A 113433-nucleotide genomic window follows, 5' to 3' on the forward strand; every position below is an offset into this window, starting at 1 on the left:
GGACATGCTGTTCCTCGGAACACACGGTGTCGACATCGAATCCGGACTGACCTGCCCCAATCTGATGGAAGCACAGACCAATCAGGCACTTGTCGCGTCGTCTCGACGCGTCATCGTGCTCGCCGACCACACCAAGTGGGGTGTCCGCGCGCTCGCCAACACCATCCCGCTCTCACGCGTCGACGTGTTCGTCACCGATGCCGGACTCGACCCCGGCGTCCACGACGCGTTGTCCGAGACGGTCGACGACGTGGTGATCGCCGGAGAGCAATCCCCCGACACGAACGAGGAACGAGTACTCGATGACCGCGCATGACGCCACCACGCACTCGATGCGCAAGACGTCGACCACGCTGGCCGACGGTCGTGAGCTGATCTACTACGACGACACCGAGCCCTATGTTTCCGGCGACGCCACTCGCGATCTGGTCGACACACGAGCCCTGTCTCCGTCGATGTCGGAGTCGCAGATGCGATTCGATGTCCTCACCGGTGAATGGATCGTCATCGCCGCACAGCGGATGGATCGCACGTTCCTGCCGCCGGCCGACGCGTCGCCGCTGGCACCGAGCCGACCGGACCGCCCGGCCACCGAGATTCCGGCAGCCGACTACGACGTGGTGGTGTTCGAGAACCGTTTTCCGTCTCTGTCCGAAACTGCAGCGCAGCAATCACTTCCGAGTGAGGTGGACGGCGAGGCACTGTGGCCGCTTGCACCCGGCACCGGGCGGTGCGAGGTGATCTGCTTCGCCAGTGACCCCGATGCGTCCTTCGTGTCGCTGGAACTCTCCCGCGTGCGCACCATCATCGACGTCTGGGCCGACCGCACCAGTGCTCTCTCGGCGATCCCCGGAGTTCAGCAGGTCTTCTGTTTCGAGAACCGGGGCAAGGAGATCGGTGTCACCCTGACGCACCCGCACGGTCAGATCTACGCCTACCCCTACCTCCCGCCGCGTACCGATGCGCTGATTCGACAGTCCCGCAAGCACGTCGAGCGAACGGGCCGGGTGTTGTTGGCCGATGTGCTCGCGGCCGAGCTGCGATCGGGTCGACGCGTCGTCGTCGACGCCGAACACTGGGTTGCGTACGTGCCTGCAGCATCGCGCTGGCCTGTCGAGGTGCACCTCGCGCCGCGTCGCGACGTTGCAGATCTCGCCGAGTTGAGCGGTCCCGAGCGGGACGAACTGGCCGGTGTCTACCGGGATCTGTTGCGCGCGGTCGACGCGTTCTTCGAGGGCGTCGACGAGGTGCCGTACATCGCTGCCTGGCATCAGGCGCCCGTCGGAGTCGATCGTGAACTGGGACGTCTGCACCTGCAACTGTTCTCGATGATGCGCTCACCCGGCCGGATGAAGTTCCTCGCCGGCTCGGAATCTGCGATGGGAGCCTGGATCAACGACACCACTCCCGAGCGGATCGCAGACCGGCTGCGTGAGGTACTGGCGTGAACTGGCTCGATGTGATCGCCGAGGAGGATCTCGCCGACGGTGCGGCCGCGCTGTTCCGCAACGCATTCGGCGGCGATCCCGACGGCGTCTGGATCGCCCCGGGTCGCGTGAATCTCATCGGTGAGCACATCGATTACGCAGGCGGACTGGTGTTGCCGTTCGCGTTGCCGTACGCCACTGCGGTGGCCGTGCGCCGCCGCGAGGACACGACAATGCGGGCCGTATCGACGGACACGAACCAGACCTGGACCGGTCAGCTCGGCGAGATCGGCCCGGGGAATCCGTCGGGCTGGGCTGCCTACGTGGCCGGGGTGTCCTGGGCACTTCAGGAGCACGGCGTCGGAGGAGTCGACGTGGCCGTGCACTCCTCGGTGCCGGTGGGTTCGGGGCTGTCGAGCTCGGCCGCCCTCGAATGCTCGTTCGCCCTCGCGCTCGACGACCTGTTCGATCTTCGGCTCGACCGAAAGCTGCTGATCGAGGCCAGTATTCGCGCCGAGAACGAGATCGCAGGCGCGTCGACGGGCGGCATGGATCAGAACATCGCGATGTCGGCCGAAACGGGACACGCACTTCTGCTGGACTGCCTCGACGGTTCGACGCGTCAGATTCCTCTCGATCTGGCCGGGTCCGGCTCGCGGCTGCTGGTGATCGACACCAATGCGCCGCACCGCCTGGTCGACGGTCAGTACGGCGCGCGTCGGGAGGCGCTCGACATCGCGTGTGCCGAATTGGGTGTCACGACACTGCGCGGGTTGGATCTCGACACGGCCGTCTCGGGCCTCGTCGACGACACTCTGATCCGCCGAGTTCGCCACGTCGTCAGCGAGATCGGCCGAGTGGAGCAGGCGGCAGAGCTTCTCGACCGCGGAGCCGCAGGAGCTGCGCTCGGTGAGCTGATGACGGCCTCGCACGTGTCCCTGCGGGACGACTACGAAGTCAGTTCACCCGAGCTCGACAGCGCCGTCGACGCGGCGAGGCGCGCAGGCGCATACGGGGCTCGGATGACCGGAGGTGGTTTCGGCGGCTCCGCCATCGCCCTGGTTCCCTCGAACCTGGTCCAGGCCGTGGCAGACGAGATTGTCTCCAGCGCAGCACGATACGAACTGCCACCACCCACGTTTCTCACCGCCGAGCCCGCCGGCTCCGCTCATCGATTCTTCTAACCCATACAAAGGAGCATTCCCATGGCACAGGTCACGTACGAAGGAGCGACCAAGCTCTACCCGGGATCGGATGTCGCAGCAGTCGAGTCGTTGGACCTCGCCATCGAGGACGGCGAGTTCCTGGTGCTCGTCGGGCCCTCCGGTTGCGGAAAGTCCACCTCCCTGCGGATGCTCGCCGGTCTCGAGGACGTCGACTACGGTGCCATCAAGATCGGCGACCGCGACGTCACCTCACTGGCCCCCAAGGAACGCGACATCGCCATGGTGTTCCAGAACTACGCGTTGTACCCGCACATGACCGTCGCCAAGAACATGGGCTTCGCGCTGCAGATCGCCGGTATGGACAAGGCAGAGGTGGGCCGACGCGTCGAGGAAGCCGCGAAGATCCTCGATCTCACCGACTACCTGGGCCGTAAACCCAAGGCGCTCTCCGGAGGTCAGCGTCAGCGCGTGGCGATGGGACGCGCCATCGTCCGGAACCCGCAGGTGTTCCTCATGGACGAGCCGCTGTCCAACCTCGACGCCAAACTCCGCGTGCAGACTCGAACGCAGATCTCGCTGCTGCAGCGCAGGCTCGGCACCACCACCGTCTACGTCACCCACGACCAGGTGGAGGCGATGACGATGGGTGATCGCGTGGCGATCATGAAAGCCGGTGTGCTGCAACAGTGCGCGAGCCCCAAAGAGCTCTACGAGCGGCCGGTCAACGCCTTCGTCGCCGGGTTCATCGGATCACCGGCCATGAACCTGTTCGACGTGGACGTCGTCGCCGGCGCTGCGAAGCTCGGCTCGCTGTCGGTGCCCATCGAGCGCACCATCGCGGACCGGATCGACGGCAGCCGGGTCACGATGGGCGTCCGACCGGAAGCGTGGACGCTCTCGGATTCCGGTGCCGACATCGTCGTCGACGTCGTCGAGGAACTCGGTGCGGACGCCTACATCTACGGACGGACCGTCGAGGATGCGTCGAATCTCGGAACCGTCGGGGCGCAGATCGTCGCCCGCATTCCTGATATCGCGGCCCCGTCGCAGGGCGATGTCATCCGAATCGCCCCGCGCGCCGAGACCGTCCACTACTTCTCGACCACGACGGGATTGAACCTGCGCCCCTGAGACTCGGTCAGCTACGAACCTGCGCCGCGGCGAACTGGGCACCCTGCGCAGTGGACCCGTTGGTCCCGTACTGAAGGTGCGCGAAAGCGTTGAAGCCGCCGATCTGGCACACCGGATCACCGAAGTTGCAGAAGCTGTTGGCACGCGCACCGTATGTGGCGCTGGCTGTTTCGATCTTTCTGCCGGTAAGACCCAATGGGTTACCGAACACCACGACGGCCTCGACCCGGTCGGCGATGGCGGCCGGAATGACGGCACCGGTGAAACTGCTGGGGGTGCGCAGGCCGACTGCATTGGTCACCACAGTCGCTCCCTGCGAGTAACCCCCGATCACGAATGTCGTCGAAGGGCATGATGCAGCAACGGAATTCAGATGCGCGACGAGGTCACGTGATCCCGGGCCGGCGCTTGCCTGGGTGAAGTCTGCGGCGTAGTCGACGGCGTACGTGCTCACCGAGCGGTCGGACAGCTGAGATTTCAGGCTGTTGACGAACGGAGTGCCGGTGATGCCTAGTCCGGGGAACTCGCCGGTGCCGCGGGCGAAGGAGACATCGACGTCCGAACATGGTGCAGCGGAGGCCACACCTGCGGGAAGTGCTACCGCAGATGCGGAAAGCGCCAGTGTCGCAATGGAATATGCCAGCCAACGTCTGTTCATGACGTGCCCTTCTGGGGTTGGGGAGGGAGTACAGCACCGAACGATAGCTGCTGTAACTATTCGTCGATAGGGTCGTCGAAAATTTGATTACCGGCACTCGGGCGGATATTCCGGCCGCCTCGGGTGAGTGCCCCGCAATCTGATGGATAGCGAATTCATGGATGGTTTCTCAACGCCTGTTGCGCTACGGTGACCGCTGGGGTTGCCGTAGACCGGGCGCAGGGCCTGGTCCGAATTTTCGGGGGATATGACGTGAAGAGTCGTGGAGTGAAGGTTGCGGTCATGACGGCGGCGATCGTGGCCATGTGTCCGACGATCTCGGCGAACGCCGCGCCCGGCCCCACACCGGCTCCGGCGACGATGCTCGGTTCGATCGACGACGGCCCCGGTAGCTTCAGCGTCTACCGCACGGTCGACAGCGGCCAGCGCCCCACCGACGCAGACAATGCCGCGTGCAACGACTACTTCGGCTCTCCGCGCTCGCTGACCGTGGTCGAGCGGCTCGACGCGCGCATGTACACCTTCACCAACGATCCGTCGACGGGTTTCCTGCAGAACCCCACCGCGCAGAACGTCGGGCCGATCTACGTCTGCGACGGACCGATCGTGGACGGTCAGGCGCTCCTCGACCAGTGGGGTGCGCTCACGGCTCCTGGCCTCGGTGAGCTCTCGATGTACGGGCCGTGCGGACTCGAGTTCATGATCGGTTCGCCCGGACGCGCCGCCGTCGATTGTGTTCTGCGAGTGAACCCCAACGATTCCGGGGTCACCGACGGTGTCGCAACCAGCAACTCGATCGCCAACCCTCTTCGCCTGCCGGACGGTCGGACCGGCTCCCTGTGGACCCTGTACACCCTCGGTGACGGCATTGCTCCCGTGCCGGAGCCAGTCGCAGGCACCCCGCAACCGACCGGTTCGGTCAAGTACAGCGTCGGACGCGAGGTCAACTCGGTTTCGACGGGCTCGACGCCCTCATGCCCTGGTGGAGTCCGCACGACCGAGATCCATGCCGTATCCGTGGACGCCGCTACCGGTGCGGCTTCGACGGAGCCCTCCGCGGACGTCGCAGCCACGGCGTCGATCTGTTACCAGAATCCGTCGTCCCCGGACTTCGGCGCCTCACTGAGCATCACGAGTTACGGCGTCACGCCTGCGCTGACTGCCACCTCCACCGGGCAGTGCCGTCGTACCGATCTGCCGATCGAGCCGGGCACCGTGCAGCAGTCCTGCGGCTTCACCCTGCCGCCGCAGCCCGCTCTCGGTCTGACCGGTGGCCAGGTGACGCTCAACGGTCTCGTTCCGACGAACGATGCTGCAGGATCTGCCAATTCGGCAATCTGGACCACCTCGTTCCTCGGTTCCATCACCCCTCGATGAACGGACGTCGGATCGGGGTTCTCGTTCTGACGGTGATGGCAAGCTGCATCTCGGGCGCGGTCGTGACCGCGCCCGGGGTGGCGGCCGAACCGCTGGCCGGTTCCCTCGACTACGGGCAGACCAGGGACATCGCCGTGGTGCCGTTGCCCGGCCAGCCCGAGGGAATGGCAGTCGATCCTGAGGACGGCAGCATCTGGTCGGGCTCGAACCGTCCCAATTCGTCTGCGGACGTGTGGCATTGGGACGCCGACGGTCGTCTGCTCGCGACGTACTCGTTGACGGATCGCGTACCCGCCGAACACGGCGTCAACGGCATTGTGCTGGACGGCGACGGTCGGGTGTACGCCCTCGACTATTCGGGGGCGAGGGCAGTGCGCATCGATCCAGCGACCGGTAATCAATCGGACTACGCGACCTTTGCGAATCTGCCGACCTGTTCCGGGGCGGCGGGCATCGCGTGCGAGCCGTCGCCCATCGACCGGCCTGCCTGGCCGAACTGGGCCACGTTCGCGCCCGACGGAACCATGTATGTCAGTGACCTGAACCAGGCCACCATCTGGAAGGTGCCCGCGGGCGGCGGCAACGCCGAAATCTGGTATCAGAACTCCGATTTCGCCTCGATCTACGGCGTCAACGGCATGCAGTTCGACGCTGCCGGTCGGCTGAACTTCGTCGTGACGGTATCGCTGGTGCCGCGTGTCGAATCGTTCGGGCGCGGTGTCGTCCATCGACTTTCGATGATGCCCGACGGTATGCCGGGTGCTCTCGAGACAGTCACGGTTACGGGGCAGGGTGATGGCTTGACCATCGGATCCAGCGGGCGAATCTACCTGCCGATTGCAAATCCGCTGTACAACGCCGTCGAGGTGGTCGATCCCGACACACGTTCGGTGGTGGCGTCGTTGCCCACGCCCGTCGAGAGCATCACTCGGTCCATCCCGTACTCCACACCCGCGTCTGTCGCATTCCGCGGGACGTCGTTGATCGTGTCCAACCACGGACTGCTCGCCATCGACCCACATCAATGGGCAATCCTCGAACTCGGTGTCGGAGAGACGGGACTACCGCTGCACTATCCGAAAGGTCTGGCCTGAGGCCGGTGCTACCGTCTGCCGGTGGACCTCGTCGTTCCCTCGGATGATCTCGCCGCTGCGTGGCGGAAGGCTCACGCCGAATGGGGTCCGGGGTTGCACGAGGACGGTTTCGGGTTGACGGCCGACGACGATGTCGCGTCTGTACAAGGCTTTTCGGACTGGGTCGAGCGGCTTCGGGTCGACGCCGAGTGCACGTACCGCTGGATCGCGGAGGACGAACGAGTCTTGGGCGGGATCGCACTCAGACACGACAGCAACAAATCTGTGGGCCGCCGCGGTCACATCGGCTACGGCGTTCGCCCGTCCGAACGAGGTCGGGGAGTTGCCACGTGGGCGGTGCGCGAGATGCTGATGCTCGCCGCAGACATGGGCATGACCCGGGTAATGGCAGTCTGCGAGGTGGACAACGCGGCCTCGATAGCGACCCTGAAGCGTGCCGGAGGCGAGCAAGACGGCCGTCTGGGGTCGGCGGTTCGCTATTGGATTCCCGTGCCGTGACGAATCGGGTGCAACTGACCGCGCTCACCGCGGTCCAGTGCACCCGATTTTGCTCGCTTGACCCTCACACTGTGTGAGACGAGATTCTCGGAGGGTCATGTTCAGCATTGGAGAGTTCGCATCGATCGGCCGGGTCTCGGTTCGTATGCTTCGGCATTACGACGAGATCGGGCTGTTGACGCCGGCACGGGTTGATCCGTTCACGGGCTATCGCTCGTACGCCGGTTCGCAGTTCGAGGTTCTGGGACGGATTCTCATGTTCAAGGACCTCGGGTTCAGGCTCGACGAGGTGACGCAGATCGTGCACGGCCAGGTCGGCGTCGACCGGCTACGCGAGATGCTCGCCGCCAAGCGCGATGACGTCGCTCGTCGACTCGATCTCGACGCCGCTCGCTTGCGTCGCATCGATGCGCGGCTCTCCGACACCGAAGGGATTTCGATGATCACCGTGGACACCAAAGCATTGCCGAGCACCCGCATTGCCGTCGTCACCGAGACCGCTGCCGGGTTCGGGCCCCAGAACATCGGCCCGGTCATCGGCCCGATGTACGCCCGACTCGCCCAGACCCTCGCTCGGCACGGCGTGGCGTTCGGGCCGTCGTCCATTGCCATGTACGAGGCCGTCGACGACGGGGACGGAACCGGCATCACCGTGCATGCCGCATTCGAGGTGGGGCCGGAGGTCGTGTCCGGTGAGGGCTACGAGGTTCGTGAGCTTCCGCCCGTCGAGCTGGCGGTGACCACCGTTCACCACGGTTCGATGGCAACGATCGGTGAGACCTGGGAGCAGTTCACGGCGTGGATCGAGGCCAACGGCTACGAGCTCTCCGGGATCTGCCGTGAGTACTACCTGGTGTCGGAGCCGCAGCCGCAGGAGAATTGGGTCACCGAACTGCAGCAGCCGGTGGTCCGACGTCAGGACGCCTGAGCGAGCTCGACGAGTGCGGTGCACTGGCAGCCGCCGGTGACCTCTTCGCACTCGAGCACCAGGAAGTGGCGCACGTACTCGAGGTCCACGCAGTCCGGCTCCGTGCACTCCGCACCGCCGACCGCGTGGATCACGAGTGTGCCGTTGCAGGTATCGAAGCGTGCGGACATGCGAATCCCTTTCTGTCGTTTCCTCTACATCCTTGATATCACCGGGCTCCGACAAGTTCGGGAGAAGACGAGCGTGTTCGACGCCTGAGCTGGGTAACAGCCATCACCGTCAGAGCCGGAATCCAGGCGTATCCCAGGGCGGTTCTGATGATCGTTCGGTCGCCCAGCCATGCTCCGGCCGATACCAAGACAGCCGCCCACACGACTGCAGCCAGCAGGCTGAGCAGCGCGTATTCGCGGTGCCGCAGCGAGGAGGTCGCTACGAGTCGGGGAGTGACGGTGCGGATACCCCCGATGAGGTGTCCGGCAGTGGCGACAGCGCGTGGTCGCGATCGCGCCTGAGTGGTCAGCCCGAGGACGACCCTCATCACCGCGGCCGGCAGCGCGGACTCCACTCGTCCGAGACCCGACACCGTGGCTGTGCGGCGACTGTGCCAGAACGCCCACTGCGCACCCATGCTCGACGCCACCGCAGCAGTGACGACGGCAGGTAGCCACGGCACGACGCCGATAGAGGTCAGTACGCCGAGGGTGATCGGGACGCTGTTGCCCGGCGTGAAGAGACCGAGCAGCGTTGCGGACTCGAATGCCAGCAGCACGAACACGATCGCGAAGACGACCCACACGGGAACGGACGACAACCGGTCCACGTCGAGGATGTTGAGGTTCATACCTGTCGAATCTGGTCGTCCGTACCGCGGAAAACACCACGATCGACCCACGGATCGACGGTAGGGCTGGCCCTACCCACAACGGTGGGTTCACCGTGGGGACAGGTCCACTGCGGCGCACTTAGGCTGATCCGCATGAACGAGGCACTACCGATTCCCCTGAATCCGCTCAGGGCATGGATATCGCCGCAGTGGTGGCTGGCGGTGGCGTCGTTGCTGGCGTCGACTCTTGCCGGGCTGGGCGGGTGGATGATCCTGGGACTGCTGGTACTGGCGGTGTGCGCATTGCCGTTTGCGCTCAGCGGCGTGCTCGTCTTCGCGCTGACGATAGTGGCGCTTCGATGGATGGACCGTGCAGCGCGCGCCGGAATCGGTTTCACCGGTGGACTTCTCATCGAGGGTCCCGAAGTGACCGTGTACCCCACCAGTTGGCGCACGTTCGTCTGGTGCCTCCGCGACATCGGGCTGTGGAAGTCGCTGTGCTACTGGCTCGTTCGCATCCCGGTATCGGCCGTGCTGCTCTTCCTGCTGCCGGCGCTGTTCGTGGCCCTGCCGGTTCTCGCGGCGGCGCCGGTCGCGTGGATCGTGACGAACCCGGTCGCCAATGGGCTCGAAATTGGCGAACGGGTGGGCTATCCGTTCGTCGCGTTGGTCGGCTTCGCCTCCCTGGTCACTTTTGTTGCCGGGGTGCCGCTGCTGCTCACCGCCTTGGCAAGACTCGACTGGTGGAGTGCTACAGCCCTTCTCGGCCGATCCGAATCCAGTAGGAGAGTGGACGAGCTGACGGTGAGTCGAGCTCGCGTCGTCGACGCTGCCGACGCCGAACGCCGTCGCATCGAACGCGATCTGCACGACGGGGCCCAGCAGCGGTTGGTCTCGGTGGCAATGTCACTGGGACAGGCGAAGTCACGCGTCGCGGCGACCGACGATGCGGTACTGAAGGAATTGCTCGACGACGCCCATCGGGAGGCCAAGAACGCGATCGGTGAGATCCGCACCCTCACCCGTGGTCTCCATCCGCCGATCCTGACCGACCGCGGTCTCGATGCCGCACTCTCGTCCGTCGCGGCGCTGTGTGCGATTCCGGTGACCATCGACATCGACCCGGACCTCTCCGGTGATCGGCGCCCGGACGCCACCGTCGAGTCGACCGTCTACTTCGTCGTCTCCGAGGCCCTGACCAATGTCAGCAAGCACGCACAGGCCGACCACGTCCGAGTCGCTGTCTCGAGAGCCGATTCGGCTGTGCGAGTGACGGTGATCGACGATGGTTGTGGCGGAGCATATTCCGCCCCGGGCGGCGGCTTGGCCGGGCTCGGGGACAGGCTGAGCGGGATCGACGGAACCTTGTCCATCACGTCGCCGTCCGGCGGCCCGACGCGGCTCGAGGTGAGCATCCCGTGCGAGTGATCATCGCTGACGACTCGGTTCTGTTGCGAGAGGGCGTCGCTCGACTGCTGGTCGACGGTGGAGCCGACGTGACAGGCAAAGTGGGCGACGCGTCGGAACTGCTCGCGGCCATGTCCGCTGCCGATCCGCTTCCGGATGTCTGCGTGATCGACGTACGTATGCCGCCCACCTTTCTGGACGAAGGTCTGCGTGCAGCGTTGGTCATTCGCCAACGGTGGCCCGCCGTCGGTGTTCTTGTGCTCTCGCAGTACGTGGAGGAACGGTACGCCGCCGAGCTCATCCGGCAGAGCACGGACGGCGTGGGATACCTGTTGAAAGACCGAGTGGCCGACGTGGACGAGTTCGCCGATGCCGTGCGGACCGTCGCCACCGGTGGAACCGTCATCGATCCCGAAGTGGTGCAGCAGATTCTGGCCCGTGCCCCGCGGTCGGATCCACTCGATTCGTTGACCCCGCGGGAGCGAGAAGTGCTGACGGCCATGGCCGAGGGCAAATCCAATGCCGGCATCGCGACCGCGTTGGTGGTCGGTCAGGCAGCCGTCGAGAAGCACATCGGAAACATCTTCGCCAAACTTGGCTTGCTCGGGGACAGCGCTGATCATCGCCGCGTCATGGCGGTACTACGATATCTGGGAGCAATACAGTGAAGAAAGCGTTGTGGCGCAATGTTGTTGCTGTCTCGGTGGCCGTGGTGGTCGTGGGCACTGCGGGGGCTGCCACGGCGGCGGCAATCGTCGAAGGCTTCAGCACGCCGAAGATGCAGTCCTTCGACTACGTCGAGAACCACGCCGTTACCGGGAACAATCTCGCATTCACAACGAGATTCGCTCATGTGACGGTGTCGATGAGCCCAGATTCCGAGGTGCACGTACGGGTCGACGGGTCCTACCGGGGAGATATTCCGACGGTAGACATCAGTGACGACGGGTCGAAGGTTGCTGTGGAATGCTCGTACCGACAACGTGGCAGCTGCGATATCGATGTCGAGCTTCGGATACCCGCCGGGCTGATCCTCGATATCGATGGGGCAGCAGGCGACGTGGTGCTCTCCGACGTGGACGCGCAGACCTCGGTGTCCACCTCGGCGGGCTCGGTGGTAGCTCGCGGATCCTCCGGAACCCTCGATATAACAACCAGATTCGGTGATGTCGACATCGCCGACGCCGCAGTGTCCGCAGTGGAGGTGGACACGACATTCGGCCAGGTCGTTCTGGATTCGAGGGTGCCACCGGACTCGGTACTCGTGCAGAACATGCAGGGCGACAGCATGATCGAACTTCCGGCGGCCGAGTACTACGACGTCGAGGCGACATCGGAGAAGGGAGATGTCGACATCGACGTCGTCGACGATCCGACTTCACCGAGGTCGGTGTCCATCACCAGTGAAGAAGGCCAGATTTCGGTGCAGCGGCGGTAGTCTCGGTCAACGACCGCTGTTCAATGACTCCGGCGCCACGCACTGAAGGAACGGACAGAGGACGTGGTGGGACGCACCAGCCACGGCCACGGATGCAACTCGACCGGGGCGGTGGCGTCGGCGATGCGGGAGAAGCCGGGAACGGGTGCCCACGTGGTGGCCAGGGAACGTCCGGAGAGCTCATCCGAGACTCGGCCGCGACGGACCTCCAACGGCCGGGTGGACGCGATCTCGCCGAGCGTCTCGGCGAGAAACACCAGTCGCTTGCCGGAGAGCCTCAGTTTGCGTAGCAGTGGCTCGTCGAACACGAAGACGGCAGGCCGATCGGTGTCGGCGGCCAGCGCTGGGTCCGCGGTGCCGAGAGATTCGGCAGTCAGCCAGACCTGTTCTGCACCAGTACCTTCCACGTGGGCGGGTCCGGCGGGAATCGGAGCCTTGTTCAGATCGGGACCGTCGACAGCCGGCCCGAGATCGTCGTCGGGCCAGTTCTCGATGGGACAAGCATCTTTCAAAGCGCAGTTGCGGCACAGCGACGGTGCTCTCTTGTTCACCTGCCACCGGCTGAAGCCGTAGACCTTCCCGCTTCCGGTACCGACGGTCCATTGCCAACCGAGGCGGTTGGCGGCGCGGGACCCGTCGAGCAGGTGGGCGAACATCTCGTCCTCGCCGTCGCGCCACGTCGCACCGGCGCGGACGGCCCATTGGGAGGCCAGCCACATGCGCGTTTGATTGACCAGCCAACCGTCCTCGTGCAATTCGCCCACCACCGAGGACATGCAGTTCATCTCTTCGGCCCAGGGCTGCGACGTCCAGTTCTGTGGCCGCGGTTGTTCGCGGCGGAGAGATTGTCCCAGTTCGCTTCCGAGTCGTGAGTACAGGTGGCGCGCGTACTCCTGCCACATCAGCTCGTCGCGATAGCGGGAACGGTCGCGTGGGGGAGCGTCGGATACCGCGTCCCAGACCTCTCGTAGCGTGAGTAGCCCGTGGCGAATATACGGGGACATACGGCTCGCTCCACGGCGATTCACCGGGAGAACGGTGCTGCGGTCCCGGGCGTATCCGGTGATGTCGAGTCCGGCCAGCGCGGCATCGGCAGCGGACTGCCCGCCGCGAATGCCACCCGCCGTGATGGCATCCGGCCCTTCGCGTGTCAGATCGCCCAGGTGCTCGGCAACCCAGTCGACGACGTCCTCGGTGGTGGAGCCGTCGGCAATGGACGGCGGAGTGGGTAGCTCGGACATGCCGTCGGACTTCCCCGTCGGTACGAAAGGGAAACGCCGGTCGTCAGGGGCGCGGCAGTCGGCGATGCAGTGGGTTGGATGTGGTCCTGGTTGCCGATCTGCCGGCGGGCGGTAGGGACGAGACGACGGCAGGCGTGTCGGCCGTGGCGCGCGAGGCGTCGTGGGCCTTCATCGCAGCGCTGTTTCCCCGTCCGAGAGCGGGCGAGGAAATCTTCCTGGCGGCCGCCTGTCCGCACTGCGGGCACGTCACCTCGGACGGCGCGTCGGCCATGGAGAAGCTCTGCTCGACGGGGTCGCAACGCTGTGCGCAGCGGAAGCTGTAGGTGGGCACGCATTCGAGGATAGCCGCAGGCGTCGCATCAGCAACGTTCCGGCACAACGTCATACAAGATTTACACGCCAGAAGCGACCGGATCGGCCGCGACAGTGCAATGATCGAGGCAGGAGAATCCGCGCAACCGGAGGTGCCTCGTGCCCGAACTGCTGTTTCCGCTCGACTCGACGAAGAGTTTCACCGAGCAGGAGGTCGTCGGTCACAACCGATGGCATCCCGATATCCCGGCGGCGGTCACGGTCAAACCCGGCACGTCCTTTCGGGCCCACTGTCGTGAATGGTTCGACGGTGCCATCCGCAACGACGATTCCGCCGAGGACATTCTGAATGCTCCGCTCAACAACGTGCACACGCTGTCCGGGCCGTTTCATATCGAGGGTGCCGAGCCCGGTGACCTGCTGATCGTCGATATCCTCGACGTAGGGCCGATCCCGCAAGAGGATTCGGGTCCGCTGGCCGGCCAGGGCTGGGGGTACACGGGAATCTTCGCCAAGGAGAACGGCGGCGGGTTCCTCACCGATCGATTCCCCGACGCGTACAAGGCGATCTGGGATTTCTCCGGGCAGACCACCACGTCTCGACACGTTCCGCACGTGAAGTACACCGGCATCACCCATCCCGGGCTCATGGGGACCGCGCCGTCGGCGCAATTGTTGGCCAAGTGGAACGCTCGTGAAGGTGCGCTGATCGCCACCGATCCGAATCGTGTTCCGCCACTGGCTCTTGCACCCGAGCTCGACGGGGCAATTCTGGGATCGTTGAGCGGTGACGAATTCAGCCGTGTCGCAGGCGAAGCCGCACGCACAGCACCGCCACGCGAGAATGGTGGAAACCAGGACATCAAGAACCTCACCAAGGGCACCCGCGTCTTCTACCCGGTGTTCGTGCCGGGCGCGAAGCTGTCCTTCGGTGATCTGCACTTCTCCCAGGGCGACGGGGAGATCACGTTCTGCGGTGCCATCGAAATGGGTGGCTTCATGGATTTGCACGTCGACCTGATCAAGGGCGGCATGGAGACCTACGGAGTGAGCGAGAACGCGATCTTCATGCCCGGAAACACCGCACCGCAGTACTCGGAATGGATTGCCTTCTCGGGTATTTCGGTGACCGAGGACGGTGAGCAGAAGTATCTGGACTCCGACCTGTCCTACCAGAATGCGTGCATGCATGCGATCGACTACCTCACCAAGTTCGGCTACAGCCCCGAGCAGGCGTACCTGCTACTGGGTTCGGCCCCGATCGAAGGACGCCTGTCCGGGGTGGTGGACATTCCGAACTCCTGTGCAACGGTGTACATCCCCACGGCGATCTTCGATTTCCCGATCGCGCCTTCGGCCTCCGGGCCGTTCCAGATCGACCCGGGAATGGGAGCGCCGAGGGCGCAGTTCTGACGCCGTATGCCGACATTGTGGATGCTCGAGGATATGGAACCGTGGCCTGACGAGCCTGCCGTAGGCGCGGTGTTTTCACCCACCACGTACTGGGCGTCACGCGAGTGGATGGACCTGCCCGCCGAGGTGTGCACCGAGGTGCCGGCTCGGGTGGAGGCCGTCGTCACCGAAGGCCGGACGGAGTGGGTAGCGCATCTCGGCGACGGCTTCACCACGATGATGGGTGACGGCAGCATGGTTGGGGACGTGATGTTGCACGGGTGTTTGGTGTGGGACAGGTACCTATGGATCGATTTCTGGGCAAGGCCGCGGGGCAGTCTTCGCCTGCTCGACCGGGCCGGATTCCTCGTGCAACGTCAGAAATGGACCGCGACCCGACACCCCGGCGCATTCAGTGTGACGTACGAGGGTGGTCTGGAGTACCACCAACGGGGTTCAACGCCAGAGGGATTCGGAGTTCGGTGGGAGGCATCAGTCGTCGAGATTGCTCCGTCGGGTGGCTAGCCGTCGTCGCCGTGGCCCGCAGTGATGATCTGGTCGAAGCGAATCGGCGAGGATTCGATCTCGGTGAGCGCCAGGATGCCGGCAACGGTCTCCGTGCTGCCTCCGAGGAATGCACACGGGAAGTCGAAGTGCTGAGCCACGCACCACGCGTGGTCGGCGGGCCACCACAGGTGCGGCGACAATCCTTCGAGGGTGTCCGCTGCGCGTGAGACCGGTCCCCTCAACAGGAAATAGTTGTAGCCGGCGATGGCTGCGGTCGGTGCCTTGTCGCGAATGTCATCGAGGGCGGTATTGCCTTCCCAGACTGCGAACCAGCATGTGTCCGGTGTGTTCGTGCTTCGAGCGAGTACCTCGATGATGGAGGCCAGTTGAACATGCCAGGCAACAACGGGTTTCGCCGGCACCGTAGCGCCACGCGTGTTGCCGCGAGCGGGATACTGAATGCTGGCATAGGCGTCGAACACAGTGGGGACCAGCGAGCCCACTGTGGTTGTGGCGACGACGGCGAGGTTGTTGTTCACCCACTGTGCCTCCGAGACATCCTGTTGCAGATCATCGCCCGACCATTCCGCCCAATCGGTACTCGATTCCATGGACGCGACGCTACCGACATTCGGTGTGGGTGGTCGACCCATCTCGCAGGTGAAGAATGGCTAGGTTACGGATCCTGCCTGCTTGCTTCGCCCCCGCCAGAGCGCTGTCAGCGTCGCTACTGTCGGAATCAGGAAGACTGCGTACGGTGCCGCAACCGCCCACTGTTCGAGCGAGGACAATTCGGGGCTCCAACTGCTCGGGTCGCGACGGACTGAATCGCCGAAGTTTGCGACGACCGAGTTCAGCAACATCAACAGGTAGAAGGCCATCGTCAGAGTCAATCCAACGGTCGCATACCAACGGCCGTGACGGAGATTGTCAGGTGAGGTGAGCTCGAAGCCTCCGCTTATGGAAAAGAAGGCCGCTGGAATGAGAAGGACCAATCCGGCTGCTGTCGTGATGTTCCAGGTGCTCACAACGTCGCCGACGGCGTCGTAACCGATACCCAGTGCACCCGCAGCCAGGCTGAGGCACCACCAGGCCAGTGGAAGTATCCCCGCGAAGATCACCCAGCGGCGAACTCCGCTCGGGTGATCAGGGAGGGTCGGCATGTCGACATTCTCTACCAATGTCATCGCACAGGTTTCTGGTCCGGAGCCCGGCGACTGCCTTCTTGGCGCAATCGCAATTGTGTTCGAAAGTGTGTCGGTGGGTCGCGGTAGATTCTGTTCATGCTTTCGGGGGACGGCGGATCAGGGGTGGACGGCATCGAGACGGTGCCGCCCGCTCCTGTTGTGTCCGATCCCGAACTATCGGTGTTGGTCGATCGTGTGGAGTCCGCGGTCGCGGAGTTGGCCGGGCAGGGGTCGGTGTCGTGGACGAACGCCGACCGGCGTGCGGTGATCCAGCGGATGGAAACGCTCACCCGATCGGTGACCGCGTACTCGCACACCTGGCTCAACGAGCTGATCGCTCAACACGGCCTCGATGTGTATCCCGGGTCGGTGCCGTGCTCGGTGGCATGGATGCTGAGGATCACCCCACGAACAGCAGGCGCACGAGTACGCCTGGCTGCCGAATTGGGGGATCGCACCGCACTGTCGGGCGAGGTTCTGCCGCCGTTGCTGCCGCACACCGCCGACGCATTACGGGCCGGGTTGCTCGACGCCCAGCACGTGCAGATGATCCGCGAATTCTTCAAGCACTTGCCTGCCAGTGTGGATCCGCAGACCCGCGATCTCGCCGAGGAGCAGTTGGTGGGCTTCGCGTCGACCAGACGGCCCGACGATTTTGCGCCGTTGGTGGCGAACCTGGACTCGATCCTCAACCCCGACGGCGATCACGACGAGGACGAGGACGAGGACGAGGACGGTAAGCCCAAGCCACGCAAGCGACGCGATGCCTTCTTCTACCTCGGCGAACAAGGTGCCGACGGCATGTCGGAAGGCAAATTCTGTGTCGACCCCGAGTTGCGGGCTTACCTCGAGGCCCTGTTCTCCAAAGCCGCGAAGCCGGGGGTGAACAACCCGGCCGACCCGACATCGGTCGTCCACGACGAGACCACCAGCGATGAGACCAGCAGCGGCAGCGACGAGAAGAGCGGGAGCAGGAGTCGCGGGAACGGTAGCGGCACAGCGCCCATGCCCGAGCCCAAGCCCGAGCCCAGCGATGCCGGTTCCAGTGATGCCGGACTGTGGCACAGCAACAACTGTGGCAGCGACGGCGCCTGCTGCGATGACAACTGCTGCGATGAGGGCAACTGTGGCGACGAACGTAACCGTCGCGACTGTGGTTGCGGCACAGAGCCAGGTCGTTCCGACGACACCGACGACACCGACGACACCGACGCAACCGACACCGACCCCGACGATGCACCGGACCCCACTGCCCCCGGTAGCGACGAACCGAATACTGCGGTGCCGGATACCGCGGTGCCGGATACCGCAGCGCGGGATGCCGCCGCCGCACGTGATGTCCGCACCCAGAACGAACGCCGTCACGACGCCCTGAAACTGGCGCTCCGACACACCCTCGCCTCCGGCACACTCGGCACCCACCGAGGCCTGCCCGTCACCGCCATCGTCACCATGACCCTGAAAGACCTCGAAGCCGGCTGCGGATACGCGAAGACCGCCACCGGATCACGAGTGTCGATCCGCGACGCCATCCGCATGGCCTCCCACGCCCACCACTACCTGACCATCTTCGACGACGACGGCAGAGCCCTCTACCTCGGCCGATCGAAACGCATCGCCTCCGCCGACCAACGCATCGTGCTCATCGCCCGCGACCGTGGCTGCAGCTTCCCCTCCTGCACCCGCCCCGCGACCTGGTGCCAAGCCCATCACGTGACCGACTGGGTCGACGGCGGTTACACCGACATCGACGGATTGACCTTCGGCTGCGACATGCACCACGCACTCGTCGGCACCGGACCGAACACATGGGCCACCACCAAAACCACAGCAGGACATCGCTACCCAGGCCGCACCCTGTGGCACCCACCGGTGGGGATGGACCCCAAACGCCGCGGCCTGATCAATCACGCACACCACCCCGAAGAAGTCCTGTACCCACCCGACCAGCACGACGACCCCGGCGACGAAGAACCACGACAACCCGCCTGACGACCTACACCACCATCAGGGCACAGCTCTGCCTGTCGTCGGTACCTTGCAGCCGCCGCACCGGTCATACGCGAAAATAGTAGGGCTTCGGAGTCGTGCCCTGCGTACGGTAAGCGCATGATGGTTCTCGCGAGCAGGACGGCAGTACTGTCGCCGCCGGCACGCGTCGTCTGGAAAGCGTTGATGCGTCCCGATCTGCATCCGTTGAACAGAGGATTCGCCTGGCCGGTCATGTTCCACGACCAGTCGTTGCCTCGGATTGTCGAGAGCAGCGAGTTCGACCGCGTCGTGTGGAGCTCGCCGTGGCCGACGGTCCCGGATCTACTGCTGCAGTTCGATGTACGGCCGGAGACCCGGCTTCGCTGGACGTTGTTGGCCCACACGCCCGCGCCCGGGCAGCAGACCGTCGAGTGGCTCCGCGATCAGGTCAGTCATCTGGTGAACATCGACCTGCGAAAGGCAACGTCATACTGAACTGCTATCGGTTGCCGCCGTTCGGTCCGTGGGGATAGCGCTTGCCGACGGCGAACCACAGGATCGGCCCGACAATGGGCAGAATCAACGCAACGACTACCCATGCCAGCTTCGCCACGAATCCCAGAAAGGGGTCACGGACGATCGAAAAACAGGACATGGCGAACAGTGCAAGTGCAACCGTAACGCCAACAGAAGTCATGTCCCACAGGGTAGATCAGACATCGGTTCCGCTAGCGAGCGGTCAGCTTCACAACCGACTCGAGCGTGAGTTGTCGAGCATCTCGGCAATATCGAGATGCACAGGCCAGCTCATCACCGGGTCGTCGGGCCGAAGTGCTCGGACTCCACGCGCGATGACCCGCATTCGCCCAGCGTCGTCGACGGTGGCGTTCGGTCTGGTTGCGAATACCGGAACACTCGTCAGTGGTGTGAAGGTCGACGCGTCGTAGACGGTGAACAACCAGAACTGTTCGGTTCGTTCGTACTGCACTGGGCCGGGTAGTGGCCACCAACCCGTCGACGAGGTGCCATCGGGCGGATGTCCTATCGTCCAAGCGAAGTCACCGAGTTGTCCACCGTGAAACTGACTGCGGCCCAGCATTTCTTCCTCATCAGCGATGCCAAGATCCGGTTCGACGACGGCGACGTCGACACCGCGAATCAAGCGCACAGGATCGCCCGCAAGATAGGGATATCCGTGTCCGCGAGGCAGCTGCGGAATGCTGGGTCCGATCGTCGAGTGTCCTGCACTCGTCACCCGCACCAGACGTACCACTGATTCCCCACGGGGTTGAACGCAGACGATCCAGGTATCACGGTCCGCAGCAATCGAATTGATGTAGCCGTCGAGTGCCGCAACGTCGGTGGACCCGCTTCCGGGTGTGTAGATGCGCCACGTAGGGTCGCCGGTGCAGACCAGTAGCCGGTCGTCGTTGATGGCTCCGACGTGCGCGGGCAGGGAATCGATCCGAACCGCTTCGTGACCGAGGGAAAACCAGAACATTCCATCCACTCCGCCGACCCAGCACCCTGCATCGGTGGCCCAGATGGAACGGGTGTCACCGACGTTGTCCGGCAGAACATGTTCGGTGGCAATCCCTTTCGTATCGATGCTGACGACCAGTGGCAATTCGGCGTCGAGGACCCAGGTGACGCCGCCGGCAGCGGCCACGTCGCCCGGCACGATGCTCGGGCGAGTCGGCAGAGGTGGAACGTCGTCGAGATCGAGAGTGACCATGACGCTGTTCTCCTGGTCGATGGGGCCACCGTCCTCGCGCATCGACTCATGGCCGAAGATTCGGCGGACTTTCTCTACGTCGCGGGTGGCACGGTACCCAGGGCATATGACCCAGCCCTCACCTGGAATCGACCTGTAGCGCTCGGACACCAGCTGAGCGCGGGTCACTCGACCGCGGAATCGGCCCTCGGTGTCATAACCGAAGACGCCGTAGAAGCGTCCGGTCAGCTCGACTCGGCCTGTGCGGGGGGTGAACCCGCGCCACGATGCAGTCCAGCCGTCGCCGCGCAACAACCCGGACCACTCCCAGCGCCGCGCGGAGTTCTGGCCCGTGTATTGCAAGATCGGTTGATTTCCGGAGTGTTCGAGGCTCGCCGATATCGTTACGACATCCGCTTCGGTATCGGGCAGCTCCACGAAACGGAGTGCGCCGGTCAGAACCGCACCCACCTGCGGCGGGGCGATCTCACCGTCGCCGATCACCGATGACGAGATATGCACGACGAGCGTGCGACGGTCGCTCATGCGCCTTTCAGTGAAGTCATGCACGTGAGGCTAGCGGCATCGTCAGGTCACTGCAGCGAGATCGGGTCCAATGGTGGCATTCCAACGCCGGGCGAAAGCGATAAGCTCGGTCCTCGAGGCGAAGGGGGTTGGCGATGAACAGCGACGGCAACCCCACGCTGCCGTTAGCGTTCGATCTCGCCTGGACGGCCGCGTTCGTGGTGTGGCTGTTGCTCGTCGGTGTTGCGTGGGTATCGATTCTGCGTACTTCCCACCGCCGGCGCGGTGCCGCATTCTGGTGGTGTCTGCTCGTCTTGCTCATGCCGTTCACCGGCGCGCTGATCTGGTTCTTGGCTCGACCGAAAACCTCTGAGTCCGATCAGCGGACGAGTTCGTAGCGCGCCAACCACAGCCCGGGCCGTACCTGTTGATCCTCGGCGTGCACGAAGCCGAAGGACTCGTACAACCTGCGGGCCGGTGGATTGTCTCGTCCGGTGGCAACCCGAACATGGTGTCCGGCAATCGATTTCAGCATCACCGCAACCAAACTCCGTCCGATTCCTCGTCGATGCGCGTGGGGAGCCACCACCAGACGGTCGATCTCCGTCTCGGACCACGCTGCAGCACCGAGGATGTCGTCGCCCTCCCGAGCAACGACCCAGTGGACCTGTGCAGCGCACAGATCGTCCACCGACTCGTGCAGCAGCGGGATTCGGTCGTCGCCGATCAGTCTCGCTTCGACTGCATACGATCCCTTCTGCATCGCGAGAATCTGTTCGGCCAGTTGCCGATCCGAAGCGGGGTCGACGCGAACGATCTCAATAGCGGCCACCGGCGGGGGCAGGCAGGGCGTCGAGTGTGGCGAGGTGCTCCGCGCTCAACATCAGAGACGCGGCACCCGCGTTCTCGTCGAGACGCGAGGTGCGTCGAGTACCGGGAATCGGGACCACGTGCTCACCCTGCGCCAACACCCAGGCCAAGGCCACCTGCGCCGGTGTTGCACCGAGCTCGTCGGCGACGGCTGCGATGGCGTCGACGATCACGAGGTTCGCGTCGAGATTGTCCTGACTGAAGCGTGGCAGCCGAGCTCGAAAATCGTCTGCAGCGGGGGTAGTTCCGCGAAAGTTGCCGGTCAGGAAGCCGCGACCCAACGGTGAGAACGGAACGAATGCCGCACCGTTGTCCTGCGTCCACTCCAGCGACGTAGCGAGGTGATCGCGCGTCCACAGCGACAGCTCCGACTGCACCGCAGAAACAGGGTGCACCTGCTGGGCACGATCGAGCTGCTCGACGCTGAACTCCGAGACGCCCAGTGCGCGAACCTTTCCGGCCTGCACGGCCTCGGCCATCGCGCCGATGCTGTCCTCCACGTCCACCTCAGGATCGGGCCGGTGCAGGTAGTACAGATCGATGTGGTCGACGCCCAGGCGGCGTAGCGAATCGTCGATTGCCGAACGTAGATGCTCCGGTTTGCCGTTGGGGCCCGAAATGATCGGCTCTCCGGCGTCGCCGACGTGGGAGACGAGACCACCCTTGGTCGCGAGTATCACCTCGTCGCGTCGGCTGCCGATGACCTTGCCGACGACCTCCTCATTGGTGAACGGTCCGTACACATCGGCCGTGTCGATGAAATTCACACCCAGATCCAAGGCGTGCCCGATGACGCGATCGGGCGTCTCCGTGCGATCGTCGGCCTTGTATGCCCAGGTCATTCCCATGCAGCCCAAGCCGATGGCACCCACCTCGGGGCCGTCGCTCCACAGGGTGCGGGTCGGTATGGTGCGTTCGCTCATGTACTCGACCATAGAGAAGTAAAAGCGTTGTCGCTCGGACTCACCGGGCGACTAGCATCGCCGCATGGCTCTTCCACACTCGAAGGTGTATTTCGGCGATCGCTTGGTGGACGCGCAGGAGGCGACGCTCGGGGTCGCAACCTCGGCCGTCCTGTATGGGCTCAGTGTCTACACCGTGTTCCCCGTGCAGGTGGACGGTGATCGGCGTACCGCGTTCCGCTTGCTCGATCACTATCGACGCCTCGTCGAGTCCTGCAAGATCATCGGCATCGACACTTTCGCGTCGGAGTGGACATTCGATAGGTTCGTACAGGCAACGCGCGACGTGATCGCCGCCAATGCTCCGACTGCCGAGGTCTACGTTCGCGCCACCGTCCACGTGGACGAGCCGATTCCCGGAACGCGGGTACGTGGTCTGCACACCACCGTCTCCATTTTCCTGTACGACGCGAATCCCATTGTCCCGCAAGATGGTATGCGGCTGAAGACGAGCGTGTGGCGTCGTATCCCCGACAATGCGATTCCGTCTCGCGCCAAGGTGAACGGAGCGTACGTCAATTCCGTTCTGGCCAAACAGGATGCGATCGACAGCGGCTTCGACGACTGCATCTTCCTCGACATCAACGGTCACGTCTGTGAACTCAGTGCCGCGAACATCTTTCTCGTCCGCAATGGAGTGCTGGTCACTCCCGATGTCACCAGCGATATTCTCGACGGCATCAATCGTCGGACCATTCTGACCCTGGCGCGCGAAGAAGGGCTGACCGTTCAGGAGCGAACCGTCGATCTCACCGAGTTGTACATCGCCGACGAGGTCTTCGTCTGCGGCACCTCGGCGGGAGTTGCCCCGGTGTACGAAATCGACGGTCGCGCAATAGGAACCAAGGAAACCGGCCCGGTGACGCTCACCCTACGGAAGCGTCACCAGGCCGCGCTCACCAGCGACGAGGTACACGGCTGGGTGAGCGAGCTGTAACCGCTACGCCGGGCAGGTCGAGGTGAGTCCGGCGATCAACGCTTCGGCGGCCGGCTGTTCGAGTGGATCGGCGGCCGGGTTCGCGCCGGCAGTGGTCCAGGCCAGCGAGACCTGTCGCTGTCCGTCCGGGCTGGAGAACGCATATGTGCGGTAGCCGAAGCCGTTGCCGCGGTTGCCGAACACGAGTTCAGCCGATCCCGGGTTGCAGGCGTCCCCGCCCAGCAGCAGGCCGAGTCCGTACGTGGATGGCGTCACGACCTGCATCTCGTCGATCAGGTTCTGTGGGATCAGCGTGCCGTCGAACAGTCCACGGAAGAAGGTGTTCAGATCGCCGACCGTGGACACGACAGCAGCACCCGAGGACCAGATGCTCGCGTCGAAGGCGGTGACATCGGTGTACGTCCCGTTCTCCAGGACGTAGCCGTGCAGGGCATTGTCTGCGATCGCTGCGTCGATGGGATAGGTTGTCGCGGTCATGTCCAGTGGATCGAAGATCCTGTCCTGCAACGACTGTCCGATGGTCTTGCCATCCTGCTCGGCAATGATGCGTCCGAGAATGGCGTAGTTGGTGTTGGAGTAGACGAATTCGGACCCAGGTTCGGTGGTCCATGGCATGGCGAGTGCCTGGGCGATCAACTCGTCATCGGTGACGGAGTCGTTTGCGCGGGCCGCGATCTGGTCGGCTGTGTCGAAGCCGGTGAGATAGTCGGGACACCACTGGTGTGATCGAGTAGTTGGCGAACGGTCACCGGCCTGGGCAGCAAACCGGGAAGCAGCTCGTCGACCTGCTGATCGAGCTCGAGCTTCCCCTCGTCCACGAGTTGCAGCACCACTGCGGCAACCATTGCCTTGGTGACGCTGGCGATGCGGACCGGGTTCTCGGCGGAGGCAGGCTCGGTGCCATTGAGTTCGACCAGACCGGCCGCTCCCGACCAGGAATCCTCGCCGTCGCGCACCTGCGCAACAGCGGCGACGGATCCGGCGTCGACCATCGCGTCCAAGGCGGCCTGAACGTCGTCGATCCTGATGCTCCCGCTCGACGGCGTGGTGGTGGGCTTGACCGCTGACGGCTCGTCGGTGGAGGAGCATCCACTGACCAGCAGCGATGTCGAGACTGTGAGGGCGGCGAGGATTCGTAGCTTGCTCATGTCTTCGACGCTATCGCCGTCGAACGACGTATTTCAGTGTCAAATGTCAGTGATTGCCGATGCTGGTCAGCGATCGATTTGCCCCGCACTCGAATCGAGCAGAACCTTCGCCGCAGCCTTTGCTGCAGTGGCAGATTCGGCCAGCTCTGTGATGGCCGCGGTGGTTTGAGCACCCTCGGCGAGCAGCGCGATCTGTAGCCCGACGGCCGGCGCGCAGCCGGCTTCTACGGCCAATCGGGTGACGTAGTCGATGAAGTTCTTCTTGTGCTGATGCGCGGCGTCGGCTACCTCCGGCATGGTGGCACCCAGTTCGCCGAAGGAGTTGATGAAGGCACACCCGCGGAAGTCGTCCTCGCGAAACCAGTGGTCCAGGAAGTCGAAGATCGACAGCAGCTTGTCTCGGGGGGACTCGTGCGCGGCGGCCTCGGCGTCGATGCCGTCGTTCCACTGCTGTGTGCGACCACGAAGCACCTCGGCGACGATGGCGGTCTTCGACGGAAACAGTGAGTACATGCGCTTGAGGGAGATGCCTGCACTACTGCGGAGTTCGTCCATGCCGACAGCCTGAATGCCTCGCGCATAGAACAATTCGTCCGCGGCGTTCACCACCTGTGCCCGTCCGGTTTCCGTACTGGTCATCGTCTACCCCTTGCCGAGAGAACCAACGTTCTCTACAGTAGTCCACACGCGGTGAGAACGACCGTTCTCCCGCGTCGGACTTCACTCACGAAGGAAGGCGACACCATGGCGTACATCAAGGTTGACACCGAGAACTCCACCCCCGTCGAGGTCTACTACGAGGATCACGGCACCGGTCAGCCGGTCGTGCTCATCCACGGCTACCCACTCGACGGCAACTCCTGGGAACGTCAGTCGCGGGCGCTGCTCGACGCCGGCTACCGCGTCATCACCTACGACCGCCGCGGCTTCGGCCAGTCCAGCAAGCCCACCGTCGGCTACGACTACGACACCTTCGCCTCGGACCTGGACAAGGTACTGACCGAGCTGGACCTCAGTGATGTCATCCTGGTCGGATTCTCGATGGGCACAGGCGAATTGGCTCGGTACGCCGCGAAATACGGCACGGATCGCGTCGCGAAGTTCGCATTCCTCGCCTCGCTCGAACCGTTCCTGCTGCAGACCGACGACAACTCGACCGGCGTTCCGCAGTCGGTGTTCGACGGCATCGAGACCGCTGCTCGGGAGGATCGCTTCGCCTGGTTCGAGAATTTCTACAAGGATTTCTACAACCTCGACGAGAACCTCGGCAGCCGTATCAGCGAGGCCACGGTGCGGGCGAACTTCGCCACTTCCGCAGCCAGTGCGCCCGTCGCGGCCTACGCCGTCGTGCCGACCTGGCTCGAGGACTTCCGCGGCGATGTTGCGAAGGTTCGTGAATCCGGCAAGCCCACGCTGATCCTGCACGGAACCGCAGACAACATCCTGCCGATCGATTCGACGGGCCGTCCGTTCCACGAGGCGTTCCCCGAGGCGACGTACGTCGAGGTCGAGGGCGCTCCCCACGGACTGCTGTGGACGCACTTCCAGGAAGTGAACGACGCGCTGCTCGCGTTCGTGAAGTAGTGAATCGGGGCGGCAGGCATCAGCCCTGCCGCCCCGACCGGCACTAGACCGCGACGACGCCGTCGTGGTCGCTGTAGACGATCTCGCCCGGGTTGAACGTGACGCCGCCGAAGCTGACCGGCACGTTCTTCTCACCCGAGCCGGTTTGAGTGCTCTTGCGCGGGTTGGTTCCCAGGGCCTTGACGCCGATCTCGAGTGTGCGCAGAATCGCGGAGTCGCGCACCGCACCGTTGACGATGACGCCGGCCCAGCCGTTGGTGACGCCTCGGCCCGCGATGATGTCGCCGACGAGGGCAGTGTGAACGCTGGCATCGCCGTCGACCACCAGCACACCACCGTTGCCGGGTTCGCTGAGCGTTTGCTTCACCAGCAGATTGTCCTGGAAGCAGCGGATGGTGGTGATGGGCCCCGCGAACTCGGTGTGCTTGCCGAACTGGATGAACTGGGTGTCGCAGCTGCGGATGTCGGGACCGATCTCGTCGGCCAGATCAGCGGTTGCCTTGAATTCCACAGGTGACGTCATGCGCCACAGACTATCGTCCGGATATCAGCCGCGGCCGTGACGGCGTTCGTAGTCGTCGCGAGTGCGGTCGGCGCGGGTCTGCGCCTTGGCATTGATCAACTGCGGATCGAGGCCGTGAATCAACAAGCGATGTCGTCGATAGACATTCATCAGGGCGATCGCGAAGTAGACCAACGGGATGAACAGCAAGGCCATCATCGCCAGCGACATCCACAGCGGCCCCGGGATCAGCAGGAACAACAGCAGCAGCGGGATGACGGGCACCGTGAACCGCGCGAGGTAGCGGACCTGCGCGCCGTTACCCACCAGATCCTCACGAACCCAATCCTGCATGGACTCGGGCAGCGTGCGACCGAACGAATAGCCCAGAAACTGCAGCGGGGTGGGCGTCGTGCGTTCGGTGGTCATCGCGCAATGCTAGTCCCACAAGAGTTGGTACAAGTCACCGTTGACTGCGGATTCCCTCATATGTGACGATAGCGTCAGTTCAAGCGATGAGAGAAGGACGTGCACTGTGATCGATCGCAGGACCCTGCTCGGCGCGCTGGGTGCCGCGACGATCTCCGGGGTGGCCCTCTCGACGTTGCCGTCTGCGACAGCATCGGCAGCACCCGCTTCGAGCAACGGCGGGATTGTCGATGTCCACTCGCACATGGTTCCCGACTTCTACCTGAGGGAAGCCCTCGCGTCGGGCATCGTTTTTCCCGACGGCATGCCGAAGTGGCCGAGCTGGTCGGTGGGCGAACACCTGCAGATGATGGACGGCTGCGGTATCGACAACGCCGTGCTCTCCGTGTCCTCGCCCGGAGTCCATTTCGGCGACGACGGCAAGGCCGCCGATCTAGCCCGCCGCGTCAACGATTTCGGGGCCGGAGTTGTCGAGGGGCGGCCACGCCTGGGATTCTTTGCGTCGCTGCCTCTTCCGAACGTCGTCGACTCGACTATCGAAGCCGTTCGTGCTCTCGATCAGCTCGGTGCCGACGGCGTGACGGTGATGTCGAACGCCGGTGGAATGTACCTGGGCAACGCCGTACTGACGCCACTGCTCGCCGCGTTGGATGCGCGATCGGCAGTCGTGTTCGTGCATCCCACGTCGCCGCCGAATTCTGCAGCGGTGTCGCTCGGGCGACCGGCTCCGATGATCGAATTCCTTTTCGACACAGCACGAACCGTCGTCGACCTGATTCTGCTCGGTGTGGTCGATCGATTCCCGAACATCCGCTGGGTGTTCACTCACGGCGGTGGAGTTCTGCCGCTACTGGCGGATCGGGTCGACTTCTTCCGAACGCAGGTCGGTCTGGGAACGCCGACTACGCCGGATGTACTGCAGCGCTTGTGGTTCGACCTCGCCGGTACGCCGGTCCCGCGGCAGCTGCCCGCGCTGTTGTCCACTGTCGGACCTGATCGCCTGGTGTACGGCAGCGATTACTGTTTCACGCCGATTACCGGCGTACAGGAGCAACTGCGATCCCTCGACGCCGGTGCCGCGAACGGCGGACTCGAGAACTGGCGTGCGACCACATCCGGCAACGCCCGCCGACTGCTGAATCTCTGATCCGAAGGAAGCAGGCACGACGATGAAAGCGCAAGCACTGCAACCGTTCTCAGAGTACTGGGATTGGCAGATGAATGCCGCCTGCCGCTCGATGCCGGTCTCGATGTTCTACCCGCCCCTGGGGCTGCGGGGATACTCGCTGAGAAACCTCGAGCGGCAGGCGAAGCTCGTGTGCGATGGATGCCCCGTGATCGCGCGCTGCCTGCAACACGCACTCGACTCGGATGAGAAGCACGGAGTCTGGGGTGGATCGACCCCACACGAGCGGTCCGCGATGGCGCGCGTCAACCCTGACCAGCAGCGTTCGCCCGGACATCTACGCCCCGGGTCGGAATCCGCACCCTCTGCAGGAGGTGCGAATTCCGAAAAGGGGTGCGGATCGAGACGCGTCAACCCTGCCGAGCAGCGTTCGCGACGATGACATCACGAAGGTACTGCGCCAAGCCTGAGGCAATACCGTTGTAGTGCTTGGCAAATCGCTCGTCGGCGATGTACATCTCGGCCAGGTTCACCTGCATCTCGTAACCGCAGTCGTAGTACCGCTCGATCGATGCCCTATGACGCTCGGCGAGTGCCCCGGCCTCGGTGGAATCCGGCGAGACACCCCGCTGCAACGCGGCAGCGAGATCCGCTTCCAGGAGGTCCGTCTCTTCCTTGACGGCCTTCCAATCGTCCTTGGTGAACGACGCCGTCCGCTGCTGCGACTGCTTCCATTCGTCGGTCTCGCCCCAGCGTTGCTCGGCTTCCTCGGCGTAGTCCTCGCCGGGCCAGTTGTCGCCGAATATCTCGCGCTGCTCCTCGGGAGTCAGTTGCATACCCATCTTTTTCGCCTCCATCATCTTGTCCACGGCCGCAGCCATTGCGTGCAAGTGATCGATCCGCTCGTTCAGAAGGTCCCGTTGCCGACGTAGATGCGCCAACGCGTCGACCGCTGGGTCGTCGAGCAACGCGGCAATGACCTCGAGCGGAAACCCGAGTTCGCGGTAGGTCAATACCTGATGCAGCCGTTCGACATCGGCGGACGAGTACGTCCGGTAGCCCTTCGGCGTTCTGCCCGACGGCACCACCAACGCGATCTCGTCGTAGTGATGCAGCGTTCTGACGCTGACACCCACCAACTTCGAGACCGCGCCGACCTGCATGCCGACCTGGACGTCAACCGAACTGTTCGCGGACGAATCACTCACGAAGGACACAGTGCTGCCTCCCGTGGCGTGAGGGTCAAGCCTCTGATCAGCGGTCTTCAGCGAACCACGCGTTCGCACCCGGAGGTGGATTCTCCCGCGAGACGTTGCGCGAGCCAATCGTATGCGCCGGGACGACCGTTGGTCTGCGCCAGCGAATGATCCCCGGGAACCAATTCGAGGCGAACCGACGCTCCCGCAGCGCACCACTGGTCCTGCACGGCCTCGGCACCCTCCTTGGGGATGAGGAAGTCCTGCACGCCCTGGTAGATGTACACCGGCGCGTCGGGCTTCGTCTGGCCCATGCGGTTCTCCTCGACGACGGCCGTGGTGATCGGATGCGCGAAGACATCAGGAACGTTGGAGAGGTTTCGCTGGTCCAACATCAACAGTCCCGAATACGACAACACATCGACGCACTGATCCTTCTGCGCCAACGCCAGTCGTTTCCCGTTGTCGTTGGCGAGCTCCCGCATCTCCGGGTACTCCCGGGACAACCCGATCGTCGCCGCAGTGAACAGGCCCGATCCGATCTGACCGTTCAACGAGGTCTGCAGAATTTTGTAGTCGGTGGGCGGACCGCCGAACGCGACGCCTGCGATGTTCAGCTCGGGCGCGTACTCCGGGGCCAACTGCGCCGCCCAACCCGAGGCGATGGCACCGCCGGAGTAGCCGGTGATACCGATCGGTGCATCCGCGCTCACTCCCGCGCTCTGGGAGGCACGAAGGCCGTCGAGCACGGTGTGCCCGGAGACGAGGCCGGCCGAATAGGCCTGCCGAGGGCCCTGGTAGTCGGTGACGACCACCGTGTAGCCGCGGTCGAGCAGAATTTGAACCTGGTCGATTTCCTTGTTGTTGCCCCGCGGCAACGTGTAGGACGGCGCGCACTGATTTCCGAGCGAATCCGTCGCCTCGTTGTACGCGATGACGGGACGATCTCCGGCTCCGTTCCACGGCGCGGTGGGCGTCAGTACCGTCGTCGCCGCTGCGATGGGCCGGTTCTTGGAGTCGGTGGAGCGGAACAGCAACTGCACGGACGACGCCTCCGGCGTGACCGCGACGTCGCGACGGTTCAGTACCGAGCCGGGCTGCTGGTTCTCGTACCCGGCAGGCGGGTCGAACCATGGATCACCGAGTGAGGTGGGGAGATACGCATCGGGATCACTCGGCGGAGCGATGAAATCCTGCAGTGGATCGGCCTGGGCCGACCCTGCGAACGACAGCATCAATGCTGCGGCTCCGGCCAGAACGAATGCCTTGCGCATGTATTTCCCACCCTGTAGCTCCGTACGCCCCGACGTCCGGTAGACCACTGACCATCGTGCCACAGGATTCGGGAATTTCGGCCCTGTGAAGTGAGCCGAAGACCAGGTAGGTTGTCTGTTACTCAGAACACTACTCACCAGTAGGGACACGTCCATGCCAGCACCGTCCGCCTCGACCTTCTCTCGGCTCGCCGATCTCATCGCCATCCCAGACGCCGAATCGCGGCCGACGAAGACCATCACCGAGGTGTTCACCGGTAAGGAACTGGCGACCATCCCGGTCGGCACCGCCGCCGACGCGACGGCTGCGATCGCGCGCGTTCGCGCAGCTCAGGTGGCCTGGGCCAAGCGCCCCGTTTCCGAGCGCGCCGAGATCTTCCACCGCTACCGTGACCTGGTGCTCGCCCATCGCGACGAGCTGATGGACATGGCGCAGGCCGAGACCGGCAAGTCCCGCGCCGCTGCCCTCGAGGAAGTCCTCGACATCTCGATGACCTCGCGGCACTACGCGCGCACCGCCGCGAAGCTGCTGGCTCCGAAGAAGGTCACCGGCATGCTGCCGGTGCTGACCAAGACTCGGGTCCGCTATCAGCCCAAGGGCGTCGTCGGAATCATCTCCCCGTGGAACTACCCGATGACTCTCGCGGTATCCGACGCCATTCCGGCGCTGTTGGCAGGCAACGGCGTTGTGCTCAAGCCCGACAGCCAGACGCCGTACTGCGCCCTGGCCTGCGTCGAACTGCTCTACAAGGCCGGTCTGCCCCGTGACCTGTTCGCCGTGGTGCCCGGCCCGGGTTCAGTGGTGGGAACCGCCATCGTCGAGAACACCGAATACGTCATGTTCACCGGCTCCACCGCTACCGGTCAGCTCCTGGCCGAGCAGGCCGGCCGTCGACTCATCGGATTCTCCGCGGAACTCGGCGGCAAGAACGCGATGATCGTCGCCAAGGGTGCCAACCTGCGTGAGGTGTCCGACGCGGCCGTCCGAGCCTGCTTCTCCAACTCCGGCCAACTCTGCATCTCCATCGAACGTATCTACGTCGAGAAGTCGATCGCCGCGGAGTTCACCGAGAAGTTCGGTGAAAGGGTGCGCAAGATGACTCTCGGAGCCGACTACGAGTTCGGCATCGAGATGGGCAGCCTCATTTCCGAGGACCAGATCAAGACCGTCTCGGCCCACGTCGACGACGCCAAGGTCAAGGGCGCGACCGTGATCGCGGGCGGCAAGGCTCGCCCCGACATCGGCCCACTGTTCTACGAGCCGACCTTGCTGGCGAATGTCACCGAGGACATGGAGTGCGCAGCAACCGAAACCTTCGGGCCGCTGGTGTCGATCTACCCCGTCGTCGATGTCGACGAGGCCATCGAGAAGGCCAACGACACCGAGTACGGACTCAACGCGAGTGTGTGGGCCAAGACCAAGTCGCAGGGCGAAGCCATTGCGGCGCGGCTGCATTCGGGCACCGTCAACGTCGACGAGGGCTACGCGCCGACGTGGGGAACCACCGGCGCACCGATGGGCGGCATGGGAGTGTCCGGCATGGGGCGCAGGCACGGTACCGAGGGCCTGCTCAAGTACACCGAGTCGCAGACCATCGCGACGACGCGGCTGCTCAATCTCGGTGGGCCGCGGGGACTTCCGCCGAAGCTGTGGGCAAAGATCATGCCGCCCTTCGTCAAGGCGCTGAAGTACATCCCGGGCCGGTAGTGCAGCCCCGGTATCGGGGGCGACGAGGGACGGTCTAGGTCGCGCGTAGGACCGAGATGCTCAGGGCCCTGCTGTAGATCGAGTCGGTGTCGACTCGATCGAACATCGGCCACGACTGTCGATCGATTCCCTCGTCGTCGAACGTCGCCACGGGGATGTCCCACACGGTCGATCCGGTTCTGACGTCGATTCCGCGCAGTACTTCCGGTCCGAACAGTGTGGCGACGTCACCGTCGAGCGCACCTACCTCGGCGAACCGCCCCGACTCTCGGCTCCACAGCGTGGTCCCGGTGTCGAGGTTGATCGCCGACTCGGTGGCGGTGTCGTTGTTGCGCAGCAGTGCCACCGAATCGGTGACCGCGTAGGCGAGGCCGTTGGTGGCCAGGAACGTCGCGGCGGGGCCTGCGACGTCCGGCGCAACCGTCCGGACGAGGCCGTCGTCGGTCCACACAGGGTCGGGATTCGACGGTCGATAGCCGCCCGTCCCGAGCAGCAACGGGGTCCCCTCGGAGGGTGCGTCGAACGTCGGCTGCTGCAGGGTCACGGAATCCGTTGCCGCGAGCACGGTTCCGTCGGTGTCGACGATCTCCGAACCCGTGACCGCGTTGGGGTCCGAGCAGTCCGTTCGCACCACCCGCACTGTGCCGTCGCGCGCGGCAGTGCCCGAGCGTGCACAGTTCGGAGTTGTTCTGGACCACAGGTTCTCGCCGGTGTCGAGGTCGAAGGCGAACACTCCCTGGTCGTCGTCGTACAGCCCGATTCCGTGCGCGGTGTGCAGGGTGGAAGCAAAGTACATGCTCGACGAGGTCGCGGAATCGAACTGCACCGACCAGTCTGCATCGAGGTCATCAGCAGTACCTCGCGATACCGTCGGCCGGTCACCCTGGTTCACCGCGCGCGAGGTGTAGACGTGGCCGTCGGAGGTGGTCAGATTCGTGATGGGGAACGCTGCGTCCCGCGTGGTCGGTTCTCCGGATTCTGCGTCGACGGTGAGGATTTGGGGCCTCGTGCCGGCGTTGCCGCGATAGCAGACGATCCGACCGTCGACGAATTCCTCACCGCAGCCGACGATGTCCTCCGCAGGGGTGCGCCATCGCACCGCGCCGTCGGCGATGTCCAATCCCACCAGGGTGGCGTCGGCGATGTCCCTGCCGTCGAGACGGCCGACGAGCGTGACGACCGTCGAGCCGTCGGAGATGGAACCGGATTCCGTCGAGTCGGTCTCGCTGCCCTGGGCCGGATCGCGAAATTGACCACCGTCGATCCCCACATCCGAGGGAGTCAGAGTCCAACCGAGGCCGGGCGCGGATCCTGTTGCACCGTCGACGGGGGTGCCGGCCGGGGGCTGCTGCTGCTCGGTAGTGCACGACGCGCAGACGAGCGCTGATACCAGGACCGCGACGGCGGAGATCCGGAAGCCGCGTGTCATGAAAGATTCTCCCGCCTGTGCAGAACCGACATGGTGGTCGGTCCATTCTGGCGAGCATAGAACGAAAATTCCCCGCACTCTCGGTGAGAGTGCGGGGAAATTCTGTGATGCCGGGTCTAGTTGACGCTGTGTCCGTTCAGTCCGGCGTGTGCGTAGTGATTGTGGCTGTCGGGAATGTGGTTGTCTCCCAACACCCGAGCGATCTGTTGCTCACTGAGCCCCAGGCGACGAAGCCGCTCGCACACTGCATCGAAATCGAGCATCTTCGCGTCGAGTTCTTGCTGCAGGGCAATCACTTCGGCGCGGATGGTCTCGGCCTCGTCGAGTGCGGCCAACGTGTCCTTCGGCTCGGGCAACAGCAGAGCGAGCAGTCGATCGCGAGCATCGGTGCTCAGGCCCTCGAAGGGCCGCTGTCCCGGCTGAGCCTCGTGCCGACCCTCGGCGTGCCCGCTGTCGAGGTGGCGATCAGCGTCGGACTCGGGGGAGAGGTAATCCTGGGTGGCACCGAAGGACGGAATCTCGGCGAGCTGGTCCTGCGGCTCGTCCTTGGGTCCCTGCGCAGGGGTCGAGGCGATGTCGATCGTCTGGCGCAGTGGGCGATTCGGAATGAAGACGACTGCGATCAGCGTGACGATCGCAACGAAGCCGGCGATCATGAAGATGCGACCGGTCGCGTCACCGTATGCGGTGCGGACGACTTCGAGGACGGGCGCGGGGAGTGCGGTGAGATCGAGTGATCCACCGCCGCCCGACGAGCTGTCGACACCGAGCTGGGCCAGGCCGGCTGCGGACTTGTCTGCCACTCGGGTTGCCAACAGCGAACCGAGAACCGAGACGCCGATCGCGCCGCCGAAGGTGCGGAAGAACGCAACCGTCGACGATGCCGCACCGACATTCTGCACACTGACCGTGTTCTGCACTGCGAGAACGAGATTCTGCATCAGCATTCCGGTACCGAGGCCGACGATGGTGATGAAGATGCCGACCGTCACCAGGCTGGTGGCGTGATCGATGGTGCCCAGGAGCAGGAATCCGACGACCAGCAGGACCGAGCCGGACACGATGAACGGCTTCCACTTTCCGAATTTGGTGATGAGCTGTCCCGAGCCGACGGAGGCGACGAGCATGCCGAACACCAATGGGATGGAAAGCAATCCGGCTTCGGTGGGGGTGTAGCCGCGAGCGGTCTGGAAGTACTGGCCGAGGAAGGTGGTGGCTCCGAAGAGGCCGACACCGACGGCGATCGAGGCGATGATGGCCAGGCCGGTCGTGCGCTCGGTGACGATCTTGAGCGGGATGATCGGCGACTTGTGACGCGCCTCGACGATGATCGTCGCGGCCAGCAGCAGTACGCCGCCGCCCACCAGGTAGGCCGTCTCGCGGGAGATCCATGCGTAGTAGTCGGCCTTGCCTGCGAACGACACCCACACCAGCAGAACGGAAACGCCTGCGGTGAGCAGGAGTGCGCCCAGCCAGTCGATCGAGACGTTGTCTTTGCGGACGGTCTTGATGTGCAGGGTCTTCTGCAGCAGACCGAGGGCGACGACGGCCAGCGGCACGCAGACGAAGAAGCACCAGCGCCAGCCGAGAGGGCTGTCGACGATGACACCGCCGAGGATGGGGCCGCCGGACATCGACACGGCCATGACGGCGCCGGTGTAGCCGGAGTAGCGACCGCGATCACGCGGGGAGACGATGGTTCCGATGATGGCAATGACCAGTGCGGTCAAACCGCCCATGCCGATGCCCTGCACCACGCGTGCGGCCAGGAGGACGGGCACGTTGTGGGCGAAGCCGGCGATCAGCGAGCCGGCGACGAAGATGACGATCGCGCTCTGGACGAGCACCTTCTTGTTGAACAGGTCGGCCAATTTGCCCCAGATGGGCGTGGAGGCGGCGTTGGCCAGCAGGGCCGTGGTGATGACCCAGGCGTACGCGGTCTGCGAGCCCTTGAGGTCACCGATGATGGTGGGCAGCGCCGTCGAGACGATGGTGGTGCTCAGCAGCGCCGTGAACAGCGCGGCCAGCAGGCCGGTGAGGGCCTCGAGGATCTGGCGATGCGACATCGCGTCGGGATCGACGACTGCCTGATTGGGCGGATTCTCCGCGGATGTTGTCATGTCTTATCTCGCAATCAATTCAATGCGGGCCACGTCCTGGTGCTGGGCGTGGGCGTCTTCGGTGAAGGTGTCGTTCAATCTGCGGATCGAGTCCAGTGCATCGAGTGCCTCTGCCTCGCTCCAGCCGCTCAACATCTCTGCCAGGCGACGTGCTCGTCTGTCCCAAATTTGCTTCAGTCGAGCTTGGCCTTCGTCCGACACGCAGACCCGAGACGCACGTTTGTCGTCGGGATCGGGGTGCCGATCGATGTAGCCGAGGTTGACGAGGTCTGCGATCTGCCGGCTGAGGGCCGACTGGCTGACACAGAGCCTGCTGGCCAGGTCGGTCTGTCTGCATTCGCCCTCGGTCGCCAGGATGGCCAGAACTCCGGTCAGGGCCTGCGGCAGGGGTGAATCCTCGACTCCGGTGGTCACGGCCCGCTTCAGCGTGCGCCCGAAGAGAAAGACCTCTTCGACCAGCGACTCCGCTGTTGTGGATCGAACTGCCATGAGTGCTCCAACGATGAGTGTCCGTTTACTTGCTGTCTGCAACCATATATATAGATACATGCGCTAAGCAAACAATATTCCTGTCTGGTGGGTCACAGGTCTGAGCTGGACTGCGGTCGGGAGTGGCTGGTGCGGGTAGAAGAACGACCGGCGAACGGCCAGGGTGACCGTCGCCCACCTGGCGTCCCGGCTCGGGGGGCTGGTCATCCCGGTAAATGTCGGTTCGATCTCGAACGGGTCGCTGTAGAACGCGGTAGCGACCTGGATGAACGACTCGATGGCTTCAGTGGCTGGCGATCGAGTCGATCTCGACCAGTTCTTCGATGCCCCGAAGATCCTCGGCATTGCGGGTCATCAGGCGAGCACCGTGGGCGTGTGCGGTTGCCGCGATCATCAAGTCCAGAGCTCTCGCCCGTAGGCGGCGGCCGCTTTCTCGAATCGCTGCTGCCAGCCGACCGTAGCTTCGGGCAACGTTGGCATCCACAGCGAGAGGCTCGAAGCGGCGCTCGACCGCAACCAATCGCTTCCGAAGTGAAGTTCTGCCAGGCTGATGGCGCTGATCGCAACTTCCCCTGCGACGCGATCGAGCGAGTCTCCTATGAGGACGCTGGTGTCGAGCACCGTCCCCATCGCTGCCATGGGGCCTGCATCGAGTCGTCGATGTCGATCAGATCGCCCGCAAGGGTCGGGTCGTGTTCCGAGTCGAAGACAGCGGCTACGTCGTCGAACGTGTTCCATTGCTTTCGCTCTGCCGCTCCCAACACGGCGCTCGGTCGTCCTGCGACCGTGATCAGCAGCGACTCGTCGGCCTCCGCGCGCTTGACGTAGTCGAAAAATCGTCCACCATGTGCGGGATGTTCGTTGCGTCAGCCTCCGCGGGGAACTCGAGAAACGTCCCCGCGGGGACGTTTGTGGGGCGCTACAGTCCGGGCATGGACGTTGTACGCGCGATGCCATTGCTGACGGTCACCGATCTCGATGCGGCGCTGGACAAGTATGTCCAGGTCACCGGCATGGAGGTGGTGATGAATCACGGCTGGATCGCTACGCTCGCTCCGCCCGACGACAATTCTGCCCAGCTGAGTCTGATCACCACCGATCCCACCGGACCGGTCAATCCGTCCGCGTCGATCGAGGTGGACGACGTGGACGCGGCGTACCGGGCAGCGATGGACGCCGAACTCGAGATCGTCTACGAGATCACCAACGAGGAGTGGGGTGTACGCCGATTCTTCTTTCGCGACCCCGGCGGCAACGTGGTGAACGTTCTTTCTCACCTGTGACCCGGACGCAGCAACTCTCCGTGCCGGATTCCGCGAAGAGTGCGGGTGGCCACGGTGAGCCAGGCGGCGAGCAGTAGGACGTACAGGGCAACGGCCAGAGCCTGCACCGCACCGAAGTTCAGCGCATGTCCCAATGCAGTCGCTCCGGTGACACAGGTGCCGACGGGAAAGGTGAACGACCACCAGGTCAGCGAGAACCCCAGGTTCCTGCGTGCTGCGTGCACGGTGAGAGCCGTTGCGAGAGCGAACATCAGCATTCCGAAGCCGCCCATGATCAACCCGTAGCCGATACCGAAGACATGAAGTCCGACCGCGACCGACGACTGTGCGCCGGTGAACACCATCGACGCATCGGTGCCGAGCAGGTTCGCCGCGGTGATCGACTGGCCGATCAGCCCCAGCGTGATCCACACGGTCGGAGCCGCATCGACGGGCGGCAAACCGCCGTGCAGCAGACGCCCGTAGATCAGAGTCAGCGTGATCATCCCGACGATCAGCGACAGCCCGAACATCGCGTAGCAGGCACACAGCAGCGCCAGCCGCCACTGGCCCTCGGGCACGTGGGGGAGCAGCAACGCACCGGTCGACGCCGACACCATCGGCGGCACCACGGGCATCAGCCACGCGGGCAGGGCCGCGACGTCGCGATGATGGGCCGCGGTGATCATGCGATACGGCACGACGACGCTGGTGAGCAGACCGGTGATCGTCCCGGTGATCCACAGCGCGGCGAACAGTGTTGTGGCCGCTGTGGATCCGAGCAGGTCCGCTCCGAGGAGACCTGCGCCCGCGCCGACGGTGAGCATCGCCATGGGCGGAGCGCCGTAGAACTGCACCATCACGGGGTGCCGGGCGTAGGCGACGGCGTGGTCGCGATGCCCGATCCAGTGCATCGCGAAGGCCGCACCGATCACGACCAGCGCGGTTGCTGCGATCACCCACACCGCAACGGCGAAGACATGCAGTGCGGGAGACTGCACCGGCAATGTCGCGGCTGCGGTGGCCACGATGCCGGTCCCCATCACCGCGGCGAACCAGTTGGGGGTGATGTGCTCGAAGGGCTGGTGTCGCACCACGCGGGTAGGAGCTGTCACGGTCATGCCTTCAGCCTGCGCGTGACGGATCAGCTCCGGTAGGTAGCGAATTGCCCCTCGCCCATAACTCAGGGTTATGGCTGGGTCTTCGCCGCCACGGTGAGTAGTTCCGCAGCCGGACCACTCGGCGCGCGTCCGGACGGCCAGATCGCCTTCAGCTCACGATGCAGAGTAAGTCCTGGGATCGGTACGCGGACCAGAGTTCCGGCGGCCAACTCGGGGGCGACGGCCAAGGAGCTCAGCACGGCTCCACCGATGCCTGCCCCGACCGCGGACTTGATCGCCGTCGTCGAGGAGACCTCGAGGAGCGGCGACGCCGGTTGTCCGAGACCTGCTGCAGCCAGCGCACTCTCGTAGGCCGATCGCGTTCCCGATCCGGCCTCGCGCATCACCAGTGCGGTGGCGACGATTTCGGTGGCCGACGGCGGAGTGACGGCCCACGGGTGATCCGGTGCCACCACCAGCACCAGTTCGTCGGTGGCAACGGTTCGGTGGTCCAGAGCTGCCGGGACACTGGGACTTTCGATGAAACCGAGGTCGGCGGTGCCCGCGAGTACCTTCTCGGCGACCACCGTCGAGTTACCCGAACTCAGTGCCGGAACGATGTGCGGGACAAGCGTGTGCAGCGTGACCAGCCAGCGCGGCAGAAGGTATTCTGCGACAGTCTGACTCGCGGCAATCTGCACATGGCCGACGCGTTCGGCGTGCAACGTGGCGATGGCCGTCGCCAAGTCCTCGGCGGACCGAACGACCGGCGCGGCCCAACTGGCGACGAGCTCACCGAGTTCGGTCAGCACCGTTCCGCGTGCGCCGCGTGTCAGCAGCGGAGCGCCGACGCGCCGTTCGAGTGCACGAATACGTGCACTGGCCGCCGGCTGCGACATGCCGTGAGCCCGACCGGCTCGCCCGATGCTGCCGAGCTCGGCCACCGACAGCAGCAGATCGATGCTGGTCAGATCGGCAACGTGAGGGGGAAGCGGCACGAGGCGAGCCTACTTTCGTCAGTACTCGCTGAACAGGTCCAGCTCGCCGTCGTCCTCGGGTTCCACATCGGGCTCGTTGTCGGGACTGTCGTCGCTGCGTTCGTGCAGCACCGAACCCACCAGTGCGGTGACGTCGATCGCGGCGGGATCGGGGATGGGGTGCCCCTCGACAAAGGCGAGTCGCTCGGCCGAGAGGTAGGCCAGGCGCACGGCCTGGACCACGAGGACGCGTCGTAGACCCTCGGAGACCTCGCCGCGTTCACGAGTGACTGCGGCCAGCCGTGAGATGGTCTCGGCGCGGCGAGCGATGCGAATGTCGGGATGGCCGCGCTCGCGGCGGGTCTGTTCGGAGATCAGCGACCGACGCAGCGACGCGGGGAGTGCGATGGGCTCCGAGACCGGCGGAATCTTTTCGTTGAGGATCGCCTTGTGCCGCGACCTGTCGATGGCCTCGAGGTACGCCGTGTACTCGTGAGCATTCAGATCTCGCTCGGCTGCACGGAATTGATCTGCGCCGTCGGACTTCTTGAGATCCTCGTACTGCCACAGCGGCCAGATCTCGATCTCGGCGACCTCGAACACGTCGAGCACCCGCATCGCAACGGCGTCGGTTCGCTGGTTGGTCAGATGCCGCTGCACCCGAACGCTGAGCTTCTCCTTGGTCTGCCCCACGTAGATGGGCTCGCCGTCGTAGTCGTAGAACGCGTACACGCCCCACTTGGCCGCCGACCATACCCGACCGTGATCATCCTTCTCGCTCAGCACTTCTCGCAGAGCGGTACGAAAGGACTGCACATCGTCCGCGGGGAGAGTGCTCTTGCGCGGCGCGACGGCAGACGACCGCAGCGAGGACTTACCGTGACTGGACATGCGCTGCAGCAGAATCGAAAGATCCGGTGACCAGTGGCATCAGGTAGTGCTCGGCGAGCCACGCGACCACGGGAACGCACACCGCATCCCCGAAACCGAAGAGCGCCTGGTTGTTTCGCAGGCCGTCGAGTGTGTACTCGCCCGCACCCATCAGGCGAGCGTATTCGAGTGGCGTCATCCAGCGCACCTGCAACCGGCCGTTGCCCATCTTGACCACCGCCTGCTTCGACGAACCGCCGCGGGCAGTACGGAGGCAGCCGGAGATGTCGTCGGGGCGAGCCTCCCAGACGGCGACGCCGTTGCGGGTGCGACGGTAGGCGGTGCGGTAGCTGACCTTGCGGGCCTTCTTCAGAATCTCGATGCGCTGCAACTGGATCGGCGACAACGACTGCACGAACGCCGCGGTACGGGCGGCGTCCCACCATCGCTCGTCGCGGTAGTCCATGCGCTCGACCAGATCCCCCAGGCCGCTGGTCAACGGAATCGGCGGACTCGGCAGTGGTGCCCGATGCGTCAGCAACGTCGAATCGCCGTACACCGCCTGCAACCAATCCGGCCGAAGCTCACTGTTGGGGTCGCGGGCATCCTCGGGCGGATTCTGTGCACCGATCAGAAACAGACGTGGACGCGACTGCGGGACGAAGCGTCGAGCATCGATGGTGAGGACATCCACCGAATAGCCGAGCTCGTTGAGCTCGCGAACCGCTGCGGCCAGATCGTCACCACCGTGGCTGGTCGCCAACCCGACGACGTTCTCGAGCGCCACCACCTGTGGCCGAGCATCACCGAGCTCGGCCAGGACCCGCGTGAAATGCCGGAACGTCGAGGAGTTCTTGCCCGCGAGACCGGCCCGGCCGCCGGCCAGCGACAGATCGGTGCACGGAAACGACGCCCACGCCAACGACAGACCGTCGGGTAGATCGTCTCCACGGGTTCCGGCGACATCACCGAGCTGGAAATGGCCGGCGTCGTCCCCGAAGTGCTGTCGGTACATCTGATGCTTGTCGCGCTCGATGTCGTTGGCCCAACGCACCTCGAAACCGGCCTGCTCCAAGCCCATTCGCACCAAGCCAATACCGGCGAAGAACCTGCGACCGTGTGGATCCGACCGAGCGCAGGTGCCGAAGAACCACCCGGCACCACAGTCAACTTCGGCATTCACTCAGGCTAGTACAGAGTGCCGACAAGGTTTCGGCTACTGCCGGCTCACGCAGTGGTGGCCAACGCCGCAGCCAAGCCGAACGCCACCGTCAGCAGGCAGACGTGCGCGGCCGCCCGCCCCACCGAGTGTTCCACCGTGGATCGGTGTGCGGACACGGTGGGCAACCACGTCCCACGGATCCGGCGAGCGAATGCGATCAGGGCCACGGTGATCAAAACCTTGGCGAGAACGATTCGGCCGTAACCGGTCTCGACCAGGGCAGTGAGGCTGTCCAGCTTCAGGACCGCGTCCAGCACCCCGGTGGTGGCAACCCCGACGACGCACCAGAACGCGACTCGCGAATAGACCGGCAACAGCGTCGCCCATGCCGATTTGCTCCGCAGACTCAGCGCCATCGCTCCCAGTACCCCGAGCCACACCGACGCGCAGACCACGTGCACGGCAACGGCAATGGAGCCGAACGCGAACTGAGACATGTGCCCCGTGATCGGCCGAGCGACCAGGGCCAGCGACGCCAGCACGATCACCGGAATCGGAGACCAGCTCGCACTCAGCCGATACCCGGCCACCCCGATGGCGCACAGCGCGAGGGCCAGGATCACCGTCGCCGTACCCAGTCGACCCACGGAGATTGAGGTGGCGAACGCGGTGAACGCATTCGGCGACAGGGTCAGTGGCGTGCGTCCGGCAGAGTCGGCGGCCGCCACAGTCAGCAGAACGAACTCGGCCACCGCCCACAGCCCCGACAGATAGCCGATCGAACGCCACATCACCTGAGAGTCCACGGCGGGGCGTCGAGATTCGGAATTGCCGTCCAGGACAGCGAGAATGCCGAACCCCAACACCACCGAGCCCGACGCCACCGCGATCACCCGCAGCCACGACGACCCGTCGGGAAAGGTGGGGTATGCCACGGCGAAGGCCGCCGCGACCCCCAGCACGGCCGCGGCTGCGGCGGCGAGTACCAGCCGAACGCTTCTCTCGCCCACCGCAGCCACGTCGGTGCTACTTCCGGTTCTTTGGCTTACGCAGCGCGAATGCCAATGCCCCGGCGAAAGCCAGAACCGCCACTGCGATCAGCGCAATCTGACCGTAGCCGCCGAGGAACGAATTCTCGGACTCCTCGGAGCTTCCCGACGCGTCGGCCGGTGCCCCGGGAGTTCCCGACCCCTCCTGCGTCAGCGTGAACGTCGCGGTACCGCTCACCGGATGGCCGTCGGCCGAGGTGATGCGATACGCGAGGGTGTACTCGCCGATCGGTCCCAGTTCACCGACGTCGACGACGACGCTCTGACCCTCGACGCGGGCGTCGCCCTTCGACCAGATGTTGCCGTCGGGCCCGACGACATTGAGCGTGGCGAACTGCGACTGCGGCACCTCGTTGAACGACACGGACGCCGTTGCCGGAGACGCGTCGAGCGACGAGCCGTCGGCCGGGCTGTACCCGGTGACCTGCGAGTGCGCCGACGCCATCGGTGCGGCGACCAGCAACGTCAGCAGTGCCACCGCCGAGACGATCAGCGCTTTCGTGGAAATGGCCATGGCCCTCACGAGCGCCGCGCCCGTACTGTCGCGCCGATGCCGAGACCTGCGCCGACGGCCCCGAGCACGAGGCCGACGCCGGCGAGCCAGCGGGCGGTGTTGTCGGACGAGGACGTCTCGGCCGACGCCTCGGCGGTTGCGGCTGTGTCGGTGTGGGCGCTGCCGTGTGCATCACCGCTCGACGCGGCGAGAGTCAGAGTGGAGCAGGCAGTTCGGGCTCGCTCCCGTCCTCGGTCACCGGCTCGTCCCAGTTCACGACCTCACCGTCGGTGTAGGTCTGGGTGGCCGGGAACGAGACGGTCTCCTCCTCGGGCAGCGGGCCCGCGGAGAGCAGGAACTGCTGGAACTGGCCGGGGCCGACCTCGGAACCGGGGTTCGCCGTCCACGTCACCGACACCGCCAGATCGGCAGAGTCCTTCTCGACGGTCGACGACCAGCCCGGGATAGGCTGCGTACGAGCAGAATTGAGGCCGGGAAGGGTCACCTTGACCGAACTGGTCGAGGCGGTATCGGACTCGGTGGGGACGCGGAACGTCAGCACCGAGTAGCCGCCCTGCGCGGCGTCGGGAGCGGAGACGGAGACGTGTGCGGACGCAGCGCCTGCGCCGATCAGCATCGCGCCGACGGTGGCTCCCGAGACGAACAGGGCACGGGAAAGAGAGCTCTTCATGGGTTGGGTCATTTCTGTGCAGAGATATGCGGAAAAGGATGTCGGTCAGTAGACCGAGACCGGAGGTCCGCGACGAGAAATGACCCAGTCCAGGGCGGTTCCGTCTACCGAGGGAACCGCGACGGACATGGACACGCGACCGACGGCGGAACCGTCGGGCAGGGGAGTGAGGAGCGCGAGAACCGCTCGGACGATGGAGGTGATCGGGCCGTAGAGGCGTTCGGCCGCGGCGATCATCAGTCCGGCGATCACCGAGGCGGCCGCGTGGAAGGCGATCATCGCGGTGCTGGGAAGCAGAGAGTGGTTGTGCATCTCTGCCGCGCCGAGGCTCAGCGCGATGTGGGCGAGAAGTTGGCCGGCCATCAGCGCCGGGAGCAGCAGAACGGTGGAACGCTCGGGTAGCGCCGTCATGGCACCGATTCCGATGCTGACGACGATCAGCAGGGCCAGGGCGGAACCGTCGGCCCAGCCGCCGCCGGCCATGCCGTGTGCGGCCACCGCGAGCGTCGCGGTGACGATACCGACAGCTCCGCCACGAAGCGGGGCGGCAGAGCTGTCGGTCATCGGTTGTTCAGCAGGTCAGCGCACGCCGAGACGGGCGAGCAGATCGGCTTCGATGCCGTCGAGCTCTGCGGAGATCGCGGCGTGTGCGGTCTTGCGGCGAGCGGGCGGCATCTGCTCGGACGCGCGGACAGCGGTGGTGAGATCGTCCAGACGCTCGCTGATCGCAGCACCGAAACTCTTGGTCTCGGGATCGGAGTGGCGTGCACCGATGGTGCTGAGCGACTTCTCGGCACCGGCGATGCGGGCACTGAGCTTGCCGCCGTGGCCGGTGTATTCGCTGAGCTGATCGGGAGCGATGCCGAGCTGCTGTGCCTTGCGGCTGTCGAGCTGCGCGCGAACGACCGTCGCACCGCGGTACAGAATGGGGGCCAACACCGGAATCAGCAGTCGAGCGATACCGAGGTACTTGCGGATCTGAGCCACGCTCAGCGTTCCCTGCACCGCAGCCTTCTGCTGGGCTTTCAGAGCAGACACCTGCGCTTTCTCGACGTTCTTCTGCGACTTCGCCTCCACCGCGCTGAGCTTGCGCTGCGCCTTGGCGATCGACTTCAACTGCTTGCGCTCGTTCTTCGCGCCGAGCTTCGCTTCCAACGTTGCCTTGTGCTTGAGTGCCTTGGCCTCTGCCTTACGAGTGGCTCGACCCTTACGCTTGCGGAACAAACCCATCGACAAGGCTCCTGACGTGTGCTGCTAGGCGGAAACGGTGCGTTCCACACACCTTATCGGGCGGTGGTGTTCGCAGGCTGACGGGCGGTGATCTGTACCGGCTGTCGGAGGGCTGACCTAGTGTCTAGCAGTGTGAACGGTCAACGAGGTGCGGCAGCCACATCACCGGTGCCCGTGCTGCTCGACGCCGGATCGTTGACGCGGTGTCGGCATCGTCTCTATCTCGACACGGCGTACGGGTCGTTGTTGCGCGGCGAACCCGAGAACCCAGGAGTACGCCAGCGCCGAGAAGCAGCTCAGGCTCACCGGGAGAACGTCCGCGCGCAGTTGGCCGTGGACGATCCGATGCTGTGGATCGAGATCGACGAACCCACTGCCCGCGACGCTGCCGACGCCACCGTCGCCGCCTGCCGAGCCGGAGTGGAACGTATCTGGAACGCGGTACTGCCCCTCGAACGTGACACCGGCCGACGCGGTCGCAGCGAACTGCTCGTCCGCGACGCGGCGGGTGGCTACATCCCGGTGATCGTCGTCAACCACAAGGTCACCGACCCCGGCCGCGGCGCGCGCACCACCCCACTGGACCGGTGGTCTCCATCGATCGACGAGACCCGCAAGGTGCGCAGTCAGTTGCGCGACCAACTCCGGCTCGCTCATCTGTATCGCATGCTGACGCATGAGGGCCTGGCCACGGCCACCCCCGTCGGCGGCGCAGTGGGCTACAAGGGCGAGTGCATGCTGGTGCACGATCTCACCACGGTCCTCGATGAATACGACACCCGCTTCGCAGACCGGCTCTCGGTAGCCCAGGGGGCCGCGTTCACCGTTCCCTCCCAGGTGAGTGAATGTCGTTCGTGTTCGTGGTGGTTCGACTGCAAGCCGCAACTCGAGGCCGTTCGTGACGTCTCGCTGGTCGCCTCCGGGTCCCGCGCCGATGTGCTGCGCAGTGCCGGCGTGCGCACCATCGACGAGTTGGCGCAGTGGACCGGCCCGGCTCCCGAGGAATGGCCCTTCGGAAACTTCGACGACGCCGTGTCCGCGGCGCTGGCCTGGCGAGCCGACGTGCCGTTGCTGCGGCGCTCGGAGACCGTGACGGTGCATCGCGCCGACGTCGAGGTGGACGTGGACATGGAGAGCTATCAGGAACACGGCGCGTATCTGTGGGGCACGCTGCTCACCGAGGCGGGCGGTCCGCCGCCGACGTATCGCGGTTTCGTCACGTGGGATCCGCTGCCGACCGTGGACGAGGGCCGCTCGTTCGCGGTGTTCTGGAACTGGTTGATGGATACCAGGGCAGACGCGGCTGCGCGCGGCAAAACCTTTGCTGCGTACTGCTATTCGCGGCAGGCGGAAGACAAGTGGCTGCTCGATTCGGCTCGCCGTTTCGCCGACGTTCCCGGGGTTCCCACCGAGGCGCAGATTCGCGAGTTCATCGACAGCGAGCAGTGGGTGGACATCTACCAGGCCGTCAGCGATCAGTTCATCTGCCCGAACGGCAAGGGCCTGAAGAAGATTGCGCCGGTCGCGGGTTTCGCCTGGCGTGACGACGAGGCCGGCGGCGAGGCGTCGATGGGCTGGTACCGCGAGGCCGTCGGCTACGACGCGGAGCCCGATCAGACGCAGCGTGAGCGACTGCTCGTCTACAACGAGGACGATGTTCTGGCGACAAAAGTGTTGCGCGAGTGGATGTCCGACCGCGCCGAGAAAGAGATTCCGACGGTGGCGGATCTACGCGCCCGCGCGTGACCCCACCTCGACAGGCGGGGCCACGCGGAGTGGTCGGTGATTAACGCGGTGCCATGCGGATCGCGCCGTCCATGCGGATGGTCTCGCCGTTGAGGTAATCGTGCTCGGCGATCATCTGGACCAGCTGCGCGTACTCGGTGGGCTGCGCCAGACGCGAGGGGAACGGCACCGACGCCTCGAGGCCCTGGCGGTATTCCTCGGTGACGCCGGCCAGCATCGGGGTGTCGACGATGCCGGGGGCGATGGTGTTGACGCGGATGCCGACCTGCGCGAGGTCGCGAGCAGCGGTGATGGTCATCGCGTGCACGCCGCCCTTGGAGGCGGTGTAGGCGATCTGCCCGATCTGTCCCTCGAACGCCGCGACCGACGCGGTGTTGATGACGACGCCGCGCTGGCCTGCGTCGTCGACGGTGGCCTGCGACTGCATCCGATTCGCGGCCAGTCGCATCACGTTGAACGTGCCGAGGAGGTTGATGGTGATGACGGTGCGGAACAGCTCGAGATCGTGCGGTCCCTTCTTGGACAGGATGCGGCCCGCCCAGCCGACGCCTGCACAGTTGACGACGATGCGCAGCGGCACACCGGATGCGACGATCGTGTCCAGTGCGGCCTCGACCTCGGCTTCGCTGGTGACGTCCGCGGGGAGCAGTGTCACCCCGGCCGGGACGCTGTCCCCGGCGCGCTCGATGGACTGCGGCAGATCCAGGCCGAAGACGGTGACGCCCGCGGCGGCCAGACGTGCGGCCGTTGCGGCACCGAGGCCCGATGCCCCGCCGGTGACAAGTGCTGCTGTTCCTGAAATTTCCACGTCGTACGATCCCCTTCGCTCACGGTGGCGGGCCGCGGCACAGGCTGCGACCTCCTAGTCGCTTGCACCATAACCGGCGGGACACCTCACCCACCCTCAGGCGCCCTGGAGGGAGGCCTACTTGATCCCGCTGCGCGCGAATCCGGCGATGAAGTATTTCTGGAAGAACAGAAACAGCAACGCCATCGGCACGACGTTGATCAGCGCGAACGCCATCGTGGCACCGTAGTCGCTGTTCGCCTGGCCCTGCAGGTACAGCAGTCCGATGGGCAACGTGAACAGTTCGTTCTCTCGCAGTGCGATCAACGGCCACGCGAAGTCGTTCCACGATTGCAGCAGGCTCATGAATGCGAGTACGGCGATCAGCGGTCCCGACAGCGGCAGCACGACCCGTCGGAAGATCTGCCAGTGACCGGCACCGTCCAGACGCGCCGCCTCGAGCAGCTCACGCGGAATGCCGAGCATGAATTGGCGTGCGAGGAACAGCCCGAACGCCGATGCCGAACTCGGCAGGATCACCGCCCAGTACGTGCCGTACAGGCCGAGCCCGACGACGATGCGGAACAACGCCACCATGATCACCTGCACCGGCAGCACCAACGTCGCCAGCGCGATGAAGAACAACGGCGTCGAGAACCGGAACTTCAAGTGCGCGAACGCATATCCCGCGAGCAGACTCGTCACCACGGTGATGATCGTGACCACGACGGCAATGGCGATCGAATTTCCCAGCCACGTCGCGACCGGGAACGAGTCGAACACGCGGGTGACGTTCTCCCACGTCACCTGACGTGGCCACAGCCGCAGCTCGCCGCCGCCGAGCAACTCCCCGCGAGTCGAGAACGCCACGGCCAGCATCCAATACAGGGGCGCGACGGTGATCAGGCCGATGACGGCGATGATCACGGTGCGCAGCACCAGTGCGCGACGAGCGGACGCGTTTCTGGGCCCGCTCATTCGACCAGATCCTTCGTTCGGCTCGCGCGCCACTGCGCGGCGGCGAACGTGAGGGCGAACAGGAACAGCACCATCCCGATCGATGCTGCATAGCCCTGATCTCGGGTGACGAAGCCCGTCTCGTAGGCGTACGTGACCAGTACCGACGTCGCCCCGCCCGGTCCGCCGCCGGTGAGAACGAAGACCAGATCGAACACCTGGAACGAGTAGATGACATTGAGCACCAGCAGGAAGAACGACGTCGGACCCAGCAGTGGCACCGTCACGTTGCGGAAGCGTTGGAATGCGTTCGCGCCGTCCAGCCGGGCTGCCTCGTACAGGTCGGGACCGAGGCCTTGAAGGCCGGCCAGGTAGATCAGCATGTTCAACCCGGTGCGCCACCACACGGTGGCGATGACGATCGACGCGAAAGCCGGCCCGGGAGAGGACTGCCAATCGATAGCAGGTAGCCCGAGGAAACCGATCAGGTTGTTGAGCACGCCCGAGTTCTGGTCGAACACCAAAATGCCGATCAGGCCGGTCGCGACGCCCGAGACCGCCATCGGCAGGATCACGAGCGATCGCCACAGCGGACGGGCGGGTAACGCGGAATTGAGCAGTACCGCGGCGATGAGACCGAACAGCATCGACAGCGGAGTGACCAACGCGGTGAACAGCAGCGTGTTGATCAGCGCCCGCCTGAACAGCGGATCCTCCACCAGGCGTGCGTAATTGGCCGCCCCGACGAACTCGCCGGCACCGAATCCGTCGGTCTGCTGCAGGCTGACGACGAACGCGGCGACGAGGGGAACGAGCACGAAGACGGCCAACAGTGCATAGCTGGGGGCCAGAAATCCGGCGGCCGCGAATGCTTCTTTCCTGGCACCGGCGCGCTTGGTCTTCGCTCGTACTACAGCCGTCATGCGCCGGTGACCCCGGCGATGCCGCTCTGCAACGCGGAGACGGTGGCGGCGGAATCCTGGGAACCCGCGAAGGCGAGATCGAGCTGCTCCTTCAGAACCGGAATGATCGCCGACATCGACGGTGACGCCACCTGAGCTGCATCCTGCGGCTGCACCGTGGTCGCCTGCGCCGCGAAGATCGGGGCCAGCTCCGACCGGATGTCGAACTCGAGGTCGGAGTTGAGCAGGTCGGTGCGCGTCGGCAGCAGCGACGCGGCCCTGCAGAAGTTGCGCATCTGCTCCTGCTGGGTGACGAACTCGAGGAACGACGCCGCCAGCTCCGGCTGTGAGGTCTGCGACGTCGCCACGAGTGCGTTGCCGCCGAAGTCGCCGCCGCCCCGGCGATCTCGCGGCGCGTAGGTGGCGGTCCAGTCGAAACTGGCCGTGGCTTCGGCGTCGGGCAATTGGAACGCACCCGACCACACCATCGCCACCGATTGCGAGAACCACGCCTCGCTGGCGTAGCTCGACGACGCGATGGTGTTGTTGGCCGGCACGTAGCCCTTCGAGAAGAACGACGACGAGAAGTCGACGGCGCGGCGGGCCTCGTCGGAGTCGATCAGTGGCGTCTTCTGGTCCTCGGCCAGGAACGCACCGCCGGCTTGGAACAACAGGCTCAGCCAGCGGGTGACACCGTTGCCCTGCCAGTTGTAGGCCCACGGATACTTGTCGGCCGGCAGCGAGGAACGCAGCCGATCGCCGATCGACGCCAGCTCGTCCCACGTCCAGGCGTCGTCCAGAGTTGTCGGAACCGAGTCGATACCGGCCTGCGACAACAGGTTTCGATTCACCAGAATCGCCGAGGTGTCGGTGTGGTGCGGCAGGCCGTAGGGGATTCCGCCGTTCTGCACGGCAGCCCACGCTGTCGGCGTGAACTGATCCCGCGTGTCCGACGCCAACAGCGGCGACAGATCCAGCAGTTGGCCGCGGCCGGCGTACGCGCCGAACGTGTAGTACGGAACGCGGAAGATGTCGGGCGGATTGCCCGCCTGGAGCTGGGCGTCGATGTTGGTGAACATCTGCTCGTACGGCACTGCGTTGAGAGTGATCGTCGACCCGGGATTGGCCGCCTCGAACGCGCTGATCGAGTCCCGGAAGCCGGCCAACTCGGCATCGGTACCCCACGTGGTGAACGTCAGCGTGCCCTCGGTCTGTTGCGACGGGCTGGACTTCACGAAGCCGCACCCCGCCAACAGCAACGGCACTGCGGCAGCACCGGATCCGATCAGAAACGAGCGACGATCGAGTGCCATTGAAGATCTCCGTTCACCGGCTGCAGCTGTACAGACCGACTGGTCCGCCGCAGAGTAGCCAGGGGAGCAGCGGTCCAAACCACCGCTCAGCGCCGGATGTGACCGGCTTCGTCGTACTCGACTCGCTGCGTCCCGTCGCCCAGGTCGTCGAGCAGAATCGTCGCCGCCACGGTCCGTCCGGGAGGCAGGAGGCGGACCGTCACCGCGCCGGCTTCGGCGGCATCGAGCGCACTCGATGCAGCGGCCACGATGCGGTCTCGTGCGTCGTCGTCGAGTGCGTCCGGTGTGCGGTCGTCGAGCATCATCACCTCCACTCCGCGCGCCCGAGCCGATCTCGCAGCGAGAATGAGGTCGGGCTTCACGAGACCGCGGGCCCGCAGGGTGTCGCGCAGTTCGGCTTCGAGCAGCCGACACGCGAGGATTTCCTCGTCGGTGGGATCGGGACCGTCGGCGATGCGCTGCAGCAACGGACGGGCCAACGCGTCGAGACTGGCCAGGCGGGCGTCCCGCTCCTCGAGGACGGCCGCCGCCGCAGCCTGGGACGCGATACGCACCGTCGACTGCCTGCGCAGCTCGAAGATGGCCGCGGCCAACGGACGGATGGTGAAGGCGAAGAACGTCGCCATCAACAGCGGCGCGATGTTGATGGCGCTGAACGACAGCCCGTACAGAAATCCCTGGCCCGTCACCACCGCCCACCCGATGGCCACCGACATGGTCAGTGCCAGCCCGAGCCACGCGGCCAGGGTGCGACCGCGAACGCACATGAAGGTGTAGATCACCACGGACATCCCCAACGGCCAGGTCTGCAGGCTGCCCGTCAGCGGTACCGGTAACACCGCGAAGACGAACGCCGCTGCCACCGGACCCGATACGGTCAGCAGGGCGGTCGCCCGCACGCTCAGGGGATCGCCCGCGGCACCGAGCAATACGGCGACGGCTCCGGTGAACACGAGAACCGCCGCGTATTCGGGCCACACCGAGGACACTCCGTCCAGGGTCGCTGTCGCGCAGACCGCGCACGCGAGCACGAAGAACACTGCGACGGCGTACGCGGCCGTCGACTTCATCGACAGCAGATCCCGGATGTCCTGCCCGTTCATCGTTTCCACCTCAGTTGGACGGTGGTGCCTGCGGCGGAGGAGTGGATGTCGGCCGATCCGCCGTCGAGCTGACGCATCCTGCCTTCGATACTGACGGCGACACCGAGTCGGTGCGGGGGTACCGAGCGTCGATCGAAGCCGATACCGTTGTCGCGAACGGTGACCTGCAATGACGACGGAGCCAGCCGGACGCCGACCGATCGGTCCGATGCCTGCGCGTGAATTCGACTGTTGCGCAGAGCCTCTGCGAGAGCTGCAGCAATGGATCTGACGACGTCGGCCGGGTAGTCCTCCGATCGTTCGGGCTGTTCCATGTGTACGGTGAATTCGATCGACTCGTCGACCGTGGTCGCAGCGGAACGCAGCTGAGCCAGAGCCTCGTCCGCGGAGAAGCTGTGAGAGACGGCACCGGTGGTCAGGTCGTCCAGATGTGTCAGAGCCGAGCGGGCCTGACGTGCCAGGCTCGGCGTGCGGCCATGTCGAGTCACGGCGAGCAGGGACGACATGACCTCGTCGTGGATCAGCGCGTCGAACCGCTCACGCTCGACCTCGCGGGCGGTGGCCGCGGCTGCTCGGGCTGCGTCGTCGTGCGTCGCGGAGATGGTGGCGTCGAGAATCCGTCCGGTGCGTACTGCGGCGAGGGTTGCGGCCACGAACACCGTGCAGAACATCATCGCGAAGAATATCTCCGCGATGATGTTGCTGCGAGGAAACGGTTCTCGCACAGCCTGATTGGTGAGCTGCACGACGACGACGCTGACGGTCATGTGGACGAATGCCGGGACCGGAGGCCACACCGTGGCGGCCGCGAGTGCTGCCAGGCCGGGAAACACCGAGAGAAATGTCCCGGCCTGATCGAAAGTGGTGCCGTCCCAGGCCACCCACCACAGCAGAGCCATGATCGTGAACGTCGATGCTGCTATCGAGCCGGCAATCCTGATCGCGGCGATACTCGGATGAAAAGTCATGGCTCCGAACGCGAAACCACTGCCGAACACGACCACAGCTGTGACCGGAGTCCACCAACCGGGAACCACTTCAGCGCTGCGCGCGATATCCGGGATCAACAGCAACAGGTAGATGAGATAGCCGGTGGCGACGAACCGGCCGAAGATTCTGATCAGCCGGTCGGTCGATCGATGTGCGGCGTCGGTGCCGATGACCTGCTGGTCGATGTTCATTCACCCCTCCGGAGGAGGAGTGTAAACCAAGGTCAGGCGTCTTCGCTGGTGGTCTGCTCCAACGATTCCCGCGCTGCCCTGGTGCGGGAGCGTCGAACGAACACGGCGACGACGACGGCGGACATCACGACGACCACTCCGGCGGCGATGTACGGGGCTGCGGTGCCGGGCATCAGGCCCTCGAAGAACAGGACGGCACCGAAGACGAAGAACAGAATTGCCGCGCCGAACTGAATGACGCGCTCCGGCAGGTGCTTTCCGAGCACTGCACCGACCACGATGGCAAGTGCATCGGCTGCGACCATGCCGACCGTCGAGCCGATCCACACGCCCACCCAGTCGTTGTCGGCCGCGAGGGTGACGGTGGCCAGCATCGTCTTGTCACCGAGCTCGGCCAGGAAGAACGCCGACGCGATCGCGAGGAACGCGGACTTGGTGACCCGGGAGGCTTTCGCGCCTTCGTCGTCGGACAGGGAGTCGCCGCGCAGCGTCCAGAGCCCGAAGATGACGAATGCGAGGCCGCCGACGATGGATATCGCCTCGGTGGGGATCGACACCCCGAGGAAGTGCCCGACCGCCACCGAGACCAGGTGCACGACAGTGGTGGCCACGGTGATGCCGCCGATGACGACGTACCACTTGTAGCGCAGGGCGAATGTCATGGCCATGAGCTGGGACTTGTCACCCAGCTCGGCGACGAAAATGACAGCGAAACTCAACAACAATGCGGACAGCACAGCGGACTCCTCGGTCGTCGAACGGACCGAAGGTCTCGCCCACCGAATCTCTCCGGTTCACCGTGCCGGGCAGCAGAAGCGGCCAGTATGTCGACACGATGATTGGGGGCTACTCCCCTTCGCTGCAGACGACTGTAGGAGGTCGATCGTGAAATGTCCAATGCCGCAATAAGTTTGGGTCCCCGAAACCTTGTGTACGGGTAGCGGTCACGACGCGAGGAGCATCGCCAAAACTGCGGTGTCGGGATCGCTGATGGGATCGAGACCGACCCGGCTGACCATCGAGGTCACGGTGCCGTCGGACTCGGCTTCCACCCAGGCCGCCCGATGGTCGAGCCCGAGGTGAGGAAGGCCGGGGAGCAGGACGCACCCGGACGCCGCGCCCGCACACTCCGGGAGCGTGGGCGTGGTCTCCGAGGGCGGATGCAGCATCAGTAACGCAGCAGGTTGATGCGCGGCGAACCGTCCGGGCGCCAGCGCGAAATCGCCGATCACCGGACCCTCGGCGACGACCAATCCGACCGTGCCCGGCTCCGGGTCGTCGGGCAATTCCTCACGTACACCGAACACCGTCGACGTGGCCAATATGCCCGGCATCGAGGCCACCCGCACGGCGAGGGCCAGGAACTGAGCCCATTCCTTGGTGGTGTCCGGCCAGCGGCCCGAGATCACGAATCCGCGCAGCAGACCGGCGGCATGAAACGGTGAAACACCGATGAGATTTCGCTCGTCCATCTCGATCTTTCCTCCCAGACAGGTACAGGGCGCTAGCCGGGTACACGACGTTGGGTAAAGAAGAGAATGACCCGAAAGCGGCTGGCACACAAGATGGGGAGAGTGCCAGCCGAAACGTAGCTGCCCCGCTGCGCATTGCCACCGGATACGCTCCTTCGATGAAATTCGGACGAATCGGTGGGCGGCTCGGTGTCGCGGTCGTGTCATGCCTGGTCGCCGTCGCGGTCACTGCGTGCAGTGCGGACGCGACGAGCACCCAGGAGAACCCAGGTGACGTCCGCACCGTGCAGCACGCATTCGGTGAGACGAGCATTCCGGTGGATCCGCAGCGCGTTGCCGTGCTCGACGGGGACCGCACGATGGAAGCGGTCGTGGCCCTGGGAGTGCAGCCGGTCGCAGCAGTGAAGCCGCCGCTCACCGGTGACTACGCGCCCGTCGTACGTGCCCTTCTCGCCGACGAACCGGTGGACATCGGATCGGCCGACTCCGACATCGACATCGAGGCGCTGACGGCGGCCGGACCGGACCTGATCGTGATGCGAACGGAGGGTGAGGACAGTCGAGCGTTGTTCGACCGCGTCGCCCCGATCGCACCGACCGTCGTCGTGGACTACGCGCCGGCGTCGTGGCAGAGCACCCTCGAGCAGGTGGCGGAATTCTTCGACCAGCAGGACACGGCCGAGAACTTGTTGGCCGACTATCGGCGCACGGTGGACGAGTCGCAGGCTCGGGCACCGCGCGAGGGCAGCACGTTGACCATCGCACGGGTGCGCGCCGACTCGCTTCGATACATGACGCAGGACGGCTCGTTTCCTTACTCGGTGCTCGCCGATCTGGGCTACAGCGCCCCCGCGCAGCAGGACCGTGGGTCGGATGCGGTGCAGACCGTCGACGTGAGTCCCGAACTGATCGACGTTCTCGATGCCGACGACATCGTTCTGCTGACCGACGCCGGGACGGAAGACGCCGTGACGCAATTGCGGCAGAACCCGCTCTTCATCGGACTCGGGGCCCGGGTGACCGAACTGCCGTCCAAGGACTACCTGTTCGGCAACGTACTCACCGCGCAGGCGTTGGTGGAGACGGCGGCCGGACTCGGTGGCTGACATGCCTGCATCGGAGCGCTGGGGCGGCTGCGCCGCGGTGGCCCGTGAGAGCGACGAGTCTCTTCGCGGAACGGCGGCCAGGGCCGACGGCTGGGTGCTGATCGAACACCGAGGGCCGTGGGGCACAGAACCGTGGGGACCGGACGGTCCGCTGGGTCGAATCGGCGTCGAACTTGCCCGTCGCTGTTCGGCGGCGCGGGTACGTCCCCAACTCGTGCGCGACACTCGGCTGCCGCGGAATTCGACCGATGTGCGGCGAGTCTTCCTCGTGCATTCGGGCCGTTCGGGTCCGTGGGCCGAGCAGTACACGGTCGACGCGGTCGAGCAGGTGCTCGAGCTGCCGTTGGAAGCCGCTTCGGGCGATACCCCACCCGGCCTGGGGATATCTGTCGAGCAGCCGCTGTACCTGGTGTGTACGCACGGGAAGAAAGATCCGTGCTGCGCGGTGTTGGGTCGCCCGGTGGCGACCGCTCTGAGTCGACCCGACGGACGGGTGTGGGAATCGACGCACCTCGGTGGGGACCGGTATGCAGCCGGAATGGTGGCGCTGCCGGAGGGTAGCTACTACGGCAACCTCACTCCGGCGAATGCTCCGGCCGTGGTGGACGGTCACGACCGTGGGCAGTTGTCACTGCAGCACTACCGGGGTCGGTGCACCGACGACACGGCAGTCCAGATCGCCGAACACGCAGTACGCACCGAATACGGCCTCACCGGAATCCACGACGTGCGTCCGACCGCGGCCACCGCGTCGGACAGCGGGATGGACGTCGTCGTTGCAACGACGACGGGCTCGGTGCAGGTGCGCGTGACTCCGAATCCCGAGGCTCCGCGCAGAACGACGTGCCGCTCCGAGGCTGTCGCGACACCCGACCACGGAATCACCTCGATCCGACCGATCTCGGCAACCGAACGGGTATGACCTCGAAAAGCGACAGGGCCACCGCAACGGATGCGGTGGCCCTGTCTGCGATTGCGCGTCGTGCGGCAATCTCGAAACCTACGGGAAGATCAGGCCCGGGGTCTTCGAGGTGGCGGCCTCGAAACGAGCCTGGACGTCGGCCCAGTTGACGACGTTCCAGAACGCCTTCACGTAGTCGGCCTTGACGTTCTTGTACTGCAGGTAGAAGGCGTGCTCCCACATGTCGACCTGGAGCAGCGGGATGATGCCCAGCGGCACGTTGGCCTGCTGATCGTAGAGCTGGAAGGTGAGCAGCTTCTTGCCCAGCGAGTCGTAACCCAGAACGGCCCAGCCGGAGCCCTGCAGGCCGTTGGCGGCAGCGGTGAACTGTGCGCGGAACTTGTCGAACGAACCGAACTGGTCGTCGATCGCGGCACCGAGCTCACCCTCGGGCTTGTCGCCACCGTTGGGCGAGAGGTTCTTCCACCAGATGGAATGGTTGACGTGGCCACCGAGGTGGAACGCCAGGTTCTTCTCGTGCAGGAAGATCGCTGCATGGTCGTCGTTCTCGCGCGCTGCGGCGAGCTTTTCGAGGGCCGTGTTGGCACCTGCGACGTAGGTGGCGTGATGCTTGGAATGATGAAGCTCGTTGATCTCGCCCGAGATGTGCGGCTCGAGGGCGGAGTAATCGAAATCAAGGTCGGGCAAGGTGTACTCGGACACGTGGTTCCCTTCTCTAACGACGCCGTACCCATCATGTGATGCGGGCACGTTCGTCCTACTGCGGATCATTCGTAGGGTTCAACCCAATCTCATTCCTACCCCCAGTGCAACAGTTGTAACCGAGATGCTTTTCTCGGAATAAATTCGTGTGAACGAGACAGCCGAATTCTCGGCTGTGAATTCGCATCGAATATCACGAAACAGTTGCGGAGCGGCCGCGGATTGGTCCGAAAGGTGAACGGAACCTAAACTCGCGGTGTGAGTGGGGACCGGCCGAGCCAGAATGAGGTCGACGAGTCCGTCGCCGCTCGGCCCTTCGCGGCACCCCGAGTGCAGATGGACGGTGCCCACCTCCTCCGCGCCATCGCAGCCCTCGCCGTCCTCTACTCCCACATCTCGTTTTGGGTGATCGACGACCTGGGCGAATCCTGGTGGTTCCTCGACGCCTCCGCGGCCGTCCTGAATGGAATGCTGGGCCTGACCCTGCATCTGTCTCTCGTCGGAGTGGGCATCTTCATGCTTCTCACCGGCCTGTTGGTGACCAGATCCGCCATGAGGCAAACCCGTCGGGACTTCATGGTGGCCCGGCTCGCACGCCTTGTACCCGCCTTCTGGTTCACGCTCGTGCTCGTACTGCTGATAGGAGCCGCCGAAAACAACGGCGACATCGGTATCGGCATCGTCGACGCGGCGTTGAATTTCGTTCTGGGCGGATTCTTCCTGACCCCACAGGTGCTGGTGCTCGGCGTGACGTGGACCCTCGTCGTGCAGGCAGTCTTCTACCTCTACTGCACTGCGATGCGATCGGTGCTGCGCAGCGCCCCGTTCCTGGTACCCCTCGTCGGAGCGGTCCTGTGTGTGTCGATCCTGCTGTACAACCTCACCGTCCCCGAGGGCTGGGCCGTACCCTTCCTGACCCGGGTCGCGGCGATACTTCCCACCTTGTTCCTCGGCCAGATCATCTATCTGGCCTGGGCCCGGCTGGTGGCGTGGCGATGGGTGGCCCTCGCTGTGCTCGCACAGGTGGAAGTGGTCCGACTCGCCATCCACACCGACGCATTCTGGATGGGCTACCGATACCTGTGGACGCTGTTCGTCATCACCGTGGCCGTCGTCCTGCTGGCCCGATACAGCGGGTCGATCACCCGCTGGCCCCTGGTCCACTGGCTCGGCACCCGTAGCTACGCCATCTACCTGCTGCACACGCTCGTGCTGTACCGCACCTACAACACGGTCCAGCCGAGCCTCGGAACCTCGGCGGCAGTCCTCGTGTTCCTCGCCATCACCGCCGTCCTGGCCGAGATCACCTACCGCTGGATCGAACTACCCGCCGCACGACACATCAGTGCGACATACGCACGCCTACGCGCCCGATCCACCGCCTGACCGAGGCCCCTTGGGTACTCGATGTGACATTTGGTGGCCTTTTCGGGGGTCGATGTCACATTTGGTGGACTTCGGTGGGTGGGCGCGATCGGCGGGGTCAGAGCTGCGGGAGAACCTCGGAGGCGACGAGTTCGAGGTGATCGAGATCGGTGAGGTCCATGGTCTGCAGGTACACGCGGGTGGCACCGACCGCTCCGAAGCTGCCGATTTTGTCGACCAGTTCGGCGGGGCTACCGGCGGCACCGTTCTCGCGTAGCTCCGATACCTCGCGGCCGATGGCGGCGGCGCGTCGGGCAATTTCTTCTTCGGTGCGGCCGCAGCACAAGACGAGGGCGTTGGAGTAGACGAGGGAATCGGGGTCGCGGTCGGCGGCGGTGCAGGCAGCGCGGACGCGGCCGAACTGGGTCTCGGTGTCGGCCAGCGAGGCGAAGGGAATGTTGAACTCGTCGGCGTACTTCGCGGCGAGGGCGGGGGTGCGCTTCTTGCCGCCACCGCCGATGACGATGGGCGGGTGCGGGGTCTGCACCGGCTTGGGGAGCGCCGGGGAGTCCGTGACGGGGTAATGCGTGCCTGCGTGCGAGAACGTGTCGCCCACCGGTGTGTCCCAGAGTCCAGTGATGACGGCGAGTTGCTCCTCCAGCCGGTCGAAGCGCTCGCCGAGCGCCGGGAAGGGGATTCCGTAGGCCTTGTGCTCGTCCTCGAACCAGCCGGCACCGAGGCCGAGGTCGACGCGGCCACCGCTCATGGCGTCGACCTGCGCGACGCTGATGGCGAGTGGTCCCGGGTACCGGAAGGTGGCCGACGTGACGAGGGTGCCGAGCCGAATGGTCGACGTCTCGCGGGCCAGGCCGGCCAGGGTGATCCACGCGTCGGTGGGGCCCGGGCCGCCGTCACCGCTCATTGCGAGGTAGTGATCGGAGCGGAAGAACGCGCCGTAGCCGAATTCCTCGGCTGCCTTCGCGACGCGAAGGAGGTCGTCGTAGGTGGCCCCCTGCTGGGGCTCGGTGAACACACGCAGCTCGATCGAGGTCATGATGTGCAGCCTAATCCTCGACCGGGACCGCTCGTGCCGGTGTCAGTCGGCGGTGCCGCTGTCGGAATCGGACGGGCTCCCGCCCATCATCGAGAGCATCGAGGTGCCACCCTGACGAACGAAGCGGGTCACCAGCGCTCCGGCCAGTACCAGTGCGACGATGTTGAGCCACGTCGTGTAGTTCCAGGAGATTCCCTCATCGGGAAGGTGGGCCGACGAGGCGTCGGGCACCAGGTCCAATACCGAGAACACGATCTCGATGAGGTAGCCGGTCGCGACCATCGCGACGTAGAAGACGAGCGTTATGCGGACCGTCATCGCCATTCCGTAGTACTTCCGGTAGATGTTCAGGATCGGCAGAATCAGCAGGTCGGCGAAAATGAACGCCATCACGCCGCCGAAGCTGATCCCGCCGGTCCACAGCACCACAGCCAACGGGACGTTGCCCACCGAGCAGACGAAGCTGAAGACGCCGACGATCGGTCCGATGATGGGACCCCATATTGCAGACAGCAGGCCCGAATCTTCGAGGAACAATCCTTGCCAGAAGCTGTCCGGTACCCACGCGCCGATGGCTCCTGCGATCAGGAGGCCACCGATGAGGTCTTTCCAGATCGCCGCCCATTCCATCACGAATACGTTCGCGACTGCGGTGGCACCTTTGCCGGAAAACAGACGTGAGAGGAAGCTCCCGTCGCCGTCGGCGGACATGTCCATCGCCGCGTGGCCTTCCATGGACCCGGCCAGTGCCTTGTCTGCCTGCTCGGCGGCCGCGTCGAGCACCTTCTGACGCAGCACGACGCGGAACAGCAGCGCGACGATCACGATGATGATCGGGCCGGCCATGAATTCGGCGAGAGTGAATTGCCATCCCATCAGCAGCGCGAGGATCACTCCCAGCTCTATGACGAGATTGGTCGACGCGATCTCGAATGCCATCGCGGCCGTGAAGTCGGCTCCCCGTCGAAACAGCGACCGGGCCAGCGCAACCGAGGCGTAGGAGCACGACGAGGAGGCCATTCCGAAGCCGGTGGCCACCGCGAGCGTGCGTGGTCTGTGATCGCCGAGTGCCCGCACGATGGCGGAGCGGCGCACCACCGCCTGGATGACGGCCGACAGTGCGAACCCGAAGATCAGTGCCCACAGGATGCTCCACGCCATGGATCCGGTGAGGCTCAGAGCGTGACCGAGTGCGTTCATGGCTTCCTTCCGCGTCGGTCGATGACGTCTGATGAGACCCGCGGCCTGGCGTCACCTAGCGTGTGACGGTAGACGCCAGGCCGCGATCGCGTGCAGCACGGGCAGGATGGACGGGAATAGTATGAGAATGAAGCTGTCGCGTTTGTCGGATGTGTTCTGGTTTCTGCCGATGGCTCTCGGTATCGGCGCGCTGGTGCTCGCGCAGGGTTTGATCTTGGTGGATCGGGCACTGGACGACGCCGATCTCGGCTTCTGGGGTGCATTTCTCTACCGCGTCGGTGCCAGTGGCAGCCGCGATATCCTCGGCGCGATCGGCGGCTCGATGTTGGCCGTTGCCGCGACGTCCTTCTCGATCACGGTGTCGGTGTTGGCCACGGCCAGTTCGACGTACGGACCGCGCCTGGTGCGCAACTTCATGAACGACCGCGGCAATCAGTTCGTTCTCGGAATCTTCGGGGCAACGTTTCTCTATGCGCTGATGGTGCTGCGGTCGATTCGGGACGCCACCATCGACGACGGTTCGTTCGTTCCCGACATCGCGGTCAATGTTGCTGTTCTGCTGGCCGTTCTGGACGTTGCTGTTCTGGTGTACTTCATCAATCACATCGCTGGATCCATCCAGGTTTCCACCCTGTCGGCTCGGGTGCGTTCGGAGCTGGTGGCGGTGGTGGACACGCTGTATCCGGAGGAGCAGCCCAAGGATTCCAGGCCGGCGGTCGCTCCCTCGACCGAGAGCGCACCGATCTCGAGCACGGAATCGGGATTCGTGCTGAGCGTGGACGAGAGCGCCTTGTTGACGGTCGCGGAGTCCGCCGAGTGTCTGATCGAGATGGTGGTACGCCCGGGGGACCACATCGTCGACGGCGAGACGCTGGTACGCGTCCATCCCCCCGAGCTGGCAGACGATGTCGCGGGTGCTGTGTGCAAAGCCGTGGATTTCGGTATCACTCGAACTCCGTATCGCGACATTCAGTTCGCGGTACAGCAATTGGTCGAGATGGCAGTCCGTGCGCTGTCGCCCGGGACCAACGATCCGTACACCGCGCACAACGCCTTCAACGAACTGGCGACCGGGCTGGTACCGATGGCGCGACGCCCCGCGCCGAGGTTGGGCCGCGTCGACTCCGACCAGACCGTGCGGCTCATCGTGACCAGGCTGCCGATGACGGAGTTGATCGACGACGTCTTCGACGCGGTACGTATCTACGCGTTGGAGGCACCGGTGGCGATGACCTCGGCGATCATGCTCGCCCGCCGAATCGGAGTCGCGGCGGTGGATACGGATGTGCGGGAGGCAATTCTGCGTCATCTGGCGTTGATCGACGCTGCGGAAGCGGCCTCGGCGGGAGACCGGGTCAACATCGAGTTCTGCCGCGGCGAGATCGACGTTGCCAGGCAGGCGATTCTGTCCGCTGGGTAGCCGCAAGCGAGCGTGTGCACAGCGGCTGTGTCAAATCACCATCGATCCACAGCCTGCGTTGGTATTCAGTACACCGCGGGACCGACTCGACGCTCTGACCTGTGGATAGAAACCGGAACAGCTCCCGATTCTGTGCATCAACCTGTGGATACTGTGGATAACTTCTGAGGCTCGAGTGACGTAGGTCATAGTGGGTGCGCGCTTCGGTCGTCGGGACACGGGTGGCAGCCACGCGTGACGCCGTGACAAGATCGAGGTGTGTCTCACCCCGAGCAGTCGCCCGCCGTCACCGTCGACCGACTCCCGATGCCGTTCCCGGAAACGGCGCTGCTGCTCGACGTGCGCGAGGACGACGAGTGGCAGGCGGGACACGCACCCGACGCCGTCCACATCCCGATGGGCGACATTCCGTCCCGTGCCGGCGAGATCGACAACCAATCCGAGGTCTACGTCGTATGCAAAGTCGGCGGACGGTCGGCTCGCGTCGTCGAGTACCTGAATCGGGTGGGATTCGATGCGATCAACGTCGACGGTGGGATGCTCGCCTGGCAGGCCGCAGGTCGACCGATCGAGCGCGACGACGACTCCCACGAACCGAGCATCATCTAGATGACGGCTCCGCGGGGACGCGCGCAGGCGTTCCAGGTCTGTGCCCGCTGCAGCACTCGCTGGGCGGTCGGTGCACGGCCGGGCACGTGGTGCCCCCGCTGTCACGGCGTCCTGCTCTCTCCGGTGTCGAGCCAGGCACCTGCTCAGGGCCGACGAAACTTCCGCTGGGTAGCCCGCCCGGCACCCTCTCCGACGCGGGCCGCACGCCCGGCCGGATCCACGGCCCCTACCCCGACGCCGCACTACGACTCGACGCCCACCTGGGGGTTGCGTGACATCCCGCGCGATCCCGAGGGGAATCGCCACGTCGGTCGCGTCGAGCGGTACGCCGCGAATGCGCAGAACCTGGTCATCGTCACCGCGATGTTGCTGGCGCTCGCCGCGTTCGCCGAGGCGTTCCGGTACGGCATCCTGCTGTACAACCGCATGCGACTGGTCTCACCGATCACATTGGCCGTGTCCGACGCGTTGGTGTATTTCGCCCAGGTCGGTGCGCTCGTCATCGGGTTGGCAGCGCTGATTGCCTCGTCCTGCTGGTTGATTCAGCAACGCCGACTTGCCTTCGCTGCGGCCGGCACCACGGAGCCGCGGTCGGTGCGGTGGATGCTGCTGCTGTCGATGCTTCCAGTGGTCCGCATCGTGATGCCAGGGGTCTACCTCACCGAGGTCGTCCGTCTGCGGGGCGCTGCCGATGCAGATCTGCACCGTGAGCTGACGCTGGTTCGCATCTGGTGGGCCGTCTGGGCCGCGAGCAACGCGCTGGTGATCGTTCAACTGCTGTGGAATTTCCGCGATTCCCTCCAGGCCCGCGCCGACGGAGTTCTGCTGTCGGCATTCGTGGCAGTGGTGGCCGCCGTCTCGGCCGTACTGACCCTGGCGGTGATGCGCCGACTCGAAGGCCGCACGCTGCGCGGCTCCGCTGTGTCGCGTCCGACTCGCTGGGTGATCGCCACCGGCACTGCGCCGAAGCCGAAGCAGCAGCCCGACGCCGAAACAGCCAACACCGAGAAAGCCGACACCGAGAAGAAAGAACCCGAGGCGGTGACGGCGTCGTGAGTCCCGACCGTCGTGGGCCATTGGTCGTCGCGCATCGAGGTGCGTCGTCGGCCAAGAAGGAACACACCCTCGCGGCGTACGACCTTGCGCTGCGCGAGGGAGCGGACGGGGTCGAATGCGATGTGCGGCTCACCAAGGACGGCCACATCGTGTGCGTGCACGATCGCCGCGTCGATCGGACCTCGAACGGCACCGGCATCGTCAGCGAGATGGACTTCGCCGATCTCGCCCGACTCAACTACGGCGACGCCGACGAACCCGCTGAACTCCTGACGCTGCACGACCTGATCTCGCTCGTCCTCGATTGGACCAGCAAGCCGGTCAAACTCTTCATCGAAACCAAGCATCCCGTGCGGTACGGCTCGCTGATCGAGAGCAGGGTGCTCGACGAGCTGCACACGTTCGGGATCGGCGCGCCCGCCTCGGCCGACCACTCGCGGGCCGTCATCATGTCGTTCGCGCCGTCGGCCGTCTGGCGCGTACGACGGTCGGCTCCGATGCTTCCGACGGTGCTCCTCGGCGACAGCTCGCACTACCTCGGTGGGGGAGCGGCGACGACCGTCGGTGCCACCGCCGTCGGGCCGTCCATACGGGCTCTGCGCGAGCACCCGGCCATAATCGACCGCGCAGCCGCGTCGGGCCGGGCCAGTTACGTGTGGACCGTCGACGAAGAAGAGGACGTGGACCTGTGCCGCGAGCTCGGCGTCGGGTGGATCGCCACCAACCATCCCGGTCGAACGCGAGCCTGGCTCGAATCGAAGAACGTGTAGGTTTTCTGGCGTGGGTAAGAGCAAAAGAAACAGTGGACCTAAGCAGGACAGCAACCGAGCAGCGAAGCTGGCGCAGCGCGAGGCCGAGCGCGCGAGCATCGAATCGTCGTCGACTCGCCCGTTCGAGGGTCTCGCCGCCGAATGCGACCTGGTAGCGCTGCGCGAGTTCGTCCCGTCGGCTACGGCAACTGCGCCGATCACAGTGGACGGTCGCACCATCACGCTGGCAACAGTGCTGCCCGGCGCCGTGGCGGCGCTGGTGCGCGAAGAAGCGGATACCGTCGAGGGATTCGTCGGCCTTCAGGTACAGACGCAGTCGAAAGACGTTGCAGCAGATATCAGTAGCGCACTCGGCTGGGTGTCCACCGCCCCCGCGGGCGAGTCGCTCGAAGCCGCGAAGATCACCGACAGCACCCCAGCGCTGACCGATGTGCTCGACGCCTCCGCGCTGCTCGAGATCACCGTCCATCAGGACTTCAACTGGTGGATCCCCGAAAGTGCCACTCCCGCAGCCGATGTGACTGCCACCGTGGAGCGTGCGAACCAGGCGATCATGCCCTCGGCGCGGATCGAGGCCGACGGCGTCGTTGCTGCCTGGTGGGTGGATGCAGGCGACAAGGCGCACATCCGGTGGGTTCGTCCGGAGAGCGAGGACGACGTGATGCTCGCCCTCGCGCGTCTGCACGCTGCGGGTGATCTCAACTTGGGTGAAGGCTCGCGCTACGCCGGTTCGTTCCGGACGCATGGGGTGCTGGTGCCGGTGTTCGATCTCGATCCCGAGATGCACCCCACCGAATGGGCAGCGCCCACAAAGGAATTCGGAGACAAGCTGAACGAGGCGCTGGCCGTCGATGCACCGCTCACGGCGGCGCAGTTGCGCTCACGCGACGGCCTACGTGGACGCCAGGTCACTCTGCGCTAGAACGCGAGCCGGGTGGCCGCCCGAACAAGAGCTGCTTGTTCGTCCGGCCACCCGTATGAGCGCGAGGGTTCGCGCGTTACTCGTGTTGCGTTGCTGCGGTGCGGATCAGAGCGATCCACCGGCAACCGTGGGGGCACCTGCGTCGGCGACCACGCTGGTGTTCATCTCACGGGCGACGAACTGCTCGAGATCGAACAGGTTGTGGCCTGCACGATCGGCGATGTTGAGCAGAGTCTTCATGCTGGCAACTTCCTCGACCTGCTCCTTGAGGAACCACTGCATGAACTGCTCGCCGAGGTAGTCGCCCTCCTCGCGGGCGGTGCTCGCCAGCGCGATGATCTGCTCGGTGACGGTCTCCTCCTGCGCCAGCGCCAGTGCGATGGCCTCACGGGGATCGGTGAAGACGGACTTCGACGCGTCGACGCCGGTCAGCTCGACCGTGATGTCGCGATCGAGGAAGTACTGCACGATCATCATCGCGTGGTTGCGCTCTTCGACCGACTGCGCGTAGAAGTGCTGCGCCAGCTGCGGCAGGTTGACATTGGCGAAGTAGACCGCGGTGGCGATGTACTGCTGCGAGGCGTTGAACTCGTTGCGAATCTGGTCGCGAAGAAGTGCGTGGAACTTGGTGTGGCTGGTTTCCTTGATGTCTGCGCTCATGCGAAGGACAATATGCTGGTCAGAAGGCATTGTCATCCAAGTCGAACCTTATTGAGGCGAACGTGGCCTAATACAGTCGATCCTAAATGTCCGCTCTGAGCAGGGCTCACGCTACGCTCGCCCGGCCTCTTTCGGGGCGTTGGTGGCACGGATCACCGAAGCGCCGATCTCGCGAGCGACGTACTGCTCGATGTCGAACAAGTTCGAGTCGGCCCGGCGGACGATATTGAGCAGGCTCTGCATCGCCGCGACCTCCTCGACCTGCTCGGTGAGGAACCAGTGAGTGAACTGCTCGCCGATGTAGTCGCCCTCGGCCCGGGCAGCACGCGCCAGCGCAGTGATCTTCTCGGTCACCGCCGACTCCTGCGCCAGCGCCAGTTCCACCGGTTCGACGACCGATTGGAATGCCGTCACCACGTCGTCGATGCCCGACGCGTCGACCTCGAGTCGATTGTCGATGAGGAAACGGATCATCATCATGGCGTGCCGACGCTCCTCGGCGGACTGAGCGTAGAAGCGCGTGGCCAACTGTGGCAGATCGTTTCGGTCGAACCACAACGCGATCGCGACGTACTGCTGCGATGCGGTGAACTCATGCCGTACCTGAGCGCCCAGCAGGTCGTGGAACGACGTACCGGGTGTGGCGGTGGGCTGGGCGGACGGCGATGTCATTGTCCACAACCTACCGTCCGGCCGTGGGGAATTCGTGTCCGTCAGGGGCCGCCGGTCAGCAGTTCCGGCGGAATCTCGCGATCCTGCGCGATGGCGTCGAAGAATGCAGGCGCGCGAGTGTCGTCCCACAGCAGCACGTTTCCGACGTCGGAGTCCTGGAATCCGCCGACCGGCACCGTTGTGGTCACCGGACCTCCGCGCATCGCCCAGGCCAGTGCTGCGAGGTTCCAGATGTGATCTCCCTCGTCGACGCTCAACGACGACGCGGTATCGGACACCAGCGGCCACAACTTCAGTGGGTTGAGGAAAGTCGAAGCGCTGGTTGCCTTCTCGAGGAGGGCGGACATGAACGCGCGCTGATTGTTCATCCGGTCGATGTCGGCCAAGGCCGTCGCGCGGGACCGCACGAACCCGAGCGCCTCTGCTCCGGTGAGTTCCTGGCAACCGGCGGGAATGTTGATGCCCGCCAACGGATCGTCGATCGCGTTCTGTACGCACACGTCGACTCCGCCGACGGCGTCGACGATCCCGGCGAAGCCGCCGAATCCGATCTCGGCGTAGTGATCGATGTGCACACCGGTTGCACCCTCGACCGTCTGCACCAGCAGTGGCGGCCCGCCGAATGCGAAGGCCGCGTTGAGCTTGTCCTGGCCGTTGCCGGGAATCGACACGTACGAATCACGCGGCAGGCTGACCATCGTGGTCGCGCCGCTGCCCTCGGGGATGTGAATCAGAATGATCGTGTCGGTGCGACTCGGGCCCACCTCGCCGCCCGTCGCCAGTGCGGCTTCCTGCTCGGGCGTCAGGCCGGCTCGGGAATCCGATCCGACGAGAAGCCAGTTGGTGCCCGGGGTGTCGCCGATGCGTCCGGGGTACGAGGTGAGGGCGTCGACTCGCGTCAGCGAGCTGTCGACGTAGTAGACGACGCCGCCGATTCCCAGCACGAGCACCAGCAACACGATGAGGAAGCGTCGACCCCAGTGTCTGCGCTTGCGCGGCTTAGCGGCCCTCGGTGGCCGTGAATCGCGTTGTGGCCGTGCCGGTTCCGGTCGTCGCAGCGCCCGCTGTGCAGGTGCGGCCGGTTGCCTGCGTTCCTCGGTGAACGGCTCGGGTTGCTGACGCGGTGCATAGCCGGTGCGACCCCGATCGTCGTCCTGCGCGCGTGGGTACTGCCGCGTCGAATTCGGTGGGGTCGACTGTGCTGGATACGACTGCGCCGATCGGGGTTCGGGTGCCTGCGACCATGCCTGCTGCGGGGGCACGGGAGGGCCCTGACGCGACGGCGGACGGGGGGAGGCGGGACGGCCGTCGCGTCTGATGAACTCCGTGCCCTCCGGTGCCGGTCCCTGTGGCTGACCCGGCCGGTACCCCCGTGGTGGCGGCGGCTGCTGGCCGGGCGGTCGGCGGTTCGGCCGCTGCCCGGGCTCCGGACCGGGCGGCTGCTGACGAGGTCGTGGCCGATCGGGCGGCTGCTGCGGGGGTGGACCTGCGGCGCGACCGGGTTGCGGCGCTCGACCCGGTTGGGGAGCCGGGTCCGGCCGACGGTGTCGACTCGGCGTCGATCGGTCCGGTGGTGGCGTGCGCCGGTCTGGCGCGCCGTGCCGTCCGTAGCGATCGTCGTCGTTCACGGGTCGACTGTAACCGTCGCCGCGGAAACAACGGCCTTCCTCGGTGACCGATTCACGGGAGCCATGACAGATGTTCGCGCAGGAGGGCGTAGCCGACGAAGGCGACGATGTCGATCAGAGCGTGCGCGATGAGCAGTGGCCACAGTCTGCCGGTGCGCTGCCAGTAGCGGCCGAACACCAGACCCATGAGGAAGTTTCCGACACCGCCGCCCACGCCTTGATAGAAGTGGTAGCTCCCGCGCAGCAGCGACGAGCACAGCAGGGACGCGTTTTCACCGAGCCCGAGCCTGCGCAGCCGGGAGATCAGGTACGCCACGACGATGATCTCCTCGGCACCGGAATTGGCCAACGCGTACAGAATCAGTGCCGGGACGCGCCACCAGTGGTCGTCGAGGGCACTGGGAACGACGTTCAGATTGAAGCCGAGGGCGTTGCCCACGAGATACAGCGCCAGGCCGGGCAGCCCGATCAGTGCGGCCAGTCCGACGCCGTGGCCGAGGTCGATCTTCAGTCGCGGCCTGCCCAGTCCGATCGCTCGGGGTGCCAGGTCGGCTCGCCACAGCAGGTACAACCCCAGGGCTCCCCAGGCGCACAGACGCAGAATGCTCAGCAGCTGGAACAGCAGATCGATGAGGCTGAAGCTCGACCGAGACGAGTTCAGCGCGACGGTCTGATCGGAGAGGGCGGCGGTCTGCAATGCGTCCTCGATGAGCGAGAGGATGCTGCTCATACCGCTCAGGCCGAACGTCACCAGCAGGACGATCGCGATCTCGACCTTGATGGTGGTGCGTTCACGGGCATCGGGCGGGGGAGAGGCGCTCGTAGGCGGCGGTGGCGTCAACCAGCTCTTGAAGTCGATCACCGCACGAGTCTGCCCTGTTTCGTGAGATCAGGTGTCAGCCGCGGGCGCGTAGTCCGTTCAGAAACGGGCAGCCGGCGAGCACGCGCAGCGCGCGACTGAGCGAGAGTACGTCCCGGGCGGGCTCGGCGAATCCCAGCCGGACGTCGTTGTCGCCGCATTCGCCCTCGATCCGCAGCCGAATGCCGTAGCGATCGATGCCGAGCGGCCGGATTCGGCCCTGCCGCAGCGACGGCGGGAGGCGTCGGGCCAATTGGGCGAGCAGGTCCGGGTGGTCGGAGTCGAGGTGCTCGAGCCAGCTGGTCTCCATCTCCCAGAAGGGATCGGGTTCGGCCGCCAGCAGCGTGTCGACGTCGACCGGCTCGGCTCCCGTGCTGTCTGCGACCACGGCGGAGGTGACGATCAGCCGCATCAAAGAGGTGGTGTGGCCGACATCGAGGAGGGCCGGATGCGGATGTTCGGCGGCTACCGCGCCGGCCATGGGCCGCATCAGCGATTCCGGGACCGGGCGCAGATCTCCGCGAAGCCACACCAGCGATCGCACGGGTTCACGCAGAGCGAGGGGCGCATGATCGGTGAGTTCGAGGACAGCCGGCACTCCGGCACGGGAGGACTGCCACGCGACCGCGCCATCGAGGGAGTCGGTGCGGACGGCGAGGATCATCTCGCCGTTGGGTCGCAGGTGGTGCAGGGACGTGATCACCGGGTCGCTGCCGTCGATGGCCAGGGCAGCGCCCTCGGCGCGCATGCACGCACTGCGCACGCGTTCGGCGGTGGACGGTCCGGTGGTGGTGGTTGCGCCGAGCATGGGCTCCTCCGATGCGTTCGGTACCTGCGTGGGTCCGATAGGTGAGGCAAACCTAAGTTATGCGTCCCTAAGTTATACCGGTGTGGCGGGGATCGCAAGAGCAACTCGGGGCTACCGTGAAGGGGTGCCGATTCCGTTGACCCTCGGTGTGCCCCACCGACCCGACCCGAACGCTCTCGTCCACGCACTTCTTCAACCGGTGTGTTCCGACGGCGACTCGCTGGCCGCGGCCCCCCGTGGTGCCGAATACGGACCACCCGTCGTGCGGGCGTCGACGCTGCTCGCACTGCCCGACGTCGAGAACTTCGGCCGCATCGTGGTGCACCTCGACCTCGATCCCGACGAGCTCCGTGCGGGTCGGACCGGCGGCTACGAGGCCGTCCGCTTCACGGTGGACGCCTCTGCCGAGCATCTCGCCGATGCCCTCGCGCTGCGATTGCCCTCGCCGCTCGTCGTCTTCCCGATGTTCGACGCGATCGACGTGGCCGAGACCGCGGAGGCCGTCGTCCTCGCTCATCGGACCCCGGGCATCGGCGTCGCCGACACTCCGCGGCGCATCGCCGACGTGCTCGCGGTGGTCTCGCACGCCGATGTGGGTCTGGTCGCCCGCGCGGACTCCGGCGACGAGGTGCTCTCGATCCTCGCTGCGACTGTGGCGTCGTTGCGCGGGGACGACATCGCCGCGGCCCTTGCTGCGCCGAACGTCGCCGCGCTGCGAGCGCTGATCCCCGAGGCCGCCGAGGCGGTGCGCGAGGTACTGCTCGGAATCGAGATCGTCGACGCCGCCCGCGCCCGCGCGCGACTCGTCGACGTCGGTTTGATCGCTTCGTCGACGTCGACAACGTAACCTCGAGGCGTGCCTCGCATCGCTTACTTCGGCCCATCGGGAACGTTCACGGAGATGGCGCTGGCGCAGTTCGAAATGCTCGGAACCTTCGGCGCAGTCGGTCTGAACGGGACGGTCGAGCGGGTATCGGCGTCGAACCCGCCTGCAGCGCTCGAGGCCGTGCGCTCGGGTGCGGCCGACGCGGCCGTGGTCCCCATCGAAAGCTCCATCGAGGGTGCCGTTCCGCCGACGCTCGACGCGTTGTCCGAGGGCCGCCGGTTGCAGATCGTCGCCGAGACCGAGATCGAGGTGGCCTTCACCATTCTCGGCGGTCCCGGCGTCACCCTCGACTCGGCTCGCACCGTCAGTGCCTACCCCATCGCGCTCAATCAGGTGCGGCAGTGGCTGCAGGCCACCATGCCCGACGCCGTGGTGCAGTCTGCGTCCTCCAATGCCGGTGCAGCAGAGGATGTTGCCGCCGGAATGGTCGATGCTGCGGTGTCGACGCGGCTTGCCGGTGAGCGCCTGAAGTTGCCGCAGTTGGCCGACGGGATCATCGACGTCGAAGGTGCGCGGACTCGCTTCGTGCTGGTGACCACACCGCAACCGGTGCCCGCGCGTACCGGTGCCGACCGCACGTCGGTGGTGCTGGAGCCGCCGAACGACCCGGGCACACTGCCGGCAGCGTTGGCAGAGTTCGGAATTCGTAACATCGACCTGACCTTCATCGAATCACGGCCCACCCGTTCACGATTCGGGACCTACAGGTTCTTCGTCGATTGCGCCGGGCACATCGACGATCCACTCGTCGCGGAGACGTTGGCCGCCTTCCATCGCAAGATGCCACTGCGCTTTCTCGGATCTTGGCCCACCGCAACGGGAACGGGTGGATCGGTGCCGCCGCCGATCGACGAACACGTGCAGTGGGTCGCCGAGATTCGTGCCGGACGCGGTGATCTGTGATGGGCAAGCTCATTCTCGTTCGGCACGGCCAGACGAAGGCCAACGTCGCGAAGGTATTGGACACCGCACCGCCAGGAGCCGAGCTGACCGAGCTGGGCCACCAGCAGGCGGAGGCCTATGCGCAGACCTGGGTCGGCCGCCCGCCGGCGATGTTGGTGTCCTCGGTTGCGTTGCGCGCCAAGCAGACTGCCGGCTACATCGAGCGAGCGACCGGAGTTCCCCTCGTGGTGACCGAGGGAATCCAGGAGACGTTCGCCGGCGAGCTGGAGGACCGCGACGACCAGGACGCGCACCGGGCGTTCACCGAGATCTTCGGTCGCTGGCACACCGGAGATCTGGCGGCGACGGTGCCCGGAGGCGACAGCGGACATTCGGTGTTGGAGCGGTACGTCCCGGTGCTCGACGGTCTCCGGGCGCAGTATCTGGGTGACGACACGGGAGGCGACGTCGTTGTCGTCAGCCACGGTGCCGCGATCCGATTGGTCGCGGCGGTACTGGCCGGGGTCGACGGCACGTTCGCGGCCGACAACCATCTCGACAACACCCACACCGTCGAGCTGCTCCCGCTGCCGAGCGGAGGGTGGGCGTGCGGCAGGTGGGGCACGATCCTGCCGCCGTTCGAGGGCAAGGGCAGTGACAACGCGGACAACCCGATCAGCTAGCGAGCAGATCCTGCGCCGATGCGATCAGCTCGGCCACGGCCGCGGTCACCCTGCGATCCGTTGCGCCCGTGAGCGAGCTCCACGACGTGCCGTCGGCGGCGAGGGTGGAGGTGGCGACGATGCGTCCGGCTCGGGTGTCGAACAGAGCGACGGGTCTACCCGCCACGAGCCGGCTGCCGTGCCTGCGGGCGACGGCGGTGATCTCGGTTCTGCCGGCGCAGGTGGCCATCGCCGACGCCAATGCCGACGCGCGGTCGCCCACTATTCCGATGCCGCGTAGCCGAGACGCTGTTGCTCCGACGTCGGACGGTGTCGCATCGAGCGCCTCGGCGAGTAGATCGGTGGGCGCGTTGATGCTGCCCGGGTCGAACGTGGCGGCCGAGCCGATCGACATCGCGAGGTCTCGGGCCGGGTCGCCGTGGACGACACGGATGGTGACCACGTCGTCCTGCCGCAGTGCCGACACGGTGATCCGGTCGTCGGACGCGACGCAGATCCGCGTGCTGGGAGCGGGCGCGCCGCTCTCGACGTCGAACACGCGGGCCGAGATGTACCAGCGTGGTTGTTCGAGGACCCGCAGCCAGTGCCGAACATCGTCGTGGACGCGGCCCCCGGCCAACAACCCGGCCGACTCGAGGGCGCAGCGGCCACGTTCGAGCGCGGAGTCCCTCGCGGTGGCGTCGTCGAAGCGCGGGAACACGTCCAGGACGACAGGAAGTTCGGCGATCGACAGCTCGTCGACCAGGAAATCCATCGCGTCCGTGCCGAGTGAGGCGCTCGGCACCGTGTGGCCCACCGGCACGGTTCCCAAGTCGATCAACGGCCGTTTCCGCTGGTATCGGGTGCAGGAAGGGGCGGATCCGCGCCGATGACGGACGGTGCGACGGTGCGGCCGTCCGCGAAGTGCTCGAACTGCTTGAGGTAGTCGGGCGTCTCGTGCTCGTCGTCCTCGGCCTGCCCGCGCGTGCCCGACGCCGGAGCACCGGCACCGCCGGTTCCACGCTGAGCGAGGCCGCCATCGGTCGAGGCCGGTGCGCCGAACGCAGTGGCTCCGCCCTGGCTCGCAGCTGCAGGCATCGAGCCGCCACCCGCGGGACCCAACGCGGAACCGAGCATTCCGGCACCGCCGCCGAATCCGCCGGCTCCACTTGCCCCGCCGAACGACACCGGACGCGTCGACGCCGGGCCGACGGCAGGAGATGCCGAACCACCGGGTGCGAAGCCGCCGCCCGTTCCGGCACCACCGGACAGTGCACTTCCTCCGATGTTGGACGCGGCGGTGGCCACCGTGGACGCACCGGTACTGGCGATGGAGGTAGCAGCGCTACCGATCTGGCCGGCGGCTGCGGCGACTCCGGGATTCTGTGTTGCCGCCATCAGGCCGCCGATCGCAGCCTGAACTGGCGAGGTCATCACGGCGTTGGCGAACTTTCCGAGGCCGCTGCCGGAATCGGACACGATGGCGGGCGGATGATCGAAGGTGGTCTTGACGATGCGGTGCGAGTTGACCAGCTCGAAGCCCTCCATCACCAGGGCCGCTCGGATGTCGAGCAACCGGTCTGCCACCTCGGCTGCTTCGTAGCTGCCGTTCAGTGCGCCGCCCGTGGACGCAGCGGTGACCTTGGCGGCCTGCACGAGGCCGATTTCCACCAGCGACGGCATGGTTGCCAGGGCTACGCCGTAGGTGGTCCCGGCGGCGGGGGCCTCGACCGAGAGCGCGGCCGCTTTCAATGCCGTTGTGCCGGTCCACGTTGCGAAACGTGCGAGTGCGGCCTGGGCGAGCAGTGCCGACTCACCCTCCCAGCCCGCGGTCAGGGCCGCAGTGACAGCGGCGATGCTCGCCGATGCCTCGGTGAACGCCGCGGCAACCGAACCCCATGCTCCGCCGGCGACGTGCAACGGCACCGGTCCCGGCCCGAGCAATCGCGTCGAATTTCCCGTCGCCGTGCGTGGCAGCCACACCACACCTGTCACTCCGAGCGTCATCCCTCAGCCCCCCATGATGTTCGAGCCCTGCATCCAATTTTTGCTGCGGTCGAGTTCGGCGCGTCAGATGCCGGGTAGGCCGGGCAGGCCCCCGGCCGTGTCGTCGTCGGTGGCCACGTAGTCCGCGGCCTGCTTCCGGAGTTCCTCGGCGGCACGGTGTAGCTCTGAAATACCTTGTGCTGCAGCCGGTCCGAAGGTGTCAGCCGCGGTGCCGAAGAACCGTTCGGTGAGCAGAGAGACCTCGTCGGTGCCCGGCGGTAGTGGCCGCACGGGGATCGCCGTCGCGGTGACGGCGGCCTGCAACCTGGCGGCGACCGCATCGAGCTCCGAAGCAGCGAGCTGCAGTGCCACCGGATCCACCTTTATGACGGTCATGAGCCACGCCCCCTGATCGAAGAACTTTGCGCTGTCGGTAGGTAGGACGCCGCCGTGTTCGGTTTGGTTCCCTCGACGCGAGGAAAATTCAGACGAACTTCTGGGCCACCGAGCCGACGGTCCATATGCCGCCTCGACGGCCGAGTGCGGTGAGTGTGAGCGGGAAGACGTCGATCCGCCAGAACGAGGACACCGGGGCCTCCAACACCACGATCACCACGGCTCGGACGACCGCAGGAGAGGTCACCGCCAGGGTCCGGCCGGGCGTCGAGCCGACGGTGCTCAGCCACGTCTCGACGCGAGAGAACAACGCGTCGAGGGATTCACCGCCCGGTGGAACGAACGCCGGGTCACTCAGCCAGCCCATCGCGTCGGCGTCGGGCAGATCGGTCATCTCGAGACCCGACCATCGGCCGTAATCGATGTCGGCCAACCCGGGTTCGACCGAGATGTTCGAGCCGAAGCGTTGCGCAGTGGAGATCGATCGGGTTTCCGGGCCGGACAGCACGCGGTCGACGCGAGGAGGATCGGTGACCGCGGCGAGATCGCGCTGTCCCGCGTCATCGAGTGGTTCGTCGCCGGGGAATCGGCCGGTGCGCATCGCGTCGGTTCTGGCGTGGCTCACCAGCATCAGTCGGGTCACGGGCGCAGACACTCGGCCATTCTGGCATCGAGCTGCGGTAGGCCATGACAGCGATTGACACAGCGTCGCGTTCGGTGCCACAGTTCGCAGGTTAGACGCGATGTACGCAGGTAATCCGGTGAAAATCCGGAGCGGTTGCGCCACTGTGATCGACGTCGGGCATATGTCCGAATTCGAGAGTCAGAAAACTCGTTCATCGCATGGCCGTCCCCGTTTTCGAGCGGGGACTACGGGACGCACAATCCCAGGAGGACACCATGGCAATCATTCACGCACCCAGTAATACGACGGAGTCGGCTGCCCTTGCCGTCATCGTCGCCGCAACGATTCTGCTCGCTTTCGTCGTGCTCTACCTCGTCGGCTTCGATCAGGGCGCGATCTCCCGCAGTGGCATGTACATGCACGAACTGATGCACGACGGCCGCCACCTGCTGGGCCTGCCATGCCACTGACCGGGACATTCGTTCAATTGCTGATGCGAGGTCTGCTCGCCGGGCTTCTCGCCGGCCTGCTCGCCGGAGCAGTTGCCTTCGTCGTCGGTGAGCCGCACATCGACTCGGCCATCGCCATCGAAGAAGCAGCCGGCGCCGACGCCCATCACGCCGACGCCGCCCCTGCCGCGCACTCGCACGGCGACGAGGCGCTCGTCGGTCGGGACGGACAACGCGTCGGACTGTTCCTCGCCACCGGACTCGCCGGCCTGGCACTCGGCGCGATCTTCGCCTCGGTACTGCACTATGCCCGACGCGTCAGCTCCCTTCCGGGCTCGATTCTCGCGCTCGTCGGGGCCGTCGGCGGGTGGGTGGCCATCGAAGCGGTGCCGTTCTTCAAGTACCCGGCGAACCCGCCGGCCGTCGGCGATCCGGAGACCATCACCCAGCGCACGTGGCTGTGGTTGGCGACGGTGATTCTGGGTCTGCTGGCCGTCGCGGTCGCCGTGTACGCGGCGAAGGCGGTGGCATCGCAGAATTCGGTGGCGATTCGCGTCGGCGCGCCGTTGCTGGCGTTCCTGGTGATCGTGGGAATCGGCTACGCGCTGCTGCCCGATGTGAACGAGGTCGGCTCGGACTTCCCGGCAACCCTGCTGTGGGAATTCCGACTGTCGTCACTGACCACCCAAGCAACGCTATGGCTGACACTGGGATTGGGATTCGCATTCCTCACCGATCGGGCAGTGCGCCCTGTTCGCCGAGAGGCAGTCGCGGCGTAGCCCGTTTCCGCGTCAATGGACCATTGCACGGCCGAGACGTATGCAAAGTGCCATTGACGCGGTGTGGTCGGCCCAGGTCGGTCCGGGTGAATGGACCATTGCACTGCTCAGACGTATGCAGTGGTCCATTCACGCGTCCGGGGGGTGTGCCGTCGGGGGATGCGGACGGGTGTGCGTTTGGGGTGAGGGGGGCGAGTGCGATCAGCCGAATCCGAGTTGATGCAATCGTTCGTCGTCGATGCCGAAGTGATGTCCGATTTCGTGGGCCACGGTGATGGCGATTTCGCGGCGAGCCTCGATGGCGTCGTCGACCATCTCGAGGATCGGTTTGCGGTAGATGGTGATGACGTCCGGCAAGTGTCCGCTGTACTCGTAGCGTTCGGTCAAGGCGATGCCCTCGTACAACCCGAGGATGTCTTCGGTCGGGTGTTCCTCCTCGACGAGGACGACCACGTTGTTCATGAAGTCGGTGAGTTCACGGGGCAGGGTGTCGAGAGCGTCGGACACGGCTTCCTCGAAGTCGACGCGAGTCATGTGGGTGGGAATGTCACCCTCCGGTGGTGATAGGTGCGGCACCGGGCAACGGTGTCGGCAGTGCGCGGCCGTCGGGAGCGGCGGGCGGCGGGACGGGAGCGGCACCGTTGATGAGGATGTCGCCCTTGGCGGTGCCAACGATGGTCGCGAAGCCGCCGGAATCGAGTTCCTTACCCACCGAACAGGTCACCTGGCGACTTCCGGCGAGCCAGCTCGCGACGTCGATGGTGTCCCAGAACAGGGTGAGCGTCTTGTCGCGCAAGGCGGTGTCCGAGCCGAGGTAGCCGTTGACGGCGTCGGTGCAGGTGCCTTCCAGATACGCGTCCTGATCACCTTCGGACGGGTGCCCGCCGGGGAACTGCTGCGTCAGGTTGATCACCGACGCCACCTCGTACGCGTGCGGGGCCGAGCAGTCCACCGGATCCGCCGGCACGTTCTGATCGATGCCGACGCACGTACCGGTCGGCCAGACCTTCGACTGGTCCTGGTCGAGGATCGAACCGGTCATCTCCATCAGACTTCCGGTGTTCGACGGCATCTGCACACCGCAGCGCAACGTCCGTTCACCCTTGGCCCAGCCGGTCTGGCTGGGGAACATCAGTCCGACGCCGAAGCGTCCGCTGGGATCGAACTTCGCACCGACGTAGTCGTTGACGGCGGCCGCGCAGTGTTCGTCACGCAGCTCGCCGAACCGGATGGAACCGGGGTACGTCGATCCCGGACCGAACTCGACGCCGGGGTAGACGCTCATGTCGATGTCGCGAGCAACCTCGAAGCGATGGGGATCGGCGCACGAGACCTCGGCGAGGTCCTGTCGGTCGGTCTCCGGATCATCGGTGGGCGTCCACTGCAGGCACGTGCCCGGATCGGCCGCACCGAAGGATGTCGCCGACACCGGTCCGTCGGTCGCAGGGCCGGCGGCCGACGTGTGGGTGGTGATCTTCTCGGGCGGGGAGAACCCGTCGGAGAACAGAACCGTCGCCCCCGCAGCAAGGACCGCGCCGACCGCAACCATGGCGAGCCCGCGTCGGGCGGTGGTCGAAGACAGTGTTCGTCGAGACTTCTCGCCCGTCGGGGGGTCTGATTCGTGTACGGACATCACCCTCCATCATGCCCGAGTAGGTTCGGTCCTCATGAGCGACCCAACACGTGACGACGACCTCAGCGAGCTGGCCGGCCGACTGTTCGCCATGGCCCGCACCGGCGACGCGGCCGCGCTCGCGAGTTACCTCGACGCAGGCGTCCCGGTGAATCTGCACAACGAGTCGGGCGACACGCTGGTCATGCTGGCCGCGTATCACGGGCATGCCGACGCGGTGCGCGTGCTGGTCGAGCGCGGTGCCGATGTGAACAAGTCCAACGACAAGGGACAGACTCCACTCGCCGGGGCAGTGTTCAAGGGTGAGGACGAGGTGGTGCGTGTTCTCGTCGACGGTGGAGCCGACCCGCACGGCGGTCACCCGTCGGCCGTCGATGCTGCGACGATGTTCGGACGCGAGGACTACCTGGGGTTGCTCGGCAAGTAAGGTTCCCTCTCGTGATCGACCTGAAATTCCTTCGCGAGAACCCCGACGCAGTGCGCGCCTCGCAGCGCACCCGAGGCGAGGACCCCGCTCTCGTCGACGCGCTACTCGACGCCGATGCATCTCGCCGCGCCGCTGTGCTCGCAGGCGATCAGCTGCGGGCCGAGCAGAAGGCCTTGGGAAAGCAGGTAGGTAAGGCCTCCGCCGAGGACCGTCCCGCACTGCTGGCCGGGGCATCGGAGCTGGCCGCCAAGGTGAAGGCCGCCCAGGCCGCCGAATCCGAGGCCGACGCGGCCCTCGACACGGCGCACCGCGCAATCTCCAACATCGTCCAGGACGGCACGCCCGCGGGCGGCGAAGACGACTTCGTGCTGCTCGAGACCGTCGGCGACATCCCGGAGTTCGATTTCGAGCCCAAGGACCACCTCGAGCTCGGTGAATCGCTGAAGCTCATCGACATGGAACGCGGAGCCAAGGTCTCGGGCTCACGCTTCTACTTCATGACCGGCTACGGCGCGCTGCTGCAGCAGGGATTGCTGCAGCTGGCTGCGCAGAAAGCCGTCAAGAACGGCTTCACCATGATGATCCCGCCGGTGCTGGTGCGGCCGGAGATCATGTCGGGAACCGGATTCCTCGGAGCCCACGCAGACGAGATCTACCGACTCGAAGCCGACGACCTCTACCTCGTCGGAACCTCCGAAGTGGCTCTCGCGGGCTACCACTCGGGCGAGATCATCGACCTCGCCGACGGCCCGAAGCGATATGCCGGATGGTCGTCGTGCTTCCGCCGCGAAGCAGGCAGCTACGGCAAGGACACCCGCGGCATCATCCGAGTCCATCAGTTCGACAAGATCGAGATGTTCTCGTACATCAAGCCCGAGGATGCAGCGGCCGAACACCAGAAGTTGCTCGAATTCGAGAAGGAGATGCTCGCGGCCGTCGAGGTGCCCTACCGCGTCATCGACACCGCAGGCGGCGACCTCGGCTCCTCGGCCGCCCGCAAATTCGACTGCGAGGCATGGGTTCCCACCCAGAAGGCCTACCGCGAGCTGACCTCGACCTCGAACTGCACCACCTTCCAGGCTCGACGCCTCGGCGTGCGCTACCGCGACGAGAACGGCAAGCCGCAGACCGCGGCGACGCTCAACGGCACCCTCGCCACCACACGCTGGATCGTCGCGATCCTCGAGAACCACCAGCAGGCCGACGGTACCGTCCGGGTCCCCGAGGCCCTCGTACCCTTCGTCGGAACGGACGTTCTGAAATAGGACTCGCTCAGGCGATGTCGCCGATGCAGTAACCCTCGCCGCCGATGGCCAGTACGAAGGTGCGGTTCTGGTACACCCCGGACGCGTCGATGATATCTGCGTTGACCTGGGTGTAGATGCCGTTCTGCCCGGTGACGAACACGCTGTCGGGATCGAACGAGGTGATGCCGGGCAGGATGTTCGGGTTCTCCACCAGCGGTGGGGCAGTGGGAACGCCGGTACCGAGGGGGTCCCAGGTCTGTCGACCGTCGCAGACGAGCGGGAAGTTCGCTTCCACATCGTCGGGGGCGACGGGCAGCCCGGCGAGACGACCCAGGTAGCGGTCGACGGTGTAGACGGCGTCCGCCGCGTCGAACACAGGGGCCGTGCCGGTGGGGTAGACGGTGGGGCACGCGTAGCCGGACGCGATCTCACTGCGCTTCACACTGACCGTAGCGGTGGGCCCGGTCCACGTGACGGCGAACTGGCCGTCGACGCCAGGGGTGGCAACGGCAGCGAGAATCGCGTCGGTGTCGACGTACATCGTCGGGATGTCGGTGGGCGGGACAGTCCAGCACCGCGCCGTGACGACGCCGATACCGCCACCGGTCAGATCGTTGACGAACGGGCGCAGCGCCATCGCAGCGTCGGGGTTGCCGGGAACCTCGCCGACGGGTGGGCCGGGCGGGAGCGGTGGGGGCGTGGTGGTGGTCGCGGAGGCCGTTGTCGGAGTTGTCGTCGATGTCGTTGCCTCGGTGGTGTTGCTCGTCGCCCCGGACTGTTCGGACGGCAGTCCGACTGCGGAATCGCAGCCTCCGACCAGGGCGAGAGTTGCGATCAGCGGCAGCGCGGTTCGGACTACCCGGGTCCGCCCTGGTGATGCCGCACTGTTCTTCACGTCGTTTCTCCCCCGTTGCATTCTGGCCGGACCTGTCATCTCCCGGACCTTTTGTCCGGCATCGTCCACCGACTACGCTAACGGACTGTGGAACCCGTCTACCGATCAGTCATCGGCATCGCTCGTGCAGTGTTCGCGTTCGAGGGCCTGAAATTCGAGGTCGAGGGCGAGGAACACATCCCTGCCACCGGCGGAGCCGTCATCGCCGTCAACCACACCGGGTACATGGATTTCACCTACGCCGGGCTGCCTCCGCGCCGGGTGAAGCGGTACATCCGGTTCATGGCGAAGAAGGAAGTCTTCGACAACAAGATCTCCGGCCCGATCATGCGCGCGCTACGCCACATCCCCGTCGATCGCGGGGCAGGAGCGCAGTCGTACAAGGCGGCCGTGGCGAGCCTGCGCGACGGCGAGCTCGTGGGTGTGTACCCGGAGGCGACCATCAGCCGTAGCTTCGAGATCAAGGAATTCAAGTCCGGCGCAGCGCGGATGGCGATCGAGGCAGGCGTGCCGATCATCCCGACGGTCATCTGGGGTGCACAGCGCGTGTGGACCAAGGGCTACCCGAAGCGACTGGGCCGCACCAACACTCCCATCTCGATCGCCGTCGGTGAGCCGTTGGCACCGGTCGGCCCGCCCCAGGAGCTGACCGACCGGCTACGCACCGTGATGCAGAAGATGCTGCTCGAGCTTCAGGAGAACTACCACCACGAGCCGGGCGCGTACTGGGTTCCGGCCCGATTGGGCGGCAGCGCCCCGACTCTCGAAGAAGCGGACGAGCTCGACGCCCAGGATCTCGCAGCGCGTGCTGCCAAGCGGGCCGAGTAGAGCTTCGCGATGAACCTTCGTGGTGAGCGGGTCGTGTTGCGGCCCGTCACCGCAGAGGATGTGCCGGAGCTGCGCCGAATACTGCACACCCCCGAGGTGTATGCGCGGTGGGGCGACGAGGATGCCGACGAGAACTGGCCGTTCGACAGCACCGACGAAAATCGACTGGTCGTCGAATTGGACGGCGCGTCAGTGGGATTGATCCAGTACGGCGAAGAGACCGATCCGATGTACCGGCACGCGTCGATCGACGTCTTTCTGGATCCGGCAGTGCACGGCCGCGGTATCGGACAGGACGCCGTGGGCACACTGGTGCGGTACCTGACAGTCGACCTGGGGCATCATCGGCTGGTGATCGACCCGGCCGCCGACAACGCGGTAGCGATAGCCTGTTACAGCGCAGTCGGTTTCGAGCCGGTCGGCATCATGCGCAAATACGAGAAGGGGCCGACCGGCTGGCACGACAGCCTGCTGATGGACTTGATCGTCGAATAGCTATCAATGGTTCGCCGGAGTGGAGCCCGCGGAACGACCGGCGATGCCAGGCAGTGTCAGGCGGAACCTCGCGCCGGTAGGCCCTGCGGCGCAGACGAGATCGCCGCCGTGAGCGCGCGCCAACGTTCGTGCGATCGAGAGGCCGAGCCCGACGCCTCCGGAGGAGCGGTCGCGTGCCGAGTTCAGTCTGACGAGCCGCTCGAAGATGCGTTCGCGGTCTGCCTCGTCGACGCCGGGACCGTCGTCGTCGACGGTGACGAACGCGTGTGTATCGGCCCCTGTCGTCACTCGGACGGAACCTTCGGGCGGCGTGAATCGAGCGGCGTTGTCGAGGACGTTCGAGAGAATCTGCTCGACGCGGCCCACGTCCACCCGGACCGGCACCGGTTGCGATCCGTCGACCTGGAACCGAACCTGTGGGGACAGCAGTGCCGCACGCTCGACGGTGCGCCGCGCAATGTCGGCGAGATCCTCGTCCGCCAGTTCCAACTCCGAAGTGTTCTCTGCACGAACGGAATCGAGCATGTCGCCCACCAAGCGGGAGGCCCTGCTCGATTCGCCGACCAGCAGCTCGCTCCACCTCCCCACCCGATCGGGACGACGCTCGGCATCGCGCTGCAACGATTGCGCCAACGCCGAGATCCCGGCGACCGGAGTCCGCAATTCGTGTGCGGCGTCGGCGAGGAATCGGCGCATCTCGTCCTCTGCTCGACGCGCCGACTGCGCGGCCGCAGCCTCCTTACGCTCGGCGTCCTCCAGGGCGTCGAGCATTTCGTCGACGGCGGAGGCGGTACGGCCCAGGTCCGTCTTGGGCTTCGACGGCAGTAGCCTTCTTCCTCTGTCGCCGTTGGTGATTCGACGAGCGACGGCGGTCATCGAATCCAGTGGTGACAGCGCGCGCCGCACGGCATAGGTGAGCGTGGCTGCGGCCAACAGCAGTGTCACGGCTCCGGCAGCCACCATCAGGATGCGCAGTTGTCGGCGAACATCGGCGATCGCGGTGGTGTCGCCGAGTAGCGACAGCGTCGAGCCATCGGGCAAAGATTCGGTGATCTCGAACGAATCCGACGGGGGTGCAGGGGGATCGGGAGGAGCGGGAGGGCCGGGAGCTCTCGACTGCCCGGCAGGCGGAGCCGGGGTTGCGGGCCGAACATCCGGTCCGGGCGGCCCGGTGCCGGGAGCGCCGTAGACCGTGCCGTCCGCAGTGGTGACACGAACTCGGATGGCGTCGCCCTGGAGGGACTGCACCAGATCGCCGGGTTCGACGCCGCTCTCCACGAGTTCGACGGCTCGGGTTGCTCGGTCGGTCAACCGAGCTTCCAGATCCCGCCGAAGCTGTTGACCGAGAACGACATCCACCGACACGCCGACTATCAGCAGCAACACCGCGAACAGAACGACGACGGTGGCGACCACCCGCGTGCGCAACGAGGGCGTGGGCGTGCGGTTCACTGCGGAGCCCGCAATGCATAACCCAGGCCGCGGACGGTATGAATCAACCGCGGCCCATGAGCTTCCATCTTGCGACGCAATGCACTGATGTGCACTTCCACCAGGTTGCCGTCGTACGCGCCGTAGCCCCAGACCGATTCGAGGATAGCCGTTTTCGAGACCGTACGGCCACGCTGGGCGACGAGGAAGGTTGCCAGGCGGAGCTCGGTCGCCGTCAGATCGAGGACACTGCCGGCGCGGGTGACGACCCCCGCGGATTCGTCCACCAGTAGATCGCCCACCTGGATTGCGTCCGACGATCTGCCCCTTCTGCGCAGCACCGATTTCGCTCGCGCCACCACCTCGTCGAGCTGAAAAGGCTTGATCACGTAGTCGTCTGCGCCATCGCTCAGTCCGCGCAGCCGGTCTTCCAGCCGGTCCTTCGCGGTGACCATGATGATTCCGGCGTCGGTGCTCTGCCGAACGACGTCGATCAACGCGAACCCGTCCCGAGCGCCGGGCAGCATGACGTCGAGAATCACGACATCGGGGCGGAAGCCTGCCATCGTGGTCTCGAAGTCGTCCCCGTCGGGCAGGGACGCTGCCGTGAATCCCGCGTCCTCGAATGCGGCCACCAGTGCTTCTCGGATGGGCAGTGAGTCCTCCACCACCATCACCCGGGGAGCGGAACTGTATGTCATGCCTCGATTGTCACCCACCAGCTGAAGTGATCCTGAAGATGCGCCCGGCTTCAGGGTGACTTCAGCTAGCGGCGGCAGTGTCGGTGACAGACCGAAACGAACGACACAGTCCGAACAAGGAGTGAACGTGAACGATCAGACTCAGCCGATTCCCGCAGCATCGAACCCGGAGCCGGTCCGAGGGACCACGCCGAAGCGGTGGAAGGGACGGGTGCCGCTGGTGGCGACGGCCGCAGCGGGTCTGGCCGTCGGTGCCCTGGTGACCGCGGCAGTCTTCGCTGCCACCGGACCCGACGTCTCGCCCGGCGTGTCCACGGTGGCGTCGTCCTCGGAGCTCGGGCAGCGGACCGATGGTGGTGGCGGGTCGGATGTACCTGCGGTGCCGGCGGCTCCGGAAGCCGGTGACGGCTCGACGGTTCCTGCTGTCCCGGCACCACCGGGATCAGCGGACGGCGCTACTCCTGCGGCACCGGGGGATGGTGCAACTCCGCCTGCTCCGCCCGAGGGTGGCCCGGGCAAGGGCGGGCCAGCTGAGGGCGGACCGGGCAAGGGTGGTCCGGGCGCAGGTGGCCCCGGTGGTGCTGTGTGCGCACCGGCTGACGGTGCGACGCCGCCGGCTCCTGGTGTTGAGGGAGACGGTTCGACTCCGCCTGCACCTCCGGCTCCCGCTGACGGCGCGACTCCTCCCGCACCGCCGGCAGCTCCCTCGGGTTCCTGAGCTCAACTTCTTCCAGCCCCGCACCGTTGTTTCGGTGCGGGGCTGGAGTCTTCCCTGGGCTCAGGCGATGTGGGGGCCTGCTCGGGCGTGGGATTGTCGCGGTTGTCGGTAGGGGTCGACGGTGGCGGGTGGGATGAACCATGGGTGGTTGTCGGTGCCGACGAACACTTCCCAGTCACTGTGGTGCATGAGTCGGTGGTGAAATCCGCAGAGTAGAACCAGGTTGTTCATGTCGGTGGGTCCGCCGTCGGCCCAGTGCCAGATGTGGTGTCCTTCGGTCCAGGCGGCGGATTTGCCGCAGCCAGGGAACGCGCAGCCGTGATCGCGGGCGGTGAGGGCTTTGCGTTGTTTTGCGGAGACGGTGCGGGCGGTGCGGGCGAGGTTGAGCGGGTTGCCGTTCTCGTCCATGACGATGGCGGTGAGAACACAGTCGCACGCCAGCTGCCGGGAAGTATTGCGGGAGAGTGGTCCCATCCAGGGGAGCCAGCCGACCGACGTGCCGTCGCCGAACAGGTCCCTGTATGCGCCACGATCCGTTGCACAGCGGTCATCTTCACTGCCACTGGCGGTGTCACTGCCGCTGCCGTTTTCGTGGTCCGGCTCGGTTGCTGGGTCGGGGTGGATGGGGTGTCCGGTGTTGATGTCGACGGGATCGGCTGTGTTGTTGTCGGATTCTGTTGCTGCGCGCGAGGGTTCGTCGTCTGCGATGTCGTCGGCGTCGGCAGTGTCGGCGGTGTCGGCGCTGTCGCGGAGGTCGGTGAGATCGCGCAGGCTGATGTGCAGGTTCAGGTGGGGCCTCTCTCCGCCTTCGATAGGCCGGTTGCTCGAGGCGAGGTATTGGTCGAGGATATGTCCGAAGGCGTCGGCGCGCCGTTTGGCGGGGCTGCGGTCGTCTGGGGTGCCGTCGGCGGCGGGGCGGGGTTCGGTCAGGGGTGAGAGTGCGGTGAGGAGTTTTTCTCCGGTGACGGCGTCGACATCCATCTTCGCCACCAGCCGGCCGTTCAAGGTCGTGGAGGCGAACAGTTCGTTGCGGTCGGTGTTCTCCGGTGGTGGGGTCTTGCCGCCGAACTCGTCCTCGAGCTTGGTGATCGCTGCGCGGATCCGGCCGGTGCGTGCTTCGGGCCCGGTGGCGGCGGCGATCATCGCGGTGCGGGCCATGACGCGGCCCTCTTCCGGGAGGTCCTTGGGTGGGGTTTCGGCGAAGGTGAGGATCAGCGCGGCGTGGTCGACGGACATCACGCCGGTGTTCACGGCGTCGGCGATATCGGGAAACGCAGCCATGCCGCGGGCGAGGGCGACGATCTTGGTGGCCTTGGACGGTGAGAGCAGGGTGGTGGAGGTCAGCCAGCCTGCGGGTCCGGGGAAGCCGAGTTTCTCACGGGAGACGCGGGTGTCGATCTCTGCGACGAGGGCGATCCGCCGGGCTTCTAGGAGCTGAATCTCATGGGAGACCGCGGCGGCGTCGGCGAGGAGTTCGCTCTCGCTCAGTTGCCAGATCTCCGTGGTCATGAAAGAAAGTGTATCGAACGTGCGTTCGACTGACAAGCATGATTGAATCGAAAACTGTTGCCCTGCTTAATTATTCGAGACTCAGAACCTGTCGGTGGGGTGTGGTAGGGGTTGGTGAAGCCTTACGTCAGGGGATGAGATCAATCAGCCTCTCGCGCAGCAGTTTCGAGCTCATCTCGGTAAGCGGCCCACCACGCTGCGTCGCCGTCGGCCATGTTTTCGTTGCCGAGACGCATGCCGACGGACTGGTCGATCAGTTCGCGCACGATGTCTGCGTGCCCAGCGTGCCGGTTGGTTTCGGCAATCATCTGGACCAGGACTCGGTGCAGAGTCACTTCCTGCTTCTCGGCCGGCCAGTGCATGACGCGTCCGACGGAATCGAGATCGTTGGCCGCGATGGTCTTATCGGCGTGTAACCAGGCCTCGCGGTACAGGTCGACGATGAACTGCGACGACTCGTCGGCAGCGGCCCACATATCCGAGTTCAATTGCGCCGCGGCCGATTTCTCCAGTTCGGTGAATCGGGCCGGGAATTCACGTCCGAACGTGGGGCCGAAGTATCCGTATTCGACGATCGACAGGTGCTTCACCAAGCCCAGTAGATTGGTTCCGGTCGGCGTCATCGGGCGCCGTTTCTCGTATTCGGACAAGCCGTCGAGCTTCCACAGCATGTTTTCGCGAGCAATCCGAAGGTATTGATGCAGCTCGTCTTTCATGCCGCTCAGCTCACCGACGCGTGCCAGACCAGAGCGGCGGCCAGCGCACCGAGTCCATTCAACGACCAGTGCAGGGCGATCGGCGCGATCAAACTACCGCTACGGCTGCGCAGCCACGTGAACACCACGCCCGCCGCCGCAGTGGCCACCACGGCCAGTGCGATACCGACGATCTGCCCGAACAGTCCGCCGCCCAGAAATCCGCTGAGCCCCACGTTGCCCGCCGTCAGGCCGAGCGAGGACGCGATGTGCCACAGACCGAACAGCAGAGACCCTGCCGCGAAGACTCCGCGTGCGCCGTAGATGCGACCCAGCGTGCCGTGGAGCACCCCGCGGAACGCGAGTTCTTCCGGGATCACGGTCTGCAGCGGAATGACGATCATCGACGCGACGATGGCGGCGGAGACGGTTGCGTATCGGTCGGCCATGAAGAAGGGCCGAGTCAGTGGCAGCAACGCACCGATCGCGACGACGGTGAGCACGACCCCGACGGCTCCGAGTGCGTACAGAGATCCTGTCTTCCACTGCTTCGGAGACAGTCCGAGTTCGGCCCACCCCAGACCCCGACGGTTCGCCAGGACGACCAGCAGAACAGCGGCGATCGGAACCGTCGCGATACTGGCCCACACCGTGGTGAAGTGCGCGATGAGGTTGGTGCCCACGAGGACGAGAACGACGATGGCGACGTCGAGGTACGCGTGGAAGGCACGTCGGGGTGCAACGCTCCCGGCTGGATTCACAGCAAGCATTGGATCGAGTGTACTGGCGTCACCTGTGAGCGCCGGGTGAATCGAGGCTTCGGTCGAGGCCTTTGCCGTCGTAGATGCGGGTGGACACCACACCGAACACGAGCCCGATGAGCAGGCCGAGAGACGTCATGCCGACCGAATGCAACAATCCCGCGTCGAGTGAGGCGTTGAAGTACAGGATCGAGCGAGTGCCGAGAAAGATCTGGTGCATGGGCTCGAACTGCGCCAGCCAGGTGAAGAACCGCGGGCTCGCTTCGAGGGGGATGGTGCCGCCCGACGACGGCAACGCCAGGATGATGAACACGATCAGATTGATCAACAGTCCTGCCGTGCCGAACGCGGACATCACCGCCAGTGCCGTGATGCCGACCGCGGCGATCGCGTACGCGCCGTACATCCACAGGGTCCAGGCGTGCGTGATCGGCATGTCGAGCAGATGACTGATCAGCAGATAGAGGGCGGACACCAGCATGGCCAGCACGATCATGACGAGCCATTTCACGAGCAGCGTCTGGAAGCGGTTGATCAGGGTCGGTCCGCGGTGAATGTATTTGGGGCCGATCTCGGTGGGCGTGAATCCGAGTAGGCCGTCGACGAGTGCGCTGACGATGGTCGCACCGGTGAAGCCGGCCAGGACGAGCAAGAGCGCGTAGTAGAACGCAGACAGACCACCGCCGGTGCCGTCGGGCAGAGGATCGTATTGGGCAACGATCACATCGATCGGCTGCGCGAGGGTGAGAGCACTCGCACCGGAGAGCCGAGTCTCACCGAGCTGCTGGCGCACCTGCTCGGTGATCTGCTGTCCCACAGTCTGATTGACCGAATCGAAGGCCGGTGTCGCCACCCCGGTCACGAGCGACATTCCGAAGCTGCCGGCACGCGGGTTGGTGTAGACCGTGATGATCGGCTTCTCGACGTCCCCGGGAATCACGCTCGCCTGGGCGAGGATTCCCATCCTCTTGGTGAAATCGCTCGGGATGACGATGGAGCCGTACGCCTCGGCCGTCGACAGCAGCGATTGCGCCTGCGCCGGACCGACTTCCCGGAAATCGACCTTCTCCGGATCGACGTTCTGCAGCAGACCGTCGACGATGTCGTTGCCGATGTTGCGTTGCTCGCCCGCGAGGGTGTCGCCCTCGTCCTGATTGACGATCGCGATGGGGAGGTCGTGCAAATTGCCCCTGGGGTCGAGCACGCCGCCCAGATACAGGGCAGCGAGAAACGACATCAACGCCGAGACGACGAGAATGGGGGCAAGCCAGAAACGCGGCGAACGAAGGACGTCGGCCATCGACCGAGGGGTTCTGTCGGAGGTCACCGGATCAGTGTCGCAAGTTCGGCCGATACGTGCGCGGTACTTCTACCTGTGGACCGTCGATCGTCCGGAATGGGCGTTACGCCCACCTATGTGAGTGGAACTTCGTAGCAGGCTACGAAGTTCCATGCACATGCGGCGCAGCCGCTCAGGCCCGACGCGGCAACTTCCACTCCGGACGCACCCAGTGGCACGTGTAGCCCTCGGGGTACTTCTGCAGGTAGTCCTGGTGCTCGGGCTCGGCTTCCCAGAAATCTCCTGCCGGGCTCACCTCGGTGACGACCTTGCCCGGCCACAGACCCGAGGCGTCGACGTCGGCGATCGTGTCCTCGGCGACGCGCTTCTGCTCGTCGTCGAGGTAGAAGATGGCCGAGCGGTAACTGGCTCCGATGTCGTTGCCCTGACGGTTCTTGGTGGTGGGGTCGTGAATTTGGAAGAAGAACTCCAGCAGATCCCGGTACGTCGTCTGGGTGGGGTCGTAGACGACCTCGAGGCCTTCGGCGTGATTGCCGTGGTTGCGGTACGTGGCGTTGGGAACCTCGCCGCCGGTGTATCCGACGCGGGTGGAGACCACACCCGGGAGCTTGCGGACGAGCTCTTCGGCTCCCCAGAAGCATCCTCCGGCGAGAATGGCGGTTTCGGTGGCTGCAGACATGGTTGCTCTCCTAGCTCTTTATCGATCGATACGTGGGGTTCAACGAACGAAGCGTCCTCATAATTCCGAGTCGTGGGTGCGTTCGCCGACCTCGAGAACCAGCTTGCCGGTGTTGGCACCGTCGAACAGCAGGTTCAGCGTCGATCCGAAGGCGGGGACGCCGCCGATCTCGATCTGCTCGCGTGCGGTCATCGTGCCGCTGGTGAGCAGCTCGGACAGAGCGTCGACACCTTCCTGGTAGCGATCGAGGTAGTCGAAGATGATGAAACCCGTCATCGAGGCCCTGTTAATGAGCAGCGACAGGTAGTGCGCCGGGCCGGGCTGCGGGTCGGTGGCGTTGTAGCCGGAGATGGCTCCGCACAACACCACTCGCGCTCCCTTGCGTAGCCGAGAGAGGGCCGCGTCGAGGATCTCACCGCCGACGTTGTCGAAGTACACGTCGATGCCCTTGGGTGCAGCTGCCTTCAGACCCTTGTACACCGACTCGTTCTTGTAGTCGATCGCCGCGTCGAAACCCAGTTCCTCGGTGAGCCACGCGCATTTCTCGGGTCCACCGGCGATCCCGATCACGGTGGCTCCCTTGGCTTTCGCGATCTGACCCGCGATACTGCCCACGGCACCGGCGGCTCCGGAGATCACCACGGTGTCGCCCTCGGCGAGCTTGCCGACGTCCATCAGACCGAAGTAGGCCGTCAGTCCGGGGAACCCGAGCGCGCCGAGCCACGTGGGTGCCGGTGCGATCGACTCGTCGACCCTCTGCACACCCGACCCATCCGAGATCGCATGCTCGGTGACGCCGAACGAGCCCGAAACGACCTCGCCCACAGCGTAATCGGGATGCCGAGATTCGAGGACGCGGCCGACGGCATGAGCGCGCATCACCTCGCCGATCCCGACGGGCGGCACGTACGAGCGCGCATCGTTGAGCCAGCCGCGCATCGCCGGGTCGAGAGAGACGTAGTCGATGGTCACGACGAACTCACCGTCGCCCGGAGTGGGAATCGGTTCCTCGGTGAGCTCCCACGTCGATTCGTCGGGACGTCCCACCGGGCGCTGAGCCAATCGGATCTGGCGGTTCACGGATGTCATCTACCGTTCCTTCCACATCGAAGACGTGCATGTCGAAAACAGGGCACCTCGACACTAGGGCAGAATGACGTCACGATGACCAACGCGCCGAACACCACCCGCCTCGCCCCCCGACTCGTCGCAAGCGACGTCGACGGCACCCTGCTGGACCATCACGAACGTGTCACCGAACGTACTCGGCGCGCCGTCTCGGCCGTCGTCGCCGACGGAGTTCCCTTCGTGCTGTCCACCGGCCGGCCGCCGCGGTGGATCCACCCCGTCGTCGATCAGCTGGGATACGCGCCGATGTCGGTGTGCGCCAACGGTGCGGTGATCTACGACGCTGCCAACGATCGCGTACTCAGCGCCGAGACCCTGTCGGTGCAGACGCTGCAGTGGTTGGCCGACGTCGCGTATCGCGCGCTGCCCGGCTGCGGACTGGCCGCCGAACGGGTGGGCCGGACGGCACACGACTCGGCCACCCCGCAGTTCGTCAGCTCCCCGGGCTACGAGCACGCGTGGCTCAATCCGGACAACGTCGAGATGACCGAGGACGACGTGGTCGACGTTCCGGCCGTCAAGCTGCTGATCCGGTTGTCCGGTTCCACCAGCGGACACATGGCCGACGTCCTGTCCCCGCTGATCTCCGGTCGCGCCGACCTCACGTTCTCCACCGACAACGGCCTCATCGAACTGTCGGCACCGGGCATCACCAAGGCGTCGGGCCTGGCCAAGGTGGCCGAGTCGCTGTCGGTGGACGTCGACGACATCGTGGCCTTCGGCGACATGCCCAACGACGTGCCGATGCTGTCGATGGTGGGACTGGGCGTCGCGATGGGTAACGCGCATCCCGCTGCCGTCGCGGCGGCGAACGAAGTGACCGTCACCAACGCAGAAGACGGAGTGGCGCACGTCCTCGAACGCTGGTGGTGACGCGCCGGTCTTCGGACGTCCCGAACACGACAGGGGCCGAGTCACCGTGGTGACTCGGCCCCTGTCGACTGTGTGAAACTCAGCCCGCGGGTGCGGGCTCCGGTGCGGGAGCAGGCTCGGGTACCGGAGCCGGTTCCACCGGCGCGGCAACGGGGTTCTGCATTTCCGCGTTGTAGGTGTCGTTGTACGTCTTGATCACCGTGGTGACGATTCCGGTGAGCTCGTTGAAGATCAGCGAACCGTTCTCGAAGTCGGTTCGGAAGCCCTCCGGCACCCGGAACTCGTCGGTGATCGGCAGGCCGAGAATGCCGTCGACGCCACCCTGCTGCACGTACTGCTGGAAGATCTTGCCGATGACGGCCACGGCCTGACCGGCCATGTTGGTGATGATCTCGCCGTTGGCGAACTGCGCCTTCTCACGGCCGCCGCTCACCTGCACCAGACCGGAAACCGGTACGCCGAGCACGCCGGTTTCTGCGCCCGATTCCAACCACTTCTGTGCGACCGGACTGGTCGACGCCAGTCGTTGCAACTCGGCGACCAGAGCCGGGATGTTCTCGCCCAGAGTGGAACTGGCGTCGGTGCCCGGACGTGAGGGAGCCGGGTCGGTCACTGCGGTATCGGGTGCGGTATCGGGAGTGTCGGGCAATGCCGGAGTGGCATCTCCGCCACCGAGGTTCGCCGCAGCGATGTCGCGGATCTCCCCGAGCCGTGCGTATCCGGCGTCACCCGGGCATTCGGTGTTGCCGACGTCGCGGTGACCGAAGATCACCGGCAGGTCGACGCTCTGGCCGCGGCCGACGAACGTGAAATCCGTTCCCTCCGAGGTCATCGTGGTGGTGCCCTTGGGGTCGAGACCGGCCTTGCCGAGTCGCCATCCGAGGAACTTGCCGACGGAGTCGATGGTCTCCTGCGAGGGATCCTCGCTCGAGTAGTCGCCCATCATGGCGATGCCCATCGTGTTCTCGTTGAATCCGCCCGAGTGTGCACCCTGAACCGGCTTGTCCAATCCACCCGCACGGCCCTCGAAGATCTGTCCGTACTTGTCCACGAGGACGTTGTAGCCGACGTCGCACCAGCCGAGCGTCTGCGCGTGGTACGCGTAGATGGCGCGGACGATCTCGGCCGATTCGGACTTGGAGTAGTCGTTGCTGCCTGCGGTGTGGTGCACGGTGGCACCGCCGAGGAAGTCGTCGATCGTCGGTGTGGCGCAACGGATCGACTCGTCGGCACCCCACTGAGCGCGGGTGATCACCTTCGGGCCTGCGTCTCCGGCGACGGGCGTGGCGATGTCGCTCAACGCCGAGTCGACCGGCGACGTTCCCGGGGTGATGAGTACGGCACTGATGTCGTTGACGGCTGCCGCCAGTTGCTCGGTGGTACTCGCCTGGTCGGGATTCGCTGCCGGATCTGCCGGTGCGGGCTCGGTCGCAGCCGGATCCATCGCTGCCGGATCCAGTGCAGCCGGATCGAGCGGGGCCGGATCCTGTTGGCGGAGGGGCGTGCTCGACGACGCAGGCGTGTAGCCCAGTGGCTGTTCCGTAGCAGCGGGGGCCTCGGCCGGAGCGTCGACAGCAGGCAGTTCGACCACCGGAACCTCGGGAACCGGCGGCGTCGCGAAGCTTTCGGGAGCTGCACTGCTCGTCAGTGGCGTCAGCAACACCTGCACGGCGTTGGTCAGTCCGACGAAGATCGGCTCGGTGCCCTGCTTTTCCGCAGCGGGAACGGCGTCGCTCGCAGTGGTATCCACCGGCGCGGTTTCCAGCCACGGGCCCCAGGAGCCGTCCTCCAGTTGCCGGCGGACCTGAGCGGAAGCACCGTCCAGCTGCTCGGACGTCAGTGCCACCATGCTGAACGGGGTGTCCTGCGAGATCTCCTTGACGGCGGCACCGAGCGGTGGACCCGTGGGGTCGGCAGCCTCAGGATTGACCGGCAGGGGATTCACCGGTGCAGAGGCGTCCACCCTGGGTATGGGGGCCTGCGCGGTTGCCCCACCCGGCGCGGGCGTGGTGAGGCCGGGGATGTCGGGGATTTCGATCGGCGGGATCACGATGGAGTCCGGCAGCGGTAGGTACTTCAGATCGGAGAGCCGTAGATCGGGCAACGGCAGTCCGGTGAGCTCCTGCAGCGGAATCACGATGTCCGGCGCAGCGCTCAGCGCGGTCTCGACGATCTTGGTCGGAACGGTGACCGGGGTTGTCTCGTTGGCCGGTCGAACTCCGGTTGTGGTGCTGTCGGTGAGGCCTGCGACCGCAAATGGGGTCGCGACGGCCAACAGTGCAACAGCACCGAGAACGATCGACGGCTTCGTTCGACGGTTCGGCAAGGCGGTACTCCCTGGTTGTTGGTAGGTACGCGTCGTAGGATCTCCAGTTGCTGAACAACATGAATCACATCAGCAACATGAGTCCCATCAGACACAAGGCTAAACCTTAGCTTGACAGTTAGCCACAAGCGAGAAGTTCCGGTGGCGCGGCGCGTCGGGCGCGTGACTTACGCTTTCCAGCTGTGACTGTGCACTTCATCGGAGCCGGACCGGGCGCTGCCGACCTGCTCACGCTGCGGGCCGTCGAGTTTCTGCGATCGAGCCCGGTCTGCGTCTACGCCGGTACCTACATCGACGACGCCATTCTCGACCACTGCTCTGCCGGCACCCGACTGGTCGACACCGCGAAGCTCGACCTCGACGCCATCACGGCCGAGCTGGTCGCGGCCCACGAGCGCGGCGAGGACGTCGCGCGCTTGTGCTCGGGTGACCCGTCGCTCTATTCCGCGATCGCAGAACAGTCCGCCCGACTCGACGCCGCAGGTGTGCCCTGGGACATCACCCCTGGCGTTCCGGCCTACGCGGCCGCAGCCGCCGCCCTGCGCGTCGAGCTGACGGTCCCCGAGGTGACGCAGTCGGTGGTACTGACGCGCGCGCAGGCCCGCTCGACGGCAATGCCCGATACCGAGGCGCTGAAGAACTTCGCCGCCACCCGAGCGACGTTGGCGCTGCACCTGGCGATCACTCGCACGCGCATCATCGCCGACGAACTCAGCGGGTTCTACGGTCCCGAGTGCCCCGCCGCCGTCGTGTTCCACGCCAGCAAGCCGGACGAGCTGATCCTGCGCGGCACTCTGGCCGACATCGCCGATCAGGTCGAGGCCGCAGGTCTTCGTCAGGCGGCGGTGATTCTGGTGGGCCCGGCCCTGGCTCGACGTGTCGTCGCCGAATCCCACCTGTACGACGCGTGTCGGGACCGATCGTGAAGATCCATCTGATCGGCATCGGCGGCGGACATCCGGATCAGGTGACCGTCCAGGCCGTTCAGACACTGCGGGCCGTGGACGTGTTCATCGTGGCCGACAAGGGCGCGTCGGTCGGCGATCTCGGGGCTGCACGGCAGGCGCTGCTCGAGCGTCACCACGGTGGCAGCTACCGGGTGATCGAGGTGCCCGACCCGCCCCGGGACCGGTCACCGCAGCAGTACGAGACCGCGGTCCTCGATTGGCACGATGCCCGCGCCCGCGCCTACGCCGAGGTGCTCGACGGACTCGCCGAAGGCACCGTCGTCGGGTTCCTCGTCTGGGGTGACCCCGCGCTCTACGACAGCACGATCCGCGTCGTCGAGCGGTTGGCCGCCTTGCGCGGAGACATCGAGTTCGATGTCACACCCGGCATCTCCAGCGTGTCGATGCTGGCGGCGAGTCATCGGCTCGTCCTCAACCGCATCGGCGGACCGATCGTGATCACCACCGGCCGCAACCTGGCGGGCGATGTCGCCGCCGGTCTCGACAATCTCGTGGTGATGCTCGACGGCAATCTGGCGTGCAGCGCGCTGACCGGCGCAGGATGGGGCATCCACTGGGGTGCGAACCTGGGGACGGCGGACGAGAAGCTGGTGGCAGGCCCGCTGGACGACGTGCTGGGTGATATCCGCCGAGCCCGCGAGCAGGTCAAGTCCGAGCACGGCTGGGTGATGGATACCTACCTGCTGCGGCGCCTGAGCGAATGACACCGGGCACCTGGTGGGGTGGAGCGGTCACGATCGTCGGATACCCTGGTTGCCCGTGACTGCTGTAAGCCCCGAGACCACCTCTTCCGACGCCTCCGTGACCGGCCGATACGACCTGATCGTCGTCGGATCCGGGTTCTTCGGACTGACCGTGGCGGAGCGGGCGGCGTCCCAGTTGGGCAAGCGTGTCCTCGTACTCGATCGTCGCCACCACCTGGGCGGCAACGCGTACTCCGAGGCCGAGCCCGAGACGGGCATCGAGATCCACAAGTACGGTGCGCATCTGTTCCACACCTCGAACAAGCGAGTCTGGGACTACGTCAACCAGTTCACCGACTTCACGAGCTACCAGCACCGTGTCTTCGCTCTGCACAAGGGCCAGTCGTATCAGTTCCCGATGGGCCTCGGTCTGATCTCGCAGTTCTTCGGCAAGTACTTCTCGCCTGCCGAGGCGCGCGCTCTCATCGAGGATCAGTCGAGTGAGTTCGACTCCAAGGATGCGCAGAACTTCGAGGAGAAGGCGATCTCGTTGATCGGGCGTCCGCTGTACGAGGCGTTCATCAAGGACTACACCGCCAAGCAGTGGCAGACCGATCCGAAGAACCTGCCCGCGGGCAACATCACCCGGTTGCCGGTGCGGTACACGTTCGACAACCGCTACTTCAACGACACCTACGAGGGACTGCCGGTCGACGGCTACACCGCGTGGCTCGAGAAGATGGCCGCCGACGACAGGATCGAGGTCCGGTTGAACACGGACTGGTTCGACGTCAAGGCCGAGATCGTGGCCGAGAGCCCCGACGCTCCCATCGTCTACACCGGCCCGCTGGATCGCTACTTCGACTACTCCGAGGGCGAATTGGGTTGGCGCACAATCGACTTCGAGACCGAAGTGCTGCCGACCGGTGATTTTCAGGGCACCCCGGTGATGAACTACAACGACGGTGACGTGCCGTTCATTCGGATCCACGAGTTCCGCCACTTCCACCCCGAGCGCCAGTACCCGACCGACAAGACGGTCATCATGCGCGAGTTCTCCCGCTTCGCGAAGAGCGGCGACGAGCCGTACTACCCGATCAACACTCCCGACGACCGCGCCAAGCTCGAGGCCTACCGCGACCGCGCTAAGGCCGAAGCAGCCTCGCGCGGAGTGCTGTTCGGTGGTCGCCTCGGCACCTACCAGTACCTGGACATGCACATGGCCATCGCCAGCGCACTGAACATGTACGAGAACACCCTGGTTCCGCACTTCGAGACCGGCGCTTCCCTGGCAGGCGACAAGTGACCGCCAAGCACCTCCTCGAGGACGGGGCCGCGGATGTCGCCCCGATCCTGGGGAAGTCGTTGCTGCAGCGGGTGTTGCTGCCGCGCTCCGGTGAACCGCTGGACGTGCGCACGCTGTACCTCGAAGAAGCGCTCACCAACGCCAAACGGGCACACTCGCTCTCGCGGACCTCGGTCACGATCGGCTCCGAGTCCGAGGTGTCGTTCTGCACCTACTTCAACGCGTTCCCGGCGAGCTACTGGCGGCGCTACAGCGTCTTGAAGTCCGTGGTGCTGCGCGTCGAGGTCTCCGGCCACTGCCGAATCGACGTCTACCGGTCCAAGGCCGACGCGTCGCGCATCCACGTCGAGGGCCGCGAGGCCGTGGACGGCGATGCGGCACAAGAGTTTCTGATCGACCTCGGTCCGTTCGAGGACGGCGGCTGGATCTGGTTCGACATCACCTCCGACTCCGAGGTGGTTCTCGAGAGCGCGGGTTGGTACGCGCCGATCGATGCGCCCGGCGAGGCCACCGTCGCCGTCGGTATCCCCACCTTCAATCGCCCGACCGACGCCGTCAAAGCCCTTGTCGCCCTTGGCTCGGACCCGCTGGTGCTCGACGTGATCCAGGCCGTCATCATGCCGGATCAGGGCACCCGCAAGGCCAAGGACGAGCCCGGATTCGACGAGGCCGCAGCTGCCCTCGGCGGTCGACTCGCCATCCACGATCAGGCCAACCTCGGCGGGTCCGGCGGCTACAGCCGGATCATGTACGAGGCACTGAACAACACCTCGTGCCAACACATCCTGTTCATGGACGACGACATCGAGATCGAGCCCGATTCGATTCTGCGGGCGCTGGCCATGTCGCGGTTCGCCAAGGTGCCCACGCTCGTCGGTGGCCAGATGCTCAACCTGCAGGCACGCAGTCACCTGCACGTCATGGGCGAAGTGATCGATCGCGGCAACTTCATGTGGACCGGCGCGCAGAACGTGGAGTACGACCACGACTTCTCCGAGGACCCCCTGCGCACCAGCAAGCTGCTGCACCGTCGCATCGACGTCGACTACAACGGCTGGTGGATGTGCATGATTCCGCGCGTCGTCGCCGAGGAACTGGGGCAGCCGCTGCCGCTGTTCATCAAGTGGGACGACGCCGAATACGGCTTGCGTGCACGGGAAGCCGGCTACCCGACGGTGACGCTGCCTGGTGCGGCGATCTGGCACATGGCGTGGAGCGACAAGGACGACGCCATCGACTGGCAGGCGTACTTCCACCTGCGCAACCGCCTCGTGGTCGCGTCGCTGCACATGCCGGGCGACGGTAAGGGTCTGGTGCTCGACACCATCAAGGCCACCGTCAAACACCTGCTGTGCCTCGAATACTCGACGGTCGCAATTCAGAACCTCGCGATCCGCGACTTCCTGGCCGGCCCCGAGCACATCCTCGACATCCTGCCCACCGCACTTCCGACCGTGCACGCACTGCGCAAGGAATTTCCCGACGCGGTCGTCGTCGGCAGTTCCACCGAGCTGCCGCTCGCGTCCGGTGAGGAAGTGGGAGCCGTCGGTTTGCCGACCAACCCGATCGCCAAGATCAGCCGATTGGCAAAAGGGTTGCTGCACAACGCAAAGCCTGCACACACCCAGCATCACGACCGCCCGCAGCTCAACGTCCCGACTCTCGACGCGCGCTGGTTCCTGCTGTCCCAGGTCGACGGCGTCACCGTCACCACCGCCGACGGGCGGGGCGTCGTGTACCGCAAGCGGGATCGTCAGCAGGCGGCGGCGCTGCTCAAGGAAGCCCTGTCGCTGCGCAAGCAGTTGGCAGCCGAATTCCCCGCCCTCAAGGCTCGATACCGCGATGCCGTGCCGCACCTGACCAGTAAGGAAACGTGGGAACGTGTCTTTCGTTACCAGGCGTAAGGGCCAGACCGAGGCCCCGACGGAAGTCCGGATCCTCGAGAAGGTGCAGAGCACCGTCGGCAGTGCCCCCGGCGCGATCACCGTCGCCCGGGGTATGTCGCACTTCGGTGAACACGCACTCGGCTGGGTAGCGATCGCCGGTATCGGTGCCGCACTGGACAAGCCGCGTCGGCGTCAGTGGGCATCGGTTGCGGTCGGAGCCGTCGGCTCCCACGCCGCGTCGATCGTCATCAAGCGCATCGTGCGTCGGCCGCGTCCGCACGACCCGGCCGTCCGCATCAACGTCTCGACGCCCAGCAAGCTGAGCTTCCCCTCCTCCCATGCGACATCCACCACAGCCGCCGCGGTTCTCCTCGGCCGGGTGACCGGGCTACCGTTACCCGCGGTCCTCGTCCCACCCATGCTGCTCTCGCGCTTGGTGCTCGGAGTCCATTACCCCACCGATGTGCTGGCAGGATCGGCACTCGGCGCGTTGACGGCTGCGGCCGTCGTGAAGTTCGAAGGAGACAAATGAGCGAGGATGCCGCACCCGTAGGCGCACCGCCGAAGAACCTGGCGGATGGCATCGTCAAGGCACTTCGTCCGCGTCAGTGGGTCAAGAACGTCTTGGTGCTGGCTGCACCGCTCGCGGCGGGCTCGGTCACCGACCCCGACGTGCTGCTGTCGGTCGCGCTCGCGTTCGTCGTGTTCTGCTTCGCAGCATCCGGGGTGTACCTGGTCAACGACGCCTTGGACGTCGAAGCCGACCGCGCGCACCCCACCAAGCGGTTCCGACCGATCGCCGCAGGCGTACTGCCGGTCAACATCGCCTACGCGATGGCGGTGGTCTCGCTCGGTCTCGCCATCGCCCTCTCGTTCATCGCGAACTGGAAGCTGGCGCTGGTGATCGGCGTCTACATCGCCATTCAGCTGGCGTACTGCTTCGGACTCAAACATCAGGCCGTGCTCGACATCTGCATCGTCTCGTCGGGCTTCCTGCTCCGTGCGATCGCCGGTGGGGTAGCCGCCTCGATTCCGCTGTCGCAGTGGTTCCTGCTCATCATGGCGTTCGGTTCGCTGTTCATGGCGGCCGGTAAGCGGTACGCGGAGCTGCAGCTCGCCGAACGGACCGGAGCGAAGATTCGCAAGTCGCTCGAGAACTACACGACCACCTACCTGCGATTCGTCTGGACGTTGTCCGCGACGGCCGTCGTCATCTGCTACGGCCTGTGGGCGTTCCAGGAAGATGCGGGCACGGGGGCCAACTGGTTCGCCATCTCGATGATTCCGTTTACGATCGCAATCCTGCGATACGCAGTGGATGTCGATGGCGGCGAGGCAGGCGAACCCGAAGAGATCGCGTTGGGAGACAGGGTTCTCCAGCTACTCGCCATAGCGTGGATCGGAGTGGTTGGTGTCGCTGTCTACCTCGCCTGACCAGCGAGACGCGCGAGAAGAGAACTCCGCTCGGGCATCGATCACCAGGCCCGTCTTCTGGATCGGGACCGTGGTCACCGGGGCGTTGTTCCTCTGGGGTGCGTGGGAGCGCCGCTGGATCGCCGACGACGGTTTGATCGTGCTGCGTACCGTCCGCAACCTGCTGGCAGGCAACGGACCGGTGTTCAACGCGGGCGAACGGGTCGAAACGAACACCAGCACCATCTGGACCTACCTCGTCTACGCCGGCAGTTGGCTGAGCGAGGGTCGACTCGAATACGTGGTCCTGACGATCGCGCTCGTGCTGTCCACGGCCGCCGTGGTCGTCGCGATGATCGGGACGTTCGCACTGCGGGGCCGTACCGCGACTCGCACGTTGTTCCTACCCGCCGGAGTTCTGGTCTACATCGCGGTTCCGCCCGCCCGTGACTTCGCGACGTCCGGCCTCGAGACCTGCCTGGTCATCTTCTGGTTGGCGATGCTGTGGCTGCTGATGGTTCGGTGGGGCCAGCGCCGCTCCGGCGGCGGCGAGCTGCTGCTGCTGTCCTTCTTCGCCGGGCTCGGCCCGCTGGTGCGTCCGGAACTGTCGATCGTGGCGGTGCTGGCGCTGGCGATGATCTTCCTGGCCCCGCAGAGTTGGCTGTCCAGGCTCCGAGTGTTCGCGGTCGCCGGAGCCGTGCCGGTGCTCTACCAGATCTGGCGCATGGGCTACTACGGCCTGCCGTACCCCAACACCGCGGTGTCGAAGGATGCAGGCGGAGCCAAGTGGTCGCAGGGGTTCGCATACCTGTCCAACCTCGTGGGCCCGTACCTGCTGTGGCTGCCGCTCGCGCTGCTCGTCGTCGGTGCCGTCCTGTCGGCGTCTCGAATTCGGCTGTCCCTGCCCCGGACCGTCGGTGGCTGGCTTGCTGCGCTGCGGACGCCCACCGCCGTCGTCGTGTTCGCACTGATCAGTGGTTTCGTCCTGGCCGTGTACGCCATTCGCGTCGGTGGCGATTTCATGCACGGCCGAACGTTGTTACCGGCATTGTTCACACTGCTGTTGCCGATTTCCGTGTTGCCCGTTGCCCTACCCAATCGCTGGTTTAAGGACCGGGCGACGGCGGTATTCGTCGCCGACCTCGTCGTCTGGGGTGGCATCGTCGTCTGGGCCGTGGCGGCCGCGAATACGACGGGGATGCCGCAGGGCACGATCGTCGGCCGGAGTGGCATCGTCGACGAGCGAGCCTTCTACTCCCTCAACACCGGGCACGCTCATCCGATCCTGGCCTCGGACTACCTCGACTATCCGTGGATGCGGGCGATGGTTCGAACCATCAACGACACTCCCGACGGCGGATTGCTGCTGCCGTCGGCGCAGTACACCTACTGGGACGTCGTTCCGCCGCCCCTCCCGATCCCCGAGGGTGGTTTCGGTCACACCGTGTATTTCCTGAACTTGGGAATGACGAGTATGAATGTCGGTCTCGACGTGCGGGTCATCGATCAGATGGGTCTGGCATATCCGCTGGCCTCGCACACGGAGCGGCTCGAGGGTGGGCGGATCGGTCACGACAAGCGCCTCTACCCGGATTGGGTGGTGGCCGACCTCGGGCTCGTCGCCGTCCATCCGTTCCTGCCCTGGTACATGGACGAGGATTGGGTCACCGAGGCTCAGGTGGCGTTGACCTGCCCGGACACCCAGGAATTGCTCACCTCGTATCGGGCTCCGTTGACGAAGGATTTGTTCGTCCGCAATGTCAAGCGCTCGTTCTTCTACGCCGGATATCGGTTCGATCGGGTGCCGAAGTACGAAATACAGAGATGTGATCTTCCGGCCCCGATATTGAAGGCCGACAATTAGATGTCCGAACACGAACGAGTCACCGGGTTGCGCCGAAATGGTCTCGACGCCAAGATGAGCTGTCTCGATCCTGTAACGGACGACGTACTTCGTGCGATAAGTGCGGAGGATATGTATGCGCCAGACCCTGGGGTCGGGCGCATACATGACGAACTTGCGAGATCAAGCGTTGATTGCGTAACCGATGTGACGACGAAGCAGCTGAGAGGTCGAGTGCATGCTGGGTAGAAGGAAGAGCCGGTCCGAGGACAAGCAACGGGGGTCCTGGGGACGCCGCGCCGCCACGTCCATGCTCATGGCGGTGGTCCTGCCACTGGGATTGGCTGTAGCCGGCGGTGGCGCAACTGCCAACGCGGCCTTCGACGGCAATGCCATCGACGTCTGGACGGACTCGTCCATGGGTCCGATCAAGAGTCGCGTCTGGCGCGCCGCGGACGGCAACACCGACCGCGTGGTCTACCTCCTCGACGGGTTGCGGGCCACCTCCGACATCTCCGGCTGGGAGCACGAGACCGACGCCGGTGCCGTGCTCGCCGGTTACAACATCAACGTGGTTCAGCCGGTCGGTGGACAGTCCAGCTTCTACTCCGACTGGTACGCACCGTCGAACTTCAACGGCCAGCGGACCACCTACAAGTGGGAAACCTTCCTGACGCAGAACCTGCGTGAGAACCTGCGCGCCAACTGGGGCTTCAACCCCAACCGCAACGGCGTCATCGGTATCTCCATGGGTGGCTCGGCCGCTCTGACGCTGGCCGCGTACCACCCCGACCAGTTCAGCTATGCGGGCTCGCTGTCCGGCTACCTGAACATCTCGGCTCCCGGTATGCGTGAAGCGATGCGTCTGGCGTTGCTCGACTCCGGTCGCTACAACATCGACGCGATGTGGGGACCGCCGTGGGATCCGGCGTGGCTGCGCAACGACCCGTTCGTCTTCGCGCCTCGTCTGCGCGACAACGGCACCCGCGTGTGGGTGTTCGCAGGTAGCGGTCTGCCCGGTGGACTCGATCGCCCGCGGAGCTTCATCGACTACTACAACACCGCCAACGGCATGGGCCTCGAGGCCATCGCGTTGGCCAACAGCCGGGCCTTCCAGATCCGGATGGCCAGCATCGGTGCCAACAACGTCACCTACGCCTTCCCGCCCGTCGGCACCCACCAGTGGGGCTACTGGGGCGAGCAGATTCGGGTCATGGCACCGGATCTGAGCGCCAATATCGGATAGGCAACCCGGTCACGCATAATTCGGTCGTGTCGCCTGTTTTTCGGCCCGTAGTGATATTTCACGACTTTTCAGGGCTGTTCAGCGGGGACCGCGCAGGATAGTCTCCTGTTCCGGAGATACGACGAAGTGAAACTGGGACGCTGATCACAGTTTTGCCTTGGAACCGCTCGATGGAATAACCTCCATCGAGCGGTTCGCCTGTTCTCACGGCAGAACCTCAGCTTTTCCGAGATCCAGCTTCACTCGGCCTCACGGGGCCACCAGTTCGCCCTGTTCGATTGCCGGGGGCCGCTACGAGAGCGGAGACCGCGTAGATGAGAGAGAGCACGATTCATGCGATTTGCCGGCCTCAGTAGAACTCCGAAGGCGTCCTCACGCTGGCGTCAGCGCCTGCTCGGCGTCGGTGCCGCAGCGCTCGTCCTTCCCATCGCAGCCGGTGTCGTCGGTGGAACCGTCGCTGCCGCAGCGCCCGCTCCCATCGCGCACCAGGCCCCGGCCGGCGGCCGTGAAGACCTGATCGTCCCGTCCGAGATGGGCCCCATCAAGGTTCAGGTCCAGTGGGCCGCTCGCGGCGGAAACGCTGCTCTGTACCTGCTCGACGGTCTGCGCGCACGCGACGATCGCAATGCGTGGACGTTCGAGACCAACGCTCAGGATCAGTTCGCCAACGACGACGTGACCCTGGTCATGCCCGTCGGCGGTCAGTCCAGCTTCTACAGCGACTGGTACACCTCGTCGAACTTCAACGGCCAGGAAGTCACCTACAAGTGGGAGACGTTCCTGACCGAGGAATTGCCCGCATTCCTCGAGAACTACGGAGTCTCGCGCAGCAACAACGGCGTCCTCGGACTGTCGATGGGTGGTTCGGCCGCTCTGACGCTGGCCGCGTACCACCGCGATCAGTTCAAGTTCGCCGGTTCGCTCTCGGGCTACCTCAACATTTCGGCACCCGGCATGCGTGAGGCCATCCGCGTTGCGATGCTCGACGCAGGTCGCTTCAACGTCGACTCCATGTGGGGACCGCCGTGGAACCCGGCGTGGCTGCGCAACGACCCGTTCGTCTTCGCGCCGCGACTCGAGGGCATGTCCCTGTACATCTCGGCAGCCAGCGGTCTGCCCGGTGAGTTCGATCGTCCGGCCGCGCCGATCGATTTCTACAACACGGCCAACGGCATGGCTCTCGAAGCTCTGTCGCTCGCCAACACCCGTGCATTCCAGATCCGGATGAACACTCTGGGCATCCCGGCCACGTACAGCTTCCCGTCCAACGGCATCCATGCATGGCCGTACTGGGGCGCCGAACTGTGGAAGGCTCGCACCCAGATCCTGGACGCGCTCAACGCCTGACACCGATCGACACGTGACCTTCGAGAAATGCCGCCCTGCGTCTGTGCGCCGGGCGGCATTTTTCGGTCTCGGCCGTGATCGCCATCCTCTACCCAGTTCACAATTGCACCACCAGTCACAGCGCGTCTGCAGGTCGTCGGCAGCGCGCACGTGTAGAAAGACATACGAAGCATGTCTCGATAGGAGACCTTCGAAAGTCACGTCGAAAGAGAGTCACCATCATGCGCACTGAGCTTGTTCGGTTCGGTCGGACGCCATCGGCCGGCACACGGGCTCGACGAGCGGCGGCAGCACTGACCGTCGCTTCCGCGCTGATGATCCCCTTCGCGACGACGACGGTTGCCTCCGCGGCCCCCGTCGCCCTGACGGCCCCGGCAGCGCTTGCCGGGCCCGCTTACACGCAGACATCCGGTGCCACCGTCACATCGGTGGATTGGCTCTCCGATCGTCGTGTCGCGCTGTGGATACAGTCGCCGTCGATGGGAACGCCCATTCAGGTTCAGCTGCTGCTCGCGCGTGACTGGAACATCAACCCGCAGGCCACGTTCCCGCAGGTGTACATGCTCGACGGTCTGCGCGCCACGGATCAGGAGAACGGCTGGACGGCCGAGACCGACGCCGAGTCGTACTTCGCCGACAAGAACGTCAACGTGGTCCTGCCCATCGGCGGCCAGTCCAGCTTCTACTCCGACTGGGTCGATCAGGACAACGGCAAGAACTACCAGTGGGAGACGTTCCTGACCGAGGAACTTCCGCCCATCCTGGAACGCGATTGGCGTAGTACCGACAGCCGCGGAGTCGTCGGACTGTCGATGGGTGGCACGTCCGCGATGTTCCTCGCGGCGCGCAACCCCGGTTTCTTCAAGTTCGCCGGCTCGCTCTCGGGCATCCTGAGCACCACCTCGCTCGGTATGCCGCAGGCCATCCAGTACGCGATGACCGACGCCGGCGGCTTCAGCTCCAGCGCCATGTGGGGGCCACCGTCCAATTCGCTGTGGGCACAGCACGATCCATACGTGTTGGCCGACAAGCTCGAGGGCGTCAGCCTCTACATCTCCAGCGGCAACGGATCGGCCGGACCGTACGATCAGCCGTCGCCCATCCCCGGCGTGAGCACCAACTACGCAGGCATGGGTCTCGAGATCCTGTCGCGGTTGACCTCACAGACATTCGCCACCAAGCTCAATCAGCTCGGCATTCCCGCTCAGGTCAACTACCGGCCGTCGGGCACTCACTCGTGGCCGTACTGGCAGTTCGAGCTGCACCAGCTCTGGCCGCAGCTCGCCACCGCACTCGGTGTCGAGGTCGACAAGCCCGCGTGCAGTGCCGCCGGACTGATCGGCAATGCGAGCGGTGCCAACTCGTGGCTCGGCCCGTGCCTGACCGCGGAGTACAACGTTGCCGGTGGTCGTGCTCAGGACTTCACCTTCGGCCGTGTCTTCTTCACCCCCGATACCGGTGCGCAGGTCGTCGCCGGTGCCATCGGCGGCATCTATCAGGGCAACAGGGGCCCCGAGGGTGCGCTCGGCTTCCCGACGACCGGCGAGATCGGAACCCCCGACGGTCGTGGACGGTTCAACGCCTTCCAGAACGGGATGGTGTACTTCACGCCGCAGACTGGAGCCCACGTGGTCAAGGGCGCAGTGCTCGACGAGTGGGCCGCCCAGGGCTACGAGGGCGGACCGCTGGGATACCCGGTGCTCGACGAGGTCGAGACACCGAACAAGCCCGGCTCGGTGCAGGGCTTCGAGATCGGTGCCATCTACACCTCGCCCGATGCCGGAGTGCACTCGGTGCAGGGCATGATCCTCGGCAAGTACGGTGAATTGGGTTGGGAGAGTGGACCTCTCGGGTTCCCGAAGTCCAACGAGATCGGCCCGATCCGGGACGGCGGACGCTTCAACCAGTTCGAGACGGGCAACATCTACTGGAGCCCGCTCAGCGGAGCCTGGTCCACCCCGTACGGTCCGATCTTCGACGCCTGGGGATCGGTCGGCTACGAGGGCGGCCGACTGGGGTACCCCACCAGCGATCAGTTCGATATCGACGGCGGCGGCAAGCAGCAGAACTTCCAGTTCGGCATCATCACGCTGAAGGACGGCGTTGCCACGATCGCGCCCTAGTCGAGTGCACGACTCTTCAGAGTCCTCTCAGAGCGTGGCGGTACTGTCGCCTGCGAACCCGACGACCGAAGGATTTCGATCGATGACGCGTAATTCCCTGGCCAGAACTCTGTCGCTCGGTGTGATGGCTGTGGCGGCAAGCTCGCTGCTCGTGGCCTGCGGAAGCGACGACTCGACGGCCACCGGCGCTCCGACGAGCACCACCTCGGCCGCCGAGACGACGACCGAGGCGAGTTCGACGACGTCGGCGGCCGAGACCACCACCGCTGCGCCGACCACGAGTCCGGGGGAGGCGGCCACCGCGCCGCCCGAGCAGCCGCAGCCCGTTCCGGACGATTTCCCGGGTCCGACGGAAAGCCAGATCGACGACCGCGGTACGAGCTTCCTGGACGAGCTGAAGAAGCAGGGCGTCACCCCGGCGGGCAACGGTGACATCGCGGTGTCGACGGCCAATTACATCTGCGCCGCGCAAGCCCAGGGCGTCACGGCGGAGGAGATCTCGACGTTCGTCACTGCGAATGTCGGAGTGGAGGCCAGCGCCGCCGGAACGCAGATGAGTGAGACGCAGGCTCAGGAAACAGCCCAGACCTACATCACCGCCGCGCAGGCGACCTACTGCAGGCCGTAGAGATCCACGGTGATGGCCAAGCGTAAGCGCAGAATTCTTCCGGTGATCGCCGTTGCGGCGATCATCGGTCTGATCATCGTCGCCCTCTGGTACCTGCTCGCCGGACGGCTGCCGCAGGACCCGGGTGTGCCGGTGCCGCCGGGGCCCGAGGAGCCGACGTCACAACCGGCGGACTGCCCCGACGTCCAGGTCATCGCCATCCCCGGTACCTGGGAATCGTCGGCCACCGACGATCCGTACAACCCGACGGCCAATCCGCTGTCGTTGATGCTCAACGTCACTCGCCCGTTGCAGGAGCAGTTCCCCGGCTCGCGAGCCGACGTCTACACCGTGCCGTACGTGGCTCAGTTCTCGAACCCCATCGCACTGCCGCCGGACGGCCAGCAGTCCTACAACAACAGCCGCACCGAAGGCGAAGCCGTCGCCGTGCAGAAGATGTCCGATGTCAGCGCGCGGTGCCCGTTGAGCACTTTCGTCCTCGCCGGGTTCTCCCAGGGCGCAGTCATCGCCGGAGACATCGCGGCCGACATCGGCGCGGGCAACGGTCCCATCTCCGCCGATCGGGTTCTCGGGGTCACCCTCATCGCCGACGGTCGCCGCGACGGCGTCTCCGGTACCGATGTCGTCCCGCTCGACGGAGTCGGCGCCGAGGTCGCACTCGGCGGACTCGACCTGCCCGGTATCACCATGACGGGGCGTCGGGAAGGTGGCTTCGGTGCTCTCGACGACCGGACCAATCAGATCTGCGCTCCCGGCGACCTGATCTGCTCGTCACCGTCGGATGGATTGTCGCTCCGCAACATTCCGCAGAGCATCCAGATTCTGATCGGTGCTGCAGGCAACCCCGTTCATGCGTCGTACAACAGTTTCGTCGTCGACGGATCCGGTACGACGGCTACTCAGTGGACCGCTGCGTGGGCCGCCGGACTGATCGAGAACGCCCCGATGCCCGCGCATTCGTAAGCGACGACGCTTTATAACGGAAACGTCACAACGCAACGCATGGCGATCTGGTGCCGGGCACAAACCTGAGCCGGGAAACCCCCAGCCGGTGTGATCGACTCCGGCCAGCGGCTAGAGTGACGCCTTGGACCTGCGCAGATCAGCCCCGGCCGGGCTGCTCTCGCCGCCGAAACCAGACCGCTGCACACTTGCGAGGAGAGCAATAGATGAGTTCCGCCGAGGCCGCGACCGCAGGGCCGCGCAAATTTCGCTTCGCTGCAGGCGGAGAGGGAAATGCCGAGGAGGGCGGGGCTCGGAAGTTCATCAAGCTGGCGCAACAGGCCGAGGAACTGGGCTACGACAGCTTCATGATTCCCGACCACCTGGGCAACCAGGTCGGTCCCATCGCAGCGCTCGGAGCACTCGCCGTCGCCACCGACAAGATCCGGCTCGGCACGGCAGTCCTGGCCAACGGCTTCCGGCATCCCGCGGTGCTGGCCAAGGATGCGGCCACCATCGATGTGCTCTCGGGCGGGCGGCTCGAACTCGGTTTGGGTGCCGGTTGGATGCGTGAGGAGTACGACAAGGCGGGTATCACGTACGACCGCCCTGGTGTGCGCATCGAAAAGCTCGAGGAGACCCTCGAAATTCTCGACGTGCTGTTGCGCGGTCAGGAGTGCAACTTCGAGGGCAAGCACTACACGATCACCGGACTCAAGGGCAGCCCTCGGCCCCGGCAGGGTCCGCGTCCTCCCATCTGCATCGGCGGCGGCGGACCGAAGATGCTCGCCTTGGCGGCCAAGCACGCCGACATCATCTCCGTGGTGCCGAGCACCTCGAAGGAGGGCAAGCTTCTGCTGTCGGGCATGACCATCGAGAAGACCCTCGAGCGAGTCGAGCTGATCCGTGCGGCCGCGGGAGACCGGTTCGACGACATCGAACTGAACTGGGCGATCACTACGATCGTCGTCACCGACGATCGTGAGCAGATGGCCGAGATGGCGCTGGCGGCACTCGACAACGGCTACCCACCGAACGTGGACGTCGACGTCAAGCTGACCGTCGAGGACATTCTCTCGTCGCCGTACCTCGCATTCGGGACGTACGAGGAAATTGCCGATCAGATCCGTAACGTTCGCGCGCGAACCACGATGTCCTATGTCGGGGTTTTCCCTACTCAAATGGAAGCATTCGCGCCGGTTGTCGACTTGCTGAAAGGCGAGTGACGTAGGCGCGTGTCGGTACCATGTAGCTGGCCTTTCAAACCAGGTGCCAAACCGACACCGTAAGAGCTACTAGTCAGTAACATAAAACGCTGTTCGATGTCTGCATGCACGTAGCCGGTGGTGCGGGCCCAGGTCACGCAGGCTGTGTGGCAGCGGATTCGTGTCGGAGGAGATTGAAGTAATGAGCCACACGTTCGATGATTTCATCGATGAGAACGGCCACATCACCATCGGTGAAGGGCAGACGCTCGTCCGCCACGTCGAGGTGAACGTGCAAGAGAATTCCGACACGCTCGCGTACCGGTTCGTCGACTACTCCCGGGAACGTGACGGCGAAGCGCACGAGTTGACCTGGGCCGAGTTCGGCACGCGCCTCAAAGCTGTCGCGGCTCGCCTCCAGCAGGTCACCCAGCCCGGTGATCGAGTGGCCATCCTGGCACCGCAGGGTCTCGAGTACGTCATCGCCTTCTTCGGAGCGATCTACGCGGGCACCATCGCGGTCCCGCTGTTCGATCCCGACGAGCCCGGTCACACCGACCGCCTGCATGCCGTCCTCGGTGACTGCAAGCCGAGCGCCATCCTCACCGCGAGCAACTCGGCCGCAGGCGTGCGCGCCTTCTTCCGTGCACTGCCCGCCGCGGAACGCCCCAGGATCATCGCCGTCGACGCCGTCCCGGACAGTGTCGGCGAGACGTGGGTCGAGCCCAAGGCCCAGCTCGACGACATCGCCTACCTGCAGTACACGTCCGGTTCGACCCGGACCCCGGCCGGCGTCGAGATCACGCACCGCGCCGTCGGCGTCAATGCGCTGCAGATGGTCGACAGCATGGAGATCAACCACGACTCCCGCGGCGTCACCTGGCTGCCGATGTTCCACGACATGGGCCTGCTCACCGTCATCCTCCCGGCGCTCGGCGGCAAGTACATCACCATCATGAGCCCGCGCGCCTTCGTGCAGCGGCCCTGGCGCTGGATCAAGGAACTCGCCGCAGTCTCCGACGGCGCAGGCACCTTCGCGGCAGCGCCGAACTTCGCGTTCGAGCACGCCGCCCAACGTGGTCTGCCCAAGAACGGCGAGGCCCTCGACCTGTCCAACGTCATCGGACTGATCAACGGCAGTGAGCCCGTCACCACGTCGTCGATGAAGAAGTTCAACGAGGCATTCGGCCCGTACGGTCTGCCGAAGTCCGCGATCAAGCCGTCCTACGGCATGGCCGAGGCGACGCTGTTCGTGTCCACCAGCAAGCACTCCGACGAGGCCAAGGTCGTCTACGTCGATCGCGTCGAGCTCAACGCGGGCAACTTCGTGGTCGTCGCCCCCGATGCTCCCGGAGCCATCCCACAGGTGTCCACCGGAACGGTCGCCCGCAGTCAGTGGGCCGCCATCGTCGATTCCGAGACGGCCACCGAGGTTGCGGACGAGCACGTCGGCGAGATCTGGTTGCACGGCGAGAACATCGGCAAGGGCTATTGGGGCCGCGACACCGAGACCTCGGAGACGTTCCACAACAAGCTCGTCCACCGCAATGCCGAGGGCTCGCATGCAGACGGTGCTCCCGAGGGTGGCAATTGGATGCGTACCGGCGACTTCGGCGTCTATCACGACGGCGAGCTCTACATCACCGGCCGCGTCAAGGACCTCGTCATCGTCGACGGCCGCAATCACTACCCGCAGGACCTCGAGTTCTCGGCCCAGGAAGCAAGCAAGGCCTTGCGCCCCGGCTTCGTCGCTGCCTTCGCCGTCCCGCTCAACCAGCTCCCCGACATCGTGTTCGAGTTCAGTGGAGCAGCCCTGACCAAGGACTCGGACGACAGCTCCGAGCAGCTCGTCATCGTGGCAGAGCGCGCTCCCGGCTCCGGTAAGGCAGATCCGGCTCCGATCGCCGACGAGGTACGCACGGCAGTATCGGCACGGCACGGCGTCACCGTGCGCGACGTCCTGCTCGTCCCGGCCGGCTCCATTCCGCGTACGTCGAGCGGCAAGATCGCCCGACGCGCATGCAAGGCCGCCTACATCGAGGGCACGCTGCGCGGCGGGTACCAGCAGACGGCCTTCCCGGACGCCGAACTGCCCGACTGATCTCTGGGCCTCCCGTTCCTTCGATACATAGCTTGGTGAGTAATGGCTGAACAAGAGACAGACAAGATTCAGAGTGCCGACGGGACGGACCTCACGGTCGCCCAGCTGCGGGATTGGCTACGCAACTGGGTTGCGGACGCGACCGGGCAACCGGCGTCGGCCATCTCCGACGACCGTCCGATGGAGGAATTCGGTCTGTCCTCTCGCGATGCCGTCGCACTGAGCGGTGAGATCGAGGAGCTAGTGGGGGTCACGCTGACCGCCACCGTCGTCTACCAGCACCCCACCATCGCCTCGCTGGCCAAGATCATCATCGAGGGCGAACCCGACGAGCCGGTCGGCACCGTCGACGACGCCTTCTACACCAGCGGCGGGCAGTCGGGCGACGCCCACGATGTCGCGATCGTGGGCCTGTCGTCCCGGTTCCCGGGCACCGGACAGACTCCCGAGGAAATGTGGTCGCTGCTCATCGAGGGCCGCGACGGCATCACCGACCTGCCCGAGGGTCGGTGGAAGGAATTCACCTCCGATCCCGTCATCGCCGCGGCCGTCGAGGCGACGGTCACCAAGGGCGGCTACCTCGACGACGTCAAGACCTTCGACGCCGAGTTCTTCGCGATGTCGCCCAACGAGGTCGTCAACGTCGATCCGCAGCAGCGGCTCGCGCTGGAACTGACCTGGGAAGCGTTGGAGCACGCGCACATTCCGGCCAGCTCGATCAAGGGCCGTCAGGTGGGCGTGTTCATCGGCAGCTCGTCGAACGACTACCAGCTCATCGCCGTCAGCGACCCGGCCGTGCACCCGTACGCCCTC

Annotated in this window: 119 protein-coding genes and 3 pseudogenes (2 of these 122 only partly in view); 58 read left to right on the forward strand and 64 right to left on the reverse strand. The window is 65.3% G+C overall.

From position 1 onward, the window contains the following. The 4 genes in view from AABD04_RS00570 to AABD04_RS00585 are tightly spaced (at most 21 nt apart) and all read left to right on the forward strand, a layout consistent with a single transcriptional unit that may run on beyond the window. A protein-coding gene (locus AABD04_RS00570) for a DeoR/GlpR family DNA-binding transcription regulator (protein WP_243595790.1) crosses the window boundary here: on the forward strand, positions 1 to 316 show its final stretch. It extends 503 nt beyond the left edge of the window; 316 of the gene's 819 nt are visible here — the last part of the coding sequence; the start codon falls outside the window, past its left edge; it ends in the stop codon at positions 314 to 316. Between the two features lie 16 nt (positions 317 to 332). Then, entirely contained in the window at positions 333 to 1448 is a 1116-nt protein-coding gene (gene galT / locus AABD04_RS00575; RefSeq protein WP_341442909.1) for a galactose-1-phosphate uridylyltransferase, read from the forward strand. Then, positions 1445 to 2611 carry a galactokinase gene (galK, locus tag AABD04_RS00580; protein WP_341439835.1) on the forward strand — a complete coding sequence of 389 codons (1167 nt, stop codon included), beginning with the start codon at positions 1445 to 1447 and terminating at the stop codon, positions 2609 to 2611. The genes galT and galK overlap by 4 nt, the downstream gene beginning before the upstream one ends. A 21-nt stretch (positions 2612 to 2632) precedes the next feature. Further along, positions 2633 to 3724 carry an ABC transporter ATP-binding protein gene (locus AABD04_RS00585; protein WP_341439836.1) on the forward strand — a complete coding sequence of 364 codons (1092 nt, stop codon included), beginning with the start codon at positions 2633 to 2635 and terminating at the stop codon, positions 3722 to 3724. A gap of 7 nt (positions 3725 to 3731) precedes the next feature. Here AABD04_RS00585 and AABD04_RS00590 read toward each other — a convergent pair whose 3' ends face one another. Then, the gene (locus tag AABD04_RS00590) at positions 3732 to 4382 is read right to left on the reverse strand and encodes a cutinase family protein (protein WP_341439837.1); all 651 of its coding nucleotides are present in this window, start codon (positions 4380 to 4382) and stop codon (positions 3732 to 3734) included. Between the two features lie 252 nt (positions 4383 to 4634). On the opposite strand from AABD04_RS00590, the gene AABD04_RS00595 reads away from it, so the two are divergent. The 4 genes from AABD04_RS00595 to AABD04_RS00610 all read left to right on the forward strand — a co-directional run bounded on the left by AABD04_RS00595 (position 4635) and on the right by AABD04_RS00610 (position 8279). Next, entirely contained in the window at positions 4635 to 5759 is a 1125-nt protein-coding gene (locus AABD04_RS00595) for a hypothetical protein (RefSeq protein ID WP_341439838.1), read from the forward strand. Further along, positions 5756 to 6853, forward strand: coding sequence for an SMP-30/gluconolactonase/LRE family protein (locus tag AABD04_RS00600; protein WP_341439839.1), 1098 nt, complete (start codon positions 5756 to 5758; stop codon positions 6851 to 6853). Before AABD04_RS00595 ends, AABD04_RS00600 begins: the two co-directional genes overlap by 4 nt. Positions 6854 to 6874: 21 nt before the next feature. Next, on the forward strand, positions 6875 to 7351 hold the full coding sequence (locus tag AABD04_RS00605; RefSeq protein WP_341439840.1) for a GNAT family N-acetyltransferase: 477 nt from the start codon (positions 6875 to 6877) through the stop codon (positions 7349 to 7351). 97 nt (positions 7352 to 7448) lie between these two features. Beyond that, the gene (locus AABD04_RS00610) at positions 7449 to 8279 is read left to right on the forward strand and encodes a MerR family transcriptional regulator (protein WP_341439841.1); all 831 of its coding nucleotides are present in this window, start codon (positions 7449 to 7451) and stop codon (positions 8277 to 8279) included. Here AABD04_RS00610 and AABD04_RS00615 read toward each other — a convergent pair. Together AABD04_RS00615 and AABD04_RS00620 are read right to left on the reverse strand one after the other, a co-directional pair. Beyond that, complete coding sequence (locus AABD04_RS00615) at positions 8267 to 8449, reverse strand: hypothetical protein (RefSeq protein ID WP_032381941.1); 183 nt, start codon at positions 8447 to 8449, stop codon at positions 8267 to 8269. The genes AABD04_RS00610 and AABD04_RS00615 overlap by 13 nt on opposite strands. A 38-nt stretch (positions 8450 to 8487) precedes the next feature. After that, positions 8488 to 9120, reverse strand: a complete 633-nt coding sequence (locus tag AABD04_RS00620; RefSeq protein WP_341439842.1) for a hypothetical protein — start codon at positions 9118 to 9120, stop codon at positions 8488 to 8490. A 135-nt stretch (positions 9121 to 9255) separates the two neighbouring features. Here AABD04_RS00620 and AABD04_RS00625 point away from each other — a divergent pair, with 135 nt between their 5' ends. The 3 genes from AABD04_RS00625 to AABD04_RS00635 are packed head-to-tail and all read left to right on the forward strand — an operon-like array spanning position 9256 to position 11947. Continuing rightward, a complete protein-coding gene (locus AABD04_RS00625) occupies positions 9256 to 10530 on the forward strand; it encodes a sensor histidine kinase (protein ID WP_341439843.1) in 1275 nt (424 codons plus the stop codon). After that, a complete protein-coding gene (locus AABD04_RS00630; RefSeq protein ID WP_341439844.1) occupies positions 10521 to 11177 on the forward strand; it encodes a response regulator transcription factor in 657 nt (218 codons plus the stop codon). The genes AABD04_RS00625 and AABD04_RS00630 overlap by 10 nt, the downstream gene beginning before the upstream one ends. Beyond that, a complete protein-coding gene (locus AABD04_RS00635) occupies positions 11174 to 11947 on the forward strand; it encodes a DUF4097 family beta strand repeat-containing protein (RefSeq protein ID WP_341439845.1) in 774 nt (257 codons plus the stop codon). The genes AABD04_RS00630 and AABD04_RS00635 overlap by 4 nt, the downstream gene beginning before the upstream one ends. A gap of 20 nt (positions 11948 to 11967) precedes the next feature. On the opposite strand, the gene AABD04_RS00640 is transcribed toward AABD04_RS00635, so the two are convergent. Together AABD04_RS00640 and AABD04_RS00645 are read right to left on the reverse strand one after the other, a co-directional pair. Further along, a complete protein-coding gene (locus AABD04_RS00640) occupies positions 11968 to 13188 on the reverse strand; it encodes an FAD-binding domain-containing protein (protein WP_341439846.1) in 1221 nt (406 codons plus the stop codon). 43 nt (positions 13189 to 13231) lie between these two features. Further along, complete coding sequence (locus AABD04_RS00645; protein WP_341439847.1) at positions 13232 to 13519, reverse strand: FmdB family zinc ribbon protein; 288 nt, start codon at positions 13517 to 13519, stop codon at positions 13232 to 13234. Between the two features lie 140 nt (positions 13520 to 13659). Here AABD04_RS00645 and fmdA point away from each other — a divergent pair, with 140 nt between their 5' ends. Then, positions 13660 to 14913, forward strand: coding sequence for a formamidase (gene fmdA, locus AABD04_RS00650; protein WP_341439848.1), 1254 nt, complete (start codon positions 13660 to 13662; stop codon positions 14911 to 14913). 33 nt (positions 14914 to 14946) lie between these two features. Further along, complete coding sequence (locus AABD04_RS00655) at positions 14947 to 15417, forward strand: hypothetical protein (RefSeq protein WP_341439849.1); 471 nt, start codon at positions 14947 to 14949, stop codon at positions 15415 to 15417. Here AABD04_RS00655 and AABD04_RS00660 read toward each other — a convergent pair. Together AABD04_RS00660 and AABD04_RS00665 are read right to left on the reverse strand one after the other, a co-directional pair. Beyond that, positions 15414 to 16010, reverse strand: coding sequence for a hypothetical protein (locus tag AABD04_RS00660; protein WP_341439850.1), 597 nt, complete (start codon positions 16008 to 16010; stop codon positions 15414 to 15416). The genes AABD04_RS00655 and AABD04_RS00660 overlap by 4 nt on opposite strands. Before the next feature lie 60 nt (positions 16011 to 16070). Further along, the gene (locus tag AABD04_RS00665; RefSeq protein WP_341439851.1) at positions 16071 to 16562 is read right to left on the reverse strand and encodes a hypothetical protein; all 492 of its coding nucleotides are present in this window, start codon (positions 16560 to 16562) and stop codon (positions 16071 to 16073) included. 120 nt (positions 16563 to 16682) lie between these two features. Here AABD04_RS00665 and AABD04_RS00670 point away from each other — a divergent pair, with 120 nt between their 5' ends. Together AABD04_RS00670 and AABD04_RS00675 are read left to right on the forward strand one after the other, a co-directional pair. After that, positions 16683 to 18578, forward strand: coding sequence for an HNH endonuclease signature motif containing protein (locus AABD04_RS00670; protein ID WP_341439852.1), 1896 nt, complete (start codon positions 16683 to 16685; stop codon positions 18576 to 18578). A 117-nt stretch (positions 18579 to 18695) separates the two neighbouring features. Beyond that, complete coding sequence (locus tag AABD04_RS00675; RefSeq protein WP_341439853.1) at positions 18696 to 19052, forward strand: hypothetical protein; 357 nt, start codon at positions 18696 to 18698, stop codon at positions 19050 to 19052. Positions 19053 to 19056: 4 nt separating this feature from the next. On the opposite strand, the gene AABD04_RS00680 is transcribed toward AABD04_RS00675, so the two are convergent. After that, on the reverse strand, positions 19057 to 19254 hold the full coding sequence (locus tag AABD04_RS00680) for a PLD nuclease N-terminal domain-containing protein (protein ID WP_341439854.1): 198 nt from the start codon (positions 19252 to 19254) through the stop codon (positions 19057 to 19059). 48 nt (positions 19255 to 19302) lie between these two features. Continuing rightward, the gene (locus tag AABD04_RS00685) at positions 19303 to 20817 is read right to left on the reverse strand and encodes a hypothetical protein (RefSeq protein WP_341439855.1); all 1515 of its coding nucleotides are present in this window, start codon (positions 20815 to 20817) and stop codon (positions 19303 to 19305) included. A 134-nt stretch (positions 20818 to 20951) separates the two neighbouring features. Here AABD04_RS00685 and AABD04_RS00690 point away from each other — a divergent pair, with 134 nt between their 5' ends. Beyond that, the gene (locus AABD04_RS00690; RefSeq protein WP_341439856.1) at positions 20952 to 21194 is read left to right on the forward strand and encodes a PLDc N-terminal domain-containing protein; all 243 of its coding nucleotides are present in this window, start codon (positions 20952 to 20954) and stop codon (positions 21192 to 21194) included. Here the strand turns inward: AABD04_RS00690 and AABD04_RS00695 are convergent. Together AABD04_RS00695 and AABD04_RS00700 are read right to left on the reverse strand one after the other, a co-directional pair. Continuing rightward, positions 21176 to 21559 carry a GNAT family N-acetyltransferase gene (locus AABD04_RS00695; RefSeq protein ID WP_341439857.1) on the reverse strand — a complete coding sequence of 128 codons (384 nt, stop codon included), beginning with the start codon at positions 21557 to 21559 and terminating at the stop codon, positions 21176 to 21178. The genes AABD04_RS00690 and AABD04_RS00695 overlap by 19 nt on opposite strands. Positions 21560 to 21614: 55 nt before the next feature. Continuing rightward, complete coding sequence (locus tag AABD04_RS00700) at positions 21615 to 22589, reverse strand: aldo/keto reductase (RefSeq protein WP_341439858.1); 975 nt, start codon at positions 22587 to 22589, stop codon at positions 21615 to 21617. Between the two features lie 64 nt (positions 22590 to 22653). On the opposite strand from AABD04_RS00700, the gene AABD04_RS00705 reads away from it, so the two are divergent. Further along, a complete protein-coding gene (locus AABD04_RS00705; RefSeq protein WP_341439859.1) occupies positions 22654 to 23565 on the forward strand; it encodes an aminotransferase class IV in 912 nt (303 codons plus the stop codon). A gap of 3 nt (positions 23566 to 23568) precedes the next feature. Here AABD04_RS00705 and AABD04_RS00710 read toward each other — a convergent pair whose 3' ends face one another. The 3 genes from AABD04_RS00710 to AABD04_RS00720 form a co-directional block, all read right to left on the reverse strand. After that, positions 23569 to 24201 (reverse strand): serine hydrolase domain-containing protein, encoded by a 633-nt coding sequence (locus AABD04_RS00710; RefSeq protein ID WP_341439860.1) that lies wholly within the window; start codon positions 24199 to 24201, stop codon positions 23569 to 23571. Next, complete coding sequence (locus AABD04_RS00715; RefSeq protein WP_341439861.1) at positions 24198 to 24713, reverse strand: serine hydrolase domain-containing protein; 516 nt, start codon at positions 24711 to 24713, stop codon at positions 24198 to 24200. The genes AABD04_RS00710 and AABD04_RS00715 overlap by 4 nt, the downstream gene beginning before the upstream one ends. A gap of 66 nt (positions 24714 to 24779) precedes the next feature. Next, a complete protein-coding gene (locus AABD04_RS00720) occupies positions 24780 to 25352 on the reverse strand; it encodes a TetR/AcrR family transcriptional regulator (RefSeq protein ID WP_341439862.1) in 573 nt (190 codons plus the stop codon). Positions 25353 to 25457: 105 nt separating this feature from the next. Here AABD04_RS00720 and AABD04_RS00725 point away from each other — a divergent pair, with 105 nt between their 5' ends. Further along, positions 25458 to 26297: an alpha/beta fold hydrolase gene (locus tag AABD04_RS00725; RefSeq protein ID WP_341439863.1), complete on the forward strand. Its 840-nt coding sequence runs from the start codon at positions 25458 to 25460 to the stop codon at positions 26295 to 26297. Positions 26298 to 26340: 43 nt separating this feature from the next. Here AABD04_RS00725 and rraA read toward each other — a convergent pair whose 3' ends face one another. Both rraA and AABD04_RS00735 read right to left on the reverse strand, forming a co-directional pair. Continuing rightward, entirely contained in the window at positions 26341 to 26820 is a 480-nt protein-coding gene (gene rraA / locus AABD04_RS00730) for a ribonuclease E activity regulator RraA (protein ID WP_094638506.1), read from the reverse strand. Positions 26821 to 26844: 24 nt separating this feature from the next. Continuing rightward, positions 26845 to 27228 carry a DUF5313 family protein gene (locus AABD04_RS00735; RefSeq protein ID WP_243595820.1) on the reverse strand — a complete coding sequence of 128 codons (384 nt, stop codon included), beginning with the start codon at positions 27226 to 27228 and terminating at the stop codon, positions 26845 to 26847. Positions 27229 to 27334: 106 nt separating this feature from the next. Between AABD04_RS00735 and AABD04_RS00740 the strand changes: the two genes are divergently transcribed. Next, a complete protein-coding gene (locus tag AABD04_RS00740) occupies positions 27335 to 28375 on the forward strand; it encodes an amidohydrolase family protein (RefSeq protein ID WP_341439864.1) in 1041 nt (346 codons plus the stop codon). Positions 28376 to 28445: 70 nt separating this feature from the next. Beyond that, the gene (locus tag AABD04_RS00745) at positions 28446 to 28796 is read left to right on the forward strand and encodes a WhiB family transcriptional regulator (protein ID WP_341442910.1); all 351 of its coding nucleotides are present in this window, start codon (positions 28446 to 28448) and stop codon (positions 28794 to 28796) included. On the opposite strand, the gene AABD04_RS00750 is transcribed toward AABD04_RS00745, so the two are convergent. Together AABD04_RS00750 and AABD04_RS00755 are read right to left on the reverse strand one after the other, a co-directional pair. Next, positions 28765 to 29517 (reverse strand): MerR family transcriptional regulator, encoded by a 753-nt coding sequence (locus AABD04_RS00750; protein WP_341442911.1) that lies wholly within the window; start codon positions 29515 to 29517, stop codon positions 28765 to 28767. The genes AABD04_RS00745 and AABD04_RS00750 overlap by 32 nt on opposite strands. Positions 29518 to 29618: 101 nt before the next feature. Then, entirely contained in the window at positions 29619 to 30824 is a 1206-nt protein-coding gene (locus AABD04_RS00755) for a lipase family protein (RefSeq protein ID WP_341439865.1), read from the reverse strand. A gap of 115 nt (positions 30825 to 30939) precedes the next feature. Between AABD04_RS00755 and AABD04_RS00760 the strand changes: the two genes are divergently transcribed. Beyond that, positions 30940 to 32532: a succinic semialdehyde dehydrogenase gene (locus AABD04_RS00760; protein WP_279396000.1), complete on the forward strand. Its 1593-nt coding sequence runs from the start codon at positions 30940 to 30942 to the stop codon at positions 32530 to 32532. Positions 32533 to 32566: 34 nt separating this feature from the next. Here AABD04_RS00760 and AABD04_RS00765 read toward each other — a convergent pair whose 3' ends face one another. The 5 genes and pseudogenes from AABD04_RS00765 to AABD04_RS00785 all read right to left on the reverse strand — a co-directional run. Beyond that, the gene (locus tag AABD04_RS00765; protein ID WP_341439866.1) at positions 32567 to 33961 is read right to left on the reverse strand and encodes an outer membrane protein assembly factor BamB family protein; all 1395 of its coding nucleotides are present in this window, start codon (positions 33959 to 33961) and stop codon (positions 32567 to 32569) included. A gap of 116 nt (positions 33962 to 34077) precedes the next feature. Next, a complete protein-coding gene (locus AABD04_RS00770; protein WP_341439867.1) occupies positions 34078 to 36081 on the reverse strand; it encodes an MDR family MFS transporter in 2004 nt (667 codons plus the stop codon). 3 nt (positions 36082 to 36084) lie between these two features. After that, positions 36085 to 36570 (reverse strand): MarR family winged helix-turn-helix transcriptional regulator, encoded by a 486-nt coding sequence (locus AABD04_RS00775; protein ID WP_341439868.1) that lies wholly within the window; start codon positions 36568 to 36570, stop codon positions 36085 to 36087. 397 nt (positions 36571 to 36967) lie between these two features. Further along, a pseudogene (locus AABD04_RS00780) lies at positions 36968 to 37090 on the reverse strand (VapC toxin family PIN domain ribonuclease); the annotation flags it as partial. Positions 37091 to 37166: 76 nt separating this feature from the next. Beyond that, positions 37167 to 37397, reverse strand: a pseudogene (locus AABD04_RS00785) (type II toxin-antitoxin system prevent-host-death family antitoxin); the annotation flags it as partial. A 105-nt stretch (positions 37398 to 37502) separates the two neighbouring features. Here AABD04_RS00785 and AABD04_RS00790 point away from each other — a divergent pair. Continuing rightward, positions 37503 to 37853: a VOC family protein gene (locus AABD04_RS00790; RefSeq protein ID WP_243595828.1), complete on the forward strand. Its 351-nt coding sequence runs from the start codon at positions 37503 to 37505 to the stop codon at positions 37851 to 37853. On the opposite strand, the gene AABD04_RS00795 is transcribed toward AABD04_RS00790, so the two are convergent. The 9 genes and pseudogenes from AABD04_RS00795 to AABD04_RS00835 form a co-directional block, all read right to left on the reverse strand. Further along, positions 37844 to 38953, reverse strand: coding sequence for a TDT family transporter (locus AABD04_RS00795; protein ID WP_341439869.1), 1110 nt, complete (start codon positions 38951 to 38953; stop codon positions 37844 to 37846). The two genes, AABD04_RS00790 and AABD04_RS00795, sit on opposite strands and share 10 nt — an antisense overlap. A 68-nt stretch (positions 38954 to 39021) precedes the next feature. Continuing rightward, positions 39022 to 39930, reverse strand: a complete 909-nt coding sequence (locus tag AABD04_RS00800) for a LysR family transcriptional regulator (protein WP_341439870.1) — start codon at positions 39928 to 39930, stop codon at positions 39022 to 39024. Positions 39931 to 39948: 18 nt separating this feature from the next. Then, complete coding sequence (locus tag AABD04_RS00805) at positions 39949 to 40800, reverse strand: GIY-YIG nuclease family protein (protein WP_243595831.1); 852 nt, start codon at positions 40798 to 40800, stop codon at positions 39949 to 39951. Beyond that, the gene (locus tag AABD04_RS00810; protein ID WP_341439872.1) at positions 40784 to 41962 is read right to left on the reverse strand and encodes a DNA cytosine methyltransferase; all 1179 of its coding nucleotides are present in this window, start codon (positions 41960 to 41962) and stop codon (positions 40784 to 40786) included. The genes AABD04_RS00805 and AABD04_RS00810 overlap by 17 nt, the downstream gene beginning before the upstream one ends. A gap of 44 nt (positions 41963 to 42006) precedes the next feature. After that, entirely contained in the window at positions 42007 to 42960 is a 954-nt protein-coding gene (locus tag AABD04_RS00815; protein ID WP_341439873.1) for a copper resistance D family protein, read from the reverse strand. Between the two features lie 7 nt (positions 42961 to 42967). Continuing rightward, positions 42968 to 43504: an MprA protease, GlyGly-CTERM protein-sorting domain-containing form gene (mprA, locus tag AABD04_RS00820; protein ID WP_341439874.1), complete on the reverse strand. Its 537-nt coding sequence runs from the start codon at positions 43502 to 43504 to the stop codon at positions 42968 to 42970. A gap of 5 nt (positions 43505 to 43509) precedes the next feature. Next, positions 43510 to 44174, reverse strand: a pseudogene (locus AABD04_RS00825) (YcnI family copper-binding membrane protein). A 45-nt stretch (positions 44175 to 44219) separates the two neighbouring features. After that, positions 44220 to 44738 carry a hypothetical protein gene (locus AABD04_RS00830; protein ID WP_341439875.1) on the reverse strand — a complete coding sequence of 173 codons (519 nt, stop codon included), beginning with the start codon at positions 44736 to 44738 and terminating at the stop codon, positions 44220 to 44222. Positions 44739 to 44753: 15 nt separating this feature from the next. After that, positions 44754 to 45404, reverse strand: coding sequence for a DUF6474 family protein (locus tag AABD04_RS00835; protein ID WP_341439876.1), 651 nt, complete (start codon positions 45402 to 45404; stop codon positions 44754 to 44756). A gap of 132 nt (positions 45405 to 45536) precedes the next feature. On the opposite strand from AABD04_RS00835, the gene AABD04_RS00840 reads away from it, so the two are divergent. Continuing rightward, on the forward strand, positions 45537 to 47150 hold the full coding sequence (locus AABD04_RS00840) for a TM0106 family RecB-like putative nuclease (protein WP_423228103.1): 1614 nt from the start codon (positions 45537 to 45539) through the stop codon (positions 47148 to 47150). A 40-nt stretch (positions 47151 to 47190) separates the two neighbouring features. Here the strand turns inward: AABD04_RS00840 and AABD04_RS00845 are convergent, their stop codons facing one another. The 8 genes from AABD04_RS00845 to AABD04_RS00880 form a co-directional block, all read right to left on the reverse strand. Next, entirely contained in the window at positions 47191 to 47958 is a 768-nt protein-coding gene (locus tag AABD04_RS00845; RefSeq protein WP_243595837.1) for an SDR family NAD(P)-dependent oxidoreductase, read from the reverse strand. A 117-nt stretch (positions 47959 to 48075) separates the two neighbouring features. Beyond that, positions 48076 to 48915 carry a carbohydrate ABC transporter permease gene (locus AABD04_RS00850; RefSeq protein ID WP_068045038.1) on the reverse strand — a complete coding sequence of 280 codons (840 nt, stop codon included), beginning with the start codon at positions 48913 to 48915 and terminating at the stop codon, positions 48076 to 48078. Continuing rightward, positions 48912 to 49817: a carbohydrate ABC transporter permease gene (locus tag AABD04_RS00855; protein ID WP_341439877.1), complete on the reverse strand. Its 906-nt coding sequence runs from the start codon at positions 49815 to 49817 to the stop codon at positions 48912 to 48914. Before AABD04_RS00855 ends, AABD04_RS00850 begins: the two co-directional genes overlap by 4 nt. Next, positions 49814 to 51109 (reverse strand): ABC transporter substrate-binding protein, encoded by a 1296-nt coding sequence (locus AABD04_RS00860; protein ID WP_341439878.1) that lies wholly within the window; start codon positions 51107 to 51109, stop codon positions 49814 to 49816. Before AABD04_RS00860 ends, AABD04_RS00855 begins: the two co-directional genes overlap by 4 nt. 86 nt (positions 51110 to 51195) lie before the next feature. Further along, a complete protein-coding gene (locus tag AABD04_RS00865; RefSeq protein WP_341439879.1) occupies positions 51196 to 52212 on the reverse strand; it encodes a hypothetical protein in 1017 nt (338 codons plus the stop codon). Further along, on the reverse strand, positions 52209 to 53393 hold the full coding sequence (locus AABD04_RS00870) for a sensor histidine kinase (protein ID WP_341439880.1): 1185 nt from the start codon (positions 53391 to 53393) through the stop codon (positions 52209 to 52211). The genes AABD04_RS00865 and AABD04_RS00870 overlap by 4 nt, the downstream gene beginning before the upstream one ends. Positions 53394 to 53425: 32 nt before the next feature. Continuing rightward, positions 53426 to 54130 carry a TMEM165/GDT1 family protein gene (locus AABD04_RS00875; protein ID WP_341439881.1) on the reverse strand — a complete coding sequence of 235 codons (705 nt, stop codon included), beginning with the start codon at positions 54128 to 54130 and terminating at the stop codon, positions 53426 to 53428. Between the two features lie 207 nt (positions 54131 to 54337). Continuing rightward, entirely contained in the window at positions 54338 to 54865 is a 528-nt protein-coding gene (locus tag AABD04_RS00880; RefSeq protein ID WP_243595843.1) for a peptidase, read from the reverse strand. 158 nt (positions 54866 to 55023) lie between these two features. Between AABD04_RS00880 and AABD04_RS00885 the strand changes: the two genes are divergently transcribed. Continuing rightward, the gene (locus AABD04_RS00885) at positions 55024 to 55971 is read left to right on the forward strand and encodes an ABC transporter substrate-binding protein (protein ID WP_341439882.1); all 948 of its coding nucleotides are present in this window, start codon (positions 55024 to 55026) and stop codon (positions 55969 to 55971) included. 1 nt (position 55972) lies between these two features. Beyond that, positions 55973 to 56893 carry a sucrase ferredoxin gene (locus AABD04_RS00890; protein ID WP_341439883.1) on the forward strand — a complete coding sequence of 307 codons (921 nt, stop codon included), beginning with the start codon at positions 55973 to 55975 and terminating at the stop codon, positions 56891 to 56893. A gap of 78 nt (positions 56894 to 56971) precedes the next feature. Here AABD04_RS00890 and AABD04_RS00895 read toward each other — a convergent pair whose 3' ends face one another. After that, complete coding sequence (locus tag AABD04_RS00895; RefSeq protein ID WP_032380929.1) at positions 56972 to 57595, reverse strand: superoxide dismutase; 624 nt, start codon at positions 57593 to 57595, stop codon at positions 56972 to 56974. Positions 57596 to 57853: 258 nt separating this feature from the next. Between AABD04_RS00895 and AABD04_RS00900 the strand changes: the two genes are divergently transcribed. Then, complete coding sequence (locus tag AABD04_RS00900) at positions 57854 to 58981, forward strand: acyltransferase family protein (protein ID WP_341439884.1); 1128 nt, start codon at positions 57854 to 57856, stop codon at positions 58979 to 58981. A gap of 97 nt (positions 58982 to 59078) precedes the next feature. Here AABD04_RS00900 and AABD04_RS00905 read toward each other — a convergent pair whose 3' ends face one another. Continuing rightward, positions 59079 to 60005, reverse strand: a complete 927-nt coding sequence (locus AABD04_RS00905) for an LLM class F420-dependent oxidoreductase (protein ID WP_341442914.1) — start codon at positions 60003 to 60005, stop codon at positions 59079 to 59081. A 51-nt stretch (positions 60006 to 60056) separates the two neighbouring features. Next, positions 60057 to 61214, reverse strand: a complete 1158-nt coding sequence (locus AABD04_RS00910; protein ID WP_341439885.1) for a permease — start codon at positions 61212 to 61214, stop codon at positions 60057 to 60059. A 127-nt stretch (positions 61215 to 61341) separates the two neighbouring features. Here AABD04_RS00910 and AABD04_RS00915 point away from each other — a divergent pair, with 127 nt between their 5' ends. The 5 genes from AABD04_RS00915 to AABD04_RS00935 all read left to right on the forward strand — a co-directional run bounded on the left by AABD04_RS00915 (position 61342) and on the right by AABD04_RS00935 (position 65991). Continuing rightward, positions 61342 to 62634, forward strand: coding sequence for a DUF2254 domain-containing protein (locus AABD04_RS00915; RefSeq protein WP_341439886.1), 1293 nt, complete (start codon positions 61342 to 61344; stop codon positions 62632 to 62634). 306 nt (positions 62635 to 62940) lie between these two features. Continuing rightward, on the forward strand, positions 62941 to 63243 hold the full coding sequence (locus tag AABD04_RS00920; protein ID WP_341442915.1) for a rhodanese-like domain-containing protein: 303 nt from the start codon (positions 62941 to 62943) through the stop codon (positions 63241 to 63243). Further along, positions 63244 to 64299: a DUF4328 domain-containing protein gene (locus AABD04_RS00925; protein ID WP_341439887.1), complete on the forward strand. Its 1056-nt coding sequence runs from the start codon at positions 63244 to 63246 to the stop codon at positions 64297 to 64299. Next, positions 64296 to 65069, forward strand: coding sequence for a glycerophosphodiester phosphodiesterase (locus AABD04_RS00930; RefSeq protein WP_341439888.1), 774 nt, complete (start codon positions 64296 to 64298; stop codon positions 65067 to 65069). The genes AABD04_RS00925 and AABD04_RS00930 overlap by 4 nt, the downstream gene beginning before the upstream one ends. Before the next feature lie 10 nt (positions 65070 to 65079). Then, on the forward strand, positions 65080 to 65991 hold the full coding sequence (locus AABD04_RS00935) for a DUF5926 family protein (protein ID WP_243595851.1): 912 nt from the start codon (positions 65080 to 65082) through the stop codon (positions 65989 to 65991). 105 nt (positions 65992 to 66096) lie between these two features. Here the strand turns inward: AABD04_RS00935 and AABD04_RS00940 are convergent, their stop codons facing one another. From AABD04_RS00940 to AABD04_RS00950, 3 genes are all read right to left on the reverse strand, one after another. Continuing rightward, complete coding sequence (locus tag AABD04_RS00940) at positions 66097 to 66651, reverse strand: ferritin (protein ID WP_341439889.1); 555 nt, start codon at positions 66649 to 66651, stop codon at positions 66097 to 66099. Positions 66652 to 66762: 111 nt separating this feature from the next. Beyond that, on the reverse strand, positions 66763 to 67323 hold the full coding sequence (locus AABD04_RS00945; protein ID WP_341439890.1) for a ferritin: 561 nt from the start codon (positions 67321 to 67323) through the stop codon (positions 66763 to 66765). A gap of 41 nt (positions 67324 to 67364) precedes the next feature. Further along, positions 67365 to 68642 carry an LCP family protein gene (locus AABD04_RS00950; protein WP_423228197.1) on the reverse strand — a complete coding sequence of 426 codons (1278 nt, stop codon included), beginning with the start codon at positions 68640 to 68642 and terminating at the stop codon, positions 67365 to 67367. A gap of 29 nt (positions 68643 to 68671) precedes the next feature. Here AABD04_RS00950 and AABD04_RS00955 point away from each other — a divergent pair, with 29 nt between their 5' ends. After that, on the forward strand, positions 68672 to 68998 hold the full coding sequence (locus tag AABD04_RS00955; protein WP_341439892.1) for a hypothetical protein: 327 nt from the start codon (positions 68672 to 68674) through the stop codon (positions 68996 to 68998). 5 nt (positions 68999 to 69003) lie between these two features. Here AABD04_RS00955 and AABD04_RS00960 read toward each other — a convergent pair whose 3' ends face one another. Next, positions 69004 to 69813, reverse strand: coding sequence for a CPBP family intramembrane glutamic endopeptidase (locus AABD04_RS00960; protein ID WP_423228104.1), 810 nt, complete (start codon positions 69811 to 69813; stop codon positions 69004 to 69006). 34 nt (positions 69814 to 69847) lie between these two features. Further along, on the reverse strand, positions 69848 to 70618 hold the full coding sequence (locus tag AABD04_RS00965; RefSeq protein WP_335742372.1) for a DUF2470 domain-containing protein: 771 nt from the start codon (positions 70616 to 70618) through the stop codon (positions 69848 to 69850). A gap of 124 nt (positions 70619 to 70742) precedes the next feature. Here AABD04_RS00965 and AABD04_RS00970 point away from each other — a divergent pair, with 124 nt between their 5' ends. From AABD04_RS00970 to AABD04_RS00980, 3 genes are read left to right on the forward strand one after another with little or no spacing between them, the layout of a single operon-like run. Continuing rightward, on the forward strand, positions 70743 to 71465 hold the full coding sequence (locus AABD04_RS00970; protein ID WP_243595855.1) for a hypothetical protein: 723 nt from the start codon (positions 70743 to 70745) through the stop codon (positions 71463 to 71465). Between the two features lie 9 nt (positions 71466 to 71474). Further along, positions 71475 to 72407, forward strand: a complete 933-nt coding sequence (gene pheA / locus AABD04_RS00975) for a prephenate dehydratase (protein WP_341439893.1) — start codon at positions 71475 to 71477, stop codon at positions 72405 to 72407. Then, positions 72404 to 73069 carry a histidine phosphatase family protein gene (locus tag AABD04_RS00980; protein ID WP_341439894.1) on the forward strand — a complete coding sequence of 222 codons (666 nt, stop codon included), beginning with the start codon at positions 72404 to 72406 and terminating at the stop codon, positions 73067 to 73069. The genes pheA and AABD04_RS00980 overlap by 4 nt, the downstream gene beginning before the upstream one ends. On the opposite strand, the gene AABD04_RS00985 is transcribed toward AABD04_RS00980, so the two are convergent. From AABD04_RS00985 to AABD04_RS01000, 4 genes are all read right to left on the reverse strand, one after another. Continuing rightward, a complete protein-coding gene (locus AABD04_RS00985; RefSeq protein WP_341439895.1) occupies positions 73062 to 73889 on the reverse strand; it encodes an ESX secretion-associated protein EspG in 828 nt (275 codons plus the stop codon). The genes AABD04_RS00980 and AABD04_RS00985 overlap by 8 nt on opposite strands. Continuing rightward, positions 73886 to 75055, reverse strand: coding sequence for a PPE domain-containing protein (locus tag AABD04_RS00990; RefSeq protein ID WP_341439896.1), 1170 nt, complete (start codon positions 75053 to 75055; stop codon positions 73886 to 73888). The genes AABD04_RS00985 and AABD04_RS00990 overlap by 4 nt, the downstream gene beginning before the upstream one ends. 63 nt (positions 75056 to 75118) lie before the next feature. Then, positions 75119 to 75430 carry a PE family protein gene (locus tag AABD04_RS00995; RefSeq protein WP_032381057.1) on the reverse strand — a complete coding sequence of 104 codons (312 nt, stop codon included), beginning with the start codon at positions 75428 to 75430 and terminating at the stop codon, positions 75119 to 75121. Between the two features lie 88 nt (positions 75431 to 75518). Continuing rightward, on the reverse strand, positions 75519 to 76085 hold the full coding sequence (locus AABD04_RS01000) for a histidine phosphatase family protein (protein WP_341439897.1): 567 nt from the start codon (positions 76083 to 76085) through the stop codon (positions 75519 to 75521). A gap of 245 nt (positions 76086 to 76330) precedes the next feature. Between AABD04_RS01000 and AABD04_RS01005 the strand changes: the two genes are divergently transcribed. Further along, positions 76331 to 76525, forward strand: coding sequence for a CbtB domain-containing protein (locus AABD04_RS01005; RefSeq protein WP_032396459.1), 195 nt, complete (start codon positions 76331 to 76333; stop codon positions 76523 to 76525). After that, on the forward strand, positions 76516 to 77283 hold the full coding sequence (locus tag AABD04_RS01010; RefSeq protein ID WP_341439898.1) for a CbtA family protein: 768 nt from the start codon (positions 76516 to 76518) through the stop codon (positions 77281 to 77283). The genes AABD04_RS01005 and AABD04_RS01010 overlap by 10 nt, the downstream gene beginning before the upstream one ends. 201 nt (positions 77284 to 77484) lie before the next feature. Here AABD04_RS01010 and AABD04_RS01015 read toward each other — a convergent pair whose 3' ends face one another. Both AABD04_RS01015 and AABD04_RS01020 read right to left on the reverse strand, forming a co-directional pair. Beyond that, positions 77485 to 77817, reverse strand: coding sequence for a metallopeptidase family protein (locus AABD04_RS01015; RefSeq protein ID WP_243595862.1), 333 nt, complete (start codon positions 77815 to 77817; stop codon positions 77485 to 77487). A gap of 13 nt (positions 77818 to 77830) precedes the next feature. Then, positions 77831 to 78916, reverse strand: coding sequence for a septum formation family protein (locus AABD04_RS01020; protein WP_243595863.1), 1086 nt, complete (start codon positions 78914 to 78916; stop codon positions 77831 to 77833). 34 nt (positions 78917 to 78950) lie between these two features. On the opposite strand from AABD04_RS01020, the gene AABD04_RS01025 reads away from it, so the two are divergent. Beyond that, on the forward strand, positions 78951 to 79343 hold the full coding sequence (locus AABD04_RS01025) for an ankyrin repeat domain-containing protein (protein WP_243595864.1): 393 nt from the start codon (positions 78951 to 78953) through the stop codon (positions 79341 to 79343). Between the two features lie 11 nt (positions 79344 to 79354). Beyond that, on the forward strand, positions 79355 to 80608 hold the full coding sequence (gene serS, locus AABD04_RS01030; protein ID WP_341439899.1) for a serine--tRNA ligase: 1254 nt from the start codon (positions 79355 to 79357) through the stop codon (positions 80606 to 80608). A gap of 7 nt (positions 80609 to 80615) precedes the next feature. On the opposite strand, the gene AABD04_RS01035 is transcribed toward serS, so the two are convergent. Then, the gene (locus AABD04_RS01035; protein ID WP_341439900.1) at positions 80616 to 81485 is read right to left on the reverse strand and encodes a hypothetical protein; all 870 of its coding nucleotides are present in this window, start codon (positions 81483 to 81485) and stop codon (positions 80616 to 80618) included. 87 nt (positions 81486 to 81572) lie between these two features. Between AABD04_RS01035 and AABD04_RS01040 the strand changes: the two genes are divergently transcribed. After that, positions 81573 to 82313 (forward strand): lysophospholipid acyltransferase family protein, encoded by a 741-nt coding sequence (locus tag AABD04_RS01040; protein ID WP_243610645.1) that lies wholly within the window; start codon positions 81573 to 81575, stop codon positions 82311 to 82313. A 9-nt stretch (positions 82314 to 82322) separates the two neighbouring features. Next, entirely contained in the window at positions 82323 to 82808 is a 486-nt protein-coding gene (locus AABD04_RS01045) for a GNAT family N-acetyltransferase (protein WP_341439901.1), read from the forward strand. A gap of 3 nt (positions 82809 to 82811) precedes the next feature. On the opposite strand, the gene AABD04_RS01050 is transcribed toward AABD04_RS01045, so the two are convergent. Beyond that, complete coding sequence (locus tag AABD04_RS01050) at positions 82812 to 84260, reverse strand: sensor histidine kinase (protein WP_341439902.1); 1449 nt, start codon at positions 84258 to 84260, stop codon at positions 82812 to 82814. Then, on the reverse strand, positions 84257 to 84940 hold the full coding sequence (locus AABD04_RS01055) for a response regulator transcription factor (RefSeq protein WP_341439903.1): 684 nt from the start codon (positions 84938 to 84940) through the stop codon (positions 84257 to 84259). Before AABD04_RS01055 ends, AABD04_RS01050 begins: the two co-directional genes overlap by 4 nt. Before the next feature lie 127 nt (positions 84941 to 85067). Here AABD04_RS01055 and AABD04_RS01060 point away from each other — a divergent pair, with 127 nt between their 5' ends. After that, the gene (locus AABD04_RS01060; protein WP_341439904.1) at positions 85068 to 85658 is read left to right on the forward strand and encodes a hypothetical protein; all 591 of its coding nucleotides are present in this window, start codon (positions 85068 to 85070) and stop codon (positions 85656 to 85658) included. Positions 85659 to 85718: 60 nt separating this feature from the next. Here the strand turns inward: AABD04_RS01060 and AABD04_RS01065 are convergent, their stop codons facing one another. From AABD04_RS01065 to AABD04_RS01090, 6 genes are all read right to left on the reverse strand, one after another. Further along, positions 85719 to 87167 carry an HNH endonuclease signature motif containing protein gene (locus AABD04_RS01065; protein WP_341439905.1) on the reverse strand — a complete coding sequence of 483 codons (1449 nt, stop codon included), beginning with the start codon at positions 87165 to 87167 and terminating at the stop codon, positions 85719 to 85721. Positions 87168 to 87307: 140 nt separating this feature from the next. Next, positions 87308 to 87883 carry a DinB family protein gene (locus AABD04_RS01070; RefSeq protein ID WP_341439906.1) on the reverse strand — a complete coding sequence of 192 codons (576 nt, stop codon included), beginning with the start codon at positions 87881 to 87883 and terminating at the stop codon, positions 87308 to 87310. 5 nt (positions 87884 to 87888) lie between these two features. Then, on the reverse strand, positions 87889 to 88632 hold the full coding sequence (locus AABD04_RS01075; RefSeq protein WP_037187130.1) for a CPBP family intramembrane glutamic endopeptidase: 744 nt from the start codon (positions 88630 to 88632) through the stop codon (positions 87889 to 87891). A 19-nt stretch (positions 88633 to 88651) separates the two neighbouring features. Next, entirely contained in the window at positions 88652 to 89950 is a 1299-nt protein-coding gene (locus AABD04_RS01080; protein ID WP_423228105.1) for a YhgE/Pip domain-containing protein, read from the reverse strand. A 145-nt stretch (positions 89951 to 90095) separates the two neighbouring features. Then, positions 90096 to 90602 carry a peptide-methionine (S)-S-oxide reductase MsrA gene (gene msrA / locus AABD04_RS01085; protein WP_341439907.1) on the reverse strand — a complete coding sequence of 169 codons (507 nt, stop codon included), beginning with the start codon at positions 90600 to 90602 and terminating at the stop codon, positions 90096 to 90098. Positions 90603 to 90659: 57 nt separating this feature from the next. After that, positions 90660 to 91691 carry an NADP-dependent oxidoreductase gene (locus tag AABD04_RS01090; protein ID WP_243595876.1) on the reverse strand — a complete coding sequence of 344 codons (1032 nt, stop codon included), beginning with the start codon at positions 91689 to 91691 and terminating at the stop codon, positions 90660 to 90662. 75 nt (positions 91692 to 91766) lie between these two features. On the opposite strand from AABD04_RS01090, the gene AABD04_RS01095 reads away from it, so the two are divergent. Continuing rightward, positions 91767 to 92603, forward strand: coding sequence for an HAD family hydrolase (locus AABD04_RS01095; protein WP_341439908.1), 837 nt, complete (start codon positions 91767 to 91769; stop codon positions 92601 to 92603). Between the two features lie 79 nt (positions 92604 to 92682). Here the strand turns inward: AABD04_RS01095 and AABD04_RS01100 are convergent, their stop codons facing one another. Beyond that, a complete protein-coding gene (locus AABD04_RS01100) occupies positions 92683 to 94929 on the reverse strand; it encodes an N-acetylmuramoyl-L-alanine amidase (RefSeq protein WP_341439909.1) in 2247 nt (748 codons plus the stop codon). Between the two features lie 182 nt (positions 94930 to 95111). Between AABD04_RS01100 and cobM the strand changes: the two genes are divergently transcribed. The 15 genes from cobM to pks13 all read left to right on the forward strand — a co-directional run. Continuing rightward, positions 95112 to 95855, forward strand: a complete 744-nt coding sequence (gene cobM, locus AABD04_RS01105; RefSeq protein ID WP_341439910.1) for a precorrin-4 C(11)-methyltransferase — start codon at positions 95112 to 95114, stop codon at positions 95853 to 95855. Beyond that, on the forward strand, positions 95849 to 96601 hold the full coding sequence (gene cobF, locus AABD04_RS01110) for a precorrin-6A synthase (deacetylating) (RefSeq protein ID WP_341442919.1): 753 nt from the start codon (positions 95849 to 95851) through the stop codon (positions 96599 to 96601). Before cobM ends, cobF begins: the two co-directional genes overlap by 7 nt. Positions 96602 to 96656: 55 nt before the next feature. After that, complete coding sequence (glf, locus tag AABD04_RS01115) at positions 96657 to 97886, forward strand: UDP-galactopyranose mutase (RefSeq protein WP_341439911.1); 1230 nt, start codon at positions 96657 to 96659, stop codon at positions 97884 to 97886. Beyond that, on the forward strand, positions 97883 to 99790 hold the full coding sequence (locus AABD04_RS01120) for a glycosyltransferase (RefSeq protein WP_341439912.1): 1908 nt from the start codon (positions 97883 to 97885) through the stop codon (positions 99788 to 99790). Before glf ends, AABD04_RS01120 begins: the two co-directional genes overlap by 4 nt. Further along, entirely contained in the window at positions 99768 to 100304 is a 537-nt protein-coding gene (locus AABD04_RS01125) for a phosphatase PAP2 family protein (RefSeq protein ID WP_052047296.1), read from the forward strand. Before AABD04_RS01120 ends, AABD04_RS01125 begins: the two co-directional genes overlap by 23 nt. Further along, positions 100301 to 101206, forward strand: coding sequence for a decaprenyl-phosphate phosphoribosyltransferase (locus tag AABD04_RS01130; protein ID WP_341439913.1), 906 nt, complete (start codon positions 100301 to 100303; stop codon positions 101204 to 101206). The genes AABD04_RS01125 and AABD04_RS01130 overlap by 4 nt, the downstream gene beginning before the upstream one ends. After that, positions 101184 to 103049, forward strand: coding sequence for a flagellar motor control protein ZomB (gene zomB / locus AABD04_RS01135; RefSeq protein ID WP_341439914.1), 1866 nt, complete (start codon positions 101184 to 101186; stop codon positions 103047 to 103049). The genes AABD04_RS01130 and zomB overlap by 23 nt, the downstream gene beginning before the upstream one ends. Before the next feature lie 217 nt (positions 103050 to 103266). Beyond that, entirely contained in the window at positions 103267 to 104274 is a 1008-nt protein-coding gene (locus tag AABD04_RS01140; protein WP_341439915.1) for an alpha/beta hydrolase, read from the forward strand. 333 nt (positions 104275 to 104607) lie between these two features. Then, positions 104608 to 105621, forward strand: a complete 1014-nt coding sequence (locus AABD04_RS01145) for an alpha/beta hydrolase (RefSeq protein ID WP_243595884.1) — start codon at positions 104608 to 104610, stop codon at positions 105619 to 105621. A gap of 221 nt (positions 105622 to 105842) precedes the next feature. After that, on the forward strand, positions 105843 to 107744 hold the full coding sequence (locus AABD04_RS01150) for an alpha/beta hydrolase-fold protein (RefSeq protein WP_341439917.1): 1902 nt from the start codon (positions 105843 to 105845) through the stop codon (positions 107742 to 107744). Between the two features lie 82 nt (positions 107745 to 107826). Next, positions 107827 to 108372, forward strand: a complete 546-nt coding sequence (locus tag AABD04_RS01155) for a DUF732 domain-containing protein (RefSeq protein WP_341439918.1) — start codon at positions 107827 to 107829, stop codon at positions 108370 to 108372. A gap of 12 nt (positions 108373 to 108384) precedes the next feature. Continuing rightward, entirely contained in the window at positions 108385 to 109335 is a 951-nt protein-coding gene (locus AABD04_RS01160; RefSeq protein ID WP_341442920.1) for a cutinase family protein, read from the forward strand. 206 nt (positions 109336 to 109541) lie between these two features. Next, positions 109542 to 110540 (forward strand): LLM class F420-dependent oxidoreductase, encoded by a 999-nt coding sequence (locus AABD04_RS01165; RefSeq protein WP_094671286.1) that lies wholly within the window; start codon positions 109542 to 109544, stop codon positions 110538 to 110540. 181 nt (positions 110541 to 110721) lie between these two features. After that, positions 110722 to 112620, forward strand: coding sequence for a long-chain-fatty-acid--AMP ligase FadD32 (gene fadD32 / locus AABD04_RS01170; protein WP_341439919.1), 1899 nt, complete (start codon positions 110722 to 110724; stop codon positions 112618 to 112620). Between the two features lie 42 nt (positions 112621 to 112662). Continuing rightward, a protein-coding gene (gene pks13, locus AABD04_RS01175; RefSeq protein WP_341439920.1) for a polyketide synthase Pks13 crosses the window boundary here: on the forward strand, positions 112663 to 113433 show its beginning. Its footprint extends 4260 nt past the window's final position; only the first 771 of its 5031 coding nucleotides appear in the window; it begins with the start codon at positions 112663 to 112665; its stop codon lies beyond the right edge, outside the window.

Source organism: Rhodococcoides navarretei, assembly GCF_038069675.1.
Taxonomy (GTDB): domain Bacteria; phylum Actinomycetota; class Actinomycetes; order Mycobacteriales; family Mycobacteriaceae; genus Rhodococcoides; species Rhodococcoides navarretei.

Excerpts from the sequence above, each read along its gene's own strand:
- AABD04_RS00690 (WP_341439856.1), top strand. The coding sequence starts at position 20,952 with ATGAACAGCGACGGCAACCCCACGCTGCCGTTAGCGTTCGATCTCGCC.
- AABD04_RS01045 (WP_341439901.1), top strand. The coding sequence starts at position 82,323 with ATGAACCTTCGTGGTGAGCGGGTCGTGTTGCGGCCCGTCACCGCAGAG.
- AABD04_RS01015 (WP_243595862.1), bottom strand. The coding sequence starts at position 77,817 with ATGACTCGCGTCGACTTCGAGGAAGCCGTGTCCGACGCTCTCGACACC.
- AABD04_RS01090 (WP_243595876.1), bottom strand. The coding sequence starts at position 91,691 with ATGACATCCGTGAACCGCCAGATCCGATTGGCTCAGCGCCCGGTGGGA.
- AABD04_RS00965 (WP_335742372.1), bottom strand. The coding sequence starts at position 70,618 with ATGCTCGGCGCAACCACCACCACCGGACCGTCCACCGCCGAACGCGTG.
- msrA (WP_341439907.1), bottom strand. The coding sequence starts at position 90,602 with ATGTCTGCAGCCACCGAAACCGCCATTCTCGCCGGAGGATGCTTCTGG.
- AABD04_RS00925 (WP_341439887.1), top strand. The coding sequence starts at position 63,244 with ATGACGGCTCCGCGGGGACGCGCGCAGGCGTTCCAGGTCTGTGCCCGC.
- AABD04_RS00755 (WP_341439865.1), bottom strand. The coding sequence starts at position 30,824 with ATGCGCAAGGCATTCGTTCTGGCCGGAGCCGCAGCATTGATGCTGTCG.
- AABD04_RS00850 (WP_068045038.1), bottom strand. The coding sequence starts at position 48,915 with ATGAGCGGGCCCAGAAACGCGTCCGCTCGTCGCGCACTGGTGCTGCGC.
- AABD04_RS01165 (WP_094671286.1), top strand. The coding sequence starts at position 109,542 with ATGAGTTCCGCCGAGGCCGCGACCGCAGGGCCGCGCAAATTTCGCTTC.
- AABD04_RS00915 (WP_341439886.1), top strand. The coding sequence starts at position 61,342 with ATGAAGCTGTCGCGTTTGTCGGATGTGTTCTGGTTTCTGCCGATGGCT.
- AABD04_RS00945 (WP_341439890.1), bottom strand. The coding sequence starts at position 67,323 with ATGACATCGCCGTCCGCCCAGCCCACCGCCACACCCGGTACGTCGTTC.
- AABD04_RS00670 (WP_341439852.1), top strand. The coding sequence starts at position 16,683 with ATGCTTTCGGGGGACGGCGGATCAGGGGTGGACGGCATCGAGACGGTG.
- AABD04_RS01025 (WP_243595864.1), top strand. The coding sequence starts at position 78,951 with ATGAGCGACCCAACACGTGACGACGACCTCAGCGAGCTGGCCGGCCGA.
- AABD04_RS00830 (WP_341439875.1), bottom strand. The coding sequence starts at position 44,738 with ATGACCGACAGCTCTGCCGCCCCGCTTCGTGGCGGAGCTGTCGGTATC.
- AABD04_RS00675 (WP_341439853.1), top strand. The coding sequence starts at position 18,696 with ATGATGGTTCTCGCGAGCAGGACGGCAGTACTGTCGCCGCCGGCACGC.
- AABD04_RS00655 (WP_341439849.1), top strand. The coding sequence starts at position 14,947 with ATGGAACCGTGGCCTGACGAGCCTGCCGTAGGCGCGGTGTTTTCACCC.
- AABD04_RS00750 (WP_341442911.1), bottom strand. The coding sequence starts at position 29,517 with ATGCAGGTCGGCGCGGTCTCGAAGTTGGTGGGTGTCAGCGTCAGAACG.
- AABD04_RS00865 (WP_341439879.1), bottom strand. The coding sequence starts at position 52,212 with ATGAACGGGCAGGACATCCGGGATCTGCTGTCGATGAAGTCGACGGCC.
- galT (WP_341442909.1), top strand. The coding sequence starts at position 333 with ATGCGCAAGACGTCGACCACGCTGGCCGACGGTCGTGAGCTGATCTAC.
- AABD04_RS00805 (WP_243595831.1), bottom strand. The coding sequence starts at position 40,800 with ATGTCCAGTCACGGTAAGTCCTCGCTGCGGTCGTCTGCCGTCGCGCCG.
- AABD04_RS00795 (WP_341439869.1), bottom strand. The coding sequence starts at position 38,953 with ATGACCGTGACAGCTCCTACCCGCGTGGTGCGACACCAGCCCTTCGAG.
- AABD04_RS00700 (WP_341439858.1), bottom strand. The coding sequence starts at position 22,589 with ATGAGCGAACGCACCATACCGACCCGCACCCTGTGGAGCGACGGCCCC.
- AABD04_RS00680 (WP_341439854.1), bottom strand. The coding sequence starts at position 19,254 with ATGACTTCTGTTGGCGTTACGGTTGCACTTGCACTGTTCGCCATGTCC.
- AABD04_RS00735 (WP_243595820.1), bottom strand. The coding sequence starts at position 27,228 with ATGACCACCGAACGCACGACGCCCACCCCGCTGCAGTTTCTGGGCTAT.
- AABD04_RS00940 (WP_341439889.1), bottom strand. The coding sequence starts at position 66,651 with ATGAGCGCAGACATCAAGGAAACCAGCCACACCAAGTTCCACGCACTT.
- AABD04_RS00995 (WP_032381057.1), bottom strand. The coding sequence starts at position 75,430 with ATGACCGTCATAAAGGTGGATCCGGTGGCACTGCAGCTCGCTGCTTCG.
- AABD04_RS00715 (WP_341439861.1), bottom strand. The coding sequence starts at position 24,713 with ATGAGCAAGCTACGAATCCTCGCCGCCCTCACAGTCTCGACATCGCTG.
- AABD04_RS01140 (WP_341439915.1), top strand. The coding sequence starts at position 103,267 with ATGCTGGGTAGAAGGAAGAGCCGGTCCGAGGACAAGCAACGGGGGTCC.
- AABD04_RS01155 (WP_341439918.1), top strand. The coding sequence starts at position 107,827 with ATGACGCGTAATTCCCTGGCCAGAACTCTGTCGCTCGGTGTGATGGCT.
- AABD04_RS00910 (WP_341439885.1), bottom strand. The coding sequence starts at position 61,214 with ATGAACGCACTCGGTCACGCTCTGAGCCTCACCGGATCCATGGCGTGG.
- AABD04_RS00695 (WP_341439857.1), bottom strand. The coding sequence starts at position 21,559 with ATGCAGAAGGGATCGTATGCAGTCGAAGCGAGACTGATCGGCGACGAC.
- AABD04_RS00615 (WP_032381941.1), bottom strand. The coding sequence starts at position 8,449 with ATGTCCGCACGCTTCGATACCTGCAACGGCACACTCGTGATCCACGCG.
- AABD04_RS00660 (WP_341439850.1), bottom strand. The coding sequence starts at position 16,010 with ATGGAATCGAGTACCGATTGGGCGGAATGGTCGGGCGATGATCTGCAA.
- AABD04_RS01005 (WP_032396459.1), top strand. The coding sequence starts at position 76,331 with ATGGCAATCATTCACGCACCCAGTAATACGACGGAGTCGGCTGCCCTT.
- AABD04_RS01065 (WP_341439905.1), bottom strand. The coding sequence starts at position 87,167 with ATGACCACGGAGATCTGGCAACTGAGCGAGAGCGAACTCCTCGCCGAC.
- AABD04_RS01070 (WP_341439906.1), bottom strand. The coding sequence starts at position 87,883 with ATGAAAGACGAGCTGCATCAATACCTTCGGATTGCTCGCGAAAACATG.
- AABD04_RS00705 (WP_341439859.1), top strand. The coding sequence starts at position 22,654 with ATGGCTCTTCCACACTCGAAGGTGTATTTCGGCGATCGCTTGGTGGAC.
- AABD04_RS00665 (WP_341439851.1), bottom strand. The coding sequence starts at position 16,562 with ATGCCGACCCTCCCTGATCACCCGAGCGGAGTTCGCCGCTGGGTGATC.
- AABD04_RS00835 (WP_341439876.1), bottom strand. The coding sequence starts at position 45,404 with ATGGGTTTGTTCCGCAAGCGTAAGGGTCGAGCCACTCGTAAGGCAGAG.
- AABD04_RS01020 (WP_243595863.1), bottom strand. The coding sequence starts at position 78,916 with ATGTCCGTACACGAATCAGACCCCCCGACGGGCGAGAAGTCTCGACGA.
- AABD04_RS00765 (WP_341439866.1), bottom strand. The coding sequence starts at position 33,961 with ATGACACGCGGCTTCCGGATCTCCGCCGTCGCGGTCCTGGTATCAGCG.
- AABD04_RS00590 (WP_341439837.1), bottom strand. The coding sequence starts at position 4,382 with ATGAACAGACGTTGGCTGGCATATTCCATTGCGACACTGGCGCTTTCC.
- AABD04_RS00855 (WP_341439877.1), bottom strand. The coding sequence starts at position 49,817 with ATGACGGCTGTAGTACGAGCGAAGACCAAGCGCGCCGGTGCCAGGAAA.
- AABD04_RS00880 (WP_243595843.1), bottom strand. The coding sequence starts at position 54,865 with ATGGACGAGCGAAATCTCATCGGTGTTTCACCGTTTCATGCCGCCGGT.
- AABD04_RS00770 (WP_341439867.1), bottom strand. The coding sequence starts at position 36,081 with ATGACAACATCCGCGGAGAATCCGCCCAATCAGGCAGTCGTCGATCCC.
- AABD04_RS00685 (WP_341439855.1), bottom strand. The coding sequence starts at position 20,817 with ATGAGCGACCGTCGCACGCTCGTCGTGCATATCTCGTCATCGGTGATC.
- AABD04_RS00625 (WP_341439843.1), top strand. The coding sequence starts at position 9,256 with ATGAACGAGGCACTACCGATTCCCCTGAATCCGCTCAGGGCATGGATA.
- AABD04_RS01010 (WP_341439898.1), top strand. The coding sequence starts at position 76,516 with ATGCCACTGACCGGGACATTCGTTCAATTGCTGATGCGAGGTCTGCTC.
- mprA (WP_341439874.1), bottom strand. The coding sequence starts at position 43,504 with ATGGCCATTTCCACGAAAGCGCTGATCGTCTCGGCGGTGGCACTGCTG.
- AABD04_RS00870 (WP_341439880.1), bottom strand. The coding sequence starts at position 53,393 with ATGAACATCGACCAGCAGGTCATCGGCACCGACGCCGCACATCGATCG.
- AABD04_RS00890 (WP_341439883.1), top strand. The coding sequence starts at position 55,973 with ATGCCTGCATCGGAGCGCTGGGGCGGCTGCGCCGCGGTGGCCCGTGAG.
- AABD04_RS01075 (WP_037187130.1), bottom strand. The coding sequence starts at position 88,632 with ATGCTTGCTGTGAATCCAGCCGGGAGCGTTGCACCCCGACGTGCCTTC.
- AABD04_RS00860 (WP_341439878.1), bottom strand. The coding sequence starts at position 51,109 with ATGGCACTCGATCGTCGCTCGTTTCTGATCGGATCCGGTGCTGCCGCA.
- AABD04_RS01130 (WP_341439913.1), top strand. The coding sequence starts at position 100,301 with ATGAGCGAGGATGCCGCACCCGTAGGCGCACCGCCGAAGAACCTGGCG.
- AABD04_RS00720 (WP_341439862.1), bottom strand. The coding sequence starts at position 25,352 with ATGACCAGTACGGAAACCGGACGGGCACAGGTGGTGAACGCCGCGGAC.
- AABD04_RS00610 (WP_341439841.1), top strand. The coding sequence starts at position 7,449 with ATGTTCAGCATTGGAGAGTTCGCATCGATCGGCCGGGTCTCGGTTCGT.
- AABD04_RS01055 (WP_341439903.1), bottom strand. The coding sequence starts at position 84,940 with ATGACATACAGTTCCGCTCCCCGGGTGATGGTGGTGGAGGACTCACTG.
- AABD04_RS00600 (WP_341439839.1), top strand. The coding sequence starts at position 5,756 with ATGAACGGACGTCGGATCGGGGTTCTCGTTCTGACGGTGATGGCAAGC.
- AABD04_RS00620 (WP_341439842.1), bottom strand. The coding sequence starts at position 9,120 with ATGAACCTCAACATCCTCGACGTGGACCGGTTGTCGTCCGTTCCCGTG.
- AABD04_RS00775 (WP_341439868.1), bottom strand. The coding sequence starts at position 36,570 with ATGGCAGTTCGATCCACAACAGCGGAGTCGCTGGTCGAAGAGGTCTTT.
- AABD04_RS01145 (WP_243595884.1), top strand. The coding sequence starts at position 104,608 with ATGCGATTTGCCGGCCTCAGTAGAACTCCGAAGGCGTCCTCACGCTGG.
- AABD04_RS00725 (WP_341439863.1), top strand. The coding sequence starts at position 25,458 with ATGGCGTACATCAAGGTTGACACCGAGAACTCCACCCCCGTCGAGGTC.
- AABD04_RS01095 (WP_341439908.1), top strand. The coding sequence starts at position 91,767 with ATGACCAACGCGCCGAACACCACCCGCCTCGCCCCCCGACTCGTCGCA.
- AABD04_RS00920 (WP_341442915.1), top strand. The coding sequence starts at position 62,941 with ATGCCGTTCCCGGAAACGGCGCTGCTGCTCGACGTGCGCGAGGACGAC.
- rraA (WP_094638506.1), bottom strand. The coding sequence starts at position 26,820 with ATGACGTCACCTGTGGAATTCAAGGCAACCGCTGATCTGGCCGACGAG.
- AABD04_RS00745 (WP_341442910.1), top strand. The coding sequence starts at position 28,446 with ATGAATGCCGCCTGCCGCTCGATGCCGGTCTCGATGTTCTACCCGCCC.
- AABD04_RS01160 (WP_341442920.1), top strand. The coding sequence starts at position 108,385 with ATGGCCAAGCGTAAGCGCAGAATTCTTCCGGTGATCGCCGTTGCGGCG.
- AABD04_RS00640 (WP_341439846.1), bottom strand. The coding sequence starts at position 13,188 with ATGTCCGAGCTACCCACTCCGCCGTCCATTGCCGACGGCTCCACCACC.
- AABD04_RS00790 (WP_243595828.1), top strand. The coding sequence starts at position 37,503 with ATGGACGTTGTACGCGCGATGCCATTGCTGACGGTCACCGATCTCGAT.
- AABD04_RS00990 (WP_341439896.1), bottom strand. The coding sequence starts at position 75,055 with ATGACGCTCGGAGTGACAGGTGTGGTGTGGCTGCCACGCACGGCGACG.
- fadD32 (WP_341439919.1), top strand. The coding sequence starts at position 110,722 with ATGAGCCACACGTTCGATGATTTCATCGATGAGAACGGCCACATCACC.
- AABD04_RS01150 (WP_341439917.1), top strand. The coding sequence starts at position 105,843 with ATGCGCACTGAGCTTGTTCGGTTCGGTCGGACGCCATCGGCCGGCACA.
- AABD04_RS00885 (WP_341439882.1), top strand. The coding sequence starts at position 55,024 with ATGAAATTCGGACGAATCGGTGGGCGGCTCGGTGTCGCGGTCGTGTCA.
- AABD04_RS00585 (WP_341439836.1), top strand. The coding sequence starts at position 2,633 with ATGGCACAGGTCACGTACGAAGGAGCGACCAAGCTCTACCCGGGATCG.